We start from the raw sequence: 111,096 nt of genomic DNA, 5'->3' as shown, positions 1-111,096 counted from the left end.
TCCAGCACCGGCGCAAGATTTCCCCGACTTATCACGAGCGGATGATCTGGGGCATGGGCGATGGCTCCGGGCTGCGCGCTGTCGACAGCGTGGTAGGGCGCATCGGCCAACTGGCGTGCTGGGAACATTACAACCCGCTTGCCCGTTACGCCTTGATGGCCGATGGCGAACAGATTCATGCCTCGATGTACCCGGGGTCGTTTGCCGGTCCGCTGTTTGCCTCGCAAATGGAAGTCAACATTCGCCAGCATGCCCTCGAATCGGCGTGCTTTGTGGTGAACTCCACAGCTTGGCTCAACCCTGAGCAACAGGCACAAATCATGGCCGACACCGGTTGCCCTATCGGCCCGATTTCCGGTGGTTGCTTCACGGCAATCATCAGCCCGGATGGTGTGGTGCTTGGCTCGCTGCAGGAAGGCGAGGGAGAAGTGATCGTCGACCTCGACATGGGCCTTATCGACAAGCGCAAACGCATGATGGATTCGCGCGGCCACTATAGCCGCCCGGAGTTACTCAGCCTGCTGATCGACCGCACGCCGACGACCCCTATGCATGAGCGCGGTGCTCATCCGCAGGTGCCAGTGATCGATGCTGTGGAAGAGATCAGCCGCTGATTGGCTTGAGACCGCGCCGCCCCCTTCGCGTACAGATCATGCGCCATATCAAAATGGGCGCATGAACTGTAGGAGCAAGGCTTGCCCGCGAAGAGGCCATCACAGTGGCAAACAAAAAAGGGACTTCCACGAAGCAATGGAAGTCCCTTTTTTTCTCATCTTGTCTTTACAGCTCCTGCCCCAGAAAGATCAACGTATTGCCATGGGCCTCAGCCGCTGCACGCTGGTTGTAACTGTCGCGATGCGAGCAGTTGAAGCCATGCTCGGCCTCCGGGTACACGACGATTTCCACGTTGTCGTTGTTGTCGAAACGCTCGGCGATTTTCTCCACCGCTTCCAGGGGAATGTGGCTGTCCTGTTCACCGAAGTGCATCAGCAACGGCACCTCGATTTCATCGGCGCGGTCCAGATGGTTCTGGATGCCGCCACCGTAGTAGGCGATGGCCACATCCACCAGGCCGTTAGTGGCGGTGAGGTAGGACAGCAAGCCGCCGAAGCAATAACCGATGGAAGCGATGCCGCCGTCCAGGCCCGGTTGCGCATCGAGCGCTTCGATGGCCAGTTTGATGTCGTCCTGCGCCTTATCGATGTCGGTGGCGTTCATCAGCTCGACGGCGCGTTTCCAGCCCGCTTCGTCGTAACCCAGTTCGATACGGTGGCCGTTGCGCCAGAACAGGTCCGGCGCAATCACCAGGTAACCATCGGCGGCGTATTGCTCCGCGACCGAGCGGATGTGTTCATTCACGCCGAAGATCTCCTGGATCAGCACGATCCCCGGACCTTTGCGAGTATGCGGAATCGCCAGGTAAGCGCCGAAGGTGCCTTCGTCGCTGTCGATCTCGATCCATTGGGTGGTTACGCTCATGGTGGCTCCTGTCTACGCAAGTGAGTGAGGTTGAGGCTTATTTCGGCTGCGTGGCCTTGTAGCTTGGCAGAGACTGCATACGTTTCCACCATCCGTCGAAACCGTCCACCGAAAACACCTGTGGCGCATCCGGCGTCATCGCGATGTAGGCGCAGCCCGGTGCGAGGTAAAAGTCACCGATACTGGGTTCAAGACCGGCGATATATGGATCGGTGCCTTTTATTTTCATCAGCTCGCGCAACACCCGTTTCGAATGTTCGATCCCTTTGCGGCGCGCCTCTTCATTCTGACCGCCAATGAAGTCAGGAAAAAGATGGTAGCCGAACACTTGCACCAGGTTGCCATAGCCATAGGCATCGTAGATGCCTTGGGCCATGTGAGTGCGAGCGCGGTCGTGGGCGTTATCCGGTGTGATGGACGGCCCGGGCAGGACTTCGTCCAGGTAGGCGATGATCGCGCCGGTTTCGATGACCCGAAAGCCGTCATGGTCGATGACGGGCACCTTGCCGAAAGGGTGCCGCACCAAATGTTCCGGCAGATGCGGCTCGCCTTTGATCACATTGACCTGCACCTGGTCGAAGTCCGCGTCTTTTTCAGCAAGCAGCATTTTCACTGTGCGCACATAGGTACTGCCGTCAAAACCGTAGAGAGTGAGGCTCATGGCGATTGCTCCGTTTTCAAGGGAGTGGAGGACGCGCCCGAGACTCTGGTCGGTCAACGGTTATGGCGACGCCAGAAGAATCGAGCCAACAGTGCATCCAGGCTGAGCTTGCCGGCACCCGAGAGCAACAACGGCATCATGGCGGCGAGGTAGATCAGCGGCAGCTTGAAGTTGCCGTGACCCTTGTTGCTGATGGCGTAACCCTGGGCAAGCTCACTCAATGTAGACCAATCGGCCGGCCAGTGAACGGCAGCGGTCGCGACAATCGTGACGACGATCAGAATGATGGCCGACACCCGCGTTCCGAAGCCGACCAGGATGGCCAGGGCGCAAATCAGCTCCGCCCACATCGACAGTTCCCAGTTCAGCGTGGCGGGCACATGGTTGAACGGAAACGGGAAGGCGTCCTGGATGTCGGCGAACCAGTTCTCGCCGTTCCATTTTTCCAGGCCCGACTCGAAGAATTCCCAGGCAATGAACAGCCGCAGCGTCAAAGGCGCGAGCCAGCTGCCGGCACGATCAAGGTTTAGGTGCAGGCCTTTCACGGCCGATGAAAGTGAGGTGTTCATGAGCGTGATCTCCGTTCAGTCAGGAAGGCGGGGCAGCGGTTGCCCCGCGAAACAGGGTTATTCGCCAGCGCCGCACTTGCCTTCGCCACATTTGCCTTCAGCCGGTTTTTCCGCGGTATCGGCCTGGGCTTGGCTGTAGCCGTGGGCCAGTTGTTTCATGCTGAACGCTTCGGATTCGGAAGCCGAAGCCGCGTTGGACAGGGCCAGGCCACCGGCGATGATCAGGCCGAGGGTCAGGGAAGAAGTCGAGAGCTTGAACATGGTGATACTCCGTAGCGTTGAGTGAGTTGAGCGCTTTGATCGGCTTGGCCAATCGACACGCACAGTTCATCAAGCGGGTGTATCTGCGATGTGTCTTTGGTGCGGGGTTTTATGGATGGGGTGTGTCGCAAGGGCGTCTGTACACACTCCGATACACGGCCCCGACACCTTGAGCCTGTGCAACCCCCCTGTGGGAGCGAGCCTGCTCGCGATAGCGGTGTGTCAGACACCATCAATGTTGACTGACGGGCAGCTATCGCGAGCAGGCTCGCTCCTACAGGGGGACGGGTGAAGTTGAGATTGTGGTCGGGTCATCTGTGATCCGGCGCTCACCAACAGCGTCTAGCCTCCGTGTCCCCGCAATCCCACGGGGCGAGACTTCGGAACCCGGCATGCAAGCGCTGTTGAACGAGATCCTTGACGCCGTCCGGCCGCTGATCGGTCAGGGCAAGGTGGCTGACTACATTCCCGCCCTCGGCACGGTGCCGGCCAATCAGTTGGGCATTGCCGTGTATGGCAACGATGGCGAGCTGTATTGCGCGGGCGATGCCGATACACCGTTTTCGGTGCAGAGCATTTCCAAGGTGTTCAGCCTGGTGCAGGCCATCGATCACTCCGGCGAGGCGATCTGGGAACGCCTCGGTCACGAGCCTTCCGGGCAGCCGTTCAACTCGCTGGTGCAGCTGGAATTCGAGCGCGGCCGCCCGCGCAATCCCTTTATCAATGCCGGTGCACTGGTGATCTGCGACATCAACCAGTCACGCTTTGCCGCGCCAGCGTTGTCGATGCGCGACTTCGTCCGTCGCTTGTCCGGCAATCCGCAGGTGATGGTGGACGGCAAGGTCGCCGAATCCGAATACCAGCACCGCGCGCGCAACGCGGCCATGGCCTACCTGATGCAGTCGTTCGGCAATTTTCACAACGACGTCGAGGCCGTGTTGCGCAGCTACTTCAGCCATTGCGCGGTGCGCATGAATTGCGTGGACCTCGCCCGGGCGTTCTGCTTCCTGGCCAACGACGGGTTCTGCAAACACAGCGGCGAACAGATCCTTACCGCGCGCCAGACCCAGCAGGTCAACTCGATCATGGCCACCAGCGGGCTGTACGACGAAGCCGGCAACTTCGCCTACCGCGTCGGCTTGCCGGGCAAAAGCGGTGTGGGCGGGGGAATCGTCGCGGTGGTGCCGGGGCAGTTCACGGTGTGCGTCTGGTCACCGGAACTGAATGCCGCCGGCAACTCGCTGGCCGGCATGGCGGCGCTGGAATTGTTGAGCCAGCGGATTGGCTGGTCGGTGTTCTGAGGCATTCGGGCCTGAGCGATTAATGACGCTCCCTGGATTTTCCTATACATTTTCCAGCCGCCCACAGCATGGTGAAACCGCTTCATGTCTCTTGCGCTCGAACGTCTAGTCGCTGGCACGCCGATCCCTTTTGCCGGTAATCGTGTCACTGTCGTCAGCCCCGAACTGGCCGCGCGCTTTCAGCCCGGGGACCATTTGCTGGTCGAGCAGGTCAGTGGCGAGTTGTTGCTGATCCCGGTGGTTGACCAGCAAGCGGCCGCCGTCGCCATCGAGCGCGCCGAAGCGGCGTTCAGTGCGCTGTCCAGCGTCCCGGATCAGGCGATCAGTGCGTTCTTCGATCTGTTTGCCCAACGCCTGGAAACCCCCGAGTGCTGGGCCTTGATCGAAGCCGCCAACCTGGCCGACATCGAACGCGCCAAGGCCCGCGGGCGTTCCACCACGCGACTGCTCGCCGATGAACGCATGCGCCGCGACATGATCGCCGGCCTGCGGGCCTGGCGCGATGCGTCGGCGACTCGCGGCAAGGTCATCAGTTGCGTCGAGCACGACGGCTGGACGGTCGAGCAAGTGGTGTCGCCGCTGGGCATCGTCGCATTTGTGTTCGAAGGCCGGCCGAATGTGTTCGCCGACGCCGCCGGTGTGTTGCGCACCGGCAACACCGCCGTGCTGCGCATTGGCAGCGATGCGTTGGGCACCGCTCAGGCCATCGTCACTCACGCATTGAACCCGGCACTCAGCGACGCCGGTTTGCCGAACGGCGCGGTGTCCTTGGTGGAAAGCGTCAATCACGCCGCCGGTTGGGCGATGTTCGCCGACCGTCGTTTGTCGCTGGCCGTGGCCCGGGGTTCGGGGCGGGCGGTCAGCCAACTGGGCAGCATCGCCCAACAGGCCGGCACCGCTGTCAGTCTGCACGGCACTGGTGGCGCCTGGCTGATCGCTGACAAAGACGCTGATGCCCAGCGCTTTGCTGCCGTGGTACGCAATTCACTGGACCGCAAAGTCTGCAACACCTTGAACGTCTGCCTGATCCAGCGCGACCGCGCCGCTGAGCTGGTGCCGTTGTTTCTCGACGCCCTACAGCAGGCGGGCACCGCCCGGGGCCAGGGTTGCAAGCTGCATATCGTTGAAGGCAGCGAGTCGTGGTTGCCGACTGAATGGCAAACCGGCAGCGTTGAGGTGTATCGCGCCGAAGGCTACCAGACCGAGGCACTGGCCGAACCGTTGCCCGAGGAGCAGTTGGGCCGCGAGTGGGAATGGGAAGAGACGCCTGAAGTCAGCCTGAAGATCGTCGATGACCTGGACAGCGCCATCGCCTTGTTCAATCGCTACAGCCCGCAGTTCACCGTGTCGCTGATCAGCGAAGACGGGGCCGCGCATGAGCGTTTCTACAACGCGGTCAACGCGCCGTTTGTGGGCAACGGAATTACCCGCTGGGTCGACGGCCAATATGCGCTGAACAAGCCGGAACTGGGGCTTTCGAACTGGGAGAGCGGTCGGCTGTTTGCCCGCAGTGCGATTCTTTCGGGAGACGGGGTGTTCACCATTCGCAGTCGCATGACCCAGACCGATCTGTCGGTAAAACGCTGACATTCCTGGCACAGGCAACGATCGCACTATAATTAAGGTGTGTTTGCGTCTGTGTCTTGAGTGAGGGCTGCGTCATGAAACTTCATTCTTTTCGGCATTACTCCCACGATCTGGAAACGGTCGTGCACGACACATGGATCACCGGCCGGGTGAAGTCGGCCCTGGCGTTGGCAGAACCCAGCCTCGGCCTGCAGATCCATGTCAAAACCCTTGCGGGTACGGTGGCGTTGAGCGGTCGGGTCAACACCCATAAACAGTGTGAACAGGCTGTTGCTCTGGCCCGTTCGGTCCCGGGCGTCGTCGAAATCGATGCCAGGGATTTGCGGACCCACGTGTTCACGCCAGGCAGTAATCCGGTTCCCCCCAACGCCGAAGAAACCGCCGAGCGTCGGCCATCATCGTCAGCAAAAGACGATCACTGATCAGGGCGAACTTGTGAGTGCAGCGCTCCCGTGAACCGGGAGCGCCTTGGTGTGGGCATTTCAGCTCGAACAACAATGGATTGCGTTTTTTGGGTGTTCTCTCGCGGGAAGCAAAGGCGGATGATTGGCTGTTCCCCAGAGAGGTGTACCCGATGAAACGTGTCCTCATGTTGTTGGCCAACGGTGTCGAGCCACTGGAAATGGCGGCGTTCACCGATGTGCTCGGTTGGGCCAATCTGCTTGGCGACCAACCCGTGGAATTGATCAACGCCGGCCTCCGGCGGAATATCGTGACGACCTTCGGGTTATCGTTCAATCCGGCTCATTTATTGAGTGAGGTTGATCTCGACAGCTTCGACGCGTTGGCATTGCCCGGTGGTTTCGAACCCTCGGGCTTCTACGAAGAGGCCTTGAGTGAGCCGTTTCTGGCGGTCATCCGGCACTTTGTCGCGGCCGGTAAAACCGTCGCCAGTGTCTGCGTGTCGTCGGTGTGCCTGGGCGTTGCCGGGGTGCTGAAAGACAAAGATGCCACGACCTATCACCAGGTCGGTGGCAAACGCAAAAACCAGCTGGTTGAAACCGGTGCCCGTTTCGTCGACTGGCCTGTGGTGGTGGATGGCCGCATCATCACGTCAAGCGGCCCCGGCACGGCAACGGAAGTCGCCTTCGTGCTGCTGGAACAACTGACCAGTGCTGCAAATGCGGCGGATATCCGTCAGAAAATGCGTTTTCCAACACCGTCTCGCCAGTGGTATGAAACGCCGCAAGTGCCTTGATCCGGCACGCCCTTCATTTGCCTCGTACATCCAGGGAACCGCTTCAGTCGAGCGCATTCGCCGCGCTCGACCTTCCAGGTCCTGCCACCCATCCCATCAAGCAGCTTCGACGGCTTTGCCATGCACGGCGCACGTGGTCGGGTGTTCGGCCAGTGACACAAAGCGGCGACTGCCGGCCTCCAGGGCATCGATCGAACCGGTCTCGATGTCGTAGACCCAGCCATGCAGATTCAACTGACCTTTTTCCTGGGCCAGGCGCACGCTCGGATGCGTCTGGATGTTGGCCAGTTGCGCGATGACGTTCTCCCGGACCATCGAACTCACCTTCGCCGCGTCATCGGCGTGAGGGCGGGATTCGTTGATGACCTTGGCGGATTCAGCGTGTTGCAACCAGCCACTGACGGCGGGCAGGTGATCCATGCATTTGCACTTGGCGATGGCGGTCATGGCGCCGCAATCCGAGTGGCCGCAGATGACAATGTCGGTCACGCCGAGCACTGCGACTGCATATTCGACCGTGGCCGAGACACCACCCGGGTGCGGGCTGTAGGAGGGCACGATGTTGCCGGCGTTGCGGATCACAAACAGTTCTCCGGGTTCTTGCTGGGTCAGCAGTTCGGGAACCACGCGGCTGTCGGAACAGGTGATGAATAACGTGCCGGGATGCTGGGTGGTGGCCAGGTGTTTGAACAGGTCGGTGCGTTGCGGGAACGCTTCGTTCTGGAACTTCAAAAAACCTTCGATGAGCGCTTTCATGGTGACGTCCTCATAAGTGATGAACAGGGGCTACTCAGCTCGAGCAACCGGTTCCGAATTCGCTGAATTGCAGAATGTGAGTGGTGCCTTTGGAATCCTGGTACGTCATTTCCACCGGGACCACGCCGCAGACATCGGCGGTCGGGGTGATTGCCACGACGTGGGCGATGTCCAGGCTCATGCCGTATTGATAGGCAACGGCTGCGTCCTGGGCTTGAACCTGGGCCGATACGCCCGCGATCAACGAAAGAGCCAGCATCATTTTTTTCATGGGGCATCCTCCAGACGAGTGTGGTGGCTGACAAAGTGTTTGGGGTGTTGGGTCTGGCCCGCACCGGAGTGCGGGCCGGTCAACTTAGAAAGGACGCAGGGGCAGGAACTTGCCGTCGAGGGTGATGACTGCGCGGTGGCCGCCTTCCGGGTCTTCGACTTTCTTCATGTCCAGCTTGAAGTTGATCGCGCTGATGATGCCGTCGCCGAATTGTTCGTGAACCAGGGCTTTCAACGTGGTGCCGTAGATCTGGATCATCTCGTGGAAACGGTAGATGGTCGGGTCGGTTGGAACGCCTGAGAGGCTGCCGCGCAGCGGGATGATTTGCAGGCGGGCCACGGCGTCGACGTCCAGGTCCAGTTTTTCGCCAACCACTTTGGCGGCTTTTTCTGGCAGCGGGTGTTGGCCGAGCAGGGCGGCGGTGACGTAGGCCAGGCTCAGGCCGGTGCCCTCGGCCATGTCTGCGAAGGACAGGTTTTTGCGCGCTTTGGCGTCGAGGATTTTGGCGGTCAGCTCGAGACTGGTGTCGTTGTAAGCGTGGGACTGTTGCATGGTGTTTCTCCTATCGGGGTTGTGTTGCTTGGGTGTGAAGCAATCTTCTGCCGATTGATCCATAGCGTCCAAGACCGATATACAATGCGTTGCATAAGTACTGCCTATAGATGGTGAGCCCCATGCTGCTGCGACATCTGCGTTACCTGCTGGCGGTTGCCGACCACGGCGGCTTCACCCGCGCCGCCGAGGCGCTGCACGTTTCACAACCGACCCTGTCCCAGCAAATCCGCCAGCTTGAAGAAACCCTGGGCGTGAGCCTGTTCGACCGAACGTCGCGCACGGTCAAGCCGACCGATGCGGGGCAGGCCTACATCGAGTGTGCACGTCGGGTATTGGTGGAACTGGAAGCCGGCAAACGGGCGCTGCATGACGTGAAGGATTTATCGCGCGGCACCTTGCGCCTGGCGATGACGCCGACGTTCATGGCGTATCTGGTGGGGCCGTTGGTGCGCGATTACGTGGCGCGGTATCCGAACATCCATCTGCAGATTTTCGAGTTGTCGATGGACGACATCGAGGCGGGGCTGGTGGATGACTCGCTGGACATCGCCATCGCGTTTACTCAGGTGAGAAACGCCGACATCGAATCGATCCCGGCGTTTACCGAAACCCTCGGGGTGATGGTGGGACGGGATCACCCGCTATATGAACGGCGAGCCGCGTTGTCCGCTGAAGAGGTGGCGCAGTTGGATTTTGCGCTGCTGGCCCCGGACTTCGTCACCCGCACCCGCATCGATGACTATTTTGCGCAGGAGCAGATCACGCCGAAGGTGGTGATTGAGGTCAATTCGGTGAGCACCTTGCTGGAGGTGATTCGGCACACGGCTATCGCCACCATTCTTCCCGAACCGATTGCCACCCAGGACCGGGCACTGCGCAAAATTCCGTTGCTGGGGGACGCGCCTACACGCGGGGCGGCGCTACTTCGGCGCAAAAATAATTATCACAGCGCGGCGTCGGTGGCCTTTATGAACCTGGTGTTGGGCGCGGTGGCGACGGAGTCAGTCGTCCAGTGATTGGCAGATGCCATTGGGGGCTTTGCCCGTGGAGCTCACGGTCACCGAGTCGTCATCGGCGAGAACGATCGAGATCGTGACGCCCGAACCCTTGGCTTCAAAACTGCGCTCGTTGATGGCTTTGGTAACGGCATCTTTGTCATTGATTGTTACCGGACCTTCCTGATCTGCATGGACGGCAATATTGCCGGGGCAAATCACATCAAATGAAGGAAGGTTGGGGATACTGTCTGCGTGGGCAACATTTGCCATTGTCAGTAACAGCAGGGTTGTCAGGGCATTTTTCATCGCAAGTCTCCATGGGCACAGCAGCGAGTACGCTTAACGATAGCTGTATTTGCCGCGCACGAGACAAACAAAAAAAGGCCCCGCTCGATCATACGAGCGGGGCCTTTTTTATAGAGGAGCAGCGGGGGGGATATCAGTAGAACCGGTCAATCACCCGAACTTCGTTCTGGTTCTGCATCGAGGCCCACGCCTGTTTCAGCGTTTGCAGAACATTACCGATGAAGTCCTTGTCGGCCGCGGCTTTCTTGCCGACATAGCCTTGGCCGCGACGGTACATCTTCAGTCGGGCCAGCAGGTTCTGGTTGTTCTGGTCGAACTCCGCTTCATGGGCGTGTGGCGACAGGCAATCGATATGAACCTGGCCCGATTTGCTGATCCACAGAATGTGGCTGTCGTGGCTGTCTTTTTGCGCAGCGAAGATACGAGCCAGTTCATCGATAGTAGGTTGATTGTTCAGATTCATAATATGCCCCTTGACCATTTGGTGATCTTTCAAAGTTGATTCGCTAATACAGGTAGCCCATCGGTTAGTTGATCCCTGGCACCGAAACCAGGACGTCAGCGGTCAGCCATCAATTCGACGGGGTCTCGCGTCTGTTGCATGTAGTCGCGTTGAATAACTGCTACGCAATAGCGTCACAACGAAGAGAAGCAGCGAAAACCTGGAGGCCACCGCCGACTTTTGAGGGTCGGCCACAAGCTTCATGAGGATTGATCGCCAGCGCTTCTCGTCCTTGTACTGGACGTTCGGGCCAGGTCAGCTTCTTCAATCTGCCTTGTGGGCAGCGTGTATCCGGGAAAAACAGCTCGGCGGTCAGACGAGCTTGCTCAAACATGTTGCTGTACTCCCGATCGGGGAGATGTCTGCATCATGCAAGGGCAAATCGGAGGCGTCAACCGTTATGTAGTGATTATTTTTAGTCACTACATATTGTCGGACAAAGCGCTTTGGAATTAAAAAGCAGCGACGCAACGTCCGGGTCAGGACGATGGCAGCAGATGTTGGAAGCGATAGAAGGTGCAGGGATAACCGTCTACCGACCGTTGATGCAGGGTGAACTCATCGCCTGCGATCTCGGGCATTACCTTGGCCCAGAAGTGCCGTGCAGGCACGTTCGCGTCGATGTGGAAAATCTGCCATTGACCGGGGATCCGGCTCAAGAGGGTGGACACGACAAACTTCGCGACACCTTGGCCACGAAAGCGTCGGCTGACAAACAAGTAGCCGATGTTTTGCTCGGCGCCGTCGATATGCGTGTCGTCGTCCACGGTCACGAAACCGGCGAGTTCACCGTCCACCTTGATCAGAAATGGCTGGGTCCCAGGCTTGCGCCAGTAATCTTGGTTGGATCGGATGTCGAAAAAACCGTGCTCGCCGAGTTTCAGCGGTAGAAACTCGCTGAAGTCATGCATGTAGAACTGCATCAGGTTTTCAATCGTTTCCAGTTCGTCGCGGTGTGCGGCATGCAGTTCTATCGAGGGCATGCTGGGTTTTCTCCAGATCGAAGGGCCGTCCGTGGCTCTTTCGGGATCACTTAGTGCGGAGCGAAGTCGTATGTCCCACCCGTCTTCAACGCCGCGGCGTAAGCAGGACGTGCCTGGAAGCGATCAACCCAGGCCGCTACATGAGGGTAGTTGCCCAGCTTGCCTTGGGCGCGGGCAATCTCACCGATAAAGCTCATCTGGATATCGGCGGCGCTGAATTCGTCACCCAGCAAATAATCGGACTGGCTCAAGGCCGTGTCGAGGTAGCCAAGGTAGTTGGCCACTTCGGAGTTGATGCGCGGATGCAGTGGCGCACCGGCTTCACCCAGACGCCCGACGTACAGGTTCAACATCAGCGGCAGCATGGCCGAGCCTTCGGCGAAGTGCAGCCACTGGACGTATTCGTCATAGGCGGGGGTAGACGGATCGGGTTGCAGGCGCCCCTGGCCATGACGACGGATCAGGTAATCGATGATCGCAGAGGACTCGATCAATTTCTGCGCGCCATCTTCGATGACCGGCGATTTGCCCAAGGCGTTGATCGCTTTCAATTCCGGCGGTGCCAGATTGGTTTTCGGGTCACGCTGATAGCGTTTCAGCTCATAAGGAATGGCCAGTTCTTCCAGCAACCAGAGAATCCGCTGGGAGCGGGAGTTGTTGAGGTGGTGCACGATAATCATAAACAAGATTCCTGTAGCAGCTGTCGATTGAAACGAGGCTGCGATGCCGTTTCAGAAAATGGGGCCATCGCCGGGCTTGAAGAACACTAGACCATTACGGTCCGTTCGAAGTGCCCTCAAGCTTTACTGGCCGGTTTCGCCGCGCGTTTGGCGCCTGTCGACGGCTTGCGCTTGGCGGGCTTTCGTTTGTTTTTCCACGGAGTGGCGCCACGACCGGCCGGGCTCGCCGGTCCGCTGATGGTGAGGCTCAGGCCGGCGCAACGGGCGACCTGTTTGCTCATCCACGCGGCCTGTTTGGTGACGAATTCTTCCAGGCCCATCTCGCCGCTTTGCACCATGTCCAGCGCCTGTTCCCAGATGGCCGTGGTGCCGGGGTCGGCGATGGCGCGCGGCACCGCATCGATCAGGCTGAAGGCCGCCGGGGTCGCGGCCAGGGCCTTGCCGTTCTTGATCAGGTAACCACGGTCGAGCAGGCCCTGGATGATCGAGGCGCGTGTCGCCTCGGTGCCAATGCCGGTGGTGTCCTTGAGCTTCTGTTTGAGCAGCGGGTCTTCCACCAGTTTGGCGACGTTCTTCATCGCTTTGATCAGGTCGCCTTCGGTGAATGGCTTGGGCGGTTGCGTCCAGAGGTCCTTGAGCTTCACGTCGGCCACCGCGCAGTCACGCCCTTCGGCCAATGCCGGGAGTGTTTGCGGTGCGGGTGCCTCGCGACCCTTGGCCGGGGCGAGCGCCTCGGGCAGGGCGCGTTTCCAGCCGGGCTCTACGATCTGCTTGCCGACGGCGCGCAAGGCTTCACCGGCGCAGTCGAAGTCGGCCTGGGTGCGATCGTATTCATGGTTGGGCAGGAACTGCGCCAGATAGCGCGCGCGAATCAGGGTGTAGACCGCCCGTTGCTTGCCCACCAGTCGATCGAGATGCTTGGCCGCCGCCGTCGGGATGATGCCGTGGTGAGCCGTGACCTTGGCGTCGTTCCAGGCCCGTGAGCGGCGCTGTGGCTCCAGGTGATCGTTCAAGGCGTTCAGGGACGGATCGGCCTGCCGGAGCGCGGCGAGAATGCCCGGGGCTTCACTGTGCTGGCTCAGCGGCAGGAAACCGCAATCGCTGCGCGGGTAGGTGATGACTTTGTGGGTTTCGTAGAGCGCCTGAGCGATGTCGAGGGTTTCCTGGGCGCCGAGCCCGAGCTTCTTCGAACAGACTTCCTGCAACGTGCCCAGGTCGAACGGCAACGGCGCGACTTCACGCATTCGCTCGGTGCGCAACTTGATCACCCGGGCACTCGCCGCGCTGCTGATGGCCGCAGCCGCTTGCTGGGCCAGCGCCTGATTCAGGCAACGATCCTGATCGTCACAGACGTCGGATGCCGCGCGCCACTGGGCGGTGAACGCCGTGCCGTCATGCAACAGCTGCACGTCGATGGCCCAATAGGCCACCGGTACGAAATCGGCAATGCTGCGGTCACGATCCACCACCAGCCGCAAGGTCGGTGTCTGCACCCGGCCCACCGGCAACACGCCCTGATAACCGGACTGACGCCCCAGCAACGTGAACAAGCGGCTCATGTTCATCCCGATCAACCAGTCGGCCCGGGAACGTCCCAGCGCCGAATGATAAAGGCTGAAAGTTTCGGCTCCCGGTTTGAGCGCCGCCAGCGCCTTGCGTATCGACGCATCGTCCAGTGCCGACAGCCACAGGCGCCGGATCGGCCCGCGATAGCGGCAATGCTCGACCAGTTCCCGGGCAATCATCTCGCCCTCACGGTCGGCGTCAGTGGCAATCACCAGTTCATCCGCCTCGCCGAGCAGGCGTTTGACGGCCTTGTACTGGCTGGCCGTGCGCGGTTTGACCGTCATCTTCCATTTTTCCGGAATGATCGGCAGATCCGCCAGCACCCAACGCTTGTAGCGCGCGTCGTAGGCGTCCGGCGGCGCGGTTTCCAGCAGATGGCCGATGCACCAGGTCACCGTGACGTCCGTTCCCAGCCAGCAACCGTCGCCCCGACGCTTGGCGCCGAGCACTGCCGCGATGTCTTTGGCCTGGGAAGGTTTTTCACAGAGGTACAGCTGCATAACCACCATCGTTCATCAAGTGTGCAAGAGGCGCACAGAATGGCGGGTGATGAGCAAGGGATCAATCATTATCTGTATGGATGTACAGCAAAGCTGTTGCGTTTGTTTGCGCCAGTCAAAACGGCCCGTTCGGCTGCGGGGCCGTCGTGCTGACGAAATTTGGGTTATACCTGACATTCGCAGTCTCAGGTTTCGGGGCCGCTGCGCGACCCATCGCGGGCAAGCCGGATCACCGTACCGCACGCTCCCACAGGTCCATCACCTTCATGAGGCACGTATTCCATGAAAAGCACCGGCCCCAGTCCTGTCATCACCATCGCCATGCAGCCGGGCTGTCTGTTGGTGAAATTTCACGGTATTCAAGTGGCCGCTTCCTCGCGCGCACGGGTGCTGCTGGAGGCCAATTATCCTCCGGTGTACTACGTGCCCTGGGAGGACATCGACGAACAGTATTTCGCCCGCACCGACCACACGACCTATTGCCCGTACAAGGGCGACGCCACGTATTACAGCCTGCAAATCCCGGGGCATGAGGGCGCCAACGCGGTGTGGCGCTATGAAGACCCCAAAGTGTCGGTCGATCAGATTCGCGGGTATGTGGCGTTCTATCCCGATCAGGTTACGTTTGAGGTGCTCAAAGACGTTGAGTGAGGTTCGGCATTGACGGCAATGCTGCTCACTCACGCGCGATTTTTCAGGCCTACCTGCTTTTGCGGCGAGGGAGCTTGCTCCCGCTGGGCTGCGTAGCGGCCCCAAAAACGGGGCAACCCTACCGATTTTTGTGAGTGCTGCGCACTCAAGCGGGAGCAAGCTCCCTCGCCACAGGTTTTTGATTGGCTGAAGAGGTGATCAGGTGAGCAAATGCCCACATTAACCGAGCGTTTTCATTTCAGCGAACAGCCCCCACCAACGTCGATTCATCAATCTGCCCAATCGAAGTGACCCCGGTCAGGGTCATGGCCACGCGCATTTCCTTGGCGAAAATATCCAGCATGTTCTCCACCCCGCGTTGACCATCGGCCGCCAGCGCATAAGCCATGGATCGCCCCAGCAATACACCTTTGGCGCCCATGGCCAGCATCCGCACCACATCGAGCCCCGAGCGAATACCCGAGTCGACCAGCACCGTCAGGTCATTGCCCACCGCTTGCATGATCGGCGGCAATGCCTGGGCGGTAGAAAGCACGCCGTCGAGCTGTCGCCCCCCATGGTTCGACACCACGATGCCATCCGCGCCAAAGCTCACCGCGTCCCTGGCGTCCTGCGGGTCGAGGATGCCTTTGATGATCATCGGGCCTTTCCAGAAATCACGAATCCACTCCAGATCACTCCAGCTGATCGACGGGTCGAAGTTATTGGCCAGCCAGCCCATGTAGTCTTCAAGCGTGACGGCTTTGCCCAGGTACTTCGAGATGTTGCCCAGGTCGTGCGGGCGGCCCATGACCCCGACGTTGAACGCCCAGTCTGGGCGTGTCATGGCCTGAAGCATGCGTCGCGATGACGCAAAAGGCCCGGACATGCCCGAATGCGCATCCCGGTAGCGGGCGCCCGGGGTCGGCATGTCGACAGTAAACACCAGGTTTTTCACCCCGGCGGCCTTCGCTCGCTCCAGGGCGTTTTTCATGAAGCCCCGGTCTTTGAGCACGTACAGCTGAAACCAGATGGCTTGCTGGCTCTGCGCCACGACTTCCTCGATCGAACACACCGATACGGTTGAAAGGCACAGCGGAATACCTTTTTTCTCCGCCGCTCTGACCGCCTGCACCTCACCCCGGCGGGCGAACATGCCCGTCAGGCCGACCGGCGCCAATATGACGGGCATTGATAGGGGCTGATCGAAGAGGGTGGTTTCCAGGCTCAGGGTTTCGACGTTTTTCAGAATCCGCTGACGCAGGCTGATGCCCGCCAGGTCGGCGCTGTTGGCCCGTAGCGTATGCTCGGCATACGCCCCGCCATCGATGTAATCGAACAGAAAACGCGGGAGTTTGCGACGTGCTGCCTCGCGGTAGTCGGATGCGGATGAAATGATCATGGGGCCTCGGTCTGGTGAGTGTCGGGGCTGTAGAGATCGTTGAGCTTAACCTGTGGCGAGGGAGCTTGCTCCCGCTGGGTGGCGAAGCCACCCCAATCCAGCCGACTCGATTGTTCTGACACACCGAGGCGGCTGGTTTGGGCCTGCTACGCAGGCCAGCGGGAGCAAGCTCCCTCGCCACAGGGGATTGTGGTGGACTCAGTTAGTGTCCAGATCCACGTTTTTGGTCTCACGCAGACAGATCATCCCCACCACCAGGCTCACCGCGGTAATCACCACCGGGTACCACAGCCCGTAGAAGATGTCCCCGGTATACACCACCAAGGCAAACGACACGGTCGGCAGGAAACCGCCAAACCAGCCATTACCAATGTGGTACGGCAGGGACATCGAGGTGTAGCGGATACGGGTCGGGAACAGTTCGACCATCAGCGCTGCCAACGGGCCGTAACACATGGCGGAAATGATGATCAGCACCACCATCAGTCCCACGATCATGGGCTTGTTGACCTGTTGCGTATCGGCTTGTGACGGATACCCCGCCAAGGTCACCGCACCGCGCAGGGCCGCTTCGTCGAAGCCATCCAGTTTCACGTCACCGACGCTGACCTGCACGTCGCTGCCGGCCGGTGCGGCTTCGCTCGTGTAGGGCAGGCCCTGCTTCACCAGGAAGGTTTTGACCTTGTCGCACGGGCTGTCAAATTTCGCCTTGCCCACCGGGTCGAACTGGAAGGTGCAGGTGGCCGGGTCGGCCAGTACGGTAATCGGTGCCTGACGGCTGGCCTGGTCGATGGCCGGGTTGGCGTAGTGGGCGATGGACTTGAAGATCGGGAAGTACAACGCAGTCGCCAGTAACAGGCCGATCATCAGCACCGGTTTGCGCCCGACCTTGTCCGACAGCCAGCCAAAAAAGATGAAGAACGGCGCGCCGATAATCACGCTGACAATCAGCAGACTGTTGGCCAACGCCGGGTCCATCTTCAGGAACTGCGTGAGGAAAAACAGCACATAGAACTGTGCGGCGTAGAAGGTCACCGCTTGCCCGGCGTTGATGCTGAACAGGGCGATCAGTACGACTTTGAGGTTTTCCCATTTACCGAAGGAATCGCGCAGCGGCGACTTGCAGAGTTTGCCTTCCTCTTTCATTTTCACGAAGGCCGGCGACTCGTGAAGACTCAAGCGAATCCAGGTCGAGATGCCCAGCAGCACGATGGAAAACAGAAACGGAATACGCCAGCCCCAGACTTCAAACTGGTCGCCGGTGAAATAACGGCAGCCAAGCACCACCAGCAGCGACAGCAACAGGCCGAGGGTGGCGGTGGACTGAATCCAGCTGGTGTGGAAACCGCGCTTGCCCATCGGCGCGTGTTCGGCGACGTAAGTGGCAGCGCCGCCGTACTCACCGCCCAGGGCCAGGCCCTGAAGCATGCGCAACACCACGAGGATGATTGGTGCGGCGATGCCGATGCTCGCATAAGTCGGCAACAGCCCGACACAGAAGGTCGCCAGGCCCATGAGGACGATGGTCGCGAGGAACGTGTATTTACGCCCGATCATGTCCCCCAGCCGTCCGAACACCAACGCGCCGAAGGGTCGCACGATGAAACCGGCGGCGAAGGCCATCAGCGCAAAGATAAACGCCGTGGTGTCGTTGACCCCGGCGAAAAACTGCTTGCTGATCACCGCCGCGAGGGCGCCGTAGAGGAAAAAGTCGTACCACTCGAACACCGTCCCGAGTGACGACGCGAAGATGACTTTGCGGGTGTCGGGGCTGGTGTCGACGCTGAGCGTGGCATCCAGGGGCTGAACATGTTCTGACATATCGGTATCCCTCACAGTGATTGTTTTTGTTGTTCCACTGTCGGCGCCAGCCTTGTGGGCGGGCGCCGCGTTTATCCATAAAGCCGGGTGTACGTCGATCTTCGTAGGAGCGAAGCTTGCTCGCGAAGGCGTCAAACCTGACACACCGCGCCATCGTTCTTCGCGGGCAAGCCTCGCTCCTACAGTGGGTTGCTCATAAAGCCGGGTGTACGTCGATCTTTGTAGGAGCGAAGCTTGCTCGCGAAGGCGTCAGGCCTGACACACCACGTCATCGTTCTTCGCGGGCAAGCCTCGCTCCTACAGTGGGTTGCTCCATAAAGCCGGGTGTACGTCGATCTTTGTAGGAGCGAAGCTTGCTCGCGAAGGCGTCAGACCTGACACACCGCGTCATCGTTCTTCGCGGGCAAGCCTCGCTCCTACAGTGGGTTGCTCCATAAAGCCGGGTGTACGTCGATCTTTGCAGGAGCGAAGCTTGCTCGCGAAGGCGTCAGGCCTGACACACCGCGCCATCGTTCTTCGCGGGCAAGCCTCGCTCCTACAGTGGGTTGCTCCATAAAGCCGGGTGTACGTCGATCTTTGCAGGAGCGAAGCTTGCTCGCGAAGGCGTCCGACCTGACACACCGCGCCATCGTTCTTCGCGGGCAAGCCTCGCTCCTACAGTGGGTTGCTCCATAAAGCCGGGTGTACGTCGATCTTTGTAGGCGCGAAGCTTGCTCGCGAAGGCGTCAGACCTGACACACCGCGTCATCGTTCTTCGCGGGCAAGCCTCGCTCCTACAGTGGGTTGCTCCATAAAGCCGGGTGTACGTCGATCTTTGTAGGAGCGAAGCTTGCTCGCGAAGGCGTCAGACCTGACACACCGCGTCATCGTTCTTCGCGGGCAAGCCTCGCTCCTACAGTGGGTTGCTCCATAAAGCCGGGTGTACGTCGATCTTCGTAGGAGCGAAGCTTGCTCGCGAAGGCGTCAGACCTGACACACCGCGCCATCGTTCTTCGCGGGCAAGCCTCGCTCCTACAGTGGGTTGCTCCATAAAGCCGGGTGTACGTCGATCTTTGTAGGAGCGAAGCTTGCTCGCGATGGCGTCAGACCTGACACACCGCGCCATCGTTCTTCGCGGGCAAGCCTCGCTCCTACAGTGGGTTGCTCCATAAAGCCGGGTGTACGTCGATCTTTGTAGGAGCGAAGCTTGCTCGCGAAGGCGTCAAACCTGACACACCGCGTCATCGTTCTTCGCGGGCAAGCCTCGCTCCTACAGTGGGTTGCTCCATAAAGCCGGGTGTACGTCGATCTTTGTAGGAGCGAAGCTTGCTCGCGAAGGCGTCAGGCCTGACACATCGCGTCATCGTTCTTCGCGGGCAAGCCTCGCTCCTACAGTGGGTTGCTCCATAAAGCCGGGTGTACGTCGATCTTTGTAGGAGCGAAGCTTGCTCGCGAAGGCGTCAGGCCTGACACACCACGTCATCGTTCTTCGCGGGCAAGCCTCGCTCCTACAGTGGGTTGCTCCATAAAGCCGGGTGTACGTCGATCTTTGTAGGAGCGAAGCTTGCTCGCGAAGGCGTCAGACCTGACACACCGCGCCATCGTTCTTCGCGGGCAAGCCTCGCTCCTACAGTGGGTTGCTCAGCAGTTCCTTCTGCGGGTTGAGGTTCCTTGTGCTGGGGTTGAGGATCATCAGCGCAGCCTTTTCGGCAATCATCAGCGTAGGCGAGCACGTATTGCCCGAGGTAATGCGCGGCATGATCGAGGCATCAGCGATGCGCAGTCCGGGAATCCCGTGAACGCGCAACTCGGCATCGACCACGGCCTGCACATCGTTGCCCATGCGACAGGTGCCCACCGGATGGAAAATCGTCGTGCCAATTCGTGCGGCGGCTTCGTGCAGTTCCTCTTCGGTCTGCAAGCTATCGCCGGGCAAGTACTCGACCGGTTTGAACGCTCGCAGGGCCGGGGCGGCGACGATGCGCCGGGTCAGGCGAATGGCATCGGCCGCGACCCGCAAATCCTCTGGGTGGCTTAAATAGTTGGGCTGAATCAGCGGCGCTTCCTGCGGATCGGCGGAACGAATCTCCACCCGTCCGCGACTCTGTGGCCTCAGGTCGCAAACCGACGCCGTGAAAGCAGGGAAGGCGTGCAGCGGTTCGCCGAAGCGTTCCAGCGACAGCGGTTGCACGTGGTATTCGAGATTGGCCGAGGTCTGTTCCGGTCCCGACCGGGCAAACGCCCCCAGCTGACTCGGCGCCATCGACAGCGGACCGCTGCGGTCGTACAGATAACGCAGGCCCATGCCCATCTTGCCCCACACGCTGCCAGCGATCTGGTTCAGGGTGCGGGCGTTTTCCAGTTTGTAGATCAGCCGCAGTTGCAGGTGATCCTGCAGATTGCCGCCCACGCCCGGCAGCTCATGAGCCACACCGATCCCCAGTTTTTCGAGCAGCGGGCGAGGGCCGATGCCGGAGCGTTGCAGAATGCTCGGCGAACCGACGGAGCCTGCGCACAGCACGATTTCCTTGCGCGCCTTGAAGGTTTTTGCCTGACCTTGGTAACGGGTGCTGACCGCCGAAGCCCGGCCGTTTTCCAGCAGCACACGGTCCACTTCGACGTCGGTCAGCACGGTGAGATTGGCGCGATTACGGATCGGTTTGAGAAACGCCTTGGCCGCGTTCCAGCGAATCCCGGCCTTCTGGTTGACCTGAAAATAGCCGCAGCCTTCGTTGTCGCCCTGATTGAAGTCATCGATGCTGGCAATGCCGCTTTGCTCGGCGGCGCTGCGGAACGCATCCAGAATCGGCCACGACAGCCGCTGACGCTCGACCCGCCAGTCGCCGCTGGCGCCGTGAAATTGCGAGTCGCCGGCAAAATGGTTTTCGCTTTTCTTGAACAGCGGCAGCACGTCGTTCCAGCGCCAGCCCGGATTGCCGTCAGCGGCCCAGCCGTCATAGTCGCCAGCCTGGCCGCGCATGTAGATCATGCCGTTGATCGAGGAACAGCCGCCCAGCACTTTGCCGCGCGGGTAACTCAGGGCGCGACCTTGCAGGCCGGGTTGCGCTTCGGTCTTGAAGCACCAGTCGGTGCGCGGGTTGCCGATGCAGAACAGGTAACCCACGGGGATGTGAATCCAAGCATAGTTATCGCGGCCGCCGGCTTCGAGCAGCAAGACGCGGTGTTGCGGGTCGGCCGACAGCCGATTGGCCAGCAAACAACCGGCCGGTCCGGCGCCGACCACGATGTAGTCGAATTCATCAAGGGAAGTCTGCATCCCTGACCTCGTATTGTTGTTCTTGTTGTCGGTCATCCTAGTTGTTAGCTTTCGTCAAAAGAATGTTAGTTTTTGCGCAGCCGCTGTGCGTTTTCAGACAGCGCTTCAAACAGCGTAGCCCCAAGGACGACTCATGTTCGACTGGAATGACCTGCGGTTTTTTCTCGAATTGCAACGCAGCGGGCGTTTGCTCACCGCCGCCCGCCGTTTGAACACCACCCACGCCACCGTCGCCCGGCACATCGAGGCCATTGAAAAGAGCCTTGGCACCGCGCTGTTTGTCCAGCATGCCCAGGGCTACGAAATGACCCCGGCCGGCGAAGCGCTGCTCAAGCACGCCGAAGCCATGGAAAACGTCGCGTTGCTGGCGCAAGAGGAAATCACCCAGTCCACGGCACCACTGGGCAAGATTCGCGTCGGCGTGACCGAAGGGCTGGGCATCATGTTCCTCGCCAGCCGCATGAACGGGCTGTTCGAACGCTACCCCGGACTGGAAGTGGAGCTGGTGGCGGTGCCGCGCTTCGTCAGCATCCTCAACCGCGAAGCCGAAATCAGCATCCACCTTGAACGCCCGGCCGCCGACATGCTGGTCACGCGCAAACTCACCGACTATCGCCTGGCGCTCTATGCCAGCCAGGCCTACCTCGACAAGGCACCGCCGCTGCACAGCCGCGAAGACCTCGGCCGGCACGCGTGGATCGGCTACGTCGACGACTTGCTGTTCAGCCAGGAACTGATGTTCCTCAACAGTTTTTGCCGCAACCCGCAGGTGGTGTTCCACAGCACCAGCGTCATCGCCCAGCAACAGGCGGCACGTTCGGGATTGGGGATTGCGGTGCTGCCGTGCTACATGGCCAGCGCCGATCCGGAACTGGTGCCGCTGTTTCCGGACGAGAGCATTGAGCGCAGCTACTGGATCAGCACGCGGCGGGAGCTGCACAAGTCGGTGAGATTGCGGGTGATGTGGGATTACGTGGTGGAGTTGTGCGAGGCGGAGCAGGGGTTGTTGATGGGATAGCCTGCCAACCCCTCATAGATCTCTGATCAACCAAGCAATGAAGCAACCAACACAACCCCTGTGGCGAGGGAGCTTGCTCCCGCTGGACTGCGCAGCTGTCCTGGTCTTCAATTCGGGATGAAGACAAGGAGCGTCCTCCGACACTCCGTCGCGAACAAGGGAGCGTGCAGCATGACCGAAGAGACAAAAGTGAAAGGCCCGGCGTCGTATTTTCCGTCCATCGAGAAAAAGTACGGCCAGCCCATTAGCCATTGGCTGGAGCTGCTCGGGACGGTGAGCGGCAAGAAGCATATGGAAATGGTGGCTTGGTTGAAGGATGAGCATGGAATGGGGCATGGCCATGCGAATGCGTTGGTGGCGCATTATTTGGCGGGTGTTAAAAAGTGAGGCCGCTGTAAACGGCTGCAATGTGGAATGGCGGTGAGAGGGGGCTGGAGGTGCCACCGCCATCGCGAGCAGGCTCACTCCTACATGGGTTCTGCGTCGTTCGCGAGTGTTGTGGTCAGCATAGCCTCCTGTGGGAGTGAGCCAGCTCGCGATGGCGCCAGCTGGCTCACCGCATTCTGCCGGGATCACTCAAACATTCGGCGGCAACTCGCGGGTGGTGCGCTGTAGTGGGTCGCGGGGTTGGCTGTCGGGAATCGACAGCGTGGCGCGCAAGCCGCCTTCCGGGCGATTGGCCAGGGTGATGCGTCCGCCCAGCCGGGTGGCGATGGTGTTGACGATGGTCAGGCCCAAACCCGCGCCATGGGCATTGCCACGGCTGTAGAAGCGTTCGAACAACCGCCCGCGATCCGCCTCGTCGATGCCGGGCCCCTGGTCCTCGACGCTCAGCGAATAGAAGCCGTCCGCCTGACTGAGTTGCACCGTGATGACCCCATGCTCCGGGGAAAAGTTTGCCGCGTTGCTGATCAGGTTGTTCAAGGCGATGTCGATGGCGGCGGCGTCGGCCACCACTTCAAAGGGGCGATCGGTGACGTCGAAGGCCAGCTCAAGGTTCTTGCTCAGCAACCACGGCGTGAGCTGCACGAGGCTGTCGCGCACGGTGGCGGCCAGGTCGATGCGTTGCTGTACAGGTGCGATGGCTTTGGGTTCGAGGCGGGCCATGGTCAGCAATTGATTGACCAGGCGGCTGGTGCGGTCGACGCCGGCGATCAGGAATTCCAGGGATTCACGGCGCTCCTGTTCCGTGCCGGCTTCCAGCAGGTTTTGCGCATGCACACGCAGCACGGCCAGCGGTGTGCGCATTTCGTGGGCGGCATCGGCGATGAAGCGCCGCTCGCGGCCCATCACTTCCTGAATCTGCGCGAGCATGCGGTTGAGCGCCGCTTGCATCGGCTCCAGTTCACTGGGCAACGGCGTCAGTTGCAGAGGCTCCAGCGAACCGCTGTGCCGCGCGCGCAAGGTCGCCGCCATGTCTTCCAGCGGCTTGAGGCCCCAGCCGATGGCCAACCAGATCATCGCCGCCAGAATCAGGCTGCCCAGCACATTGGGCCCCAAGGTATGGCGCACGATCCGGTCCACCAGGTCCGAACGCACGTCGTCTCGTTCGCCCACCCAGATTCTCAGACCGTTCTGTTTGTCTACCAACAGGAACGCACGCCAATGGCGGTTGTTGAGGTCCACGACGTCGCTGAAGCCGGGTGTCGACGGCGGCGCGCTGAAGGAGGGCGCACTGGCCGTGTGCACCAGCACTTCGCCGTTGAGGGTCCAGACCTGAAAAGCCATCTTGGTTTCATAGGGATGGCCATCGACCCTCGGCTCGGCCTCGCCCAGCGCCTTGTTGAAGGCCTGATACAGATCGGCGTGTTCCTTGCTCGCCATCGGCATGCGCATCACCCCCTGCAACAGCCGGGCGTTTTGCGCGAGTTGGGCATCGTAGACTTCGGCGATTTCGTGATTGCTGTCGTGCAGGTTCAACAGGCTGATCACCGCCAGCCCTACCAGCATCAGGCCAATGATCAGCGTGAGCGTGCGGCGCCGGATCGACGTCATCGGCGCTCCTCCACCAGGTAACCGACACCGCGAATGGTGCGGATCAGGTCGGTGGAGAATTTTTTGCGCAGGTGATGGATGTGCACTTCCAGGGTGTTGCTTTCGGCTTCTTCATTCCAGCCATACAGCAACTGCATCAGATGATCGCGGGTCATGACCCGGCCCGGCGGCGAGAGCAATTCGTGGAGCAGCTGATATTCCTTGGGCGTCAACGCCACCGGCTCGCCCAGGTAGCTGACTTGCTGGGTGCCGGGGTTCAGGCTGATGCCGGCGTGTTCGATCAGCACCTGGGCGCGGCCGGCACTGCGCCGCAACAAGGCCCGCAGGCGAGCCTTGAGTTCGGCCAGATCAAAGGGTTTGACCAGGTAATCGTCGGCCCCGGCGTCCAGCCCGGCAATGCGGTCTTCGGTCGCATCCCGGGCGGTGAGGATCAGCACCGGCAGGTTGGAGCCGCTGTCCCGCAAGCGGCGCAGCACTTCCAGCCCGTCCATGCGCGGCAGACCGAGGTCGAGCACCGCCAGGTCAAAGGTTTCACTGAGCAGCGCGTGCAAGGCGCTGGTGCCGTCCTTTAGCCAATCGACGGTATAACCTTCGCGGCCCAGGGCTTGATGGATGCCCTCGCCGAGGGCCACGTCGTCCTCAATCAGTAATAAGCGCACACGGACTCCTGTCAGTTGAGTTTCTTGTTCACGTCCACCAGCAACGTTTCGATCTCTTTGCGTCGCCCGGCGTCGGCGAGTTCACGGCCTGGCCTTGGGGCGGCCTGCAGGGCTTTTTGCAACGCGCTGCGGGCTTCGCTGTAGCGTTTTTGACGGTAGAGGTGATCGCCCCAGAAGTACAGACTATCGATGCCCTCCGGGTTCAGTTGCAAGGCCTGTTTGAGTAACTGTTCGGCCTTGTCCGAGTCACCGAAACCGATGGGCCAGCCGGGGACGCGATCATACAACGCGCCGAGGCTGGTATAGGCCGAGCCTTGCAGAGCTTTGGGGTCCAGCGTCATGGCTTTTTCCAGATCGGCTTTCGCGGCCTTCACCTTGCTCAGCGCACCGAGGCCACCTTGGGCGCCGGCCCAGCTGCTGTTGACGATGCCGGACCAGATCCAGGCTTCGGCCACCGATTGACGTTCCTGGGTGAACGCGGATGCCTGGCCTGCCAGTTTCTCGAACGCAGCGGTGCGTTGCGCTTCCGGGACTTCGTATTGAATGTGCGCCCAGCTTTGCTGGATGCCCTGGAGGCGTTGCTGATCGGCGGGTTCCAGTGCCCAGACGCTCTGGCTCAGGGCTCCCAGCAGCAGGCAAGCGATGATTTTCTTCATGGTTTGAGGGTCTCGTTGTCGGGCTTTTGACTCAGGCGACGGATCAGCGGCAATTGCTTGCGCAAGCCACGGTCCACCAGATTGGGCAGCAGGCTGTTGAGGCGCACAAAAAAGCGCTCCGGCCAGCCGAGGTACAAGTCGCGCCGGTCACCGGCAATCGCGTGCATCACCGCGGCGGCAACGGTTTGCGGATCGTCGACGTTGGCCTTGAGCGCATCGTTCAACGCCTGCGCCGCCGGGCTGTTCATGCTGGTGCGGGTAGCGCGCGGGGCGACGTAGAGCACGCTGACCCGGGTGTCCGCCAACTCCCGGCGCAGGGCCTCGGAAAACCCGCGCAAGGCAAACTTGGTGGCGCAATAACTGGCGTAACCGGGGTAACCGATGGAGCCGTAAGTTGAGCCGACGTTCACCACCATCGCGCTCTCGGCTTGTTTGAGCAGCGGCAGTAGGGTTTTGGTCAGGCAAATCGGCGCGCTGATGTTAAGGGCCATCATGGCGTGGATATCGCTGTCCTCCAGCTGCTCAAGCATGGCGAAGTGATTGATCCCGGCGGCGTTGATCAGCAGGTTGATCCCGCCAATCGATTCGGCTGCGGTCAGCACCTTGCGTCGGTCGGACAGCACGGTCAGGTCCGCGCCGACCCAGCACAGGTTTTGCGGATAGCGTTCAAGCAAAGGCCGCAGCGGTTCCTGGTGCCGAGCCACCGCCAGCACCCGGGCGCCGCTGGCGCACAACGCGGTGGCGATCGCCAGGCCGATACCGCCGCTGGCGCCGGTCAGCACCACGCGGGCATCATGCAACTTCATGCAGGGCCTCCCCGTCACGCGGCAAGCCGCGGAACATATCGGTGTAAAGTTTGTACACCACTTTGGAGGCGTGAATCACCGCAGCCTGGTCGTCCGGATCGTCGAGGGTATTCATCAACCGGCGATAGGTCTGCATGTGCTCGATGTCCAAAGAGCCATGGGAACTGAGGTAACTGAAGGCGCTTTCCGGCAACGCCAGGCGCTCGCGGATGCTGCCGGCGGCGTGGGTGGCCAGGGCAATGCTGGTGCCTTCCAGCACGTTGACCATGCCGAACAGGCCGACCGGGTTGTCGCGGGCAATCAGGTCGTAGAGGTAGCTGACCATCAATTCAATCGGCAGGCTCGGACGACCGTCGCGCACGGCAATGCGGTCGCCGCCGCAGGCTTCGATATCGTCCAGCACCCACTGCTCGTGACCGTATTCCTCCTCGATGTACTCGCACACCGCTTTACGCAGCCATTCCAGGCGCGACGGCAATTTCGCCCCGCACGCCATCATCAACGGCACGGTGTGGCGCACGTGGTAATAGGCTTGCGCCAGGAAGGCCCGGTAGCTTTCCAGGCTGACCTTGCCCTCAAGGGCATCGCGGATGACCGGCAGGTTGAACAGTTCATGACGTTCGTGTTGCGTGGCTTCTTGCAGCGTGTCGAAAAAACTCATGATGCGGATTCCTCGGAAAGTACAGATTCAGTCAGTTGCGCCCGGTAACGCTCGATGATGGCGTCACGGCGCGGGCGGCCATTGGCGGTAAGCAGGCCATTGGCGGGGGTGAACGGTTGATCGAGACGGGTCCAGTGATGGACCTGCGCATAACCGGGCAAGGCCTCGTTGGCCTCGGCGACGGCGGCAGCCAGTTCGGCGTCGGTGCAGTCCGGGCGATGGGGCCAGAGCAGCGCATGGTTGTGCGGCATGGCTTCGCCGTAGACGAAGGCCTGGGCGATATGGCGGCGCTGGGTCAATTCAGCCTCGACCCATTCCGGGTTGACGTTGCGTCCGAAACTGGTGACGAATTGATGCTTCTTGCGACCCTTGAGGTAGAGAAAACCGTCCGGGTCGAACTCGCCGAGATCGCCGGTCGGCCACCATTCATCGGTGTGCGGCGCCTCTCCCAGATAACCGAGCAAGGTCGAACCCTTGACCAGCACCTCGCCGTCCTCGGCCAGGCGAATCGTGACGTGGGGCAGGGGCCGGCCGACACTGCCGAGACGGCGCGCTTCGGGGCGATTGAGGCACACCACCGAGGCGCACTCCGACAGGCCGTAACCTTCGTAAACAGGGATGCCGATGCGTTGCGCGCGGTCCAGCAATTCCTCGGCCACCCGCGCGCCACCCACCGCCGCAAACCGCAACGAGTAGGGGCTGAAGGCTTTCTGCTCGGCGGCGCTGACCAACATCTGCAACAACTGCGGCACCAGGATCAGGCTCTCGGGCGCCCGGGTGGCCAGGCAACCCAGCAGACGCGGCACATCAACACCGCTGGCGCCCTGAATCCCCAGGGTTTTCTGGCTGGGCAAACTCAACGTGGCCCCGGCATACAGCGCGGCGTAGCAACCGAGGTTTTCCAGCAAAATCGCCAGGGGTAACAACGCCAGATGATGCTGCGGATCGGCGGGTTTGCTCGCCTGATTCAGTTCGCGAGCGACCGTCAACAGGCTCTCGGCGCTGAGGCACACGCCTTTGGGCGTGCCCGTGGTGCCCGAGGTGAAGGTCAGTTTGGCGGTCCCTTCCGGCATACGGTTCGGGCCGTTGAAGGTGCGGCGCCAGAACTCACCGGTCTTTTCGTAGCCGGCCGCTTGCAACTCGTCGTCCAGCGCGGGTTCGGCAATCACCCGTTCGGCCTGGCTCTGTTCCAGACAATGGGCGCGCTGAGCGGGGCTGAAAAAAGGCGGCAACGTCAGGCAAGTCAGGCCTTCGAACAGCGCGGCCAAGTCCCAGAGCATCGCTTCGACGCCATTGTCCAACGCCAGCGCAATCACCTTGACCTGCTCATCGCGCAGCCGTTGCTGGCGATACACAACCTCGGCATACAGTGTGGCGTAATCCACCTTCTGATGATCACCCCACAACGCGATGGCGCTGGTCTTGCGCTCGGCATGGCTGCGCAAGGTCTGTTTGAAACGCTCGGTTTCAGGCGACATGGCTGGATTCCTCAAGGGATGTCGGCAAACCCAGGCGATTGAACATCCCGATGTTGCGCAAATGAATAAAACCGGCGCGGATGTTGCCGACGTGCACCCAAGGCTTGCTCTCGTAATAACTGCCCCAGTGCTGGCGTTCGTCCCCCAGCCGCTCAGGGTCGGCCGCGCACAGCGTCACCGGTTTCAAGCCCAGGCGATGAAAGCTGTTCACCAAGCCGATGTTGCCGGTGAACGCCACCCATTCCAGACCGCCCATGGCCAGCAAGTAAGTGATGGCGATGATGCTCATCCGCGCACTGCCGGTGTCACTGGCGGCCAGATTGCCGACCTCGACGATACCGGCACGATCGACCGGGCGGTCCGCCGCAGCACTGATCAGCGGCTCAATCGACTCGTCCAGATAACGTTCCAGAAACAACGACTCAGCATTGGCCATGCGCACACCGGCCACCGCACACAGCGAGCCGGAGGCATCGCTCATGCCAAACAGCTCCGGCATGAAATGACGAATATCGGCGCCATGGGCCTTACGAAAACGTTGCTGAATAAAGGCTTCAAAGACCGGGCGCTCGACGTCGTCCGGTAACGCCCTGGCCAGGTTCATCAGCGGAGCTTCGGCCTGGCCGAAGCGTAGGGGTAGAGGAATATTCCATTCAAAGTCAGGCATTGGAAGACGCCTCCCGAGTAAGTGTGGGAGAAGTATCGAAGCCATTTCTTAACGGAATCTGAAGGTAAGAAAAAGATCATCTCCGCTGTCTTCAGATTGCCTTAAGACTTCGCGGGCAGGGTGTGCCCCGTCGGTGCGTTGACACACCGCACCCCGGCCGCACGAATGACTCGGCCGCCGGCAATGACATTCATGAGGCCCGTTATGACCCGCGAATCAATGACCCATCGGTATGGAAAACTCTCAATCACCTTGCACTGGCTGATGCTGGCACTGTTCGTCGGCGTGTACGCCTGCATTGAAATCAAAGGCCTGCTGCCCAAGGGCCACCCGTTGAAAGCCATGTTTCTCGGGCTGCACGGCCTCTTCGGCCTAAGCATCTTCGCCCTGGTGTGGGTGCGACTGCTCGGTCGCCTGACGCCTCGGCCACCGATCACCCCGGCACTGCCCAAATGGCAGACCGGCGTTTCGCACCTGATGCACCTGGCCTTGTACGTATTAATGATCGCCACGCCGCTGCTGGCCTGGCTGATGCTGTCCGCCGGCGGCAAACCGATGCCTTATTTCGAGTTCTACCTGCCATCGCCGGTCGCGGTAGACCCGGACCTGGCCAAGCAATTCAAGTACTGGCACGAACTGCTCGGCAGCGCGGGTTACTGGCTGATCGGCTTGCACGCGGCGGCGGGGTTGTTTCACCACTATTGGGTCCGCGACAACACCCTGACCCGCATGCTGCCCGGCCGGTCCAACAATCCCATCAACCAGCGCCAGCGTTAATCCCAAGCCCGGTGCCAACCAGACACCGGCCATATCCATAGCCACCCCGAGACCTCGAATTCACCCCAACCCCCCTGTGGGAGCGAGCCTGCTCGCGATGGCGTCATCCCAGACGCCATCAATTCCAGCCAAGGATTCCCCCCGCAACATTCTTCCAAACCCGACGCCAGACCACATCAATTCGTCATCACAGGGGAAGAAGTTTGTCAGTGGCCATTTGAATGCAACTGTCAATAACTTAGTTTTCTCACAAATGAAACATCGTTAGTGATTTCACGCTATTAAGTGCATCGTGAATCATTATATTTGATGGTTTTTGTGTGGCTATTATTAAGCATTGGATCCATGTGCTCATAATGGTGATGGTTATGAATAGGGCGATTATTTACTCCTTAGTTGTGTTGTTCGTGGCAGGCTGCTCATCTACTGGTCATGAAGCAGCGACCGCTGCTCACGCCGATGCACCGCCAAACGCGAGACAACTCAGCGCAAGCGAGATTCAGTCGACAGTGATAGGGCGCAAGCATTCGAGCGTGACGGCCACCGGTTATGCCTTTTCTGAAACGCTGAACCCGGACGGGACTGCGGTTATCCAGATTTCCAGCGAGTCGCTGCAAACCGGTCAATGGATCATGACGGAAGACGTCATCTGCGTGAGCTATAAAAAATATGGCAAGGAATGCAATAAAGTACTCACTGATGGCGTGGTCATCTGGTTTGTGGATAGTGTGAGTAACAAAACCAATAACAAATTTACCGTTAAATAAAGACTTCGGCTTTTGTCTTTGGGTTGTAAGTTCTCTCAGAGTAGCGATCAGTGGAGGTGCGGTATGAGTATTGAACGTTGGAGTTGCATCTTCCTGTCGCTTGTCTTGTCTGGATGCACTTCGTCTGGTGGCAATAAATGTATATTATGAATTGAGAATGCAAGCTAAAAGTTAAGCGAAGCGAGGCGGAATAAATGAGCGCAGATTATTCTATTCTAGCGATAATTATCTCGGCTGGTTTTTTTGGTGGGTTAATTAACTACTCAAATACGCCGAAAGATAAAGATATGCCATTTCTAAAAGGTAATTTTTTTAAATCTATAAGCGTGGGGATTGCTGCGGCCACTTTAATGCCTGTTTTTTTTGCAAATGATATCCAGTAATTTAGTTGCGCAGTTTGATGGGAGTGATAAGAATAAATTTATTTTGTTTGGGTTCTCCTTGATTGCAGCAATCTCGTCGAGATCCTTCATTGATAATATATCTAGAAAGATATTGAGTCAGTTGAGGGAGACGAACGCAAAAGTTGATGAGATTGAAATTGAGTCTCGGCACGATAAAAAAGATATTGCATATCTTATGGCGGAGAACTTAATGATAAAAGGAAAGCTGTATAGAAAGGACGGCTCTCATGACGAAGCATTGAAAATGTTTGAGAAGGCCATAAAAATTGAAAGTTCTGATAGGGCGTGGGGGTTGAAAGCTCTCCAGCATTATTACCTTAAACAGTATGGCGAGGCTCTTGATGCAAGTTCAAAGGCTCTGGAGCTTGAAAGATCAGGAGATGAGCAAGATTATCAGCTTCACTGGAATCACGCCTGTTTTCTGTCACTACTAGAGAGGGAGGTTGAAGAGATAATATTTCATATCGATCAAGCCCTTAAATTGAGTCCAGAACTCAAGGATAAAATAGCGACGGAGGAAGAATTTGCATTTGCGAGAAAAAGTAAGGTTTTTTGCGATAAATACAACATTCCATGCATTGATAAATAAATATCTTGAATGATTGATTTTGTAAAAAAGGTGACGAATTTATTTTTCCCCTTTGGAAAATAAACCTGAAAATCGTCTGGCCGGCCACCACCATCCTCAACAATTTCACGGCGTATTGGCTAACTCTTTCCGCAAAACCCAACTGGGATCACACAAGTGGTCATGGTGGGAGCATTGGCGGTGAACCAAGCGTTGGATAACGTCGAGCCGAAGGAGTAATCGCAAACCCTCTGTGACGAGCGACTGGTCCGTCGCCACAGAGGGAGGTGTGATAGCGATGTTGAAATGCCATCACTGAAATAGTATGTTACTGAAAATCTATCTACGGTTCACAAGGAAGACATCATGTCGCTCAAGGGAAAGATCATTTCCGGCTATCTCGTCATTGGCCTGATCTACGCGCTTTATTCCTGGATGTTCACCATCTACTCCCACGCCAGCTTCGCCTACAACCTGGGCAGAGGCCTGATCTGGCCGGCCGCAATGTTCCCTGCTTTCGGCGCGTTTATCGGCGTCATCGTCCTGCTCGTGGTCATCGGCGCGATTCACTTGAATCGTCGCTAAGCGATCCGCACCTCAAAACTCATCAAGGAAGAATGCTCATGAGCATGACAAAGATAACGCTGGCCGTGTTGCTGGCAGCTGCACTGGCTGGCTGTGGGGCCAGTAAGGACAAGGCCGAGGAGCTGATCGAGACCAGCGGCTTGACCAAAAATTACAGCACCATCGTGGAAATGGCATCGGCCAGCTACGCTTCCCGCTACCCGATGCTGGAACGGGAACAAATCCGCAACGTCGTGCGGGACAAACTCGATCCGGACGAATTGAAAAGCGAGATGGTCGACATCTATGCCGATCACTTCGACAACGACGAACTCGATCTGATGATCCGTGCCAACAAGCATCCCGAGCAAGCCATGGCCATCATCCTCGGCTCCAAACAAGGCCGCGCGTTGGCCGAAAAGGTGATGGATGTCCAAAAAACCATTGCTCAAGACATGCAAGAGGCAATGGTGGACAGCGATGATGCAATCATCGATGAGTTGGATGATATGAAGGACGAGTTGAAGGGCTAGAGCTCATCATCGTGCCTGGTGTCGTGCACAGACGTCTTGCAGGATTTTCCAGGTGGTGGATTCAGTAGATGATCCGTATCCCGCTCGAAGTAGCGGGACGGATTATTTAATGGCCAGTCAACGCAATGCACCTGTAGTACCTGTCGAGCCCGCGAGGCTGCGTCCGAGGGGCCGAGAATAATCCCGAACCCGAACCCGAACCCGAACCCGACCAGACACCGGCCATACCCATTGCCCCCCAAACCTCGAATGCTCCACAAATCCCCTGTAGGAGTGAGCCTGCTCGCGATGGCGTCATCCCAGACGCCATCAATCTCAGCCATGGATTCCCACTTCGATATCCACTGTTTTAAACATGTTTGAGCGCCCACGTTTAAAGACATTCAGTGTTACGTCCTAACGGCTACAAGGCCTTGCGCCGTTGCCTACGCGTACGCCAGAATCCGCCGGCTTGTGCGTCTAGGACACGGGTTCTATCGTGGCGGGGTCACTAAAACAGTGATCGGGTTTGGTAGCCCGGATCGTTCTAGACTCATGGCTTCACCTTTACGCAGTCGGTTTCACAAGACTTTGCGTTCATGGTGGTCATGCGTGGGGCCCACTTGTGGGCGCCGGGTTCTAGTGCGACCGGTCTACCAACCCGCGTATGGCCGCCACCCTCCGTTTGGTAGCGAGAGAGTGATGGCTCCTTGAAATATTCGCGCTAGAGGTTTCACCATGATCAAACCAACACCCAACCCACCGGACACCGATCCGGCATCCCCCTACGAATCCCTCGATTCCAAAAAATTCCACGAAGCCGCCGAACGCGCCCTCGACCACTACCTCAATCCAGGTGCCAACATCATGGCCAGCACCCACGAACCCGAACCCATGTTCCTCGCCAACCCGGCATACGACACAGAATCCCTACTGGCCAACGCCAGCGAGTCACTGGGCTCGGCGACTACCATGCTCAGCAATTTTGCGGCGTTGCTGGATAACTCGCACCGCAAGACGCTGCTGGGGATTACGCAGGTGGTGATGTTGGGGGAATTGGCGGTGAATCAGGCGCTGGATAAGGTTGAAGTGAAGGAGTAAGGGCGAACCCTCTGTGACGGTGGGTTAGTCCGTCGTCACAGAGGGAGGGCAAGTCGGCAACGGTATCCATGAGGTCTCAGTTTTTTGGCCGAAAATCGGATAATTGCTGGCGACCATCGCCCAAAAGCTGGCTAAAACGGGAGCAGAAAGTAGCCAGTAATGGTCATCGGTTTTTCAGGATGTTCAGCGAGTAAACAGTCCATTGAGCGTTCGGGTTCAGAGCCTGCAAGCAATTTCCTTCCACATGTAGTCGTATTCGTATCGCAGCCATCGGACCAGCAACTTATCAAACTGCCTGCGTAGCCAATTACGCTTGCGCGCCGCGAGCCTTTCCTCGATCGTCGCTCTGAGCCAGTCGGGGTCAAAGCCTGTCCAGACAGAGGGCAAGACTGCTGCAAGGTTGGAGAAGCAAACGGGCGCCACTTCTGAATAAAAGATTTCGTAGAGGACGTCAGGATCGACGCCTTTGACCTGGCGCGCGATGTAGTCGTAATCGGTCGGAAAATAGTTGAATGGTTCGGACAGTGCGGCTCTGACGTCTGTCAGTCGTGGTTCGGTCAGAAAATGTCCCAATGCGAAAATTCCTCCAGTTCCTCATCCAGCGATTCCGCGACCACTCCGCCCGCGACGCCACCGACGACCGATCCCATCAAGACCTCCCCAATTGCGCAGATCGGGGCTCCAGGGCGCCACAATGCACTGATGCCCCATCCAGCAGCGCCGCCTAACGCACCGGCCAAAAGCTGCCTGACTTTCTGAATGGAAAGCAGCCACAAATGGTCAGCGGGTTTTTTATAACGTTCAGCAAGTCTCTTGACCCTAGTGCATTCCGGTTCAAAGCCTGCTGGAGATCTCTTTCCAGATGTAGGCGTAGTTATATTTCAGCCAGCGAACCAGCACTTTATCGAACTGCCGGCGAAACCAATTACGCTCTCTTGCTACCAGCCTTGTCTCTATCGATTCCCTGAGTATGTCAGGATCGAAGCCTGTCCATACCGGTGGTACAGCGGCCACTAGATTGGTGAAACACACCGGTGCGACTTCTGAATAGAGGATTTCGTACAGAACGTCAGGGGCAACACCTCTGACCTTCTGCGCTACAAAGTCATACTCGACTGGAAAATCGTTGAATGGCTCGGAGAGTGCGGCTCTGACCTTTGTCAGTTGTGGCTCAGTCAGAAGATGTCCCAATGCGAAAACTCCTCCAGTTCTTCATCCAGTGAGCTCGCAACCGCTTCGCCCGCGAAACCGCCAGCGACTGTTCCAGCCAAGACTATCGCAATCGCGCAAATGGGCATGGCAGGGCCGCAAAACGTGCTGACGCCCATCCCAGCGAGGATACCGCCCAACGCTCCCGCACCAACAATGATGCCTTGGCGCGCCGCCTCTTTAGGTTTGTTTTCAGCATCCAATATTTGATAGGTCGCCAGAGCGGCGGTCACCAGAACGCCGAGCTTGCCCATGATCAGCATTTTTTTGGTGCCGGTCGTGAATTTGGCATTATCACGTCCCGAGGATTCCAGAATGGCGTAGTGGACCTTATTCTTTTCTACTTCTGAAAGGCTGTCGTAACCTTTTTGGAATAGGCTTTCAGCGTACATATTCAGGAGTGTTATGAGACCCTTTCCGTCCTTTTTCTTCCTTTGGACGATAGCCAAACCCTGCGCCGAGGTGAATTTGCGATGTTCCATCATGATTTTGTTTCGCATCTCATGACTGAACTTCACACCTTCTTGCGCGGTAATCTTCCCAGCTTTCACGTCATCCCGAGTTTGCTGAGACATGCGATTGATGTTCCTGGTGTAGCTTGCCCTGACTTTTTCATCAGAGATGGCATCCAGCGAAAACCTCAGGGCAGTGCCCTCCATCAGCTCTAACGCCTTGTCGAGGGGAGAGTCTTGCAAGGCGTGCTCACGCTGAACAACATAGCTGCCAGTGACAATGTACGGCTCTGTCATAGGATGGTCCTTATCCTAGAATTGTGTTCAATAGGCTCTCGGTAAGAGAGAGGGCCTCTGCGGATGCTTGCTCTTCAAACTTGAGCATCACGCACGTCTTGCCCGATGGATTCGAAAATTTAACAGCGTTGTCCTTATCGAATACACCGGGAAGCGATGAGCCATCTTCAAAGTGCGCGGTGCACGATAAGCCCTCATAGCTTTCTTCAGCGGGGATTCTGAAGCCAATCCAGCTCGCGTAACCCGCCAACAGCGAGGGAGGAACAAACTCGCAGGGTGTATGGGTACTGCCGATTATCACCGTCCCCGACCCGCCAACTACAACGCCGCCATGGGTGCCACCACTGTCGATGGTTGCGGCATTCTTGCCGTTGATGAACACAGTCGAAGACAGCCCTGATGAAAGCGCACTGCCGCACGTGCAGGTGTCGCCTTGACGTGCTGCGGAAAGGCCATCGAAAAACACGTCGGGAGAGCCTGTCGCAATGGGATTAGTACCGTGCCCCGGCAACGGGCAACTGTATGGATCACTCTTACGCGCTGCTGGCTTAGCCACTATGACCTCCTGTCAAATCCGTGTGAGCGTCGTAACCTACCAGAACAGATCCTCGATTAGAAATCCGTGGTGATGGGCGTATGCAATGATCAGGCGATCAGCGCTCGCATGAACTGGTCAGCGCATGAAGCGAGAATTCGTTGTGGATGAAGAAAAAGCTGCATTTGATTGCAAAGGTCAAGGGCAGTAATCGGCCAGGAGCAGACATTCGAACCGCTGACCAATACACTGCCGCGACAATCGTACTCAAAAACTTTTGAGCAAATGTTCACGCAGGAAGAAGGGTTTCAAATGAGTCTTGATCTGTACCTGGAAGCGGATAATGCACTCACAGCCCCGACATTGAGGAAAGCCTTAAACGATGCTGATGCCTGCGAAATCAACGTAGTTGGCGACAGTTTGGAAGCTACCTTTATCTCGGGACTAACGTTGAGTACCGATGGCGTAATCACGGACTCAACAATTTACTCCGAGGATACGAAGGGCATCGACTTCCGTGTTGCTATGCGTTGTACCATCAGAATCAAAGGCCCCGAGCCGGAGGGGCAGTCTGCTATGGACGATCTGGACAAAATAGCGCAATCCATCGCTCAGACGTGCTCATCCCTCTTCCTGATAAGCTTCCAGCTCGAAGAAACATTGTACTGGCGGGACACAGCGGGGCTGCACCGTCCTGATGCCAGAACCTCCAAAAACAATGACGAATCCACCTAAGCGCACTCTGTCTACTACTGGGCATTTGCTGCACATCTCGATGAAATGGCTATTAGCTGCTTTTCGCGAAGGGCCGCTTTGGATCGGTTCGGGCCTGTCTCGACCACAATAAAACGGCAAAAAAGCAGATGCTTGATTATGAAGCAGTTAAATCCAGAATATTTACTAAAAGAAAATGTACATGAAGAAGCTAAGTAATGATTTCAGTGGAGCACTCCGAACATTTGCGTACTTCATGGCAAGTGGAAGCCACTACATGCTTGAAAACGTAGAGTACCTCGACATTTATGGATCTGAGCCGAGTGCAATTGAGATGGTCTTCGCGATATTCGCGAACGTAATAGAGATGGACAGCGAAGGCAACGTGCTCAATTTCACCTACGCCCAAAGGAGAGCGACTGATTACTTAAGGTCATACTGCGACCCATCTTTCAAAGTAACGCCGCCTCTTGAAGACTGGGAAACCGAGCTCTATGGGCCGCCCTCACTCGGACGCTAAGAAATGGCTTTAGCTCGCAGACACGGGGGACCGGAAAGGGTCGAAAGATCCAGCCGAATGGCTGCTTTTGGCCGAATGCTGCCCGTCGCCAAGCTGTAATCGCCCCCAGACGAACGACGCAAAGTACAGTTTTTTGGTATGCGTCCGGCCAAGTCATCTACCCAGCCTCGCAAGGCCAAGACAAAGAGAAAAAGAGAAAAGGGGACAAGAGAAAAGGGGACAGATTTATTTTCTAAAAATAAATCTGTCCCCTTTTTTGCCCCTTTTTTGCCTATTTTTTTTGCCTTTTTTTTGTTCTTTTCTCGAGTTAAGTAATAAAAAATAGCTTGCTTATTAGAAAGTGTTTCTAAGGCCTGTTATTTCTGACAGTGTCTCAGGTTAAGTAATAGAGAAATAATAGAGGCCCAACAAACGAAAGGAGTTTTAAAATGAGTAATAAAGAGGTGGAAGATTATAAACGTGCTGTTGAAGCGAATCGCCCCCGCCCAGTCTCAATTGAACGAAACTCACCTCCGGCTTGGAGCGACGTTATGGGGAAATGGAATCATCCGCCTGGAGGGCGTTGTACGTGTGGATGTAATGGCGGGTGGAGTAATTCTTCCGATAAACTGTAATAACATGAAAAAATAAAAACCCTAACAGAACCTTCCATATTACTCGTCGAATATTAGAGAAAAGGGGGCGGCTAATTGATGCCCCTTTTAGTTCATCATAGATGATTACGCTCCGATAAGATTATTTGCTTCTGCTACGGTTCGGAACGTTTAAGAATGGCCAATCGCCAAGCCTCTAGATAGGCAAATTTTTTTAAACTCACCTCTCCTGCGCCGCGATCAAGGACGTCTGCCTCTCTGTAAGGTGGTAGGCTTAGCGCGGTTTGAAAATCACTTTCAGTCAGAACATTCAATATGACCTCGAAGTTGCGCTGATCTAGATTAAAAAGCAAACCGTCAATGAGAAGCAACGTTAGTTTTTGCTTGCAGGTCTCTTTAGCTTTAGTGATGGCCAGATCTAGCAGAAGTCTTGCATGCTCACTAGTTGAAAGATTATCCAGTCCCACCCAATATTCGCCGTGGGCCTGCTTAAACCTAAGTTCCATGAAGGGGGAGTCATCGATCTTATATCTCTTCTTTTCAATCTCCTCATCATCATCGTCGTACTCAATGTCAATAGCTTGCGTGAATACAATCTCGCCTGGCAGTAAGTTTCCGCCACCTACTTTTGTGAGGGCGAACAAAGCACTTTTGTCGATGTTCAGGTATCGCATCAGGAAATCCACATGGTCCTCATGGGGCTTATACCGTGTCTCTCTCTCTGAGCAAAAAATAATCTCGAGATCTCCGGGTGGTAACAAACATGGGGTAGCACCTTCCTGGCGCACTAAGTTTTCACCGCAAATCTGGATCTCAATAGTCTTGCTAAGAGTATCTACGGTCGAGTATTTAATTAGTGCCTTATACTTGGCTGGGCGACCATGATAGATGCGTCCACTAAATCTCTCACCATGCCGAGAATCGCTAACTGATGCCGCTGCCTCCATGAGAGAAGTCTTCCCGCTACAGTTAGGGCCAAAGAACAGTGTGTTTCTAGATAATGAAACTTTAGGTGGTGTCCGAATACCGTCAAATTCTACAAATTCAATTGAATCGACCCATCCGAGCGGAGAGGGTGCATCTGTAATTTGCTTGCGAATTCGAGCCTCAGCTAATGCCTTCCAGGCAAACAGAACATTCGCTGGGTAATCTTTTCCTTTCTGCTTGTCTATTAACGATGCATGAGATGGGCAACACCATAGGCCATTGGCGTCACTGCCGATGAACTCATCCGACTTACCCCCTCTGCCTCGGGGCCCATCTTCGGCAGCGCTATATATGTGACATGCAACACCTAAATTAACTGCCCCCTCATTATCCTCGAAGGGACCTACGGTGGGATTTTTACACCGAGGAACAGAACATTTTCCTCCTGCCCTATTAAATAGAGTGGCTCGCACTTTAGATTTGAATTCTATCCTAGACTTTTCCTGAGGCTGGCCCAAGTGTATATACTCCTTGCAAAATAAAATAATAAAAAAAGAGAGTGGAGTCGTTCTTGCTAAGCGTACAAAAAGTGGGTTAAAAAATCCGTCCCCTTTTGTTTCTAGGTAGGAGTTAAAACATTCCTCCTCTTAAAAGCTCTCTTATAAGAGCTTTGATCGCTTCTAGGCTTATGAATTTAGATGAGCTTCTCGTCCATCTAATGTATTTTGAGTCGGGGTCAATTTTTTCTCCTTTGATATAGGATTCGATCACGCCATAAAGTTCATGGAATCCATGTATGAGGTTGGCACTATTAAGATTGGCAGTTGATGCATCAGTAAATCCTTCAGGTGTTACTTTGCAAAATACTAAGCAAGGAGTTCTAACTTGGTCTTCGACGCCTAGCATAGTCAGGAGGGTAGAGTTAAATGTCCTCAGTACCGCGTCACTTCCTGAATGCATATAAAAAACGCTAAGCTCTTTTCCGCTGAGGCGATCTAGTTCTACGAATACACCTTGATCTTTAAGGATTTTCTTAAAGTCACGATTGTTGAAGTCATAAAAAACAAAAGCTATAGACTTTGCTCGGCCTGTTTCAATATGCTCAATGGCTATTTTCTGGAATTCTGCTAAAAAAGATTCTACGCTGTGACCTATGCCTTTACCTGAGCCCTGTTCATAAATTGGTACCATATACTTCTCCTTACGATATTGAACATCCTAAAGCTAGTCGATAAATAGACAAAGCGTTAGGAGCACGTAGTCAAAATTAATGCTCCTGCCTGTGTACTGTCCAGTGGAATTGTAAAGTAGCTTTCGTCAATCGATTCGCTTAGGTTCATTGGTGGACTTTGGTGATCTGAAATTTTGGGTGATTCTTCGTGACGGTGTCGGAAGTATTTCAAAAATGGGATGAAAAAATCCCACCGTCCTCTTTTGTTTGCTTCGTGACTCCAGACACCACTTTGCCTAGCTAATGCCCCCTATGCCATGGCCATCAATCCACAGGTAGACTCCCTCACTTCTAATAGCATCGGAGGCATCATGAAGTACATTCTCTGGGTCGTTCTTAGCGGCGCGTCGCCCGTTGCATCGATTGATCATGCTGAGTACGAGAATCTGGAGGCATGTCAGTACGCAGCTGAACAGCTCAAGGAAGAAGTCGGGCAGGGGCAGCTCGCTGTTCACACCAGATGTACGCCCACGAAAAAGACAAAATAAGGCGCGACCATCCGGCGATGCTGCCATTTTTGATGTGCTGGCAAGATGGGTTTGGAGACAGCGGGGTGGATTTACTTAACATGCAATCAGAGCCTGCATGTGTAGCGGCTGACGAGCAGGGCGAGGCTGCGTTTGAGGACGTGGTCTTTGCAAGCCAGTAAACGCGGTTTGCCTGAAAGAACCCGTTGCCTGATTTCACGACTGCTTCGCAGCCGAACGCAGCCTCGCGCTGCTCGGCAGCTGCTACAAAAAAGTTAGGCTAGGATTTCGAAGGCGGTGGTGGCTAGGCGTTCGCCGTTCACCATGATGTGCACCGCATGTTTCCCCACATAGTGCTTCCGAGTAGTCAGTTCCTTGATCTGTTGACCGCGACTGACTCGTTCAGTCGCCTTGCCAAGCAGCGTCAACGCCTTCAGCTTGAACACCTTCGCCGAAGTGCTGCCATTGGCTTTAACGTAGTCAATCGCATAATCAATCACCAACCGCTGACTCTCCGCCACCGTGGATTTCACCGCAAACGACAACGTAATCTTCTCCCCCAACCGAATCACCGCCGGCTCCACCTTCACCCCAACAATCTCAACCTCTGCCTTACCGCTGGCCCCAATAATCGCCAGCGCCCGCTGGTTTCCCTGCTTGATCAAGCTGCGCAGCGCATGCTTGGCAATCCACGCCGTGTGCTTGTTCTCCAGCGACCACCCCTCAATCAAGTCCAACACCCACTCCGGATGGTCCTTGGTGATGTCATTCAGGTGATTGGCCACCGACTTGCGCACGTAAAGGCTGTCATCCGCCTTGAGGTTGTCGAGAATCGCAGCCGCCAATGTCGGATCGCTCTGTATCTGCTCCAACCGAAACGACCACGGCAAACGCGGTCGACTGCCTTCGCTGGCCAGGCGCCGCACATGCTCGTTCTCATCCCGAGACCATGCCTGCATCAGCGCCAACGACCGTTGCAGATCGCTGCGCAGAAAATACCGGATCGCAAATTCTGCAGAGCCAAACGCGGTGAAGTATTTGAGCGCGTCCATCGATTGCTCGAAGTCATGCGTGCCATACATCGCCACGTAGTGCGGCAGCGAGATGCTGACGAAGCCGCTGTTGAGGCGGGGGGCGAGGGCGCGTAGCACTTCGAGGGATTCGTCGTAATCCAGCGGGAGTACGGCGTGCAGGCATTCGCTGACGCGGGCCATGCGTTGCATGATCGACAGGTCGGCGAGGCCGTCGTTGGCCATTTCCAGGAAGGCTTTGGCGTTGAAGGCCGGGTAGACCGCCGTCATTTCGGTTGCGATGTGTTTGAGGCGTTCGGCGTTGAAGATTTCCTTCAGGGCCGGGGCTGGTTGTTCGGCGGCGGTCATGGTCGGGTCCGTTCGAGGGGGCCGGTCAGGTTATCGGGGTACTGATGAAAGCCTCAAGCTTTTCTGTCTGCGCGGCGAATTCCGTGATAGTGGCGGGCTCACGGGTCAAATCATTCCCCGGGGGATCGACGTTCGCTGACGCTGACGCTGACGATGGACGCTCGGGCCGGTTCAGGAGGGGAGTTGAGTGGGTCCATACGGACGGTGCCTGTGAAGTACGCTTCCGGGCCGTTTATCGAGGGTTGCGAGCCTGCGCGCTTGAGGATCATGATCCGGTTCTATTGATAAATGAACAGGAAATTTTATGGGCCTCACGCTCCACATACACTCTATGCATGTCCTGGAGTAAAGCGACCCATGGAAGCCAACCGATTGGGTGACATCGCTGCATTTGTCTGCGCCGTAAAGGCTGGAAGCTTTACCGCTGCGGCGGCTTCTCTTGGCCTGACCCGGTCGGCGGTGGGGAAAAGTATAGTTCGCCTGGAAAGCCGGATGGGCGCACGGCTTCTCAATCGCACGACGCGCAAACTGAGCCTGACGGACGAGGGGCAGGTCGCCTATGAGCGCTGGCGTCAGATTCTCGAAGACCTGGATGAAGTGGACGCGACCATGGCCTTGCGTCGTGGGCGGCCCACCGGGACCTTTAAGCTCACGGCACCGCTGTCCTTTGGTCAGCGCCACATTCTGCCGATTCTGGATGCTTATCTGAAGCAGTGGCCTGAACTGCGGGCGGATGTCTGGTTTACCGATCGCTTTGTTGATCTGATCGAGGAGGGCATCGACATCGCCATACGAATTGGCATGCCCAAAGATGACTCCCAATTATTTACCCGTACCGTGGCGTGGCAGCAATTCGCGACGTGTGCATCGCCTGCTTATCTGGCCCAACGCGGCGTGCCGCAAACGCCCGCTGACCTTGTCGGGCATGACACCATCGCGTTGTTCAGTGGCGAGCGGCCGACCGTCTGGCGTTACCAGACACCTGCCGGCCTTCATCTCTACGAACAGCCGGGGCGACTGAACATCGACAGTTCAGAAGCCACGCGAGAAGCGGCGCTGGCAGGCATCGGCCTGATTCATCTGCCGACCTACATTACGGGTAACGACCTGCGCGATGGCACGTTAGTGGAAGTGTTGAAACCCTATCGCGCACCTCCTGATCCCATCAGAGTCGTCTACACCAGCAAGCGTCACCTGTCCCCCCGCGTTCGCAGGTTTATTGACCTGTTGATCGAGCGTTGGGAAACAGGCGTGCCGTGGGAAAGATAGCGATATTGGGGACTCAGCGGACCGTGTAAGGGGCGCGAACTGCTGTTTATCCAACCTGAGGAATCAATAAATATGTCAGTCATCGTCACTCACGGGACTGCCATCATGACTACTGCCACACACTTCTCGCCGCCAGCTCAACCTGCGACTTTACCGACCGCCCATCCTTCGCTTGAGCGCCATCCGGGGTTTCAACGCTTGTTTAAACCGCAGGCGCTCACGATTGGCCTGATTTTGCCCCTCGAAACCCACCCGGGCAGACCGGCGCCGACCATGCGTGATCACGTGGAGATGGCGCAACGCGCCGAAGCGCTTGGCTTTGGTGCCTTATGGATGCGCGACATACCTTTCTACGACCCGGATTATGGTGATGTGGCGCAGATCTTTGAGCCGCTGGTCTACATCGGTTACCTGGCCGCCGCCACCCGCAGCATTGTCCTGGGCACCACGGGTATTGTGCTGCCGACCCGTGATCCGATGTATCTGGCCAAGCAAGCGACATCCCTCGATCAACTCAGTGAAGGTCGACTGGTGTTGGGGCTGTCCTCGGGTGATCGATACAGTGATTACCCGATGCTGGGCATCGATTATGAATCCCGTGGCGATCGTTACCGTGATGCCTTTTCGGTGTTTCGAACCCTGATCGAGCAGAGCTTTCCGCGTTTCCGCTCCGAGCGATTCGGTGGCTCACACGGAAACCTGGACCTGGTGCCGAAAGCGCCGTATGGCCGCGTCCCGTCAATTGCTGTCGGCCAGGCGCAACAGAGCGTTGAATGGTTGGCTCAGCACCTTGATGGCTATCTTGCTGGCGTCCAAAGCCCGGAGCGGTTGGCAGCGTTGGGCGAGAGCTGGCACGCCGCCGTGCAGGAGGCGGAGAACCGCAACGCTTTCAAACCATTGGGCCTGGGCGGCTATTTCGACCTCAGCGACAACCCGGATCAGCCATTCCAGCGCATCCAGGGTGGCTTCCGGGCAGGGCGCAACGGCCTGCGCAATTACCTGGAGCACGCGCAATCTGCCGGTGTTTCGCATATCGCGCTCAACCCCAAGGTCAGCCGTCAACCCTATGGCGAAATCCTCGACGAACTCGGCGAGTACGTTCTGCCGTACTTCCCGTCACATGCCTGAGATCACGCGGAGGAATCACTCATGTCATCACTTTTCGACTCTTATGACCTCGCGGATCAGGTGCTGCCCAATCGCCTCGTCATGGCGCCGATGACCCGCGCTCGCGTCGAGGGCACCGTGCCGTCTGAAGACATGGCGACCTACTACGCCCAGCGCGCCGGAGCCGGCCTTATCATCAGTGAAAGCGCGCAGGTTTCTCCGCAGGGACGTGGCTACCTGTATACCCCGGGGATCCACAGCGCAGCGCAAATTGAAGGCTGGAAGCGCGTGACTGATGCGGTTCATCAAGCCGGGGGACGCATGTTCCTTCAGCTCTGGCATGTGGGGCGCGTCTCGCACTCTTCGCTGTTGGACGGACGCTTGCCTGTCGCGCCTGTGGCCATGCCCGCCAGTCAAACGTTGGTGCATGCTTACGACAGCGACGGCAAGCCTGCGCAAGTTGCGGTGAGTGCGCCCGTGGCGTTGGATGCCGAGGGGATTCGGCAGGTCATTGCAGACTTTCGCCTGGCCTCGGCCAATGCCATGTCGGCAGGTTTTGACGGCGTCGAAATTCACGCCGGCAACGGCTATCTGTTTGAACAGTTCATCAACGGCGGCTTCAACACACGTGAAGACCGTTTCGGTGGTGCGCCGATTGCGAATCGCCTGCGATTGCTGCTTGAGACGGTCGATGCGGTGAGTGCGCAGATCGGCAGTGCGAAGGTGGGTGTGCGCGTGTCGCCTTTTGCCCACTTGGCGGACCTGCACCCGTTCGATGGCGAAGAGGCCACTTGGCTCGCTCTGGCCGGAGCATTGTCGCAACGCCAGATTGCCTACTTGCATGCGAGCCATCTTGGCACGCCGTACTTTCAAAAAGACTTCCGCGCCGCTTACGACGGCACCTTGATGGTGTCGGGCGGGTTCACCCTTGAAACCGCACAGCAGGCCATCGAAGAAGGATTAAGCGACCTGGTGGTGTTTGGCCGGCCGTTTATAGCCAACCCCGATCTGGTCAATCGCTTGCGCCATGGCTGGCCACTGGCCGAAGCGGGAAGGGAGGCTTACTACGGCGGGGGAGCGCATGGCTACATCGATTATCCCGCGTACTCGTCGCCAGTCGCAGAAAGTGCCTAGCGGACCCGTCGTGCAGCGCCGGGGCAGATTGTTCGGCGACGGTCATGCTCGGGTCCGTTCGAGGGGGCCGGTCAGGTTATCGGGGTACTGATGAAGGCCTCAAGCTTTTCCGCCTGCGCGGTGAATTCGGCGATGCGCGGGAAGCGTGAGGCGTCGACTTGGTCCGGTGTCACCAGGTTGGTGAAGCTCCAGGCGACGGCGAGGGTGATGCCGTCTTGTTCGATCAAGGCGCCGTTTGCCAGTGGCTGTTTTTCCAGCTCGCGTTCAAGCGCTGAATAGGCTGCGGCGAGTTGCCCTTCGACGCGCTCGACCCAAGGCTGGTATTGAATTTCGGCGGGGCGCAGGTTGCGTTCGTAGTAAAGCTGCACGGACTTTTCGCACGCCGCCAACCCGAGCCCGATCAGGCGCCATGCGCGCAGTCGTTGCGTGAGGTCGCCGGGCATCAGGCTTTTGCCAGGGCCGGCGAGGGCTTCGAGGTAGTCAATGATCAGGGTCGAGTCGATCAACACTTCGCCGTCGTCCAGCACCAGGGTCGGCGCCTTGACCACGGGGTTGATCTGCTGGAAGTGCTCGAAGTGGCGGAACACCGAAACCGACTCGTGCTCCAGGTCGATGCCCAGGTGTCTGGCAGAAATGGCCACGCGCCGCACGTAGGGCGAATCCAGCATGCCGATCAGTTTCATTGAGCCGCTCCTTCAGGTGTCCATGTCGGGATGGACTACCTTAGCTGAGGTTCGGCGACCTGCAAACGGCCTTGGTTAATCTTCGAAACCGACTTGCTCGTGTATCTCGTCGACCTTCAATTCCAGTCGATAGGCCACGGCGATGAACAGCGCCTGGCACAGGCACAACGTCGCGCTCAACGAGCGGAAGGCGAACGAGCTGCCTTCGTTGACCAGCAGCACGGTGTTGGCGCGTTTGGCCAGGGGCGAGAGGTTGCTGTCGGTGATGATCAGGGTTTTCGCCTGGTTGTGCTGGGCGATGCGCAGGCAGTGCTGGGTTTCCTTGCCGTAGGGCGTGAAGCTGATGGCGATGACCAGGTCATTGGCGCGCACGCTGCGCATCTGCTCGCGGTAGCTGCCGCCAAGGCCGGAGACCAGGTGGATGCGCTTGTTGGTGTGTTGCAGGTTGTAAACCAGGTAATCGGCCACCGCGAACGAGCGGCGCACGCCGACCACGTAGATGTTGTCGGCGTTGACCACCAGGTCCACGGCTTTGTCGAAGGCCTGGTCATCGAGTTCCAGCCCCAGCCGTTCGATGCCCGACAGGGTCGCGTCGATGCACTCGCGTGCGAGGTCGCCGCCGCTGGCTTTCTGCGATTTGTTGGCGATCATGCTGCGAATGCGCTGCTGGTAGTTCTGCACCGGCGTGGTCTTGTGCGTGTACGCCTCGCGGAACAGGGCCTGCATTTCGCTGAAACCGCTGAACCCGAAGCGCTGGGAGAACCGCACGATGGCCGACGGGTGCACTTCGCACTCGCGGGCGATGTCGCTGATGCGGTCGACCATGATCCGGTCGCTTTGCTGGCTCATGTAGCTGGCGATGCGTTTGAGCTGGCGCGGCAGGCTTTCGTATTCGTTGGTGATCAGCTGCAACAGACGCTCGGCATTGATCGGGGGGCTGGCGAGATCGCTGTCGGGCGTGCTCTCGGTCGTAGCCGGCTGATCGGTGCGGGACATAGGGAATCCTTCTGGCTTGTTCTTATAGGGCTGACTGGTGTGTCGGCCCCTGACAATAGGTTGGCTGTGCGCAGTCTACAGGGTAGGCCGGAATAAAATCTTGAGCTTGCGGCCGGCGTGCGGTTTGCTGAAACGATGCACTGTGTCTGGAATGCTTTTGTAAAAGTTTATTGGAAAAAATATTCCACGTAAAAATTATTTGGAATAATTATTGATTGTTCGGTCCCGGTCGTTTTAGTCTGCATCCCACCAAGAGCGTTCGGCGCCTCCATCGCCCCGAACGCAGGCTGATAAAAATAACAGGAGCCAGCATGGGCCAGACTCGTTTTGCCAGTGGGCGTCAATTGGATCTGATTTGCCTGGGGCGCCTTGGCGTCGACCTCTATGCGCAGCAAGTCGGGGCGCGGCTGGAAGATGTTTCAAGCTTCGCCAAATACCTTGGGGGATCGTCCGCCAACATCGCGTTCGGCACCGCTCGACTGGGCCTGAAATCGGCGATGTTGAGCCGGGTAGGGGACGACCACATGGGGCGGTTCCTCCTGGAATCCCTGGCGCGTGAAGGCTGTGACGTCAGCGGCGTCAAGGTCGATCCGGAACGCCTGACCGCCATGGTCCTGCTCGGTCTCAAGGACCGCGAAACCTTTCCTTTAGTCTTCTACCGCGAAAACTGCGCCGACATGGCGCTGCGGGCCGAGGACATCAGCGAAGCCTTTATTGCCTCCAGCAAAGCCCTGCTGATCACCGGCACCCATTTCTCCACCGACGGCGTCTATAAGGCGAGCATCCAGGCGCTGGATTACGCCGAGAAGCACAACGTCAAACGGGTGCTCGATATCGATTATCGCCCGGTGCTGTGGGGGCTGGCGGGTAAGGCAGACGGGGAAACCCGGTTTGTTGCCGATCAGAACGTCAGCCAGCATGTGCAGAAAATCCTGCCGCGTTTTGACCTGATTGTCGGCACTGAAGAAGAGTTTTTGATTGCGGGCGGTTCCGAGGATTTGCTCACGGCGTTGCGCAATGTTCGGCGTTTGAGCGACGCGACGCTGGTGGTCAAGCTCGGGCCGCAGGGTTGCACGGTGATTCACGGGGTGATTCCGGTGCGGCTTGAAGACGGGGCGATTTACCCCGGCGTTCGGGTGGAAGTGCTCAACGTGTTGGGGGCCGGCGATGCATTCATGTCGGGTTTCCTCAGCGGTTGGCTGGAGGATGCCAGCGACGAACGCTGCTGCCAGTTGGCCAATGCTTGCGGCGGTCTGGTGGTGTCGCGCCATGCCTGCGCCCCGGCGATGCCGACCCGTGCCGAACTCGATTACCTGTTCAACAGCCCGGTGCCGATCACCCGGCCGGATCAGGACGAAGTGCTGCAGCGTCTGCATCAGGTCAGCGTGCCGCGCAAACAGTGGAAGCAGCTGTTCATTTTTGCCTTTGATCACCGTGGGCAACTGGTGGAGCTGGCGCACAAGGGCGGTCGCGACCTCAACGCCATCTGCGAACTCAAGCAACTCTTTATCAAAGCCGTGGAGCGGGTCGAAACGGATTTGCGCGAGCAAGGGATCGAGGCGGATGTCGGCTTGCTGGCCGATCAGCGTTTCGGCCAGGACTCGCTGAACGCCGCCACCGGTCGAGGCTGGTGGGTGGCGCGGCCGGTGGAAGTGCAGGGCTCGCGGCCGTTGGCCTTCGAACATGGGCGCTCGATCGGCAGCAACCTGATTGCCTGGCCGCAAGAGCAGATCATCAAGTGCCTGGTGCAATTTCATCCTGATGATGAGCCGTTGTTGCGCCTGGAACAGGAAGCGCAGATCAAGGGGTTGTATCAGGCGTCCCAGGTCAGCGGTCATGAACTGCTGCTGGAAATCATCCCGCCCAAGGATCATCCGTCGACCCATCCGGACGTGCTGTATCGCGCGCTGAAACGCCTCTACAACCTGGGGATTTACCCGGCGTGGTGGAAGATCGAAGCGCAGAGTGCCGAGGAGTGGAAGCAGCTTGATGAGTTGATTCAGGAGCGAGATCCGTATTGCCGGGGCGTGGTGTTGCTGGGGCTGAATGCGCCGGCGGCGGCACTGGCCGAAGGGTTTCAGCAAGCGAGCCAGAGCCAGACCTGTCGCGGGTTCGCGGTCGGGAGGACGATCTTCCAGGAACCGAGCCGCGCGTGGCTGGCCGGTGAAATCGATGATGAGGCGCTGATTGCTCAGGTGCAGGGCACCTTCGTCGAACTCATCGACGCCTGGCGCACGGCCCGCGCCTGACGTGACACCGCGTTATCGTTCTTCGCGGGCAAGCCTCGCTCCTACGGGAAGCCGCGTTGATCTGTAGGAGCGAGGCTTGCCCGCGAAGTCGGCCTCAGACTCAACGGAAATTTAGAAAACAACAAAAAGGTGCAGCCATGCCCGCTATCCGAATTGGCATCAACCCGATCTCCTGGAGCAACGACGACTTGCCGTCCCTCGGTGGCGAGACGCCGTTGAGCACCGCGTTGAGCGAAGGCAAGGAGATCGGTTACGAAGGTTTTGAACTCAACGGAAAATTCCCCAAGAATGCCGAAGGCGTCGGTGACGTGCTGCGGCCTTACGAGCTGGCGCTGGTGTCCGGTTGGTATTCCAGCCGTCTGGCGCGCCGTTCCGTGGCCGAAGAAATCGACGCCATCGGCAGCCACGTCGAGCTGCTGGCGAAGAACGGCGCCAAGGTGCTGGTTTACGGCGAAGTGGCGGACTCGATTCAGGGCCAGCGCATCCCCTTGGTTGAACGCCCGCGTTTCCACACCGAACAGGCCTGGCAGGAATACGCCGACAAGCTCACCGAACTGGCACGTTTCACCCTGTCTCAAGGCGTGCGCCTGGCCTATCACCACCACATGGGCGCTTACGTCGAATCCCCGGCCGACATCGACAAGTTGATGGCGTTGACCGGCAGCGAAGTCGGTCTGCTGTTCGATTCGGGCCATTGCTACATGGGCGGCGGCGAGCCGTTGCACGTCTTGCGCAAACACATCGAACGCATCTGCCACGTGCATTTCAAGGACGTGCGCAAACCGGTGGTGCAACTGGCGCGCAACAACTTGTGGAGCTTTCCGGACTGCATCATCAACGGCACCTTCACCGTGCCCGGCGATGGCGACATCGACTTCGCCGCGCTGCTCGATGTGTTGCTGGCCAACGATTACCACGGCTGGCTGGTGGTCGAGGCTGAGCAAGACCCGGCCGTGGCGCCGAGTTACGTCTACGCGAAAAAAGGCTACGACACCTTGCGAGCGTTGCTCGACGAGAGGGTTGCGCTATGAGCCTGCTGGTCAAAAGCAATGCCCGTGGCCGGACCATGGTCGAGTTGGGCAAAGGTGAGCTGGAATACGTCGGCTTCGCTGCCTACCGCCTAAGCCTGGGCGAAACCTTGCCGGTGGCGGCGGGTGATAAAGAGCTGTGCCTGGTGCTGCTCAGCGGCCGGGTCAGCATCAAGGGCGAAGCGCCGGGGCAGGGCGCCTTCGAATGGGACAACCTCGGCGATCGCCAGTCGGTGTTCGAAGACAAATCACCCTTCGCCGCGTACTTGCCGCCCGGCAGTCAGGCGCAAGTGGTTGCGCTCAGCGATGTGCAGATCGCCGTCTGCGCCGCACCGGGGTCAGCCGAAAAGGGCCTCGGTCCACGGCTGATCAAACCCGACACCATGAAGCGCAGCGTGCGCGGCAAGGGCGCCAACACCCGTTACGTCTGCGACATTCTGCCGGACACCGAGCCCGCCCATTCGCTGCTGGTGGTGGAAGTGCGCACGCCGTCGGGACACTCGTCGAGCTACCCGCCGCACAAGCACGACACCGACGATTTGCCGCACCAGAGCTTTCTCGAAGAAACCTATTACCACCAGATCAACCCGCCCCAGGGTTTCGTGTTCCAGCGCGTCTACACCGACGACCGCAGCATCGATCAAGCCATGGCCGTGGAAAACAGCGACCTCGTGGTCGTGCCCAAGGGCTATCACCCGGTCAGCGTGCCCTACGGCTACGAGTCGTATTACCTGAACGTGATGGCCGGCCCGAAACGGGTCTGGCAGTTCCACAACGATCCGCAGCACAGTTGGCTGCTTGATCTCTGATCTAAAAAGCCTGAATTCCACTATTCGAACGGAGAACAAGAACAATGAGCGACGCCCCGGTCATCGGCCATTACCTCGACGGTCACGTGCAAGACAGCGGTAGCGAGCGGTTCAGCAATGTCTTCAACCCGGCGACTGGCGAGGTGCAAGCGCGTGTCGGGCTGGCCAGCGCAAAGACCGTGGACGCCGCCGTTGCCTCGGCCCTGAAAGCATTCCCGGCCTGGTCCGAGCAATCGTCCTTGCGCCGTTCGCGGGTGATGTTCAAGTTCAAGGAATTGCTCGACCGTCATCACGACGAACTGGCCGAAATCATCAGCCGCGAACACGGCAAGGTGTTCTCCGACGCCAAGGGCGAAGTCACCCGTGGCATCGAGATCGTCGAATACGCCTGTGGCGCGCCGAGCCTGCTGAAAACCGAATTCAGTGACAACATCGGCGGCGGCATCGACAACTGGAACCTGCGCCAGCCGCTGGGCGTATGCGCCGGTGTCACGCCGTTCAACTTCCCGGTGATGGTGCCACTGTGGATGATCCCGCTGGCGCTGGTTACCGGTAACTGCTTCATTCTCAAACCCTCCGAACGCGACCCGTCCGCCAGTTTGCTGATGGCCCGTTTGCTGACCGAAGCCGGTTTGCCGGACGGCGTGTTCAACGTGGTTCAGGGCGACAAGACAGCGGTCGATGCGCTGCTGCAACACCCGGACATCGAGGCGATTTCCTTTGTCGGCTCGACGCCGATTGCCGAGTACATCCACCAGCAAGCCACCACGCGCGGCAAGCGGGTGCAGGCGCTGGGCGGGGCGAAAAATCATATGATCGTCATGCCCGACGCGGATCTGGATCAGGCCGCAGACGCCTTGATCGGCGCGGCTTACGGCTCGGCCGGCGAGCGCTGCATGGCGATCTCGATTGCTGTGGCGGTGGGCGATGTTGCAGACCAACTGATTGCCAAACTGCTGCCGCGCATCGATCAACTCAAGGTCGGCAACGGCATGCAGGGTGACAGCGACATGGGGCCGTTGGTGACGGCCGAACACAAGGCCAAGGTCGAAGGCTTTATCGACCAGGGCGTGGCGCAAGGCGCGCAGCTGATTGTCGATGGTCGTGGGTTCAAGGTGCCGGGGGCGGAGAACGGCTTCTTCGTCGGCGCGACGTTGTTCGATCACGTCACTACCGAGATGAGCATTTACCAGCAAGAGATCTTCGGCCCGGTGCTGGGCATCGTCCGCGCCCCGGATTTCGCCAGTGCCGTGGCGTTGATCAACGCCCACGAATTCGGCAACGGCGTGTCATGTTTCACCAGCGACGGCGGCATCGCCCGGGCGTTTGCACGCACTATCAAGGTCGGCATGGTCGGCATCAACGTACCGATTCCGGTGCCCATGGCCTGGCACTCGTTTGGCGGCTGGAAGCGCTCGCTGTTCGGCGACCATCACGCCTATGGCGAAGAAGGCATCCGTTTCTACAGCCGCTACAAAAGCGTGATGCAACGCTGGCCCGACAGCATCGCCAAGGGCCCTGAATTCAGCATGCCGACAGCCAAGTGATTCACCTGTGCGGAGAACAACAATAATGAGCAAACCCCTGCGTTTCGCCCTGAACCGTATGGTCGCCCCACGTTTGTCCCTGCCCGCGTTCATCGACCTGGCGGTAGCCCTAAAGGCTGACGCCATCGAGATTCGCAATGACCTCAAGGGTGTCGAGATAGAAGACGGCACCGCGCCCGAGCGCGTCCGCGAGTTGTGCGCGGCCCAAGGCATCAGCGTGCTGTCGATCAACGCGCTGTACCCGTTTGATGTGTGGAATGACGAGCACCGGACGCTGGCCTTGAAACTGGCGGCTTATGCTCGTGATTGCGGCGCGCAGGGGGTGGTCATGTGCCCGCTGAATGATCGCGCGGATACTCGAAGCGAAGCCGAGCGCGCTTCAGGGTTGCGCACCGCCTTGAGTGAACTGGCGCCGATCCTGCGCGATCACGGCATTCTCGGTTTCATCGAGCCGTTGGGTTTCGAAGAATGCTCGCTGCGGCGTAAACGCACGGCGGTGGAAGCGATCAAGGTTGTCGGTGGGCTGGATGTGTTCCGGCTCGTCCACGACACCTTTCACCATCACCTGGCGTGTGAGCAGGAGTTTTTCCCCGAGCTGACCGGGCTGGTGCATATCTCCGGTGTCGAGGATGCCGAGGCGCCGTTGGCGACGATCCGCGACGGCCATCGCGTGCTGGTGGGCGAGGGCGACATTCTTGGCAATGCCGCACAGATCGACACCTTGCTCAGCGGCGGTTACAGCGGCTACCTGTCATTCGAGCCGTTTGCCGACAGCGTCCACGGCCTGGCCAACATCGAGCAGGCCATTGGAGCAAGCATGAATCACCTGAACAAATCCCAGGCCTGACACCGTATTCGAATTGATGGAGATCAACTGTGGGAGCGAGCCTGCTCGCGATGACGGCGGCACATGCAAAATTAATGTCGCCTGAAACACCGCCATCGCGAGCAGGCTCGCTCCCACAGTGATCGCATTTCACAGCACACACCGGATTCAGCTTCAAAGGAAGGTGCCGCATGACCACAACAAGACTGACCATGGCCCAGGCCCTGGTGAAATTCCTCGATAACCAGTACATCGAGGTCGACGGGGTCCAGAGCAAATTCATCGCCGGGATCTTTACCATTTTCGGCCACGGCAACGTGCTGGGCCTGGGGCAAGCCCTGGAGCAGGACAGCGGTGACCTGATCGTTCATCAAGGCCGCAACGAACAAGGCATGGCCCACGCCGCGATCGGTTTCGCCAAGCAACACCTGCGGCGCAAAATCTACGCCTGTACCTCATCCGTCGGCCCAGGCGCTGCGAACATGCTGACCGCCGCCGCGACGGCCACCGCCAACCGCATTCCCTTGCTGCTGTTGCCCGGCGACGTCTACGCCTGCCGCCAGCCGGACCCGGTGTTGCAGCAAATCGAACAGTTCCACGACTTGAGCATCAGCACCAACGATGCATTCAAGGCCGTGAGCAAATACTGGGACCGCATCAACCGCCCCGAGCAGTTGATGACCGCGGCGATCCACGCCATGCGGGTGCTCACCGACCCTGCCGAAACCGGCGCGGTGACCCTGGCCTTGCCGCAAGACGTGCAAGGCGAGGCCTACGACTATCCCGATTACTTCCTGCAAAAACGCGTGCACCGCATCGAACGTCGTCCGGCCACCGACGCGATGCTGGGTGATGCGCTGGCGCTGTTCAAAGGCAAGCGCAAACCACTGATCATTTGCGGTGGCGGGGTCAAATACTCCGGGGCCAACGCGGCGTTACAGGCGTTTGCCGAGCGCTTCGACATTCCCTTCGCCGAAACCCAGGCCGGCAAGAGCGCGGTGGTGTCCAGCCATCCGCTGAACGTCGGAGGGATTGGCGAAACCGGGTGCCTGGCGGCGAACCTGTTGGCAAAAGACGCCGATCTGATCATCGGTATCGGCACCCGCTACAGCGATTTCACCACCGCGTCGAAATCCCTGTTCCAGCATCCGGACGTGCAGTTTCTCAACCTCAACATCAGCCCGTGCGATGCCCTGAAACTGGATGGCGTGCAACTGCTGGCGGATGCGAAAACCGGTTTGCTGGCGCTGACCGAAGCACTGGGCGATTACCGTTCCAGCTGGGGCGATCAACCGCGTCAGGCCAAGGCTCAGTTGGATGAGGAGGTCGATCGTCTCTATCAGATCGAGTACCAGACTCAAGACTTCTCCCCGGAAATCAACGACCACATGGACCCGGCGGTCCTGCGCGAATTCATCGAGCTGACCGGTTCCTGCCTGACCCAGAGCCGCGTGCTCGGCGTGCTCAACGAAACCCTCGCTGATGACGCCGTGATCGTCGCCGCCGCCGGCAGTCTGCCCGGTGACTTGCAGCGCAGCTGGCGCAGCAAGGGCGTGAACACCTATCACGTCGAATACGGTTATTCCTGCATGGGTTACGAGGTCAACGCCGCACTGGGCGTGAAACTCGCCGAGCCGGAGCGCGAGGTCTATGCGCTGGTCGGCGACGGCTCTTACATGATGCTGCACTCGGAGCTGGCGACCTCGATCCAGGAGCGCCGCAAGATCAACGTGGTGCTGCTCGACAACATGACCTTCGGCTGCATCAACAACTTGCAGATGGGCAACGGCATGGACAGCTTCGGCACCGAGTTCCGTTTCCGCAACCCGGACACCGGCAAGCTCGATGGCGGTTTTGTGCCGGTGGATTTCGCCATGAGCGCGGCGGCCTATGGCTGCAAGACTTACAAAGTGAACACCGCTGACGAGCTGAAAGCCGCGCTGGCGGATGCGCGTTTGCAGACCGTGTCGACACTGATCGACATCAAGGTCCTGCCCAAGACCATGATTCATGGCTACCTGTCGTGGTGGCGGGTCGGCGTGGCGCAAGTCTCCACCAGCGCCCGCACCAACGCGGTGGCCAAGACCCTCAATGAACGACTGGCCAAGGCCCGTCAGTACTGATTGCCCTGAATCGAACAATAAGGAGTCCTTACATGTCATTAAAGTTAGGCGTCATCGGCACCGGGGCCATCGGCCAGGACCACATTCGTCGTTGCAGCCAGACCTTGCTCAACAGCCAGGTGGTCGCCGTCACCGACATCAATTTGCAGCAAGCGGCCAAGGTCGTGTCCGACCTGAATCTGACCGCCGAGGTCTACCCCGACGGGCTGGCGCTGATCAACGCGCCAGAAGTCGAAGCGATCCTCGTCACCTCCTGGGGCCCGAGCCACGAAGCGTTTGTGCTGGCGGCGATTGCGGCAGGCAAACCAGTGTTCTGCGAGAAGCCCCTGGCCGTCACCGCCGAAGGCTGTCGCAACATCGTCGAGGCCGAAGTGGCCCACGGCAAGCGCCTGGTGCAGGTCGGTTTCATGCGGCCGTATGACGAAGGCTATCGCGCACTCAAATCGGTCATCGACAGCGGTCAGATCGGCGAACCGCTGATGCTCCATTGCGCGCACCGCAACCCGACCGTGGGCGAGAACTACAAGACCGACATGGCCATCACCGATACGCTGATCCACGAACTCGACGTGCTGCGCTGGTTGCTCGATGACGATTACGTGTCCGTGCAAGTGGTGTTCCCACGCAAGAGCAGCAAGGCCCTCGCGCATTTGAAAGACCCGCAGATTGTTTTGCTGGAAACCGCCAAGGGCACACGCATCGACGTCGAGGTGTTCGTCAATTGCCAGTACGGCTACGACATCCAGTGCGAAGTGGTGGGGGAGACCGGCATCGCCAAACTGCCGGAGCCTTCGCAGGTTCAACTGCGCAGTGGCGCGAAGTTGTCGAACGCGATTTTGATGGACTGGAAGGATCGCTTCATTGCGGCGTATGACGTTGAGTTGCAGGCGTTCATTGATGGCGTGCGAGCGGGGCAGGTCGGAGGCCCGTCAGCATGGGATGGCTTCGCTGCCGCCGTCGCAGCAGATGCCTGCATCGAAGCACAAAACAGCGGAGCGATCATCAAAGTCACACTCCCTGACCGCCCCCGTTTCTACGGTTGAGCACCGTCCCCTGTGGGAGCGAGCCTGCTCGCGATAGCGCCAGCACATTCAACATTAATGTCGGCTGACACTCCGCTATCGCGAGCAGGCTAGCTCCCACAGGGGGCGTGTATATCCGGCAGCTATTTATAAGGAGAACATTTTCATGCGCATCGGACTTGTCGGTTACGGCCATGGCGGCCGGTTTTTCCATGCTCCGCTGATCAGCAGCCTGCCGGCGGTTACGTTCGTGGGCGTGGTCACCCGTTCCCCGGAACGCCGACAATTGCTGGCGGCCGAATACCCCGGTGTACCGGCCTTCGACAGCATCGGCCAATTGGTCGAAGCCGGGATCGATGTGCTGGTGGTATCGACGCCGCTCAAGGGCCGACCGGCGCTGGTGCTCGACGGCATCGAACACGGCGTGGCGGTGGTTAGCGACAAGCCGTTTGCCGCCGATGCGCAGCAAGCGCAAACCCTGATCACCATGGCCGAGCGCCAGGGCGTGCGGCTCAGCGTCTACCAGAACCGTCGCTGGGACTCGGACTTCCTCACCGTGCGCAAACTCATCGAGTCCGGCGCTCTGGGCCGTGTCACCCGTTTCGAGTCGCGGATCGAGCGTTACTCGCCGCAATCGGTGAACAACAGCAGTGGCGGCGGCTTCCTGCGCGATTTGGGCAGCCACCTGGTGGATCAGGCGTTACTGCTGTTCGGCCCGGTGAACCGGGTGTACGCCGAACTGGATTACCTGGAAAAAGACCAGGCCTTCGACAATGGCTTCTTTGTATCCCTGACCCACGCTAACGGAGTGATCTCGCACCTGGGCGGCAGTTGCCTGCAAAACACCCCTGGCCCGCGTTTTCGCGTGACCGGCACTCAAGGTTGTTACAGCGTCGATGGTCTGGACGGGCAGGAAGCTTCAGCGCTCGCCGGGCTATCGCCGAAATCCGAGGGTGAGCGCTGGGGCGGGGAAGAGCATCGCCGCTGGGGCTGGTTTGAACAGGGCGAAGTGCGTGAGCGGGTGCCGTCGGAACGCGGATGCTGGAATCAGTTCTATTTGCAGCTACAAACCGCGTTACAGAGCGGTGGCCCACTGCCTGTCGAAGCCCGTGATGCACTGGCGACCACCCGCGTTCTAGACGCTGCGCGCTTGAGTTTCGAACGGCGTCAGGTCGTGGAATTGAGCCCGTTTGAGAGCCATGGAACAAAATCAGAATAAAATTCTAAAATGAGTTGATATAGAAATAATATTCCAATAAAGTCATTTCCAGCGAACTGCCTCTCGCTCGTTTTCACAGCTTTTCCCGCTTGCCTGCTTACTGAAAATCGTCACGCCTCATCCATAAAACCAACAAGAATGTGGAGAAAGACTTTTCATGAAGACCAAGATCCGTTTTGCCTCACTGGCCTTGTCCCTGATGTTCGCCAGTGGCGCTGCACTCGCCGACATGAAGATCGGCGTCAGCATGTCCCAGTTCGATGACACCTGGCTGACCTACCTGCGCGAATCCATGGACAAGAAAGCCAAGTCCTACCCCGACGGCGTGCAGCTGCAATTCGAAGATGCGCGCAGCGACGTGGTCAAGCAGTTGAGCCAGGTCGAAAGCTTCATCAGCCAGAAAGTCGATGCCATCGTGGTCAACCCGGTGGACACCGCCGCCACCAAAAAAATCACCGAAGCCGCCGTCAAGGCCGGCATCCCGCTGGTCTACGTCAACCGTCGTCCCGATGACCTGAAACTGCCCAAAGGCGTGGTCACGGTGGCCTCCAACGACCTGGAAGCCGGTGAAATGCAGATGCAATACCTGGCCGACAAAATGGGCGGCAAGGGCGACATCGTGATTTTGCTGGGCGACCTCGCGAACAACTCCACCACCAACCGCACCAAGGGCGTGAAAGAGGTGCTGGCCAAATACCCGAACATCAAGATCGAGCAAGAACAGACCGGCACCTGGCTGCGGGATAAAGGCATGACCCTGGTCAACGACTGGCTGACCCAGGGCCGCAAGTTCGATGCAGTGGTGGCCAACAACGACGAAATGGCCATTGGTGCCGCGATGGCCCTGCAACAGGCCGGCGTCGACAAGGGCAGTGTGCTGATCGCGGGTGTCGACGGTACGCCGGACGGCTTGAACGCAATCAAGAAAGGCAGTCTGGCGGTCTCGGTGTTCCAGGATGCGAAAGGTCAGGCCGACGGCTCCATCGACACGGCAGTGAAAATGGCCAAAAACGAGCCGGTTGAACAGGCCGTGTGGGTGCCATACCGTTTGATCACGCCGCAAAACGTCGACACGTTCAAATAGCCCGTCCGCCCCATAACAACAATAAGCACGCAAGGTTGCCACCGCGACCTTGCTGATGGAGTACCTGATCATGTTCGCTTCAGCGACTGCTTCGAGCACCCCGTTGGTGGGTATCCAGCCAACCGCAACACCTGTCGATGAGCCGTACCTGCTGGAGATCATCAACGTCAGCAAGGGTTTTCCCGGTGTGGTGGCGTTGTCGGATGTGCAACTGCGTGTGCGCCCCGGCTCCGTCCTGGCGCTGATGGGCGAGAACGGTGCGGGCAAATCCACCCTGATGAAAATCATCGCCGGCATCTACCAGCCAGACGCCGGCGAGTTGCGCCTTCGCGGCCAGCCGGTGGTGTTCGATACGCCGCTGGCCGCGCTGCAGGCCGGGATCGCAATGATCCACCAGGAACTCAACCTGATGCCGCACATGAGCATCGCCGAGAACATCTGGATCGGCCGCGAGCAGCTCAACAGCCTGCACATGATCGACCACCGCGAAATGCACCGCTGCACTGCGAAACTGCTCGAACGCCTGCGGATCAACCTCGACCCGGAGGAGCAGGTCGGCAACCTGAGCATCGCCGAGCGGCAGATGGTCGAGATCGCCAAGGCGGTGTCCTACGACTCCGACATCCTGATCATGGACGAACCGACCTCGGCCATCACCGACAAGGAAGTCGCGCACCTGTTCTCGATCATTGCCGACCTCAAGAGCCAGGGCAAAGGCATCATCTACATCACCCACAAAATGAACGAAGTGTTCGAGATCGCCGATGAAGTAGCGGTGTTCCGCGACGGCGCCTACATTGGCTTGCAACGGGCTGACAGCATGGACGGCGACAGCCTGATTTCGATGATGGTCGGCCGCGAGCTGAGTCAGCTGTTCCCTGTGCGCGAAAAACCGATTGGCGATCTGCTGCTGTCGGTGCGCGACCTCAAGCTCGACGGCATTTTCAAAGGGGTGTCCTTCGACCTGCATGCGGGCGAGATCCTCGGCATCGCCGGGCTGATGGGCTCAGGCCGCACCAACGTTGCCGAAGCGATTTTTGGCATCACTCCGAGCGACGGTGGCGAGATTCGTCTCGATGGCGAAGTGGTGCGCATCAGCGATCCGCACATGGCGATCGAGAAGGGCTTCGCCTTGCTGACCGAGGATCGCAAGCTCAGCGGCCTGTTCCCGTGCCTGTCGGTGCTGGAGAACATGGAAATGGCGGTGCTGCCGCATTACGCCGGCCACGGGTTCATCCAGCAGAAAGCCCTGCGGGTCTTGTGCGAAGACATGTGCAAGAAGCTGCGGGTGAAAACCCCGTCGCTTGAGCAGTGCATCGACACCTTGTCCGGCGGCAACCAACAGAAAGCCTTGCTGGCGCGCTGGCTGATGACCAATCCACGCATCCTGATCCTCGACGAACCGACTCGTGGCATCGATGTCGGCGCCAAGGCCGAGATCTACCGGCTGATCTCCTACCTCGCCAGCGAAGGCATGGCGGTGATCATGATTTCCTCGGAGCTGCCGGAAGTGCTCGGCATGAGCGACCGGGTGATGGTCATGCACGAGGGCGACCTGATGGGCACCCTCGACCGCAGCGAAGCGACCCAGGAACGAGTCATGCAACTGGCCTCGGGCATGTCCGTACGCCATTGAGTCAAGGGCAAACAGAGTCCAAGGGTGAGCAGAGTCCAGGGGTGAGCAGAGTCCAGGGGTGAGCAGAGTCCAGGGGTGAACCGGGATTCTGTGGCGAGGGAGCTTGCTCCCGCTGGGCTGCGAAGCGGCCCCAATGTCTCGAACATACCGTAGAACTGGCGAGCGCTGCGCACTCGAGCGGGAGCAAGCTCCCTCGCCACAGGTATGTAGTCGATGCCGGAATTCATTAGAAGGGTGAATGGTTATGAACGCGATACTGGAAAACAAGCCAGCAACGGCACCGGTCAAGAGTCGTCGGCGCTTTCCGACCGAGTTGAGTATCTTCCTGGTGCTGATTGGCATCGGCCTGGTCTTCGAAGTCTTTGGTTGGATCGTGCGCGACCAGAGCTTCCTGATGAACTCCCAGCGCCTGGTGCTGATGATCCTGCAAGTGTCGATCATCGGCCTGCTGGCGATTGGCGTGACCCAGGTGATCATCACCACCGGGATCGACCTGTCCTCCGGTTCGGTGCTGGCGCTGTCAGCGATGATCGCTGCGAGTCTGGCCCAGACCTCGGATTTCGCCCGGGCGGTGTTTCCGTCGCTGACCGACTTGCCCGTGTGGATTCCAGTGATCGCCGGGCTCGGCGTCGGGCTGCTGGCGGGCGCGATCAACGGCAGCATCATTGCCATCACCGGGATTCCGCCGTTCATTGCCACCCTCGGCATGATGGTCTCGGCGCGTGGCCTGGCGCGTTATTACACCGAAGGCCAGCCGGTGAGCATGCTCTCGGATTCCTACACGGCCATCGGTCATGGCGCCATGCCGGTGATCATTTTCCTGGTGGTCGCGGTGATCTTTCACATCGCCCTGCGCTACACCAAGTACGGCAAGTACACCTACGCCATCGGCGGCAACATGCAGGCGGCGCGCACCTCGGGGATCAACGTCAAGCGTCATCTGGTGATCGTCTACAGTATCGCCGGGTTGCTGGCCGGCCTGGCGGGCGTCGTGGCCTCGGCGCGTGCCGCGACCGGGCAGGCGGGGATGGGCATGTCTTATGAGCTGGACGCGATTGCCGCGGCGGTCATCGGCGGCACCAGCCTGGCCGGTGGCGTCGGGCGCATTACCGGCACCGTGATCGGTGCCTTGATTCTCGGAGTGATGGCCAGTGGGTTTACCTTTGTCGGTGTTGATGCGTATATTCAGGACATCATCAAGGGACTGATTATTGTGGTGGCGGTGGTGATCGACCAATACCGCAACAAGCGTAAACTCAAGCGCTGAGTCGTAGAACCGACAGCCAATGCGCCACGCCTGACCCGCGTGGCGCAACCATTTGTCTTCTCTATACAGCCGCTCGATTGAATTTCTTGCTATAAACGCACTCCGATAACCACCGCAGAGGCTGCCATAGAGCACTTTCCGGGCTTTGTCGGACAAATTCGCTGTCTTTTCAGTTGCTGAGGCCTCAAGTCGGCCTTAGACTGCCGGCCCTCGTAAATTGAGTGCCGGGTGGCGCTTGGAATAAACGGCGCCTTTCCGATGGCCAGACCTGGTCCACCGGAACGCTCCCTAATTCGCCTTAATGCACGTTTTTTTATAGAGATATCAATGACAAAGGACAAGTTGCTGGCCATGCCGGCGGATGACTACATGAATGCCGAGCAACATGCTTTTTTCTATGAGCTGTTGCAGAACATGAAAGTCGAAACCCATGAGCGCATCGAACAGAACCGCATCGCCATCGAGAGCCTGGACACTCCAGCCGATCCGGCCGACGCTGCTTCTGTCGAAGAAGAGCGCACCTGGCTGGTGAACGCGATCGATCGCGACCAGCGCATGCTGCCTCAGTTGGAACAGGCTCTGGAACGCATCAAAGAAGACAGCTTCGGCTGGTGCGACGACAGCGGCGAGGCCATCGGCCTGAAACGCCTGCTGATCAGCCCGACCACCAAATACTGCATCGAAGCTCAAGAGCGTCACGAACAGATCGACAAGCACCAGCGTCAGGCCTGATTTCGTAGCGCCCCGCATCGCGGGCAAGCCCGCTCCCACGGTTCACGATGAACCTGCAGGAGCGAGGCTTGCCCGCGATGCTTTTTGCCGTCTGCGAAAACCTCAGGCACTTCTATTGAGCTGCTGCAACGCCCACTACTAATGGACCATAGATAATGGCCTTGTGGTGGCGTTTAATGCATGCACAACAATTAGAAGAGCCTTGGGGTGACGAAGATGACGAGAGACGGATCTCTGGTTGCGGCAGTGCCTGCACCAGTGTTTTTGCCGAAAAACCTTTGGCTGACGCCAACGCTGCAAAGCATCGCCCTGATGCTCTTGCTGTGCGGCATGGCGTTGGGTGGCTGGTCGCTTTACCTTTGCCTGCCACTGGCGGTGCTGGTGATCTGGCTGCCTCGCCTGCGCTCGCGCGCCACGCCCGAAGCAGCGCCCTCCGACGGCGCCAGCGCCATCGCCGAGTTGACTCGCGATCTTTCCTACACCACCAGTCATAACGCTTTGTCGGCCGCGGGCGTGGCCTTTTCGGTCAAGCAACTGGCGGACAAACTGCAATCGCAACTCGACGCGGCGGCGCAAATCGTCAGCAACGCCGAAGTGATGATCGGGACCGAACAAGCTACGTCGAAACTCAGCCGCGAAGCCCTCAGTGCCGCCAGCGAAGCTCATCAGAGCAGCGCAGCAGGGCGCACGGAACTGATCGAGTCCATCAGCCGCATGCATCAGCTCAGTCAGCGCGCCAATAACAGCCGTGAGCTGATCGAAGCCCTGAGCCTGCGCAGCGACGATATTCAACGGGTCACCCTGGTGATTCAGTCCATCGCCAGTCAGACCAACCTGCTGGCCTTGAACGCCGCGATTGAAGCGGCTCGGGCCGGGGAACATGGTCGCGGGTTCGCGGTGGTGGCGGATGAGGTTCGCGGCCTGGCGGCGCGCACGGCGACGGCGACTGGCGAAGTCGGGGAGATGGTCGCCGATATCCAGCAACGCACGGCGCAGGTGGTGGAGCAGATCCGCCAACTGTCAAGCGACCTCGACATCGGCGTCAAGCAGGTCGAGCACACCGGCCAGCACCTGGAAAACATCGCGCGCCTGGCTGCCGGCGTCGAGCATCAGGTCGGGGAAATCGCCAAGGGGGCGGACACCAACCGCGAACAACTCGACAGCCTGTTCCATGCCATTGAACAGATGCGCAGCGACCTGGCGATCAGCGACCAACAGACCCAGCGCCTGGCCCAGGCTGCGGTGCAAATGGAAGGCCAGGCCGAAACCATCAGCGAGCGTCTGGCCGAAGTCGGGCTGGATGACTACCACCAACGCATCTATGACCTGGCCCGCGAAGGCGCCAGCCAGATTGCCGCGCGCTTCGAAGCGGATATTGATCAGGGCCGTGTCAGCCTCGATGATCTGTTTGATCGCAATTACCAGGCGATCCCCAACACCAGTCCGGCCAAGTTTCAGACGCGTTTTGATCGTTACACCGATCAGGTCTTGCCCGCCATCCAGGAACCGTTGCTGCCGCGCCATGAAGGCCTGGTGTTTGCCATCGCCTGTACGCAGCAGGGTTACGTGCCCACCCATAACAAAATCTTCAGCCAACCGCTGACCGGCGATGCGCAGGTCGATACGGTCCAAAACCGCACCAAGCGCAAATTTGCCGACCGCACCGGCATCCGCTGTGGCAGCCATCAACAGCCGGTGTTGTTGCAGACTTACACCCGCGACACAGGCGAACTGATGCACGACCTTTCGGTGCCGATCATGCTCAAGGGGCGGCATTGGGGTGGGTTGCGGTTGGGGTACAAACCGCAGAGTCCTCGCTAGATGCTCAACATGATAACCGGTGAGCAAGCCTGAAACTCAACTGTGGCGAGGGAGCTTGCTCCCGCTGGGCTGCATAGCGGCCCCAAGATGGGCCTGCTGCGCAGTCCAACGGGAGCAAGCTCCCTCGCCACAGGTTTATCGCTGACGGAAGACAGGCGGGCTAGTGAATCTGATGCATGCGCAGGTTCAGGTCGTCGACCACCCGCGCCCAATCGGCGTCTTCACGCAATCGTTCTTTGAGGAAGCCGGCTTGTTGCGGCGTCCAGAACTCCGCATCGATGAGTTTCTTGTCGTCGGCCAAAGGTGAATGGCTGGCGATGAATTCATCGATGGCTTTCTGACTGGAGTCCAGACCGAGCTGGTCGAACAAACCTTTCAAGTCGTGTATAGGTGAATCCATCTTCATCTCCTTGCGGGTCGCGATCTGAGGTGCGGCTTCATGGCATCTGAGCGGGCCGCGCTTCAGGAGTTCGATTGCGATGTGGGGAAGCAGGAGAGAGCATAGACGGCAAATCCGACGATCAGGCTTTCAATGCACCTTCATCGACAGCCGTTTTCAGAGCCTGGGCAGCTTCTTTGGCGGCTATGGCAGCGACGTCCGAGGTCTTGAACCAGCGATCCTTCTCGACTTGGTGATACGTCACCGTGGTCAACGGTGGTTTGGCACGCATGACAATGACTGCCTGGAATTCGCCTTCGACCTCTCTGGCTTCGCCCCGGATAAAAAATTCACCGATATCAAATTCCGTCACGTAGCTGCCTTCCCTTGGAAATATATTGTTGTGTTGAATGCCGTCCGTCCTGGGGACGAATTTCATTGGTCGGGCAGTATGGCAGTAGTTGCCTGCCGGCGGCTGAGTTAAGTCGCCGGCATGACGAAACGTCTATAGGCATGAAGGCAGGCGAACGCGTCAGATGCGAGACTCAAGTGAGCGGGCAAGTGCGCAGGCTTCGTTATGGCAGCCACGGAAACCTCTTACACGACCCGTAGAAATTTCCTTGATATGGAAGAAGGCATTACCGGCCAGCACCACCTGAAAGCGTGGCAGCAGCAGGCTTTCAGGCTGCAATTCATGCGGCTGGAACACCGCCGGGTGCAACGGGGCGTAATTGTTTGCGCGCGTTGTCTGGGGGGAAGCGAAGTGAGTCATGGTGCACATGTGAAGTCCTTTTCATTGTTTTACCGACGTGTGTACATCGTTTTGGGTAGTCTCGGTGAGCATCGCTGCTCTAGAATCACCCGCACTGGTTAGCGAACAGTGTTCATCTAAAGCAATTTTTTATTTGCGATATGTCGGAAAAGTGCTTTTTTTAAAGAGTTTTTTCCCTAAAGTTGGTAATCCGGTTTCCTCTGGCTGTGAGAAGGGCTTTTTCCTTCAACATCTGACGACTTTCACAGAGGACGGCGCGAGTGATATTCCAGTAATCTCACTGACCTCGCGAGGCATGAGCGCTCTGCTCGGCTCAGGATTTCAACCCGGGTCTTACGGCAACACTTCGGCATGGCCGCTTTTTTCTGCTGTGCGCTTTTTCTGCGTGCGGCATCATTTTCAGATGTGGGGATGTTTCCTTGGCAGTAAGTAATCTCGATATGCATGCTTTGTTCGTGCTGGGTGATTTGCGCGCAAAGCTGGTTAAACAGTTTCAGTCACGTTTCGTTTACATCACCGAACAGAACGCTGAAGGCATTTACATTGCCGAGATCGACACCGAAGAGGCGCTGGTGGTCGACGACAAGCCAGGGCTGAAGCTCAAGGTCGGCGATCATTTCAGCGCTTCGGTTCTGCCCAGTCGTGAAGGCGGCAAGCTCGACATCAAGTTCCGTGAAATCAAACTGACGGTTTACGGGCTGGGCGATTACGCCTTTGTCACCACCGCAGAGGGTCATGCGATTGTGTTCAAGGAAGGTCATAGCGTGGTGATGGTCTTCGCCGCGCACCAGCAGTTGCAGGAAGGCCTGACCAAAACCCTGAAAGCCGTGACCGCCAAAGCCGCCAAGTGGCGCAAAGGCGAACTGATCACGTTCAAGGCCAGCGAGTAATGACCCTGACCCGCGCCGACTTCCACGAACAGAACCAGGCCAGTGCGCACCTCGAAGCCCGACGGCTGTTCGAGCACAAGGCTGTTCTGCAGGGAGGCTGGCTGACGTGGGTGGCGTCACAGATTTACACGCTGCGCCCGGCGGCTTACGCCAGCATGGTCAGAAGAGAGCTGGCACGCTTGCAGGAAACTTCCGAAAATTGAATCGCCCCTCTCGAAAGCAGGAACCTCTACTACAGTCAGTTGACTGAGTATTCAGAGGCTTGCGGTCTTCTGTCAGGCCATCCTGCTATTTGCTGTGAACAGCACGAGGTGCAAAAGCATGAAAGGATTTCGACGGTTGTTGGTTGGTGCACTGGCCGCATTGGGTGTATTGAGTTCACCCATTCCGGTATCCGCTGCCCAGGCGCCGATCCATTTTGCCGACCTGAACTGGGAAAGTGGCAGCCTGATCACCGACATCCTGCGGATCATCGTCGAGAAGGGCTACGGCCTGCCGACCGACACCTTGCCCGGGACCACCATCACCCTGGAAACCGCCTTGGCCAACAATGACATTCAGGTCATTGGCGAGGAGTGGGCCGGTCGCAGCCCGGTCTGGGTCAAGGCTGAAGCCGAGGGCAAGGTCGTGAGCCTGGGCGACACGGTCAAGGGTGCCACTGAAGGCTGGTGGGTGCCGGAATACGTGATCAAGGGCGACCCGGCCAAGGGCATCAAGCCATTGGCGCCAGATCTGCGCAGTGTCAGCGACCTGCCCAAGTACAAGGATGTGTTCAGCGATCCGGAAAGCCCGGGCAAGGGACGCTTCCTCAACAGTCCGATTGGCTGGACATCGGAAGTGGTGAACAAACAGAAACTCACGGCTTATGGCCTGAACGACAGCTATGTGAATTTCCGCAGCGGTTCCGGTGCAGCGCTGGATGCAGAGATCAGTTCGTCGATCCGTCGTGGCAAGCCTGTGCTGTTTTATTACTGGTCACCGACGCCGTTGCTTGGGCGCTTCAAGCTGATTCAGCTGGAGGAACCGCCCTTTGATGCCGAAGCCTGGAAAACCCTGACGGACGCTGATAACCCTAATCCGAAACCGACTCGCTCGCTGGCCTCGAAGCTGTCGATTGGCGTGTCCACACCTTTTCAAAAGCAGTATCCGCAGATTGCCGATTTCTTCAGCAAGGTCGATTTTCCGATCGACCCCTTGAACAAGGCACTGGCCCAAATGAGCGAAAAACATACCCCGCCACGGCAAGCGGCGGAGGCGTTCATGAAGGCGCACCCAGAAGTATGGCAGACGTGGGTGCCGAAGGATGTGGCGGATAAAGTCTCCGCCAGTCTCCAGTGACTATTGTGGCGAGGGAGCAAGCTCCCTCGCCACAAGAGATGTGCAGGGTTAAAAACGCGTTTGCACCGCAAGCTCAAACGTTCGCGGTGTTCCGAGGTAATACGCCGGCGACACATGCGCAAACTCGGCATACACCTCATTGGTCAGATTTCGCACTCGGCCGGTGACGGTGGTGTGGCGGTCGACCTCGTAACGGAGAAACGTGCCGTAGAGCGTGTACGACGGCACCGTCATGGTGTTGGCGCTGTCGGCAAACACTGAGGCCACATAGCGCGCATCGACACCCCCTTGCCACTGCGGTGCGAAGTCATAGGTCAGCCACACATTGCCGACCCGGTCCGGCACATTGGTCGGCGTGTTGCCCTTGCGTGATACCACCACGCCCGCCGCATTTTTCTCAGTGAACGCGTCGTACTGTGCGTCAACCCACGCGAAGTTGCCCTCGGCAAACAGCTTGTCGGTGATTTGCAACGAACTGGCCAATTCAATCCCCTTCGACGTCTGCTGGCCCACTGGAATGCTGAGGGTCGGGTCCAGCGGATCGGTCACTGCGAAATCCTTGCGCTCAATCGTGTACGCCGCCACCGTTGCCGAACCGCGCCCGTCCAGATAATCGAACTTGCTGCCGACTTCCCATTGCTTGCCGGTGGACACGTCGAAATCCTGCGTGCCGTTGGGTTGTTCGGCAGCGGTGCTGTATTGCACGTAGACGTTGGCGGAGGGAATGAACTGGTAGGTCAGGCCGAGCCTTCCCGTCACCGGCTCCCAACTACGTTTCAAATGGCGGGGATTGCTGGCGGTCACTTGCCGGTGATTGGTCACGTCCAGGTCGATATCGTCGTAACGCAGGCCGGTCAGCAGCGCCAGTTTGTCGGTCAGCGCCAGGCGGTTTTCGGCGAACAGGGCTTTGGTGGTGACCTCGTTGGTCTTGTCGCTGACAAATCCCGGTCGGGTGCCGGGAATGTCGTAGAAGTGTCCCGGCTGGAAGTTATTCGGGTCAACGGTGCTTGCGCCTTTGACGTTCAACGGCGAGTTGGTGGTCTGGTTGACCTTGTACTCGAAACCGCCAGACCAGGTGGTCTCCAGGCCCAATAGCGTGTTGTCGTGGCGCAGTTCGAACTGGTTGCCGTTCTGTTCGCCCTGATGCCGGACCTGATACGCCGTGGAGCGATTCACCGCGCTGTTGTCGGCGTTGTACTGATAGGTTTCCAGGTTGCGGTAATCGCGCTGGCTGTCGAGGTGGTAAAGCGTGTTGCGCAGGGTGGTGCTGTCGGTGATCCGGTAGTCGATGATCGAGCGAGCCCAGATCGTGCGCTGCTCGTAACGCCCGTCTTCAACGTTGTAATTGTTGAAACGATTGTGTTTGTCGATTTTCAGCTCGCCCGCCTTGGGATTGAGCACAGGTGTGCCCCAGTAAGGACTGTCTTCGTGTTCGTCCTGATATTCCAGCGCGAGGGTGTGGGACAGGTTGGGCGTCAGGTCGCTGAGCAGCGAAAACGCGACACTCCAGGCATCGCGCTCCTGGCGGTCGATGTAGCCATTGCCGGTGTTGTGGCTGACGTCGAGGCGCGCGTAGTGCTGCACATCATCCCCGGCCTCGCTGAGTGCGTGGTTAAGTCCGAACGCGGTCTCGGTCGTGTCATAAGTCCCGTAACTGACACGACCTTCGACCGCTTGCTCTTCGCGGGTCGCAAGTTTGGTCACGTAGTTCAATGAGCCACCCACGGAGCCGGCGCCATTGATCAGCGACGAGGGGCCACCCACCAGTTCGACCCGATCGTATATCCATGCATCCACTGGCCGGGCGAGGCCGCCAGAGACGTTGATGCCGTTGAACATCTGTGTGATCTGACCGCTGGTGAAACCGCGGTAGGAAACGAACCCGCCGAAACCCGGCGGTGCGCTGGCGTTGACACCCGGCAAGGTGTTGGCGGCGTCCTGGAAGTTTTGCGCGCCGTGGCGCTCGATGTCGTGGCGGTTGGCGATGGCGACTGATGCCGGGGTTTCCCGCACGCTCAGGCCCAGACGCGAGGCCATGCCGCTGGACTGATCGAGGCTCAGCCCTGGCTCGGTCGTCGCTTCGCCATCAATGGTAATCGGTGCGAGGTCGACGGTGGATTGCGCCCATGCGTTAACAGACAGGCAGCCGCACAGGCTGGCCAGCAAAGGGCTTACTAACAAAGCAGCATGTTTCATCGATGAATCCTGAATTCCTGGCTAAGAAACAGCGCACGGGCGAACGCCACGCGTTGGCGCAGTGGGCTGATCGGGAAAGGCGAAGAAATTCAGGCGACAGGCGGAGCGCGAGGATTGGCCGAGGGCCAGGTGAAACGGGCGGGGAGGTCAGTGTTGGCGATGACAGCCAGAGGCGGGCTGTGCTGCTCCGGGAGTATCGCCAGGGTCAGGCTGGAGTTGAGCGCCGGGCCCATGCCGCCGGTGGAACACAGCGGGCAACCAAAGGCTTTGGACAGGGTCGGCAGGTTGTCGTCCGAGGAGTTCGAGGAAACTGGCGCCTGGGTCGCCGGATCAACCGAACAGAACGGGCCGCCGATGCCGTTGAGCTGCATCCCGACCATTTGCCCGTGACCGATACTGCAGGCGAACACATTGAACAGGACGCAGCAATAAAGCATCCATGCCATCAATGTGCGATCAGTTCGGGCGAGTTTCATGGAGCGGCACTTTATCATCGTCGATGACGAATACCCTTACAAAATCGTTCAATGAAGTTCATCCTGCTGCGACATTTCACGCTGGATGTCTGAACATGAGCCTATTGATCGCGCAATGGATGGCTGCCATCTTCCTGTTGATCAGCCTGATCCACCTGTACTGGGCGGCAGGCGGCAAGTTAGGTAGCGAGGCGGCGGTCCCGCGAATATCGCCAGAGGGGGGAGGGGAATCCAGGCCGGCCTTCAAGCCGTCGGGGTTTGCCACGTTGCTGGTCGCGGTGGGATTGCTGTTGATCGCGATGCTGGTATGCCTGCGGGTCGGCCTGTATTTGCCGACGGTGCATCACTGGTCGCTGCAATGGGTAATCAGCGCCATTGCGATGCTGATGTTTGCCAGGGCGATCGGCGATTCGAATCTGATCGGGTTTTTCAAGCAGGTCAAGGATTCGAAGTTTGCCCGACTCGACACCTGGGCTTATTCGCCGCTGTGTGTGGTGTTGGGGGCCGGGTTGTTGGCTGTTGCCTGGATCTGAAAAGCTTCGCGGGCAAGCCTCGCTCCTACAGGTTTTGTGTCGATCACACGTTGGTGATTTCCCACGATCCTGTAGGAGCGAGGCTTGCCCGCGAAGAGGCCCTGACATCCAACACAAATCTTCCGAACTAACTCCCGCTTTCTGTGCGCCGACTACTCACCTCAGCCGGCACATCATCCCCCGCCATGCGCTTGCGAAACAGCGCCGCCCGCGCCAGCAGCAATGTGGTCACCGGCACCGTAATCGACAACAGGATCGGAATCAGCCAGGCATGCAGCACCGGCCCGGACTTTAGCGCCGAAAAATATATGATCGAGGCCAGCGCCACACACCACGCCCCCAGGGTCGAGGCGAGTGCCGGCGGGTGCATACGCTGGAAGTAATCCTTCATCCGCACCAGGCCAATGGCGCCGATCAGCGCAAACAGACTGCCGAGCACCAGCAGGATCGCCACGGGTATTTCAACCCACAGAGACAGTTCCGCGTTCATTCGATCACCTCGCCACGCAGCAGGAATTTGGCCAGGGCAAACGAGCCGACGAAGCCGAACAGGGCGATCAGCAGCGCCGCCTCGAAGTAAGTGTCACTGGCATACCGAATGCCAAGCGCCAGCATCATCAGCATCGCGATGATGTACAGGTAGTCCAGTGCCAGAACGCGGTCCTGGGCCGACGGGCCTTTGAACAGGCGAATCAGGGTCAGGATCATCGCCAGCGAAAAGATGAACAGGCTCAGCAGGATCGCGTTCGACAGCAATTCGCTCATTCGAAGATCTCCATCAAGGGGCGCTCGTAGGTCGCCTTGAAGTGTTCGATAAACAGCGTTTCATCCTCCAGATCGAACACGTGCAGCAACAGAATGCTGCGGTCCAGCGCCAGTTCCGACCAGACCGTCCCGGGGACCACCGTGCAGATCATCGACAGTGCCGCGAGGCCGTTGGCATCGCGCAAGTCCAGCGGGACCTTGATGAAGCGCGAGCGCGGTGGACGGCGACCGGCATTGAGCACGCCCCAGGCCACGACGAGGTTGGACACCAGCACGTCACGACCGACCAGGAAGAACAAACGCAGGATCACCCCCGGTCGACGAATGCGGATCGGCAGCGGCCGCAGCTTGCGCATCATCAGCGGCGCGCTGAACCCCAGCACCGCGCCGAGCAACAGGTTGCCGGGGCTTATCGACAGGTTCAGCACCAGCCACAACAGCCACAATGCCAGGGACAACCACGGTGCCGGAAACAGACGCTTCATGGCTGCACCTCCAGCATCGCCGCCCTGGCTTCCGGGCTCGGCACCACACGCGTGCCCAGTACCGCCATCACGTATTGCTGCGGATTGTTCAAGGCATCAGCGGCCGCCTGGGTGTAGCGCATCAGCGGTTCGGCCTTGAAGGTCAGCGCAACACTCAGCCCCAGCAGGACGATGATCGGCACGCACTCGAAGCGTCGCAGCAACGGTGATGGCCGTTCTTCGGGTGTCCAGAAACGCTGGATGCCCAACCGCGAGAAGGCAATCAACGACGCCAGCCCGGACAGGATCAGCAACGCCAGCAAGCCCCACGCCGCGTTCGATATCGGCACATCGGTGCTATTGCCCAACCCCAATGGGTTGAGCAGGGCACTCAACAGGCTGAGTTTGCCGATAAACCCGGACAACGGCGGCATGCCGATAATCAGCAGCGAGCAGGCAATAAAGCTCAAGCCAAGGAAGGCCATGGTCCAGGGAATCACCTGGCCGACCACGGCTTTCTGTTCGTCATCGAGGTTGATGCCTTTGGGCGGTTGCAGGGATTCCATCGGCCGTGGAAGCAGGTCGCCGTCGTCGAACAGCGGCATTTCATTGGCCGAACGGGAGCGCTCGATCAGCTCGGCCAACAGGAACAACGCGCTCAACGCCAGGGTCGAGCTGACCAGATAGAACAGCGCCGCGCCGATCAGGTTCGGCTGGGCAAAGCCGATGGCCGACAGCAGAATCCCCGCCGACACCAGAATGCTCAGGCTGGCCATGCGTTCCAGTCGTTGCGCGGCGAGGATAGCCACGCCGGCGCAGACGATGGTCGCCATGCCGCCGTAAATCAGCCAGTCGCCACCAAAGTACGCCGACGCCCCGGCCTGGCCGGAGAACAACAAGGTCCACAAGCGCAGCAAGGTGTAGACGCCGACCTTGGTCATGATCGCGAACATCGCCGCCACCGGTGCGCTGGCGGCGGAATAGGCCGGCACCAGCCAGAAGTTCAGCGGCCACATCCCTGCCTTGGCCAGGAACGCCACCGCGAGAATCCCCGCGCCGGCGTGCAGCAGGCCGCGATCGGCTTCCGGCACCAGCGGGATTTTCAGCGCCAGGTCGGCCATGTTCAGCGTGCCGGTGACGCCATAAATCAGCGCCGCGCCAATCAGGAACAGCGACGACGCCAGCAGGTTGATCGAGATGTAATGCAAGCCCGAGGACACCCGCGCCCGGCCCGAACCGTGGAGCATCAGGCCGTAGGAGGCCGCCAGCAGCACTTCGAAAAACACGAACAGGTTGAACAGATCCGCCGTCAGGAACGCGCCGTAAAGGCCCATCATCTGAATCTGGAACAGTGCGTGGAAACTCGAACCGGCGCCGTCCCAACGGGCCATGGCGAACAGCAAGGCACTGACGCCGATGATCCCGGTCAGCACCAGCATCAACGCCGACAGGCGATCGACCACCAGCACGATTCCGAATGGCACTTGCCAGTTACCCGGCAGGTAGACGCCGATCGAATCGGGCACGCCAGTGGCTTGCGTCCACTGCAGCAACAGTACGGAAATCCCCAGGCCCAGCAGGCTGGAGAACAGGTTGATCTTGGCTTTCAACGGGCGGTGTTTCTCGCCGAGCATCAGCATGAGGGCGGCGGTCAGCAGCGGCAGCAGAATCGGTGCCGCGATCAGGTGCGTCATCGCATTCATTCTTTAGGCTCCCGGCCATCGACGTGGTCGGTCCCGGTCAAGCCGCGCGAGGCCAGCAACACCACCAGAAACAGCGCGGTCATGGCGAAGCTGATCACGATCGCGGTCAGCACCAGCGCTTGCGGCAGTGGGTCGGTGTAGTGCAACAGGTCCTGCGGCACGCCGTCCTTGATGATCGGCTCCTTGCCGATGAACAAGCTGCCCATGCTGAAGATGAACAGGTTGACGCCGTAGGACAGCAGGCACAGGCCCATCACCACCTGAAACGTCCGTGGCCGCAGGATCAGCCAGACGCCGGACGCGGCGAGCACGCCGATGGCGATTGCGATGACTTCTTCCATCAGACGGCTCCTTTGGTGGCGACGGATCTGGGCAGGGCAGCGGTCTTGTGACCCCGGACCGATTGGTGAGCGATGGCGGTGAGGATCAACAGCGTCGAACCGACCACCACCGCGTACACGCCGATGTCGAAGAACAGCGCACTGGCGATGTGAATGTCGCCCAGCACCGGCAGTTCAAAATGCCAGGTGTGGGTGGTCAGGAACGGATACCCGACTGCCATCGCGCCGAGCCCGGTGATCGTGGCGAACAACAGGCCGGTGCCCATCCAGCGCAACGGTCGCAGGCTCATTTGTGCCTCGACCCACTGGGTGCCGGCAACCATGTATTGCAGGATGAAGGCGACCGACATCACCAGCCCGGCGACAAAACCGCCACCCGGTTGATTGTGCCCGCGCATGAACAGGTAGAAGGACACCACCACCGCAATCGGCAACAGCAGGCGCACCAGCACCGCCGGGACCATCATGAAACCGAGCGCGGTGTCGCTGGCATGGCGCGGGTTGACCAGGTCGGTGACGACGTCGGGTGCCAGCAGGCGTTGCTGAGCCGGCAATTGCAGGCTTTCTTTCGGCGGGCGGAAGCGGCGCAGCAGGGCGAAGACGGTCAGGGCCACGGCGGCCAGCACAGTTATTTCACCGAGGGTATCGAAACCACGGAAGTCTACCAGCATCACGTTGACCACGTTGCTGCCGCCGCCTTCGGGTAGAGCGCGACTGAGGTAGAACGAGGAAATGTGGTTGGGCGTCTGGCGCGTCAGCATCGCATAGGCCAGCAACGCCATGCCGCCACCGACGACACTCGACAGCAGCAAGTCGCGGATCCGGCGGATGCGCGCTTTGCGCAGGGTGCTCGGCAGGGGCGCCACCTCTTCGATCCGCCGTGGCAACCAGCGCAGACCGAGGAGGATCAGCACCGTAGTCACCACTTCCACGACCAGTTGCGTCAATGCCAGGTCCGGCGCCGAGAACCAGACAAAGGTGACACAGGTCATCAGGCCGCAGACGCTGACCATGGTCAGGGCGGCGAGCCGGTGATACTTGGCCTGCCAAGCCGCGCCGAGGGCACAGGCAATCGCCAGCAGCCACAAGGTCACGAACACGATCGAGCCCGGAATCTTCGGCCGGTCACCCCAGCTCAGGCTGCTGTGCAGCATCGGAATCAATCCGGCGAACACCGCCGCGAGGACCACTAGGAACAATTGGGTTTGCAGGCGCTTGGTGTTGATTCGCCGCTCCAGCCGACGGGCGAGGCGCATCATGACCACCAGGCTGCGTTCGAACAGGCGCTTGCCGTTGAAACGCCCAATGATCGGCGGGTATTTGAAACGCCCGCGCTTGAGCAGATTGCGCAGCAGCAGGTAAAGCACGATGCCGCAGGACATGGCGATCAGGCTCATGATCATCGGCGCGTTCCAGCCGTGCCAGATCGCCAGGCTGTACTCCGGCAAGGTGCCGCCCACCACCGGCAGGGCCGCAGCGGACAGCAACGGGCCGACCACTTGCGCCGGGAAAATCCCCACGACCAGACAGGCGAACACCAGCAACTCCACCGGCGCGCGCATCCAGCGTGGCGGTTCGTGCGGGGTGTGGGGCAGGTCGGTGGCGGTCGGGCCGAAGAACACATCAACGGTGAAGCGCAGCGAATAGGCGACGCTGAAAGTACCGGCGATGGTCGCCACGATTGGCAAGGTCATCTCGACCCAGGCCGTGGCGTTGATGAACACGGTTTCGGCGAAGAACATCTCTTTGGACAGGAAGCCGTTGAGCAGCGGCACACCGGCCATCGAGGCACTGGCGACCATGGCCAGGGTGGCGGTGAACGGGATCAGCTTGATCAGGCCGCTGAGCTTGCGGATGTCACGGGTGCCGCTTTCATGGTCGATGATCCCGGCGGCCATGAACAGCGAGGCCTTGAACGTGGCGTGGTTGAGGATGTGAAACACGGCGGCCACGGCGGCCAGCGGACTGTTAAGTCCCAACAACAAGGTGATGAGACCGAGGTGGCTGATGGTCGAGTAGGCCAGCAAACCCTTGAGGTCGTTCTGGAACATCGCGCAGTACGCGCCAAGCAACAGGGTGCAAGCCCCGGCGCCGCTGACGATGTAGAACCATTCTTCACTGCCGGACAACGACGGCCAGAGCCGCGCGAGCAGAAACACTCCGGCCTTGACCATGGTCGCCGAGTGCAGATAAGCCGAAACCGGTGTCGGCGCTGCCATCGCGTGGGGCAGCCAGAAGTGGAAGGGGAATTGCGCACTTTTGCTCAGGGCGCCGATCAGGATCAGGGGCAGCAGGATAGGGTAGAGGTGATGCGCGCGAATCAGGTCGCCGGCGGCCAGGACCTTGTCCAGGTCATAGCTGCCGACCACATGGCCGAGCAGCATCACCCCCGCCAGCAAACACAAACCGCCCGCGCCGGTGACCATCAGCGCCATATAGGCGCCGCGTCGCGCATCGGCGCGGTGGTGCCAATAGCCGATCAACAGGAATGAAAAGAGGCTGGTCAGCTCCCAGAAAAACACGATCTGGATAAGGTTGCCGGAGATCACCAATCCGAGCATCGCACCCATGAACGCCAGGAAAAACGCAAAGAAACGCGGCACCGGATCGTCCGGCGACATGTAATAGCGGGCGTATAAAGAAACCAGCGTGCCGATGCCCAGCACCAGCATCGAGAACAGCCAGGCGAAGCCGTCCATGCGCAGGACGAAGTTCAGGCCCAGGCTGGGCAGCCAGAAAAATTCTTCACGAATGACGCCGCCATCGGCGATTTGCGGGTACAAGAGGGCAACCTGGACGGTGCCAATCAAAGCCACCAGGCCAGCCAGTAAAGATTCGGTATTGCGCGCGTTGTGTGGCAGCAAAGCCGCCAGACAGCTGCCGATAAAAGGCAGAAGCAGTAGAACTATCAGGGACATAGGCTTCTAATCTGCGGAAGTTTGTGAAGCATCATACGTGCCAGCTCTCGGATCACCAAACGCCAAGCTGTCGCAGAATCCTTCAAGGTAGACGGGAAAAGCCGGGTTTACAGTGTTTCGAAGGACTGTTTTAGCAGGTCCGGCCCCTTCGCGGGCAAGCCTCGCTCCTACGGGTTTTGTGTCGTTCGCAAGTTCGGGTATCGACACAAAACCCGTAGGAGCGAGGCTTGCCCGCGAAGGCAATCCGCCAGGCACTGAAAATCTTAAAGCTTAACCTTGGATTTCCCGTTCCAACTCTTCTTCGGTCGCAGCTGCCTTACCCTTGGTCTTCAACTCACTCACTATCACCGCCGCCACAATTAACCCCGCACCCACCAGAGCAATCGCCGGCAACCGCTCCCCGGCGATCCGCCCGACAATCCCGGCCCACACCGGCTCGCCCGCATAGATCAACGTCGCCCGAGTCGGCGATACGCTCTTCTGCGCCCAGTTCATCGCCACCTGGATTGCCGCGCTCGCGGCGCCCAGGCCCAGTGCACTGCACAGCAACAACCACGAGAAATCCGGAATCACTTCCTGGGTCGGCACCACCATCAGGAACGCCAGCACCGACGTGGTCGCCAGTTGCACCACCGTCACCCGGCGCACATCGACCTGACCGGCATAGGTGCTGATCAGAATGATCTCTGCCGCAATCGCGACCGCGCTGATGAGCGTGGCGATTTCACCGGGGCTGAAATTAAAGGAAGCGCCCGCAGGCCCGGACAGCAACATCAACCCGGTAAACGCCAGCATGATCCCGATGCTCGGCATCAGCCCCGGACGCCGCCCCAGCACCAGCCATTGCAGCAACGGCACGAAGGGCACGTACAGCGCGGTAATAAACGCCGACTGACTGCTGGGAATACTTTGCAAACCCACGGTCTGCAAGCCGTAACCGAGCATGATCGCCACGCCAATAAAGGCACCGGCCTTGAGTTCGAACAGGGTCAGGTCCCGCAGGTGACGCCATGAGAACAACGCAACAATGATTGCCGCCGCGGCAAAGCGCAGGCCGACGAAAAACATCGGCCCGCTGACGGTCATTGCATGCTGCACCAGCAGGAATGTCCCGCCCCATACCATGGTGATCAGCACCAGCACGCACTCGGCCTTGCTGAACCGAGAGAAACGGGGAGAAGTGTGAGAGGGGTTCACAGACGTCATGACCTTGCGCGCTACCTGAGGGCGACGCACAATGCGTCGAATGTTGCGCAGTATACTGCCCAACCCCACCGAGTGAGCAATATAGTGCACAAAGATTCTACCCCTCGGGCTTCGGTCCTCCAGCACGTCAGCCAGAACGTCCGACGCCTGCGCCATGCCGCCGATATGAGCCAGACCGCGCTGGCCGAAAAGTCCGGAGTTAGCCGTCGCATGCTGGTGGCGATCGAGGCTGGCGAGAAAAACGTCAGCCTGACCACCCTTGATCGCGTGGCCGAAGCGCTGGACGTGGCGTTCAGTGATTTGATCCAGGCGCCGGATGCCCGAGATCCGAGCCGTATCAACGAAGTGGCCTGGGCCGGTACGATCCCCGGGAGCAAAGCCGTTCTGCTGTCCAAAGCCACCGCTACCCGCGAAGTGGAGCAATGGGAGTGGTGCCTGCAACCAGGAGAAATCTACCCCTCGCAACCGGATGCCGAGGGCTGGAGTGAGCAGATCTTTGTATTTGAAGGCTGCCTGACCTTGATGCTGGGCGACACGCCGCATGAGATCGCCGCCGGCGAGTTCTACATGTTCCCCAGCAACCAGCCGCACGCCTACCGCAATGATGGGGTTGTGGCGACGCGGTTTGTGCGCAATGTGGTGATTTGACTGCGGACTATCGCTCAGCGGAAACGATGAGCTACCTGGTCGCCATCGGCCGAGCGCTGATGACACGTCCTACTTTGGTACTGCTTGATGAACCCTCCATGGATTTGGCGCCTATTATCGACCCGGAGATTGTTGAGATCGTCGCGCAACTCAATCGTGCCGAGCAGGTGAGCTTTCTGATTGCCGAGCAAAACATTAACGTGGCACTCGACTACGCATCGACGGCTTACGTCCTCGATACCGGCCGAGTCGTTGCTGGCGCGGGGCGACCTGCCCGGTTTCTATTCAGGTAAACATTGATCAGTGAGAACGCCATGACTCAAACCCAGCGCGCACAGGCGACCGACGCCATCCGCCACGCGGACATCCTGATCGTCGGCGGCGGCCTCAGCGGCGCGATGCTGGCGGCGCAGCTGTTGCGATTGCCTGGCAAGCGTTCGGTGCTGGTGATCGAGCCGCGCGCGGAACTCGGGCGGGGCGAGGCGTACAGCGCGGTCGAGCTGGGCCATACGCTCAACGGCAACGCTGCGCGCATGAGCGTTGACCCGGACAACGCTGACGACCTGACCCAATGGCTTACCGAACACATCGCGGCCGGTGGCTGGCCGGAGTCCGATGAGCAACATGTGCCAGTCAGCGAGTTGTTCCCGCCCCGGGGCCTGTTCGGCGTGTATGTGCAGCAGCGCCTGGCGGAAGCGCAAGCGGTGGGGGTGGCGAACGGTTCGACGGTCGAGCATGTGCGGGCCGAGGTGGTTGATCTGCAAACCCGGGACGACTCGGTGTTGCTGACCTTGAGTAACGGGCAGCGTTTGCAAGGCGCTTACGCGGTGCTGGCCACGGGGATGTTTCCCGCTGCGCGCACACCGCAGACCGAATCCAGCGGTTTGAACGCGGCGGCGCTGGATCCGTGGGATGTCGCGGCCATGCGCCGGCTGGACCCGCAGTCGACGGTGTTGATCATCGGTTCGGGCCTGACTATGGTCGACGCCGTGGTGTCGCTGGAGCAGGCCGGGCATCGCGGGCCGATCGAAGTGTTTTCTCGCCACGGCTTGCTGCCGCACGTGCGCCGGCAACCGCCGGCCTGGGTGGATTTTCTCGCCGATGATCAGCGCATTCGCACGCCTCGACAGCTGGTGCGCGAACTGCGCCGGCATTGCCGGGACGCTATCGCTCAGGGCATCGACTGGCAGGCGCCGCTCGATACCGTGCGGGCGCATATCGGCCGGTTGTGGAGTCAGGCGACGGACGTGCAGCGCCGGCAGTTTGTGCGGCATGTGCGGCCCTGGTGGGAAAGCCATCACCACCGCTCGCCACCGTTGAGTGCCGAGTTGGTGGCGCGGCTGCACGAGGAAGGGCGGTTACGGATCCAGGCGGCGTCGTTCAAAGGGCTGGAATCGACGGTCGAGGGGCAAGTGAGCATCCGCATCCGCCGTCGTGGCGAGGTTGAAACAACGGTGGTCAGCGGCGCAGCGTTGATCAATTCCAGCGGCATCGAATACGACTGGCGCCGGGTGGCCCGACCGCTGCCGCAGCAACTGCTGGCGCGCGGGCTGATTCGTCCGGGGCCGTTGGCGTTGGGGATTGCGGCGGCGGTTGATGGCGCGGTGCTGGACGCTGACGGACAGGTCGCCCAACGGCTGTTCGCCATGGGCCCGCCGTTGCGCGGCATGTGGTGGGAAAGCACGGCCGTCACCGACGTCGCCAGTCAGGCCAAAGCCCTCGCCGAACGCCTTGCCCGGCCGCTGTAGCGGCTATCGAGCCTGTGAGGCTGCACAGTCAGTGCAACTTCAGGTGCTTTGCACTATCCCATTCTGCTGCGGTCGTAAACTTCACAGAGCGGCGCATCACTGCGCCGCTGCACCCGTGGAGATCCAATGAGCCAGGACGTCCTGACCACCGAAGCCAATCGCCGTCAGTTGCAGCAAATCATCGCCGGTTTGTCCGATGGGGTGATTTTGCTGGAACTCGACCAGACCATTGTGTGGGCCAATGAAGCCGCGCTGGCCATGCATGGCGTCAGTCAGGTCGGCGAGTTGGGCGCCAATGCCAAGGAATACGCCAAGCGCTTCGCCTTGCGCTATCGCAATAATCACCCGGTGCCGCCAGAGAACTACCCGATCAGCCGCGTCGCCAAGGGCGAGACCTTCGCCGATGTGCTGGTCGAGGTGACGCCGGTCGACGATGAGGAACGCATGTGGGTTCATAACGTGCGCAGCATGGTCCTCGCCGACAGCGCCGGCGAGGCGGAGTCGCTGGTGTTGATCATGGACGATGTCACGGAATGGGCGAGTGCCGAGCAGCGTTTCGAAAAGACGTTCAATGCGAACCCGGCACCGGCGGTGATCTGTCGTCTCAGCGATTTGCGTTACATCAAAGTCAATTCGGGCTTCCTGGAAATGACTGGCTATGCCCGCGATCAGGTGATCGGGACTTCGACCTATGAGCTGGACATTCTGGACGGCGCCGAAAACAGGGACCTGGCCATCGAGCGTCTGCGCGAGCACGCCACGATCCCGCAGATGCAGGCTGAGCTGAAACTGCCTGAAGGCGGCAGCAAGCAGGTGATCGTCGCCGGTCAGCCGCTGGAGTTCAACGAGGAAGACTGCATGCTGTTTTCCTTCGTCGACATGGAGCCGCGGCACAAGGCCGAGGTTGCCCTGCGCCAGAGCGAGGAGCGGTTCGCCAAGGCGTTTCGCCTGACGCCGGTGCCGACGCTGGTCTGTGGTGCACAGGATCAGGTGGTGATCGACGTCAACGAAGCCTTCCTGGATACCCTCGCGTACCCCAGTGAAGAAGTGCTCGGAAAAACCGTTGCCGAACTCGACTTTATCGATGACAAGGGCGCGCGAACACGGCTGTTCGCGGCGCTGGAGAAGGCGGGAAGCCTGGATCGGGTCGATGTCAGAATCCGCAGGAAAGACTCGAGCGTGATTGACTGCACGGTGTCGGCCGACACCGTGAACATTCAGGACAACCCGTGCTACCTGCTGGTGTTGATGAACATCACTGAACGCAAACGTACCGAGCTGGAACTGGTGGCGGCGATCGAAGAAGTGATGAAAGACGCTTCCTGGTTCACCCGTACGTTGATCGAAAAACTCGCCAACGTGAAGAACATTAACTCGCCGCAGTTACCCAGTGTGTCCTTCACCGACCTGACCGCCCGCGAGCGCGATGTGCTCGGCCTGATCTGCGAAGGCCTGGCGGACAAGGAAATCGCGGCACGCCTGAAACTGGCGCCCAACACTGTGCGCAACCACGTGTCGACGGTGTATTCCAAGCTGGATGTGCACAGTCGCAGCGAAGCAATTGTGTGGGCGCGGGAGCGAGGTTTGTTCTCCAGTGAGTGGCGGCCCAAAGGCCAGCGTTAAGGTGCAAATGCACTAGACGAGGCAGTGCAAATGGAGGTTCTGGCGGGGTGCATCAGTTCCTAACCTGTCAGGGTGCGAAACGGGCCTTTGGTCGGTATCGCGTCCTCTACGAAACAGCTTAAGGAACAGTCGTATGCTCGGCCAATTCAACCAGTTTTCAGTCGACGGGGTCAGCCGGCCCATGGGTGAATCGCAATGATTTATCTGGCGCAATTGCGTGCGCAACTGGAACAGCACTTTTCCCCGCTGGCTTGCGATTGCAGCGTGTCGGGGGACAACTCGGTGACGGTGAAGCTGTATCACCCCGCGTCGGGGCAGGTGGATCTGGTGGTCAGTGGGCTGAGTGTCGCTCACCTCAGAACGCCGGAAGCGGTCGCTTCGTTGATTGAGGAGCTGCGTTACGAGCTCGAAAGCAACAATTTGCATCAGAGGCAGGACTCGGTTTCGTAGCTGTCGTTTTTCAGTGTTGAAAACGAGTTAAGTGCCTTATTGACTGGCATTGGCGGCGGGCTAGGCTATAAGAAATGCGAGGGTATTATTTTCTGTGACCAATCCGCGGCTACGCGGTAGGGGTGTCGGGTCGCGGAAAGTGTCGATGACTTATCGCGGGACAGCCTATGAACAGTCTTGGGAAACGTGCTTTTTCGCCCCTGTCGCTCGCCTTTTGCGTAGCGATGCTCAGCGGTTGCGCCAGTCCGCCACCTCCACCGCCCGCCGCACCACCGCCTGTTCCGCAGCGCACCTGCGAAACCACTGAACAAACGGATGTGATGGGCGATGCAAGAGTGACCGAGGAAGTGACCCGACAAACGAAAGTGACCCGTTGTGTCACTCAGTAGGTCTGAGTGACTGCTTCGTTGCTTTCTTCATGTGTTGAATGCGCAATGATCCGGCACCCTCACGGGTGCCGACACCTGGGGGCCTGAACCTCAGACATCCTCGATCCTGACCCAGCGTGACTCGCTTGCCGCCAACCGGATCGCCGTCGCCAGACGTTCAACTTCCCATGCTTGCTCAAAGTCAGTCCCGCCCTGGGAAAGGCCAGCCAGGGCCATCACCAGGTCATGTACCTCTAGCGTCTTGAGTTCGTTGTATCCCAGCTGATGACCCGCCGCCGGGCTGAACGCCGCGTAACCCGGCAGGTTCGGTCCGGCGAGCAAGCGCTGGAAACCGTCCTGGCCGGCGCGATACAGCCGCAGCTCGTTCAAGCGCTCCTGGTCGAACGCCAGCGTGCCTTCAGTGCCGCTGATCTCGAAGCTCAGGTGGTTCTTGTAGCCATGCTTGAGCCAACTGCTGCTGAACGTACCGCGTGCGCCGTTGGCAAACCGCAGCAGCGCGTGGACCTGATCGTCGACTGCAATGGGCCGTTGCTCCTGGCTGCCTGACGTCGCAGGACGCTGCCGGTGCACGGTTTGAGCGTCGGCGCACACCGATTCGATATCGCCCATCAGATAGCGCGCCATCGCCAGTAAATGACTGCCCAGATCCGCCAGCGCGCCGCCCGCGTGATCGGCATCGCAGCGCCACGACCACGGCGAAGCTGGATCGGCCATGAAGTCTTCGCTGAATTCGCCCTGAAAACTGATGAGCTGCCCCAGTTTGCCGCTGTCGATCAGTTCCCTGGCCAGCCCGATCATCGGATTGTGCTGATAGTTGTAACCCACCCGCGTCACGATGCCCGCTGCGTTGGCGGCCTGACGCATCGCGTTGGCTTGCTGCAGATTCACCGCCAGAGGCTTCTCGCAATACACCGCTTTACCCGCCGCGAGGGCGGCCATGGCCATGGGGTAGTGGAGGTGATTGGGCGTAGTGATGGCGACCAGATTGACCTTGGGATCATCGATCAGCTGTTGCCAGTCGGTGTGAGCGGTTTCGAAACTCCAGGCGTCGGCACAGTGCCGTGCACGATGTGGATCGACGTCGGCGAGGGCCGCCAGCCTGAGCTTCAGCGGGAGTTCGAACACCGCGCTGACATTGCGAAAGGCCAGGGCGTGGGCGCGACCCATGAAACCTGTGCCGATGAGTCCGATACCGAGTTCGCGCATAGCTGGGGGCCTTTTGGGATTTTTGTTGTTGGGACGCTATTTATGGAATATAAATTCCTAAAATGCAATTGATGGAATAATAATTCGTTATGTGTGTGGGGTCAGCGAAATGACAACAACGCTATGCGCTCAGTAAGCGGTGCTGGAAGGTGAGGGGGCGAGTCATTGGTGGAGTATTCGGTGGACCGCTCTTGCTGGTCTCTTTTACCGCTCTGTCAGATTCTGAAATAACTCGTCTCGTATGAGGTGCTCCGAAACATTGTAGGATTTCATCCCTCATTTCTTTCAGGTCTATATGAACACCCTCCTGGAGCCTCCCAGTCGCTTTTTTCAATCCACACCCTGTATCCATTTGGCCTCCGCTATTCGGCGCAGGTCTCGCTTTCTAATATCGCTTAACCTCGAAATCCCGGCGGCAGGTTGCTCAGTGATGTCCTTCTCCAGGACTGACCGTGCCATCTCGAAGGGTTCACTTCCTTGCCTGCGCTCGGTGAAACCTTTCTTTCTTGCGCCTTGTGCCCTGAACATCGCATCCGCTCCGTCGAGCAGGCGTTCGTGTGTTTCTGCCATTCACTCATTCGCCCCCACTCTACGAGAGACTGAATAATTCCTATGGAATGGATTGCTGATCCCACGGCCTGGCTTGGCCTGCTGACCCTGATCGTGCTGGAGCTGGTGCTCGGCATCGACAACCTTGTGTTCATTGCCATCCTGGCTGACAAGCTACCGCCAGAGCAGCGAGATCGCGCGCGTGTCATCGGGCTGTCCCTTGCATTGCTGATGCGTCTTGGCTTGCTCGCGAGCATCTCCTGGATGGTCACCCTGACCGAACCTTTGTTCGAGGTCTTCGACAAGACGTTCTCGGGCCGGGATTTGATCATGCTGTTCGGTGGTGTGTTCTTGTTGTTCAAGGCAACCATGGAATTACATGAGCGACTTGAAGGGCATGTGACACAACGCACAGGCAATGCGGCCTATGCGATGTTCTGGCCTATCGTTGCGCAAATTGTGGTGCTGGATGCCGTCTTCTCGCTGGACGCTGTGATCACTGCCGTGGGCATGGTGGAGCACTTGTCGGTCATGATGATCGCTGTGATTTTCTCCATTGGCTTGATGATCATCGCAAGCAAGCCATTGACCAATTTCGTCAACGGGCACCCCACCGTCATCATGCTCTGCCTGGGTTTCTTGATGATGATCGGCTTCAGCCTCACCGCTGAGGGCCTTGGCTTCCACATTCCGAAAGGCTATCTCTACGCAGCGATCGGCTTCTCGATCCTGATCGAGTTGTTCAATCAGGTGGCTCGCTCACGCCGCAAGAAGAGTGTGCAAGGTCATCGCCCTATGCGTGAGCGTACTGCGCATGCCGTTTTGCGTTTGCTGGGTGGCCACAAGCTGGGGGCCGATGAAGTCGGCGAGGAAATCGCTGACATGCTGTCAGGTGCAGAGGCCGAGCAGGTTTTCCATCGACGGGAGCGCGTCATGATCAGTGGCGTGCTGCAGTTGGCGGAACGCCCGATACGCGGCGTCATGACTCCGCGTGCGGAAATCGACCACATTGACCTGGCCGATTCTGCAGAAAAAATCCGCACCCAGCTGATGCACTCGCCGTACTCCCGATTGCCGTTGATCCGCAGTGGGCGCGTTGATGAGCCTTTGGGGTTCGTCCACAAGAAGGAGCTGCTCAAAGAGCTGTTGGCCGGGCACCAGCCCAACCTGGAAACCATTGCCCGCCAGGCCATCAACTTGCTGGACAACTTCTCGATTCTCAACGCACTGGAACAGATGCGCAAAGAGTCGACTCACATCGCGTTCGTGGTGAACGAATTCGGTGACTTCATGGGTATTTTGACCATGACCGACATTCTCGAATCCATCGCGGGTGAGTTGCCGGATGCCAGTGAAATTGAAGGCCCGAACATCGTTGTCGAGGAGGGAGGCTTCCTCGTCAGTGGTGCGCTGAATCTCAGCCAGATTCGCGAGCACATTGGCTTCCAGGCTAAAGCGACTGATGACTATCAGACGCTCGCAGGGTTGGTCATGAGCTTGCTGGATCGTCTGCCGGTCATTGGCGACAAGCTCGATTGGCAGGAGTGGAGCATGACCGTTGTGGAGGTCGAAGAACGACGAGTGACGAGGGTGCGATTGCGTAAAAAGTAAGCCGGAGTCCGCTCGGCAAAAGGCAGCCCTGAGGCTGCCTTTTGTTCATCCTGGGCAGTGAATCAGGACAAGAATCCGCCATCCACATTCAACGAAACCCCGGTCGTGTAGCTCGACGCATCGCTGGCGAGGTACAGAACCGCGCCGGCCATCTCGCTCGGATCCGCTACGCGCTTGAGCGGGATCTGCTGCAACGCGGTCTTCAGGATCGCGTCGTTCTTCACCAATGCCGACGCAAACTTGGTGTCGGTCAGGCCCGGCAGCAGGGCGTTGCAGCGGATGCCGAACTGCGCGCATTCCTTGGCGAACACCTTGGTCATGTTGATCACGGCGGCCTTGGTCACCGAGTAGATGCCCTGGAAGATGCCCGGAGAGATGCCATTGATCGACGCGACGTTGATGATGCTGCCGCCGCCGTTTTCGCGCATCAGTTTGCCGGCTTCGACCGACATGAAGAAGTAGCCACGGATGTTGACGTCGACGGTCTTCTGGAAAGCGCCTAGGTCGGTGTCCAGTACGTTGCAGAACTGTGGGTTGGTCGCGGCGTTGTTGACCAGGATGTCCAGGCGCCCGAACTGTTCCTTGATGCCGGCGAAGACCTGGCTGATCTGTTCCATTTCACCAATGTGGCACGCGACGGCGGTGGCTTTGCCGCCGGCGGCGATGATGGCGTCGGCCACATGCTGGCAGCCGTCGAGCTTGCGGCTCGAGACGATGACGTGGGCGCCTTGCTGGGCCAACAGTTTGGCGATGGCCTCACCGATACCGCGGCTGGCGCCGGAGACGAAGGCGATTTTGCCGTCGAGGTCGAACAAGTGAGTCTTGGACATGAGGTTTCCTTGTTATTAGGGCCCGGAATGTAGTTAAAGCCGCGATCAGAGCGTAGATTTCTGGATGACTTGCAGGCTCATCTGCTCCAGCAGTTTGTTCATGTGAATGAACTGCGCGAAGCGTTTGTCCTGGGTCTGACCGTGGAAGAAGCGGTAGTAGATCTGCTGCACGATGCCGGCCAGGCGGAACAGGCCGTAGGTGTAATAGAAGTCGAAATTGTCGATCTGGATGCCAGAGCGCTGGGCGTAGTAATCGACGAATTCGCGACGGGTCAGCATGCCCGGGGCGTGGCTCGGCTGGCGACGCATCAGTTGCACCGGCGCCGGGTCTGTGGCTTCGATCCAGTAGGCGAGGGTGTTGCCGAGGTCCATCAGCGGGTCGCCGAGGGTGGTGAGTTCCCAGTCGAGCACGCCGATGATTTGCATCGGGTTGTTCGGGTCGAGGATCACGTTGTCGAAGCGGTAGTCGTTGTGGACGATGCTGGAGGTCGGGTGGTCGGCCGGCATCTTGTCGTTGAGCCAGGCCTTGACCGCCTCCCACTTTGGCGCGTCCGGCGTCAGGGCTTTTTCGTAGCGATCGCTCCAGCCCTTGATCTGCCGTGCCACATAACCTTCGGGCTTGCCCAGGTCGCCCAGGCCAAAGGCCTTGTAGTCGACACGATGCAGTTCAACGAACTTGTCGATGAAGCTTTTGCACAAGGCTTCGGTTTTCGCCGAATCCAGGCCCAGTTCCGGTGGCAGTTCCGAGCGCAGGATGATCCCGTTGACCCGTTCCATCACGTAGAACTCGGCGCCGATCACCGATTCGTCGGTGCAGTGCACATAGGCCTTGGGGCAATACGGAAAACCGTCGCGCAGTTGATTGAGAATGCGAAATTCGCGGCCCATGTCGTGTGCGGACTTGGCTTTGTGGCCAAACGGCGGCCGACGCAGGACGAACTCCTGCTCCGGGTATTCCAGCAGGTAGGTCAGGTTCGACGCACCGCCTGGAAACTGGCTGATCTGAGGCAAGCCACTCAAGCCCGGAATGTGGGCCTTGAGGTACGGATCGATCAGGCTGGCATCGAGTTCTTCGCCGGTGCGGATACGGGTGGACTGGTCAGTAAGCGCCATGCTTATCCCTTCTGCTTATTCTGGAGGCCTGCGATTATTGGCTAATCTAATGCGCGCACCCGGCACCCACAACCACGAACGGCCCTTATAGGTGAGCGTGTTGCCGGGCAATCATTGCTTTTGATACACCTGTTTGAATGACCCTCAAGGCGCAACCTTGCTCAGTGAGGCCGGCAGGGCAATGGGCGTCAACACGGGACTGCCGGAGAAGAATGCCACCAGGTTACGACCCACCAACTCCACGGTGCCTTGCGTTGCCTCCGGAGACAACCCAGCGACATGCGGCGTCAGGATCACGTTGGTCAGCGCCTTGAGTGCCTCCGGCACGTGAGGCTCGGCATCGAACACATCCAGGGCGGCACCGGCAATGCGTCGTTGCTCAAGCGCAGTGACCAGGTCTGCCGTGGCGATCACCGAGGCTCGGGCGATGTTCACGACGAACCCTTTGGGGCCCAAGGCATCAAGGACGTGTTTATTGATCAGGTGTTTGGTGCCCAGGCCGCCAGGGGTGGCAACGATCAAAAAGTCCGAGGCACGAGCCAGTTCGGTCGGTGTCGAGCAGAAAGTATAGGGGACGTCGCTGCGATGCTGGCGGTTGTGGTAACTCACGGTCATGTCGAAGCCGGCGGCGGCGCGTTTGGCGATGGCCATGCCGACCGCGCCGAGGCCGAGGATCCCCAGGCGCTTGCCGGCCAGGGAGGGGCGCATGATTTTCGGCCACTCGCCGCGGCGTACCGCTGCGTCGCAACGGGGAATGTCGCGAACCAGCGCCAGCAACATCGCCATGGCATGGTCGGCCACTGAAGAGGCGTTGACGCCGGCGCCATTGGTGACGGTGATGTCCCGGTTGGCGGCGGCTTGCAGGTCGACGTGCTCGTAACCGGCACCGATCACGCAGATGATTTTGAGGTTGGGCAGGGCGGCAATTTCATCGGCGTACAAGCCCAATGGACCGCGAGTCAGTACCGCATCAATCTGCGGGCCATGCCGTGAGATGGCGGCGGCGCGCTCGGCCGGCGTCGGGGCCAGAATCAGGTGAAAGCCCTGATGTTCGAGAATCGGCAAGTAATCGTTGATGGTTTCAACCAGTACCAGAACGGTTGCAGGCATGCTGAGCTCCTGTGGGGATTGAATGTCGGATCTCGAATGTTGCTTCAGATTGCTGATTCCAGAGGAGTTTAGCAACGACCGGGGATTGCACACGCCGTTGATCAGACTGATTCACCTTGGGAGGTCAGAAAATGGCGGGCGGCGTCGAGAATCTCATCAGACAGTTCATTCCCCCGCGTGGCGCGAGCCAGGGTCAGCGCGCCGACCATCAAGGAATAATCCACCAAGGCTTGCTGGCGATTGGCTTGGGGCTGATCCGAACCCATCAAAGGGGTGAGCATCTGCAACAACGCTTCCAGCCCCTGGGTATAGGTCTGGTGCAAACCGCTTTCGGCGGTTTCATGGCACATGTCGCCGGCAAACGCCGTGACCGGGCAGCTTTCGCCCGGGTTATCGCGGTTGGCCGCTGACAGGTAGGGCGCGATGATGCTCGTGCGGGCCGAGACGCGGTTATCGTTGGCGTCGATTTTCTGCTTCCAGCGTTCCATCGACTGGGTGAACGCCCGGGTGCAGGCCTCTTTCGCCAGCGCTTCCTTAGAGTCGAAATGACCGTAGAACCCGCCATGGGTCAAGCCGGCCGCGCCCATTACATCAACGACGCTGATCCCGTGCAGGCCGCGCTCGCGAAACAGTCGCGTGGCGGCTTCGACGATGATCTCGCGGTTGAGTTCGGCTTGTTTGCGAGAGACTCGAGGCATGGCGGCTCACAGGTAGGGAAGGTGTTTAGATGACTGGCATCATAAGGAACTGTCGAGCGCGTGTCAGTGAATGACTTTCGCGGCAACAGTCGGCCCGGTCGAAGGGTTTTTCTTTCCCGATTGCGGGATGTCCTCCGAGACCTTGTAAAACGCCAGGCGTGGCGGCAATCAGTTGGCGTATTGAGCGATGCCATTGCCGAAAGACCAGTTCTCGGGTTTGCCTTCCACCAGATTGATGAAGACATCTTCCAGGCGAACACCCAGTTCAGCGTTGAGGCTTTCGGCGATGGTCTTGTAGAGCAGTTTTTTCTGCTCGAGGGTGCGGCCTTCCCGCAAGGTGATCTGGATGATCACCAGGTTGTCCGTACGATTGATGCCCATGTAAACGGGGTCAAAGATGAAGTGGTTCTCGTCGTGTTCGGCGAGGATCTGGAAGTTATCGTTCTCGGGGACGCCAATGGTGGCATGCATGGCAGCGTAGATCAGCTTGCCGATGCGCTTGGCGAAGGTCGGGTCCTGGTTCTTTTTGATATCGACGCGAACGAGTGGCATGGGAGGTCTCCGTAAAAGAGGGCTGCCGGTCAGCAGGTGATTCGAAAATACATGACGCTAATCCTTCACCGAATAGATTTATCAAGACATCTATTTAATTTGATGCAAGAGCGCCACGGGAGCAAGTGTAGGAGAGCGCCACAAAGGCACGCGCCCACAGGGTCTGGATCTGATCCGCACAACCACTCCTCAGCTAAGTCTTTGCTTCTGTTCATTAATCCCGGACAATCGCGCCCCTGTTTCGGCCAGGGCGCTGCCCGTCGGATTTTTCCGACTCGTCCTGACCGGGTAGCAAATGACCGGAATGCGGAGATCCCACCGGATGAATGATCAGGCCAATAGCGTCGACGAACGCTATGTAGCGGCGACACCAGCGACTCTCACTAGCTGGAATCGCCATGACACCATCTGGATGCTCGGCCTGTTTGGCACGGCCATCGGAGCCGGTACCCTGTTTTTGCCGATCAACGCAGGCCTGGGAGGTTTCTGGCCGTTGCTGATCCTGGCGGTGCTGGCATTCCCGATGACCTTTTATGCGCACCGTGGCCTGACCCGCTTCGTGTTGTCCGGCCGCGAAGGCGCGGACATCACCGAAGTGGTGGAAGAACACTTCGGCATCAAGGCCGGTGCGTTGATCACCTTGCTGTACTTCTTCGCGATCTTCCCGATCCTGCTGATCTACAGCGTGGCCCTGACCAACACCGTAGGCAGTTTCCTTGAACATCAACTGCACATCATGCCGCCCCCGCGCGCCGTGCTGTCGCTGGTGCTGATCCTCGGCCTGCTGGCGGTGGTGCGTTGTGGCGAGCAGGCGATCGTCAAGGCCATGAGCCTGATGGTGTACCCGTTCATCGTGGCGCTGCTGTTTCTCGCGGTGTTCCTGATTCCGCACTGGAACGGTGGCATCCTGGCCACGGCGTCGACCCTGCCTGAACCGTCGGCGCTGCTGCACACGCTGTGGCTGGCCATTCCGGTCATGGTGTTCTCGTTCAACCACTCGCCGATCATTTCGGCGTTCGCGGTGGACCAGAAGCGTCGTTACGGCGAACACGCTGAAGAGCGCAGCTCGCAGATCCTCTCCCGCGCCCACCTCTTGATGGTGGCGATGGTGCTGTTCTTCGTCTTCAGCTGCGTGCTGACCCTGTCGCCGGGGCAACTGGCGGAAGCCAAGGCGCAGAACCTGTCGATCCTGTCGTACCTGGCCAACCACTTCAGCAACCCGACCATTGCCTTTGCGGCGCCGTTGATTGCGTTCGTGGCCATTTCCAAGTCATTCCTGGGCCACTACATCGGCGCCAGCGAAGGCCTCAAAGGCTTGATCGTAAAAAGCGGCAAACGCCCGGCGCCCAAGACCCTGGACCGCATGACCGCCGCGTTCATGCTGGTGGTGTGCTGGATTGTCGCGACCCTGAACCCGAGCATCCTCGGCATGATCGAAACCCTCGGTGGCCCGATCATCGCCGCGATCCTGTTCCTGATGCCGATGTACGCGATCCGCAAAGTGCCGGCGATGGCGCGCTTCCGAGGTCAGGCGTCCAACGTCTTCGTGACGGCGGTGGGGCTGGTGGCGATTTCGGCGTTGATCTATTCGCTGACGGCCTGAGCACTGCTTTGATCATTCCCACGCGGGGCGGGGGAACGATCAGGCATAAATAAACGCTGCTCATCTTTCGATGGGCGGCGTTTTTTATTGCGTAGAAGAACGCACACCCCTGATCCAGCGCACCCGTCCCCCAGGATTAGCGGCTAAGCTTGCGGCTGCATCAGCGCGTCGTAGACCGTTTGCCGCAGATTGACCCTTTCTCTGGAGACGCTTTATGGCAGGTGCCCCCGGCGCATCGGTGCAACCCCGTGCCGATACGCCCAACCGTTGGCTCGACGTTATGGCCGGTGTGTCGATTGCCGGTTTGTTGTTGCCCGAGGCCGTTGCCTATTCCAGCATTGCGGCGTTGCCGCCCCAGGCCGGGGTGATTGCGCTGTTTGCCGGGTTGCTGTGCTACGGACTGTTCGGCACCAGCCGTTTTGCCATTGTATCCGCGACTTCATCTTCGGCAGCGGTGCTGGCCGCCGCCACCGCCACGCTGGCCAACGGTGATTCGGGGCTGCGCATGACGCTGGCGATCGGCCTGGTGCTGGTGACGGGTGGTTTCTTCCTGTTGGCCGGACTGTTCAAGCTTGGCCGCGTGACGTCATTTATCGCCAAACCGGTACTGCGCGGCTTTGCATTGGGCCTGGCCGTGACCATCATCCTCAAGCAACTGGCGAGCATCGTTGACGTGCACTTGAGCAACGGCAACCTGATCCGTTTCCTGCCGCAACTGCTGGAGCAGTGGGCGCAGTGGAATCGGGTTGGCTTGCTGGTCGCCGCGGTGGCGCTGCTGGTGTTGTGGGTGTGCGCACGTTTTCGGCGATTACCGGGAGGCTTGCTGGTGGTGGCGCTCGGCATTGCCGCCGGCCAATGGCTGAACCTGCCGGCCTACGGAGTGAAACTGATCGGTGTGATCGACCTGAGCCTTGAAGTGCCCCGGCTGCCGGTGCTGCCGTTTGCCGACTGGCTGCACCTGGGGGAATTGGCGTTTGCCATGGTGATGATTCTGTATGCCGAATCCTATGGATCGATTACCTCGTTTGCACTCAAGCATGGCGACCGGGTTTCCTCGAACCGCGATCTGCTGGCCCTCGGGGCGGCCAATCTGCTGTCAGGCCTGTTCCACGGCATGCCGAGCGGCGCCGGTTACTCCGCGACGTCGGCCAATGAGGCGGCCGGTGCCGGTTCACGCCTGGCCGGTGTGGTTGCGGCGGGGGTGGTGTTGCTGATTGTCTTGACCGTGTTGCCCTGGATTGCCTTGACGCCCGAACCGGTGCTGGCGGCCATCGTCATTCATGCACTGGCGCGCGGCTTGAGCCTGCAGCCATTGGGTCGGTATTTCATCTGGCGTCGCGACCGCTTGCTGGTGATCTGCGCGGTGGCCGCCGTGTTGGTGCTTGGCGTGCTGGACGGCTTGCTGGTGGCGGTGGTGATCAGCGTGGTGCTGATGCTCAAGCAGATGTCTTCGGCGGATATTCAAGTGCTGGGGCAAATGGGTAACGGCCATGATTATGTCGACCTGCAGCGCCATCCCGATGCCCGGGCAATCCCCGGCGTGCTGATCGTGAGGCCCAGCGAGGCGCTGTTTTTCGCGAACGTGGAGCGCATTCTGAGTGGCGCGCTGCACCTGGCCCGGCACGCGGAGCCGCCGGTGCATACGATCATTCTCAGCCTGGAAGAATCCCCCGATCTGGACGGCACCAGTATCGAAGCGCTGGAAGCGTTCTTTATGCAGGTGCGGGCGCTGGACATGCTGTTGATCCTGGCGCGGCTCAAGCACGAAGCCAAAGCGGTGCTTGCACGGTTACCGACGCAGGAAATGGAGCAGGTGATTCTGAGTGGCCTGAGCGTCGACGGCGCGGTGCAACAAGCCCTCAAGCCATCCACATAACCCCTGTGGTAGCGGGCTTGCGGGCATAAAAAAACGCCGCTCATCTCACGATGGGCGGCGTTTTTTATTGCGTTGCAGCGTTAGGCTTGAACGACCGGGATGTTGGCGTTCGCAGCAGCTTCACGGAACTCGGCGATCTGGTCGAAGGACAGGTAGCGGTAAACGTCGGCCGCCATGCTGTCGATCTTGCCAGCGTATTCCATGTACTCCTCGACGGTCGGCAGGCGACCCAGGATGGAAGCAACGGACGCCAGCTCCGCCGAGGCCAGGTAGACGTTCGCGCCGTCACCCAGACGGTTCGGGAAGTTACGGGTCGATGTCGACACCACGGTGGAGTTCGGCTCTACACGTGCCTGGTTACCCATGCACAGCGAGCAGCCTGGCATTTCCATGCGAGCGCCGGCCTTGCCGTAGATGCCGTAGTAGCCTTCTTCGGTCAGCTGGTGAGCGTCCATCTTGGTCGGCGGCGACAGCCACAGACGGGTTGGAAGCTGACCTTTGACCTGATCCAGCAGTTTACCGGCAGCGCGGAAGTGACCGATGTTGGTCATGCACGAACCGATGAACACTTCGTCGATCTTCTCGCCAGCAACGCTGGACAGCAGACGGGCGTCGTCCGGATCGTTTGGCGCGCAGAGCACAGGCTCTTTGATGTCGGCCAGGTCGATTTCGATGATTTCAGCGTATTCGGCGTCAGCATCGGCAACCATCAGCTCAGGGTTGGCAACCCAGGCTTCCATCGCTTGAGCACGACGTTCCAGGGTACGCGCATCGCCGTAGCCTTCACCGATCATCCAGCGCAGCAGGGTGATGTTGGAGTTCAGGTACTCGGTGATGGATTCTTTCGACAGCTTGATGGTGCAACCGGCAGCCGAACGTTCAGCCGAGGCGTCGGACAGCTCGAAAGCTTGTTCGATGCTCAGGTTGTCCAGGCCTTCGATTTCCAGGATGCGACCGGAGAAGGCGTTCTTTTTGCCTTTCTTCTCAACGGTCAACAGGCCAGCCTGAATCGCGAAGTAAGGAATGGCGTGAACCAGGTCACGCAGGGTGACGCCCGGTTGCATTTTGCCTTTGAAGCGCACCAGGATCGATTCCGGCATGTCCAGCGGCATGACGCCAGTGGCGGCGGCGAACGCTACCAGGCCAGAACCGGCCGGGAACGAAATGCCCATCGGGAAGCGGGTGTGCGAGTCACCACCGGTACCGACGGTGTCCGGCAGCAGCATGCGGTTCAGCCAGCTGTGGATGATGCCGTCGCCCGGACGCAGGGAAACGCCGCCGCGGGTCATGATGAAGTCTGGCAGGGTGTGGTGGGTGGTCACGTCGATCGGCTTTGGATAGGCCGCGGTGTGGCAGAAGGACTGCATCACCAGATCGGTCGAGAAGCCCAGGCACGCCAGGTCTTTCAGTTCGTCACGGGTCATAGGACCGGTGGTGTCCTGAGAGCCGACGGTGGTCATCTTCGGTTCGCAGTAGGTGCCAGGACGAACGCCTTTGCCTTCTGGCAGACCGCACGCCTTGCCGACCATTTTCTGTGCCAGGGTGAAGCCTTTGCCGGTGTCGACAGGCGCTTCAGGCAGTTTGAACAGGTCGGTAGGGCCCAGGCCCAGTTCGGCACGTGCCTTGTCGGTCAGGCCGCGACCGATGATCAGCGGAATACGGCCGCCAGCACGAACTTCGTCCAACAGTACCGGGGTCTTCATTTCGAAGGTGGTCAGGACTTCGTCAGTGCCGTGTTTGCAGACTTTGCCAGCATGCGGGTACAGGTCGATCACGTCGCCCATGTGCATGTTGGTCACGTCGAATTCGATTGGCAGTGCGCCGGCATCTTCCATGGTGTTGTAGAAGATCGGAGCGATTTTGCTGCCGAAGCAGAAACCGCCGGCACGCTTGTTCGGCACGAAAGGTACGTCGTCACCGAAGAACCACAGCACCGAGTTGGTGGCGGACTTACGCGAAGAACCGGTACCGACCACGTCACCGACGTAGGCGATCGGGAAGCCTTGACCGCGCATTTCTTCGATCTGCTTCATCGGACCGGTGACGCCCTGGGCGTCAGGCACGATGCCTTCACGGGCCATTTTCAGCATGGCGAGGGCGTGCAGCGGGATGTCCGGGCGGGACCAGGCGTCCGGAGCAGGGGACAGGTCGTCGGTGTTGGTTTCGCCGGTGACCTTGAACACGCGCAGGCTGATCTTGTCGGCCAGCACAGGGCGGTTCTTGAACCACTCGCCGTCAGCCCAGGATTGCAGCACGCCTTTAGCGTGTACGTTGCCGTTCTTGGCTTTTTCAGCGACGTCGTGGAACGCGTCGAACATCAGCAGGGTGTGCTTGAGTTCTTTGGCAGCGACTGGCGCCAGTTCGGCGTCGTCCAGCAGATTGACCAGAGTCACGATGTTGTAGCCGCCCTGCATGGTGCCGAGCAGTTCAACAGCGCGTTTCTTGTCGATCAGAGGGGAGGTTGCTTCGCCTTTGGCGAGGGCAGACAGGAAACCGGCCTTTACATAGGCTGCTTCGTCCACGCCTGGCGGAATGCGATTGGTGATCAGGTCAACGAGGAAAGCTTCTTCGCCAGCCGGGGGATTCTTCAGCAGCTCGACCAGGCCTGCAGTTTGTTCGGCGTTTAGCGGCTGGGGAACGATACCCAGTGCTGCACGCTCTTCGATATGTTTGCGGTAGGCTTCAAGCACAGTTATTACCCTCATCAGTGGTCCCAAATGGGTGTCCGGGACGCTCATCCCGAAATTGCCGTACTCATGCGCTGCGTGGCGTTGTGGGCCACTTAGCCAGAATTACCGACAATTCCTTACAGAAGCTGCTTTCAAAGTTTTACGCCTGCAGAACGGGGAGCTGATGAGGGTTGGCGTAGAGCTTTTCCCCGCTGGAAAAACCCTTCGCCAACTCCGCTCTGAAGGAACGACTGTGCTCGTGACGCTTTGAAAACAGCTTCTAACGGACATTGGCGCCTTAAAAGGCTGGCTGATTCTACGGCAAAAAAAAATTAAAGGTAAGTTGGCCCCTCAAGATTGAGGGGTGATCAATGTTAGACAAAGGGCTAACATGCCGGCCTGTTCTGCTTTCCCGTGTCCTCCTGACCTATGCCCAATCAGACCATCAAGACCCCCTGCGTCGGCCTCTGTTCCACTGTTTACGGTGATCTGGTGTGCCGTGGCTGCAAGCGTTTCCACCATGAAGTGATCAACTGGAATGGTTACAACGAGGAGGAAAAGCGCGCGGTGTGGCTGCGTCTTGAGCAGTTGTTGTCCCAGGTGATGGCCAGCAAGCTGGAAATTTTCGACCCGCAGCGCCTGCGCTTGCAACTGGAGCAGCGCAAGATCCGCTTTGTGCCGCATCAATCCGAGTATTGCTGGGCTTATCAGCTGATCGCCCGTGGTGCGCGGGTCATCAATAACCTGGAAGCCTACGGGATGGTGCTGATGCCGGAGTTTCGCGACTGGAACCTGCCGGAATTGCGTGACGCCATTGATCGGGAATTCTTTTTGCTCTCTGAGGCGCATTATCAGCGCTACATTGCGCCGGGGTTTCTGAAAGACGCTTTTGGCGGCTGAACATTAAGTGCTTCGCGGGCAAGCCTCGCTCCTACAGGGGGTGTGTCGTACACAACGGGTGTGATCAACACAAACCCTGTAGGAGCGAGGCTTGCCCGCGAAGGCGTACTACCCGACGCCGCAAATCTCAATGCTGCGTCACAATCTCCTCCAGATGATCCATGATCGTATCCGGCTTCAGCACCAGCACATCGCTCTCCACCGCATCCAGCACCACTTCCGCCGTATTCCCGATCAACGCTCCGGACAACCCGGACCGCGCAACAGTGCCAATCACCGTCACCGCCGCCTGCAGCTTGTGCACCATGAACGGAATCAATACATCCGCCGGACCTTCCTCGATGTGCAGGTGATCATCATCGATATCGAACTCGGCCTGAAAGGCCTTGCACTGCTCGCGATAGCGCTCCTCGATGGTTTCGCTGAGCTGCAGCGTAGGGTCCGCCGCCGACAGCATCGGTGACGGATGGGCACTGACCACGTGCAGTTTGGCCTTGGCCAGGCTGGCGATGTCGTAACCGTGATCGACGATGGTGGCGTGCAACGTGCGGTGTTCGCCATCGGCATTGCCGACGTCAATGGCCGCGAGAATGACCCCGCCGGTCCACGGTTTAGAGGTTTTCACCAGCAGCACCGGCGTCGGGCAATAACGCAGCAGTTTCCAGTCCGCCGGGGTCAGCAGGGCTTTTTTCAACGGGCTGTCGGGGTAATGCTGTTTGATCACCAGCCCGCAGCCTTCCGCCTGCTGCACATCGACGATGGTTTCATGCAGGCTCTCATTCCAGGCCTGCTCGGTGGTGACGCTGTAGCCGTCCTGCAACAGTGCCGCCTTGAGCACGCCCAACATGCCGCTGTGGTCATGCTTGCGATCGCACACCAGCAGATGCAGATGCGCCTGGGTCACGCCTGCAATCAGTTTGGCCCGTTTGAGCGCCAGGCTTTCCGAGTGTTCGGGTTCGATGACCACCAGGATGCTGCGAATGGCTTGCATGATCGGGATCTCCAGGAAGGTAAAAAATACTGCGTTGGACAACTATAGTTGGTCGCCGCCAACCCGGTACTTGATGCATATCAACGGCGGCGACTGGTGGTCTGGCGGCAGGCCGGTATAATCGGCGCCCTTCGATTCAGACCTTTTATTCCGTGAGCCCCATGATCCTTCCCGAAATTCACGAGTTCCTCGGCTGCCGAACCCCCGATGGCTGGGTCCAGGCCGCGCTTGCCGATCAGGACACCTTGCTGATCGACCACAAGAACTGTGAGTTCAAGGCGGCCAGCACGGCGTTGAGCCTGATCGCCAAGTATCACTCCCATGTCGACCTGATCAACCTGATGTCGCGCCTGGCCCGGGAAGAGCTGGTGCATCACGAGCAGGTCATGCGCCTGATGAAAAAGCGCAAGATCGAGCTGCGTCAGCTGTCCGCCGGGCGTTATGCCTCGGGCCTGCGCAAAGTGGTGCGCAGCCACGAGCCGGTCAAGCTGGTGGACACGCTGGTGGTCGGCGCATTTATCGAAGCCCGCAGCTGCGAGCGTTTCGAGGCGCTGGTACCGCATCTGGACGAAGAACTGGGCAAGTTCTATTTCGGCTTGCTGAAGAGCGAAGCGCGGCATTTCCAGGGTTACCTGAAACTCGCTTACCAGTACGGTGATGCCAAGGATGTTGCGCAAGTCATTGACCGGGTCCGTGCCGCCGAGCAGGAACTGATCGAGTCGCCGGACGTGGAGTTCCGTTTTCACAGCGGTGTCCCGGCATCGGCGTGATTCGCCCTCCGCGCGTTGCAATCTTTTGCGACTGAATTGTTAAAAACTCTTAAGAGTATGAAAGATCACTGAAAACCGGCCCTCGAGGCCGGTTTTTGCTGCCCGTCATCACCGTCCCGTCACCGATTGGCGCCATAATGCCGCCCACTTCTAACAAGGGTTGGCAGACGGTCGTTATGGATAACCTGGGTTTTGGCAAAGTATTGCTGGTGGAAGACGACGAGAAGCTCGCCGGGCTGATCGCGCATTTCCTGTCCCAACATGGCTTTGAGGTCCGCCAGGTTCACCGCGGCGACCTCGCGTTGGCCGCGTTCCTCGAATTCAAACCGAAAATCGTCGTGCTCGACCTGATGCTGCCGGGGCAGAGCGGCCTGCACGTGTGCCGCGAGATCCGCAGCGTGTCCGACACGCCGATCGTCATCCTGACGGCCAAGGAAGATGACCTCGATCACATCCTCGGCCTGGAGTCCGGTGCCGACGACTACGTGATCAAACCAATCAAACCGCCTGTATTGCTGGCCCGCCTGCGTGCGTTGCAACGGCGTCAGGCGCCGGACAGCGGCGTGTGCAGCGCCCTGGAATTCGGCAACCTGAGCATCGACCGCAGCTGTCGCGAAGTGCGGTTGGCGGGGGAGGTCATCGAAATGACCACCATGGAATTCGAACTGCTGTGGTTGCTGGCCAGCGCTGCCGGCAAGGTTCTGTCCCGCGATGACATCCTCAACCGCATGCGCGGTATTGCGTTTGACGGCCTCAACCGCAGTGTCGACGTCTACATCAGCAAGTTGCGCGGCAAGCTCAAGGACAACCCGCGCGAACCGGTGTGCATCAAGACCATCTGGGGCAAGGGTTACCTGTTCAATCCGTTTGCGTGGGAGCTGTAAATGCTGCGGTTATTTCTTGGGCTGTTTCTGGTGATGACGGTCGGCCTGGTACTGGGGTTGCAAACGGTCGAGCGCACGTTCGATGCACTTCTCGATGATCAGATGCAGAGCTACAACCGCGAGGCGGTGCGTGGCCAGGCCTGGTCGCTGGCCGAGCAATTACGCGATCTGGACGGGTCGGACCGGGAGCGCGAACTGGAAGCGGTGCGCCCGCATTATGGCTTGGGCCTGACGCTGGTCGAGAGCCGTCAACTGTCCCTGACCGATCAGGAGAAAGCCGAGTTGGCCCAAGGGCTTCTGGTGATCCGTGACAAGTACACGCAGTTCATCTCGCGCATTGACGAGGGTTCGCAGTTGCTCAGCATCAAGCTGCCGGCCGAGCCCAGTCTGATGCCGTTCTACATTGCCGCAGCCTATCTGATGATCGCGGTGATGATCGGTTTTGTGTTGATGTTCTGGGTACGCCCGCATTGGCGAGATCTGGAGAAACTGCGCCTGGCGGCCGAACGTTTTGGCGATAACGACCTGTCGTCGCGAATCCAGCTGTCCAAACGCTCGAACATTCGTGACCTGGCCGAGCACTTCAACCTGATGGCGGCGCGCATCGAAGGCTTGATCGCCAATCAGCGCGAACTGACTAACGCGGTGTCCCACGAGTTGCGCACGCCGATTGCCCGGCTGTCATTCGAACTCGATCAGCTCAAGCAACAACCCGATCCGACCCAGAACCGCGAACTGATTGCCGACATGTACGCCGACCTGGGCGAGCTGGAAGAAATGGTTTCCGAGTTGCTGACCTACGCCAGCCTTGAGCGCGGCGCTACGGTCATCAGCCGGGAAAACATCCAGGCCAACAGTTGGCTGGACAGCGTGGTCGGCAGCGTGGCCCTTGAGGCCGAGGCTGCCGGGGTGCAGTTGTTGATTGTCGAGTGTCAGGTCGATGAGGTTCGCATTGAGCCACGCTTTATGGCCCGGGCGGTGATCAACCTGCTGCGCAATGCCATTCGTTATGCCGATGAGCGGGTGGAGGTGTCGTTGGTCCGTACCGGTGATCACTACGAAGTGCGGGTCAACGATGATGGGCCGGGTGTGCCGGTGGACGGGCGCGAGAAAATTTTCGAACCGTTCTCGCGCCTGGACGCCAGCCGTGATCGCCGCACAGGTGGGTTTGGTTTGGGGTTGGCGTTGGTGCGGCGGGTGTCGCAATCCCATGGCGGGCAGGTGGAAGTGGGGGATTCGCCTTGGGGTGGGGCGTCGTTTCGCATGACGTGGGCGCATCTGGATTGATTGCGTTGATCTCACCGCCCCCATCGCGAGCAGGCTCACTCCCACAGGGGAATGCATTCCAAGTGTGGGAGCAAGCCTGCTCGCGATGGGGCCATCCGCAACACCGAAGAGCTAAAAAGCGTACACCACCTGCCCACCCACCGAATTCTCCCACAGGGGAATGTATTCCAAGTGTAGGAGCGAGCCTGCTCGCGATGGGGCCATCCGCAACACCGAAGAGCTAAAAAGCGTACACCACCTGCCCACCCACCGAAGTCTCCCACAGGGGAATGCATTCCAAGTGTAGGAGTGAGCCTGCTCGCGATGAGGCCTCCGCAACACCGAAGAGCTAAAAGGCGTACACCACCTGCCCAGCCACCGAAGTCTCCCACAGGGGAATGCATTCCAAGTGTAGGAGTGAGCCTGCTCGCGATGAGGCCTCCGCAACACCGAAGAGCTAAAAGGCGTACACCACCTGCCCAGCCACCGAAGTCTCCCACAGGGGAATGCATTCCAAGTGTAGGAGTGAGCCTGCTCACGATGGGGCCATCCGCAACACCGAAGAGCTAAAAAGCGTACACCACCTGCCCACCCACCGAAGTCTCCCACAGGGGAATGCATTCCAAGTGTAGGAGTGAGCCTGCTCGCGATGAGGCCTCCGCAACACCGAAGAGCTAAAAGGCGTACACCACCTGCCCAGCCACCGAAGTCTCCCACAGGGAAATGCATTCCAAGTGTAGGAGTGAGCCTGCTCGCGATGGGGCCATCCGCAACACCGGATCGTTAAAAGGTGTACACGACCTGCCCAGCCAAAGAGGTCTGCATGCGCCGCTCGACAATCGGACTGTCGGCGGCATCACCTGCCAGATACTGCGCGGCCAGCACCGTCGACACACTCCACTGATCATCAATCGGCATCGACCAGCTCAACTCCGCCCCTCGACTCACCAACCCTCCGCGAGTGTCATGCGTCCTGAACTGGCTGCGCGAAGCCTGCGCCACACTGACGCCATACCAGGTGCGCACGTAATGGCTGTCGCCAAACTGACTGTTCAGGCTGCCCACGACCTTGCCATAGTCGCCCTCATAAAACGGCGCGCTGATGCTCAGCTTCAGGCGATTCCAGGATGAACCGGTGTCGTGATCGTCATCGTCCTTTTCCAGCGCATGCTCGAAACGGGCCCCGAGAATGATCGGGCCCATGTGGTAAGTCCCGTCCAGACCCAGCGCCGGCCGCGACTTGATCGAGCCCATGCCGTTGAGCTCGTCCGAGCCTTTGAACCCGCTCTTGCGATCCTTGCGCACATCGCTCGCGCCGATGTACACGCTCAGGCCGAAGTCGTCTTCATCAAAAGCCCAGCCCAAACCCTTTTCCGTGTCCAGAAAGAGGCCATAGGGGCTGATAACCTTGGCGCCCAGCAGCGGCGCCACTACGCGCTCGTCGCTGCCGCTGTACCGCGGCACGCTGGCGGCACCGGCGCGCAAGGTGTATTGCCAGTCTTCAGCGCGTAATGAGTCGGTGGGAAGCAGCAGGCAAAACGAAGTCAACGACAGACACATCGAACGTAACATGGGAGCACCCGAGGGGAGGTTGGATGCGCCCATGCTAGGCGGCCGCCGGCCGGCAATCTTTGAGAGCTTTGTCGGGAAACTGTCAAAGACTGTGAAGCGGCTTTAGCGGCTCAAACCCAGGCGTTCATGCCATTGGGCGATGGACTCCTCGGGGTAGACGTCGAATTGCTGGTCGGCAGGATGCGCCTCGACTTCCACCCACGGCGCCTTGGAGCCGAGCATCAAGTGCGTGTGTTCCGGTGGCACCGGCAATGGCGTGTCGATGGCCGAGGCAAACGGGTGGATCAGCTCCGGCCACTCAGGACTGAACAGCCACAAACCTGACCCGCAAAGGCTGCAGAAATGCCGTTCGGCGCTGCTGCTGTGGGCGCGTTTGTCGCCTTCGTCCTTGAGTCGTGCATGATAAATCGCGATGTGCTTGCGGCCGCGGACTTTCAGGCTGGCGGCATCACCGGCAATATTGATCGAGTAACCGCCACCGCCCTGAGTCTTGCGGCAGATCGAGCAATAGCAGCGCTGATAAGGGTAGGGGTGGGCGCTGGTCAAACTGAACGACACAGCGCTGCAATGGCAGGAACCTTCGAGCTGCATGGGAACCTCCGACAAGGGTTGGGTTTACCCCAGACAGCCTAGACCGTCAGCGGACGTCGACCGGCACCAGAATCGCATCACCGGTCGCCACCAGCTTCAGCTGGTCGCCGGTTTGCGCGAACAACTCGGCGCGGGCAAACACCTGCTTTTTGCCGGCCTTCACCACCCGGCCCCTCGCGATGAACACTTCGCCAATGGCGGGTGCCAGGCAGTTGACCGAAAAATGTGAAGCCAGCACGTTGCCGGCAACCGTCCCGGCGGCGAATCCGCAGGCCGTGTCGAGCAGCGCGCCGATCAGGCCGGCGTGCAGAAAGCCTGCGTATTGCGCCATGTCGGCCTCGCGAAAAGCCAGGGTCAGCTCGGCTTCACCGCTCGCGGCTGCGGTCACTTCGAAGCCTGCCCAGCGGTTGAAGGCTGAGGTTGAATTGATGTGTTTGAGTGCGTCGAGCATGTCGAATCCCTCCGGTTGAGACACCAACATGCGCCGGGTTCCGGGGGAAGTCATGGTGGATAAGGGAGGGTGATGGGCTGCAGAATCTGTGGTGAATGTCCTGGCCTCATCGCGAGCTGGCTCGCTCTCACAGTTGATCTGTGTCGTTCACAAATCCCCTGTGGGAGCGGGCTTGCCCGCGAAGAACGATAACGCGCACCCGCTGGACGCCCACTCATGACCAAGGCAGCATGGCGACTTCATCAAAGGGGCTGAACTCATGCGACGATTGCCTTCCCTGGCAGCACTCAGAACCTTCGAATGCGCCGCCCGCCACGCGCATTTCGGCCGGGCCGCCGCCGAGCTGTGCGTCACCGACAGCGCCGTCAGCCATCAGATCCGTCAGCTCGAAGAGCACTTGGGCGTCTCTTTGTTCATCCGCGAAGGTCGGCAAATCCGCCCGACCATGGCCGCGGGGCGATTGATGCAAAGCCTGCAGCACGCCTTCGAACTGATCGGCGAGGCCTGCGATGAATTGCGCGACCCGTCGTCATTGGCGGTGTTGCGCCTGGCGGTCACCGCCGAGCTGGCGCAAAAGTGGCTGATGAGTCGGCTCACGGACTTCTACGCGCGCTATCCGCACATCACGCTGCACCTCTACGAACAACCGATCGACGCCACGGCGCCGGGGGAGGACATCGACCTGGCGATCACGTATGGAACGGGCCCGGTCGACAGCAGCGCGTACTTCGTCCGTCCCTTGCCGGCGTTGCAATTTTTCCCGGTGTGCAGCCCCGGCCTCTTCAACCAAGGCACCCTGAAAACCCCGAAGGACCTGGCGCGCCATTGCCTGCTGCACGACGATCAGGACGGCAAGACCTGGACCGCCTGGCTCACCAGTCATGCCGGCGATCAGCGTCCCGAACGCCAACTGTATTTCGCCCACGCGGGCCTGGCGCTGGAAGCGGCGGCGCAAGGGCAGGGCGTGGCCATGGGCGACAATCTGACGGCTCAGGAAGACTTGCTCAGCGGTCGTCTGGTCCGGCCATTCACCGCCAGCATGACCGCGCTCGGGCAATATGCACTGGTGTGTGAGCGGGTGCGCCTGGAGCGTCCGGCCGTGGCGCAGATGCTGGAGTGGTTCAACGATCAGCTGATCGATTGATGAGTTGAATTCAAGTATTCCGAAATAATCATCGTTGGCGAGGAGGGCGCCGACGACCTTAGCCTGTGGTCATTCCAATCCCCGCTGATGAGGTCTGACCATGGCACGTTTGCTCGATTCCACCCCGAAACTCGACGGCTTCCGCCTGCCCGGCGAATTCGAAACCAAGGCCGGTTGCTGGCTCGGCTGGCCGGAACGTACCGACGTCTGGCGCAACGGTGCCAAGCCTGCGCAGAAAGTCTGGGTGCAGATCGTCACCGCCATTGCCCAGAGCGAACCCGTGACGGTGTGTGCTTCCGCCGCCCAGTTCGCCACCGCTCGCCGCCAGTTGCCGCCTGAGGTTCGCGTGGTGGAAATGACCTGCAACGACACCTGGTTCCGCGACAGTGGCCCGTGCTTTGTGGTCAACGACGACAGCGGTGAAGTGCGCGGCGTCGACTTCGAGTTCAACGCCTATGGCGGTCTCGACGGCGGGTTGTACTACCCGTGGGACAAGGACGATCAGATCGCCAGCAAGATCCTCGAAATCGAGCGTTTCGACCGTTATCGCGCGCCGTTGATTGCCGAGATGGGCGGGATCCAGAGTGACGGCCAGGGCAGCATCCTCACCACCGAGCAATGCCTGCTCAACCGCAATCGCAACCAACATCTGGGCAAGGAAGAAGTGACCCGTCGCCTGACCGATTACCTCGGTGCCGAGCAAATCATCTGGCTGCCACGGGGTTGCAAGTTCGACGAAACCGACGGCCATGTCGACGATCTCGCCTGCTTCGTGCGCCCCGGCGAAGTGGTGCTGCAATGGACCGATAATCGCGATGACCCGCAGTGGGAAATCTATCAAGAGGCCTACGACATTTTGCGCAGCACTCGCGACAGCCGTGGCCGCGAGTTGATCGTGCACAAGCTGCCGCAACCGGATGTGCTGGAGTGGACCGCTGAAGAAGCCGAAGGCCTGGACCAGCAAGACAGCACCCATACCCGTCAGGCCGGGACCCAAATCTGCGCGTCGTACATCAACTACTACGCCGGCAACAGCTCGATCGTGGTGCCGCTGTTTGGTGATCGCAACGATCAGGCGGCGCAGGCGACGCTGGCCGAATTGTTCCCGCAGCACACAATTGTCGGCATCGAAAACTCCCGGGAAATCCTCCTCGGTGGCGGCAACGTCGCGTGCATCACCATGCCGCAATACGCCGCCCCCGCCAATAACAGGAAGGGAGTTTAATCATGGGCCTGCACAAACTGACTCAAGCGTTATTGCTGGTGCTTGCACCCATGTGTGTGCAGGCCGCCGACACCGTGAAACCGGTGGTGAACCTGTACATCTGGGGCGAATACCTGGCCCCGGATACCCTGGCCAATTTCGAGAAGAAAACCGGCATCCATGTGGTGGTCGATCACTTCGACTCCCTTGAAACTGCCGAGACCAAACTGCTGACCGGCCGCAGCGGTTATGACCTGGTGCTGACGGCGGGGCAGCACCTGTCCCGGGCGATCCAGAGCGGGGCGATTCAAACACTGAACCTGCAACGGCTGCCGCACTTTGCTGGCGTCGGCGAAGAATTCCGCCAGCACATGGCGGCGTTCGATCCGGGCAATCGTTATGCCGGGATCTACGCCTGGGGCACTACCGGGGTCGGCTATCAGGAAGAGGCGATCAAACAGCGTTTGCCCGATGCGCCACGGGACAGCTGGGCGATGCTGTTCGACCCGGCCGTGGTGTCGAAATTTGCCGATTGCGGGGTCAGTCTGCTCAACGACCCGAACGAGGTGTTTGCCGCGGTCATGAAGTACATGGGCCTGGACATCAACCGCCAGAACCTCGATGACCTGAAACTGGCCGAACAACAATTGGCGAAGATCCGGCCGTACATCCGCTACTTCGACAATGACCTGAACATCAGCGACCTGGCCAACGGCAATACCTGCGTGGCGATGTCGTGGAACGGCAACGTGGCCATCGCGGCCGGGCAGGCCGAGGCGGCGAACAAACCGTTCAAGCTCAGTTACCGGATACCGAAGGAGGGCACGTTGATCTGGTTTGACGCCATGGTCATTCCCAAGGATGCACCGCACCCCGAGGCCGGGCTGGCGTTGATGGATTACCTGATGACACCCGAAGTGATTGCGCCGATCACGGACACCATTCACTACGCCAATGCGATTACGGCGGCGGACGGGTTGATTGATCCGGCGATTCGTAACGATCCAGGGACGTATCCGTCGGCGCAGGTGAGGGCTTCGTTGTATAGCAAGAATGACAATGGCAAGGCGTTCAACCGGGCGCTGATTCGGGCGTTTACTCGGTTGAAATCCGGGTTGTGATTGGCTTTGGGTGATGGGGTGAGTGTGAAATCGCCATCGCGAGCAGGCTCGCTCCCACAGGGGTTTTGTGAACACTCGAGCTCCAGTGTGGGAGCCAGCCTGCTGGCGATGAACGATGACGCGGTCTACTTGCCGGTCATCCGCCACAAATACCAGGAAGCCACCGTCCGATACGGACGCCACGCCAAGCCAATCTCCACCATCTGCTTACGCGTCGGCTGCACCTCCAGGCCCTTCAGCCGGCGATACCCCTCACGCACCCCAAAGTCATCCGCCGGCAAAATATCCGGTCGCTCCAGGCTGTAAATCAGCAGCATCTCGACCGTCCAGCGCCCAACCCCGCGCAAGGTGATCAACCGCTCGATCAGCGCCTCATCGTCCATCGCCAGTGCCGTAGCGTAATCCGGTACGACACCGTCCAGAGCCGCCTGCGCAATCCCTTGAATGGTCGCGATCTTGCTGGCGGAAAACCCGCAACTGCGCAGTGGATCAAAGCCTGTCGCCAGAATCTGCTCAGGCCTTGGAAACGTCGTCGACGGAAACAACGCCAGCAGCCGGCCGATAATCGCATCCCCGGCCTTGGCGTGCAGTTGCTGATAGGCAATCGCCCGCACCAGCGATTCATAAGGATCGCGAGCTGCGTGGGGCTCATGCAGGCAGGGGCCAACGGCGGCGATGTGGCGCCGCCAGTCGTCATCGATTGATGACAGAAACCCGGTCGCGGGCAGATAGGGATCGGGCATGGCGATCAAGCGTTCCCGGCAGGTTTCAGCAGGGCATTGATTTCCCCATACGTGAAGGCCTTGAGGTGGCTGCTGTCGAGTTTGCCAGTTTCCAGAAAACCTTTGGCCAGGGACGCCATGGCGCCATACAGAAATTCGGCGATGCCCGAGCCGGCACTCAGGCGTCGTACGCCGAGTGCTTGCAGCGCTTCAGGCGATGGCAACCCCGGCAACCCGAGCACATTCACCGGCAGCGGTGTGCCCTGGCACAGCGCAGCGATTTCATACTCCGCCGTGACGCCCGCCGCAAACAGCCCGTCAGCCCCCGCCGCCTGATACAACGCGGCACGCCTGAGCGTTTCGGCGACGCGGTCTTCGGCAGGCACCAGGCCCCTTAGGTACACGTCGGTGCGGGCATTGATGAACAGCTTCACCTTGCGCCGACCGGCCACCTGCCGGGCGACTTCGATCTTGCGCACCAGCAGCTCTGGCGCAGTGGCACCGTCCTCGATATTGATCCCCACCGCACCGGCCGCGATTACCGCATCAACGACTTCGGCCACCCGCGTCAGGTCGTCGGAATAACCGGCCTCGATGTCGACGGTCAACGGCACCGAGATCACCCGGGCGATCGACTCGACGGTCGATATCAGGCGTTCGAGGGGCAGGGCATTGCCGTCCGCATATCCATGCGCCCAGGCCACCGCCGCGCTGCTGGTGGCCACGGCCTTGCAGCCCAGTTGCTCGACGATGCGCGCCCCGGTGGCGTCGGCGACGTTGGTCAGAATCAACAAGCCGTCGTGGTGCAGTTGATGAAATCGAGTGTCCATCGAATGTCGTTCCTTATGACGTTTGAAGAAAATCAGGGGATCAGAATGCGAGTTGTCCGGTCAGCTGCACCGCGGCTTTTTCCAGCCGGAGCAAAAACGCCTTGCGCGGTTGCCCTCCACCATAGCCCGTCAACGCGCCGTCTGCACCGATCACCCGGTGGCAGGGCAATACAATCGAAAGACGGTTCTGCCCGTTGGCCAGGCCCACGGCGCGACTGGCGCCGGGCTTGCCCAGTGTTGCGGCGATGGTGCCGTAGGTGCTGGTCTGGCCGTAGGGGATCTTCGCCAGTTCAGCCCAGACCTGCCGCGCAAATTCGCTGCCGGGCAAGTGCAGTGCGACGGTGAATTCAGTGAGTTTTCCGGCGAAATACTGGGTCAGCTCGGCTTCAATCTGCTGCAAATGGGCGTTGTGTCCCGGCGCCACGGCATAGCCGTAACGCTTCTGCAGTTCTTCGACTTCCCGGGTCAGTGCCGGTCGATCCAAGAACTCCAGCAGCACCAGCCCACGGCGTTCGGCCATGGCAATCATCGGCCCAAGCGGTGTGGTCAGGCGCGTGAACAGCAGCGGCTCGCTGTTGGCCGCGCGGCCCGGCGTGATGTGAAAGGATTTTTGAAACGCATCGCGAAAACCGCTCAGGGATTCGTAGCCCGAGTCAAACGCCACATTGTCGATGGAATCGCCCTGTTTGATACCGCCCAACGCCATCCCCAGGCGTCGGGTGCGCAGCCAGGCGTGGAAGGTCATGCCGAAATGCTGCTTGAACCAGCGGCGCAGTTTCAGCGGCTCGATGCCCTCTGCCAATAACTGGGCATCGGTCCAGCGCAGGTCGGGATCGTTGTCCACCGACTTGAGCAGCCCCTGCACCCAGTCCGGCGCAATGGCCGCGGCGTCCAGCGGTTTGCAGCGCAGGCAAGCGCGATAGCCCGCCGACATGCACTCATCGGCGTGGGCGAAGAACTCGACGTTCTCCGGCTTGGGCTTGCGCGCCGTGCAACTGGGGCGGCAGAAGATTCCAGTGGTCTTCACGGCAGTAAAGAACACCCCCTCGTAGGCGGTGTCTCGTTCGAGCATGGCGCGAACCATCTCGGCGTGGGGCGGAAGCAAAGCGTTTTGTAGGTTCATGGGCTGAGCATAAGGCCCGTTGGGCGACGTCTCCACCGGAAAATCGACAGGGAATTTCGCTGACTCGTTACAGGGGGGGC

112 protein-coding genes and 1 pseudogene (1 of these 113 running past the window's edge) are annotated in these 111,096 nt (G+C 59.3%); 55 read left to right on the top strand and 58 right to left on the bottom strand.

What is annotated here, in order from left to right; all coding sequences use genetic code 11:
• Positions 1 to 614: the 3' portion of a nitrilase-related carbon-nitrogen hydrolase gene (locus BLU63_RS29890; protein ID WP_083376974.1), read on the top strand. 361 nt of this gene lie to the left of the window's left edge; only the last 614 of its 975 coding nucleotides appear in the window; its start codon lies beyond the left edge, outside the window; its stop codon occupies positions 612 to 614.
• Between the two features lie 166 nt (positions 615 to 780).
• On the opposite strand, the gene BLU63_RS29885 is transcribed toward BLU63_RS29890, so the two are convergent.
• The 4 genes from BLU63_RS29885 to BLU63_RS29870 are packed head-to-tail and all read right to left on the bottom strand — an operon-like array spanning position 781 to position 2,970.
• Entirely contained in the window at positions 781 to 1,479 is a 699-nt protein-coding gene (locus BLU63_RS29885) for a dienelactone hydrolase family protein (protein WP_010459541.1), read from the bottom strand.
• 37 nt (positions 1,480 to 1,516) lie between these two features.
• Positions 1,517 to 2,140 (bottom strand): glutathione S-transferase family protein, encoded by a 624-nt coding sequence (locus BLU63_RS29880; protein ID WP_010459543.1) that lies wholly within the window; start codon positions 2,138 to 2,140, stop codon positions 1,517 to 1,519.
• Positions 2,141 to 2,193: 53 nt separating this feature from the next.
• Positions 2,194 to 2,709 carry an HvfX family Cu-binding RiPP maturation protein gene (locus BLU63_RS29875; protein WP_083376973.1) on the bottom strand — a complete coding sequence of 172 codons (516 nt, stop codon included), beginning with the start codon at positions 2,707 to 2,709 and terminating at the stop codon, positions 2,194 to 2,196.
• Between the two features lie 57 nt (positions 2,710 to 2,766).
• The gene (locus BLU63_RS29870) at positions 2,767 to 2,970 is read right to left on the bottom strand and encodes an HvfA family oxazolone/thioamide-modified RiPP metallophore (RefSeq protein WP_077750139.1); all 204 of its coding nucleotides are present in this window, start codon (positions 2,968 to 2,970) and stop codon (positions 2,767 to 2,769) included.
• 392 nt (positions 2,971 to 3,362) lie between these two features.
• Between BLU63_RS29870 and glsB the strand changes: the two genes are divergently transcribed.
• The 4 genes from glsB (at position 3,363) to BLU63_RS29850 (ending at position 7,056) form a co-directional block, all read left to right on the top strand.
• Complete coding sequence (gene glsB / locus BLU63_RS29865; protein WP_010459549.1) at positions 3,363 to 4,271, top strand: glutaminase B; 909 nt, start codon at positions 3,363 to 3,365, stop codon at positions 4,269 to 4,271.
• Between the two features lie 84 nt (positions 4,272 to 4,355).
• On the top strand, positions 4,356 to 5,858 hold the full coding sequence (locus BLU63_RS29860; protein ID WP_083376972.1) for an aldehyde dehydrogenase family protein: 1,503 nt from the start codon (positions 4,356 to 4,358) through the stop codon (positions 5,856 to 5,858).
• 74 nt (positions 5,859 to 5,932) lie between these two features.
• A complete protein-coding gene (locus BLU63_RS29855; protein WP_077750141.1) occupies positions 5,933 to 6,280 on the top strand; it encodes a BON domain-containing protein in 348 nt (115 codons plus the stop codon).
• A 152-nt stretch (positions 6,281 to 6,432) separates the two neighbouring features.
• Complete coding sequence (locus tag BLU63_RS29850) at positions 6,433 to 7,056, top strand: DJ-1/PfpI family protein (RefSeq protein WP_010459555.1); 624 nt, start codon at positions 6,433 to 6,435, stop codon at positions 7,054 to 7,056.
• A gap of 96 nt (positions 7,057 to 7,152) precedes the next feature.
• Here BLU63_RS29850 and BLU63_RS29845 read toward each other — a convergent pair whose 3' ends face one another.
• From BLU63_RS29845 to cynS, 3 genes are all read right to left on the bottom strand, one after another.
• Complete coding sequence (locus tag BLU63_RS29845) at positions 7,153 to 7,812, bottom strand: carbonic anhydrase (RefSeq protein ID WP_083376971.1); 660 nt, start codon at positions 7,810 to 7,812, stop codon at positions 7,153 to 7,155.
• Positions 7,813 to 7,846: 34 nt separating this feature from the next.
• Complete coding sequence (locus BLU63_RS29840) at positions 7,847 to 8,083, bottom strand: DUF2790 domain-containing protein (protein ID WP_083376970.1); 237 nt, start codon at positions 8,081 to 8,083, stop codon at positions 7,847 to 7,849.
• 84 nt (positions 8,084 to 8,167) lie between these two features.
• Entirely contained in the window at positions 8,168 to 8,635 is a 468-nt protein-coding gene (gene cynS, locus BLU63_RS29835) for a cyanase (protein ID WP_083376969.1), read from the bottom strand.
• Positions 8,636 to 8,757: 122 nt separating this feature from the next.
• Between cynS and cynR the strand changes: the two genes are divergently transcribed.
• A complete protein-coding gene (cynR, locus tag BLU63_RS29830; protein ID WP_010459560.1) occupies positions 8,758 to 9,654 on the top strand; it encodes a transcriptional regulator CynR in 897 nt (298 codons plus the stop codon).
• Here the strand turns inward: cynR and BLU63_RS29825 are convergent.
• From BLU63_RS29825 to BLU63_RS29805, 5 genes are all read right to left on the bottom strand, one after another.
• Positions 9,640 to 9,942, bottom strand: a complete 303-nt coding sequence (locus BLU63_RS29825) for a hypothetical protein (protein ID WP_083376968.1) — start codon at positions 9,940 to 9,942, stop codon at positions 9,640 to 9,642. The two genes, cynR and BLU63_RS29825, sit on opposite strands and share 15 nt — an antisense overlap.
• Positions 9,943 to 10,075: 133 nt before the next feature.
• Positions 10,076 to 10,405, bottom strand: coding sequence for a hypothetical protein (locus BLU63_RS29820; RefSeq protein ID WP_042932832.1), 330 nt, complete (start codon positions 10,403 to 10,405; stop codon positions 10,076 to 10,078).
• A 518-nt stretch (positions 10,406 to 10,923) separates the two neighbouring features.
• Positions 10,924 to 11,427 carry a GNAT family N-acetyltransferase gene (locus BLU63_RS29815; protein WP_083376967.1) on the bottom strand — a complete coding sequence of 168 codons (504 nt, stop codon included), beginning with the start codon at positions 11,425 to 11,427 and terminating at the stop codon, positions 10,924 to 10,926.
• A gap of 50 nt (positions 11,428 to 11,477) precedes the next feature.
• The gene (locus BLU63_RS29810; protein WP_010459566.1) at positions 11,478 to 12,107 is read right to left on the bottom strand and encodes a glutathione S-transferase family protein; all 630 of its coding nucleotides are present in this window, start codon (positions 12,105 to 12,107) and stop codon (positions 11,478 to 11,480) included.
• Between the two features lie 116 nt (positions 12,108 to 12,223).
• Entirely contained in the window at positions 12,224 to 14,173 is a 1,950-nt protein-coding gene (locus BLU63_RS29805; RefSeq protein WP_083376966.1) for a DNA topoisomerase III, read from the bottom strand.
• Between the two features lie 282 nt (positions 14,174 to 14,455).
• On the opposite strand from BLU63_RS29805, the gene BLU63_RS29800 reads away from it, so the two are divergent.
• Positions 14,456 to 14,824 (top strand): DUF427 domain-containing protein, encoded by a 369-nt coding sequence (locus BLU63_RS29800; protein WP_077750150.1) that lies wholly within the window; start codon positions 14,456 to 14,458, stop codon positions 14,822 to 14,824.
• 238 nt (positions 14,825 to 15,062) lie between these two features.
• On the opposite strand, the gene lldD is transcribed toward BLU63_RS29800, so the two are convergent.
• From lldD to BLU63_RS29785, 3 genes are all read right to left on the bottom strand, one after another.
• Positions 15,063 to 16,205, bottom strand: a complete 1,143-nt coding sequence (gene lldD / locus BLU63_RS29795; RefSeq protein ID WP_077750151.1) for an FMN-dependent L-lactate dehydrogenase LldD — start codon at positions 16,203 to 16,205, stop codon at positions 15,063 to 15,065.
• 198 nt (positions 16,206 to 16,403) lie between these two features.
• Positions 16,404 to 18,026, bottom strand: a complete 1,623-nt coding sequence (locus tag BLU63_RS29790; RefSeq protein WP_077750152.1) for an MFS transporter — start codon at positions 18,024 to 18,026, stop codon at positions 16,404 to 16,406.
• Between the two features lie 1,606 nt (positions 18,027 to 19,632).
• On the bottom strand, positions 19,633 to 21,282 hold the full coding sequence (locus tag BLU63_RS29785; RefSeq protein WP_083376965.1) for a GMC family oxidoreductase: 1,650 nt from the start codon (positions 21,280 to 21,282) through the stop codon (positions 19,633 to 19,635).
• 133 nt (positions 21,283 to 21,415) lie between these two features.
• Between BLU63_RS29785 and BLU63_RS29780 the strand changes: the two genes are divergently transcribed.
• Positions 21,416 to 22,300, top strand: a complete 885-nt coding sequence (locus tag BLU63_RS29780) for a LysR family transcriptional regulator (protein WP_010459579.1) — start codon at positions 21,416 to 21,418, stop codon at positions 22,298 to 22,300.
• A 171-nt stretch (positions 22,301 to 22,471) separates the two neighbouring features.
• Positions 22,472 to 22,687, top strand: a complete 216-nt coding sequence (locus BLU63_RS29775; protein ID WP_083376964.1) for a DUF4287 domain-containing protein — start codon at positions 22,472 to 22,474, stop codon at positions 22,685 to 22,687.
• 189 nt (positions 22,688 to 22,876) lie between these two features.
• On the opposite strand, the gene BLU63_RS29770 is transcribed toward BLU63_RS29775, so the two are convergent.
• The 7 genes from BLU63_RS29770 to BLU63_RS29740 are packed head-to-tail and all read right to left on the bottom strand — an operon-like array spanning position 22,877 to position 29,222.
• Entirely contained in the window at positions 22,877 to 24,295 is a 1,419-nt protein-coding gene (locus BLU63_RS29770; RefSeq protein WP_010459583.1) for an ATP-binding protein, read from the bottom strand.
• A complete protein-coding gene (locus tag BLU63_RS29765) occupies positions 24,292 to 24,954 on the bottom strand; it encodes a response regulator (protein ID WP_010459585.1) in 663 nt (220 codons plus the stop codon). The genes BLU63_RS29770 and BLU63_RS29765 overlap by 4 nt, the downstream gene beginning before the upstream one ends.
• 11 nt (positions 24,955 to 24,965) lie before the next feature.
• Positions 24,966 to 25,610: a tetratricopeptide repeat protein gene (locus tag BLU63_RS29760; protein WP_077750500.1), complete on the bottom strand. Its 645-nt coding sequence runs from the start codon at positions 25,608 to 25,610 to the stop codon at positions 24,966 to 24,968.
• The gene (locus tag BLU63_RS29755) at positions 25,607 to 26,416 is read right to left on the bottom strand and encodes an SDR family oxidoreductase (protein WP_010459589.1); all 810 of its coding nucleotides are present in this window, start codon (positions 26,414 to 26,416) and stop codon (positions 25,607 to 25,609) included. Before BLU63_RS29755 ends, BLU63_RS29760 begins: the two co-directional genes overlap by 4 nt.
• The gene (locus tag BLU63_RS29750) at positions 26,403 to 27,077 is read right to left on the bottom strand and encodes a TenA family transcriptional regulator (RefSeq protein ID WP_077750499.1); all 675 of its coding nucleotides are present in this window, start codon (positions 27,075 to 27,077) and stop codon (positions 26,403 to 26,405) included. Before BLU63_RS29750 ends, BLU63_RS29755 begins: the two co-directional genes overlap by 14 nt.
• Positions 27,074 to 28,555 (bottom strand): AMP-binding protein, encoded by a 1,482-nt coding sequence (locus tag BLU63_RS29745; RefSeq protein WP_083376963.1) that lies wholly within the window; start codon positions 28,553 to 28,555, stop codon positions 27,074 to 27,076. The genes BLU63_RS29750 and BLU63_RS29745 overlap by 4 nt, the downstream gene beginning before the upstream one ends.
• A complete protein-coding gene (locus BLU63_RS29740) occupies positions 28,545 to 29,222 on the bottom strand; it encodes a thermostable hemolysin (protein WP_083376962.1) in 678 nt (225 codons plus the stop codon). The genes BLU63_RS29745 and BLU63_RS29740 overlap by 11 nt, the downstream gene beginning before the upstream one ends.
• 204 nt (positions 29,223 to 29,426) lie before the next feature.
• Here BLU63_RS29740 and BLU63_RS29735 point away from each other — a divergent pair, with 204 nt between their 5' ends.
• From BLU63_RS29735 to BLU63_RS29705, 7 genes are all read left to right on the top strand, one after another.
• Positions 29,427 to 29,999: a cytochrome b gene (locus BLU63_RS29735; protein WP_083376961.1), complete on the top strand. Its 573-nt coding sequence runs from the start codon at positions 29,427 to 29,429 to the stop codon at positions 29,997 to 29,999.
• A 368-nt stretch (positions 30,000 to 30,367) separates the two neighbouring features.
• Complete coding sequence (locus tag BLU63_RS29730; RefSeq protein WP_144443455.1) at positions 30,368 to 30,766, top strand: hypothetical protein; 399 nt, start codon at positions 30,368 to 30,370, stop codon at positions 30,764 to 30,766.
• Positions 30,767 to 30,960: 194 nt separating this feature from the next.
• A complete protein-coding gene (locus BLU63_RS32930) occupies positions 30,961 to 31,149 on the top strand; it encodes a YEATS-associated helix-containing protein (RefSeq protein ID WP_144443456.1) in 189 nt (62 codons plus the stop codon).
• A complete protein-coding gene (locus BLU63_RS29725) occupies positions 31,136 to 31,759 on the top strand; it encodes a YEATS-associated helix-containing protein (RefSeq protein WP_083376959.1) in 624 nt (207 codons plus the stop codon). Before BLU63_RS32930 ends, BLU63_RS29725 begins: the two co-directional genes overlap by 14 nt.
• 345 nt (positions 31,760 to 32,104) lie before the next feature.
• Positions 32,105 to 32,323 (top strand): hypothetical protein, encoded by a 219-nt coding sequence (locus tag BLU63_RS29720; protein WP_083376958.1) that lies wholly within the window; start codon positions 32,105 to 32,107, stop codon positions 32,321 to 32,323.
• 38 nt (positions 32,324 to 32,361) lie between these two features.
• A complete protein-coding gene (locus BLU63_RS29715) occupies positions 32,362 to 32,835 on the top strand; it encodes a DUF2059 domain-containing protein (protein WP_083376957.1) in 474 nt (157 codons plus the stop codon).
• Between the two features lie 717 nt (positions 32,836 to 33,552).
• Positions 33,553 to 33,915 carry a DUF6124 family protein gene (locus BLU63_RS29705; RefSeq protein ID WP_083376955.1) on the top strand — a complete coding sequence of 121 codons (363 nt, stop codon included), beginning with the start codon at positions 33,553 to 33,555 and terminating at the stop codon, positions 33,913 to 33,915.
• A gap of 216 nt (positions 33,916 to 34,131) precedes the next feature.
• Here BLU63_RS29705 and BLU63_RS29700 read toward each other — a convergent pair whose 3' ends face one another.
• From BLU63_RS29700 to BLU63_RS29685, 4 genes are all read right to left on the bottom strand, one after another.
• Complete coding sequence (locus BLU63_RS29700) at positions 34,132 to 34,488, bottom strand: DUF7079 family protein (protein WP_083376954.1); 357 nt, start codon at positions 34,486 to 34,488, stop codon at positions 34,132 to 34,134.
• Positions 34,489 to 34,749: 261 nt separating this feature from the next.
• Positions 34,750 to 35,106: a DUF7079 family protein gene (locus BLU63_RS29695; RefSeq protein ID WP_083376953.1), complete on the bottom strand. Its 357-nt coding sequence runs from the start codon at positions 35,104 to 35,106 to the stop codon at positions 34,750 to 34,752.
• Complete coding sequence (locus BLU63_RS29690; protein ID WP_083376952.1) at positions 35,091 to 35,873, bottom strand: hypothetical protein; 783 nt, start codon at positions 35,871 to 35,873, stop codon at positions 35,091 to 35,093. The genes BLU63_RS29695 and BLU63_RS29690 overlap by 16 nt, the downstream gene beginning before the upstream one ends.
• Positions 35,874 to 35,883: 10 nt before the next feature.
• On the bottom strand, positions 35,884 to 36,429 hold the full coding sequence (locus BLU63_RS29685; RefSeq protein ID WP_083376951.1) for a PAAR domain-containing protein: 546 nt from the start codon (positions 36,427 to 36,429) through the stop codon (positions 35,884 to 35,886).
• 291 nt (positions 36,430 to 36,720) lie between these two features.
• On the opposite strand from BLU63_RS29685, the gene BLU63_RS29680 reads away from it, so the two are divergent.
• Both BLU63_RS29680 and BLU63_RS29675 read left to right on the top strand, forming a co-directional pair.
• Positions 36,721 to 37,143: a hypothetical protein gene (locus tag BLU63_RS29680; protein WP_083377318.1), complete on the top strand. Its 423-nt coding sequence runs from the start codon at positions 36,721 to 36,723 to the stop codon at positions 37,141 to 37,143.
• 181 nt (positions 37,144 to 37,324) lie between these two features.
• A complete protein-coding gene (locus BLU63_RS29675) occupies positions 37,325 to 37,642 on the top strand; it encodes a DUF7677 family protein (protein ID WP_009048737.1) in 318 nt (105 codons plus the stop codon).
• Positions 37,643 to 38,390: 748 nt separating this feature from the next.
• Here the strand turns inward: BLU63_RS29675 and BLU63_RS33210 are convergent.
• Both BLU63_RS33210 and BLU63_RS29665 read right to left on the bottom strand, forming a co-directional pair.
• On the bottom strand, positions 38,391 to 39,680 hold the full coding sequence (locus tag BLU63_RS33210) for a hypothetical protein (protein ID WP_169720938.1): 1,290 nt from the start codon (positions 39,678 to 39,680) through the stop codon (positions 38,391 to 38,393).
• Between the two features lie 112 nt (positions 39,681 to 39,792).
• Complete coding sequence (locus BLU63_RS29665) at positions 39,793 to 40,353, bottom strand: hypothetical protein (RefSeq protein WP_083376949.1); 561 nt, start codon at positions 40,351 to 40,353, stop codon at positions 39,793 to 39,795.
• 351 nt (positions 40,354 to 40,704) lie between these two features.
• On the opposite strand from BLU63_RS29665, the gene BLU63_RS32920 reads away from it, so the two are divergent.
• On the top strand, positions 40,705 to 40,881 hold the full coding sequence (locus BLU63_RS32920) for a hypothetical protein (protein WP_154504397.1): 177 nt from the start codon (positions 40,705 to 40,707) through the stop codon (positions 40,879 to 40,881).
• Positions 40,882 to 41,135: 254 nt separating this feature from the next.
• Here BLU63_RS32920 and BLU63_RS29660 read toward each other — a convergent pair whose 3' ends face one another.
• Complete coding sequence (locus tag BLU63_RS29660) at positions 41,136 to 42,239, bottom strand: DNA alkylation repair protein (RefSeq protein ID WP_083376948.1); 1,104 nt, start codon at positions 42,237 to 42,239, stop codon at positions 41,136 to 41,138.
• 357 nt (positions 42,240 to 42,596) lie between these two features.
• Here BLU63_RS29660 and BLU63_RS29650 point away from each other — a divergent pair, with 357 nt between their 5' ends.
• The 3 genes from BLU63_RS29650 (at position 42,597) to BLU63_RS29640 (ending at position 45,749) form a co-directional block, all read left to right on the top strand.
• Complete coding sequence (locus BLU63_RS29650; RefSeq protein WP_083376947.1) at positions 42,597 to 43,508, top strand: LysR family transcriptional regulator; 912 nt, start codon at positions 42,597 to 42,599, stop codon at positions 43,506 to 43,508.
• A 105-nt stretch (positions 43,509 to 43,613) separates the two neighbouring features.
• Positions 43,614 to 44,636 (top strand): LLM class oxidoreductase, encoded by a 1,023-nt coding sequence (locus BLU63_RS29645; protein ID WP_231990923.1) that lies wholly within the window; start codon positions 43,614 to 43,616, stop codon positions 44,634 to 44,636.
• Positions 44,637 to 44,657: 21 nt separating this feature from the next.
• On the top strand, positions 44,658 to 45,749 hold the full coding sequence (locus BLU63_RS29640; protein ID WP_083376945.1) for an alkene reductase: 1,092 nt from the start codon (positions 44,658 to 44,660) through the stop codon (positions 45,747 to 45,749).
• A gap of 71 nt (positions 45,750 to 45,820) precedes the next feature.
• Here BLU63_RS29640 and BLU63_RS29635 read toward each other — a convergent pair whose 3' ends face one another.
• The gene (locus BLU63_RS29635) at positions 45,821 to 46,432 is read right to left on the bottom strand and encodes a glutathione S-transferase (RefSeq protein WP_083376944.1); all 612 of its coding nucleotides are present in this window, start codon (positions 46,430 to 46,432) and stop codon (positions 45,821 to 45,823) included.
• Positions 46,433 to 46,507: 75 nt separating this feature from the next.
• Complete coding sequence (locus BLU63_RS29630) at positions 46,508 to 47,428, bottom strand: MurR/RpiR family transcriptional regulator (RefSeq protein ID WP_077749729.1); 921 nt, start codon at positions 47,426 to 47,428, stop codon at positions 46,508 to 46,510.
• A gap of 311 nt (positions 47,429 to 47,739) precedes the next feature.
• Here BLU63_RS29630 and BLU63_RS29625 point away from each other — a divergent pair, with 311 nt between their 5' ends.
• The 13 genes from BLU63_RS29625 (at position 47,740) to BLU63_RS29565 (ending at position 64,791) form a co-directional block, all read left to right on the top strand.
• Positions 47,740 to 49,677: a bifunctional 5-dehydro-2-deoxygluconokinase/5-dehydro-2-deoxyphosphogluconate aldolase gene (locus tag BLU63_RS29625; protein ID WP_083376943.1), complete on the top strand. Its 1,938-nt coding sequence runs from the start codon at positions 47,740 to 47,742 to the stop codon at positions 49,675 to 49,677.
• A gap of 137 nt (positions 49,678 to 49,814) precedes the next feature.
• Positions 49,815 to 50,708: a myo-inosose-2 dehydratase gene (gene iolE / locus BLU63_RS29620; RefSeq protein WP_083376942.1), complete on the top strand. Its 894-nt coding sequence runs from the start codon at positions 49,815 to 49,817 to the stop codon at positions 50,706 to 50,708.
• Positions 50,705 to 51,514 carry a 5-deoxy-glucuronate isomerase gene (gene iolB / locus BLU63_RS29615; RefSeq protein ID WP_083376941.1) on the top strand — a complete coding sequence of 270 codons (810 nt, stop codon included), beginning with the start codon at positions 50,705 to 50,707 and terminating at the stop codon, positions 51,512 to 51,514. The genes iolE and iolB overlap by 4 nt, the downstream gene beginning before the upstream one ends.
• Positions 51,515 to 51,558: 44 nt before the next feature.
• On the top strand, positions 51,559 to 53,061 hold the full coding sequence (locus tag BLU63_RS29610) for a CoA-acylating methylmalonate-semialdehyde dehydrogenase (protein WP_083376940.1): 1,503 nt from the start codon (positions 51,559 to 51,561) through the stop codon (positions 53,059 to 53,061).
• A 25-nt stretch (positions 53,062 to 53,086) separates the two neighbouring features.
• Complete coding sequence (locus BLU63_RS29605) at positions 53,087 to 53,908, top strand: TIM barrel protein (RefSeq protein WP_083376939.1); 822 nt, start codon at positions 53,087 to 53,089, stop codon at positions 53,906 to 53,908.
• A 170-nt stretch (positions 53,909 to 54,078) separates the two neighbouring features.
• Positions 54,079 to 56,010 carry a 3D-(3,5/4)-trihydroxycyclohexane-1,2-dione acylhydrolase (decyclizing) gene (gene iolD / locus BLU63_RS29600; RefSeq protein ID WP_083376938.1) on the top strand — a complete coding sequence of 644 codons (1,932 nt, stop codon included), beginning with the start codon at positions 54,079 to 54,081 and terminating at the stop codon, positions 56,008 to 56,010.
• 32 nt (positions 56,011 to 56,042) lie between these two features.
• Entirely contained in the window at positions 56,043 to 57,053 is a 1,011-nt protein-coding gene (locus BLU63_RS29595; RefSeq protein ID WP_083376937.1) for a Gfo/Idh/MocA family protein, read from the top strand.
• Positions 57,054 to 57,198: 145 nt separating this feature from the next.
• Positions 57,199 to 58,251 carry a Gfo/Idh/MocA family protein gene (locus tag BLU63_RS29590; protein WP_083376936.1) on the top strand — a complete coding sequence of 351 codons (1,053 nt, stop codon included), beginning with the start codon at positions 57,199 to 57,201 and terminating at the stop codon, positions 58,249 to 58,251.
• Positions 58,252 to 58,408: 157 nt separating this feature from the next.
• A complete protein-coding gene (locus BLU63_RS29585; protein WP_010459630.1) occupies positions 58,409 to 59,335 on the top strand; it encodes a sugar ABC transporter substrate-binding protein in 927 nt (308 codons plus the stop codon).
• A gap of 70 nt (positions 59,336 to 59,405) precedes the next feature.
• Positions 59,406 to 60,971, top strand: a complete 1,566-nt coding sequence (locus BLU63_RS29580; RefSeq protein WP_083376935.1) for a sugar ABC transporter ATP-binding protein — start codon at positions 59,406 to 59,408, stop codon at positions 60,969 to 60,971.
• A gap of 244 nt (positions 60,972 to 61,215) precedes the next feature.
• Complete coding sequence (locus tag BLU63_RS29575) at positions 61,216 to 62,238, top strand: ABC transporter permease (RefSeq protein WP_008153855.1); 1,023 nt, start codon at positions 61,216 to 61,218, stop codon at positions 62,236 to 62,238.
• A gap of 327 nt (positions 62,239 to 62,565) precedes the next feature.
• Positions 62,566 to 62,970, top strand: coding sequence for a TraR/DksA family transcriptional regulator (locus BLU63_RS29570; protein ID WP_010459637.1), 405 nt, complete (start codon positions 62,566 to 62,568; stop codon positions 62,968 to 62,970).
• Between the two features lie 216 nt (positions 62,971 to 63,186).
• Positions 63,187 to 64,791, top strand: a complete 1,605-nt coding sequence (locus tag BLU63_RS29565) for a methyl-accepting chemotaxis protein (RefSeq protein WP_083377317.1) — start codon at positions 63,187 to 63,189, stop codon at positions 64,789 to 64,791.
• 160 nt (positions 64,792 to 64,951) lie between these two features.
• On the opposite strand, the gene BLU63_RS29560 is transcribed toward BLU63_RS29565, so the two are convergent.
• The 3 genes from BLU63_RS29560 to BLU63_RS29550 all read right to left on the bottom strand — a co-directional run bounded on the left by BLU63_RS29560 (position 64,952) and on the right by BLU63_RS29550 (position 65,951).
• Positions 64,952 to 65,191, bottom strand: a complete 240-nt coding sequence (locus BLU63_RS29560) for a DUF2789 domain-containing protein (RefSeq protein WP_077749718.1) — start codon at positions 65,189 to 65,191, stop codon at positions 64,952 to 64,954.
• Between the two features lie 121 nt (positions 65,192 to 65,312).
• Positions 65,313 to 65,543: a hypothetical protein gene (locus BLU63_RS29555; RefSeq protein WP_010459643.1), complete on the bottom strand. Its 231-nt coding sequence runs from the start codon at positions 65,541 to 65,543 to the stop codon at positions 65,313 to 65,315.
• A gap of 159 nt (positions 65,544 to 65,702) precedes the next feature.
• Positions 65,703 to 65,951 (bottom strand): hypothetical protein, encoded by a 249-nt coding sequence (locus BLU63_RS29550; protein WP_010459645.1) that lies wholly within the window; start codon positions 65,949 to 65,951, stop codon positions 65,703 to 65,705.
• Between the two features lie 55 nt (positions 65,952 to 66,006).
• Between BLU63_RS29550 and BLU63_RS32915 the strand changes: the two genes are divergently transcribed.
• The 4 genes from BLU63_RS32915 to BLU63_RS29535 all read left to right on the top strand — a co-directional run bounded on the left by BLU63_RS32915 (position 66,007) and on the right by BLU63_RS29535 (position 68,170).
• Positions 66,007 to 66,375 (top strand): hypothetical protein, encoded by a 369-nt coding sequence (locus tag BLU63_RS32915; protein ID WP_144443460.1) that lies wholly within the window; start codon positions 66,007 to 66,009, stop codon positions 66,373 to 66,375.
• Positions 66,362 to 66,832, top strand: a complete 471-nt coding sequence (locus BLU63_RS29545; RefSeq protein WP_042932119.1) for a hypothetical protein — start codon at positions 66,362 to 66,364, stop codon at positions 66,830 to 66,832. Before BLU63_RS32915 ends, BLU63_RS29545 begins: the two co-directional genes overlap by 14 nt.
• Positions 66,832 to 67,035 carry a hypothetical protein gene (locus BLU63_RS29540; RefSeq protein WP_010459649.1) on the top strand — a complete coding sequence of 68 codons (204 nt, stop codon included), beginning with the start codon at positions 66,832 to 66,834 and terminating at the stop codon, positions 67,033 to 67,035. Before BLU63_RS29545 ends, BLU63_RS29540 begins: the two co-directional genes overlap by 1 nt.
• Positions 67,036 to 67,153: 118 nt before the next feature.
• Positions 67,154 to 68,170, top strand: coding sequence for an ABC transporter substrate-binding protein (locus tag BLU63_RS29535; protein ID WP_083376934.1), 1,017 nt, complete (start codon positions 67,154 to 67,156; stop codon positions 68,168 to 68,170).
• 48 nt (positions 68,171 to 68,218) lie between these two features.
• Here the strand turns inward: BLU63_RS29535 and BLU63_RS29530 are convergent, their stop codons facing one another.
• The gene (locus BLU63_RS29530) at positions 68,219 to 70,366 is read right to left on the bottom strand and encodes a TonB-dependent receptor (RefSeq protein ID WP_083376933.1); all 2,148 of its coding nucleotides are present in this window, start codon (positions 70,364 to 70,366) and stop codon (positions 68,219 to 68,221) included.
• An 89-nt stretch (positions 70,367 to 70,455) separates the two neighbouring features.
• The gene (locus BLU63_RS29525; protein ID WP_083376932.1) at positions 70,456 to 70,842 is read right to left on the bottom strand and encodes a DUF2946 domain-containing protein; all 387 of its coding nucleotides are present in this window, start codon (positions 70,840 to 70,842) and stop codon (positions 70,456 to 70,458) included.
• A 95-nt stretch (positions 70,843 to 70,937) separates the two neighbouring features.
• Between BLU63_RS29525 and BLU63_RS29520 the strand changes: the two genes are divergently transcribed.
• On the top strand, positions 70,938 to 71,375 hold the full coding sequence (locus tag BLU63_RS29520) for a DUF3995 domain-containing protein (RefSeq protein ID WP_010459658.1): 438 nt from the start codon (positions 70,938 to 70,940) through the stop codon (positions 71,373 to 71,375).
• A gap of 127 nt (positions 71,376 to 71,502) precedes the next feature.
• Here BLU63_RS29520 and BLU63_RS29515 read toward each other — a convergent pair whose 3' ends face one another.
• From BLU63_RS29515 to BLU63_RS29485, 7 genes are all read right to left on the bottom strand, one after another.
• The gene (locus tag BLU63_RS29515; RefSeq protein ID WP_010459660.1) at positions 71,503 to 71,865 is read right to left on the bottom strand and encodes a Na+/H+ antiporter subunit G; all 363 of its coding nucleotides are present in this window, start codon (positions 71,863 to 71,865) and stop codon (positions 71,503 to 71,505) included.
• Positions 71,862 to 72,140 (bottom strand): K+/H+ antiporter subunit F, encoded by a 279-nt coding sequence (locus BLU63_RS29510; RefSeq protein WP_007935991.1) that lies wholly within the window; start codon positions 72,138 to 72,140, stop codon positions 71,862 to 71,864. The genes BLU63_RS29515 and BLU63_RS29510 overlap by 4 nt, the downstream gene beginning before the upstream one ends.
• Positions 72,137 to 72,625 carry a Na+/H+ antiporter subunit E gene (locus BLU63_RS29505; protein ID WP_083376931.1) on the bottom strand — a complete coding sequence of 163 codons (489 nt, stop codon included), beginning with the start codon at positions 72,623 to 72,625 and terminating at the stop codon, positions 72,137 to 72,139. Before BLU63_RS29505 ends, BLU63_RS29510 begins: the two co-directional genes overlap by 4 nt.
• Positions 72,622 to 74,307, bottom strand: coding sequence for a monovalent cation/H+ antiporter subunit D (locus BLU63_RS29500; protein WP_083376930.1), 1,686 nt, complete (start codon positions 74,305 to 74,307; stop codon positions 72,622 to 72,624). Before BLU63_RS29500 ends, BLU63_RS29505 begins: the two co-directional genes overlap by 4 nt.
• Positions 74,304 to 74,648: a Na+/H+ antiporter subunit C gene (locus BLU63_RS29495; protein ID WP_007986256.1), complete on the bottom strand. Its 345-nt coding sequence runs from the start codon at positions 74,646 to 74,648 to the stop codon at positions 74,304 to 74,306. Before BLU63_RS29495 ends, BLU63_RS29500 begins: the two co-directional genes overlap by 4 nt.
• Positions 74,648 to 77,566 carry a monovalent cation/H+ antiporter subunit A gene (locus tag BLU63_RS29490; RefSeq protein WP_083376929.1) on the bottom strand — a complete coding sequence of 973 codons (2,919 nt, stop codon included), beginning with the start codon at positions 77,564 to 77,566 and terminating at the stop codon, positions 74,648 to 74,650. Before BLU63_RS29490 ends, BLU63_RS29495 begins: the two co-directional genes overlap by 1 nt.
• A gap of 270 nt (positions 77,567 to 77,836) precedes the next feature.
• Complete coding sequence (locus BLU63_RS29485) at positions 77,837 to 78,862, bottom strand: DMT family transporter (protein WP_083376928.1); 1,026 nt, start codon at positions 78,860 to 78,862, stop codon at positions 77,837 to 77,839.
• On the opposite strand from BLU63_RS29485, the gene BLU63_RS29480 reads away from it, so the two are divergent.
• The 5 genes and pseudogenes from BLU63_RS29480 (at position 78,857) to BLU63_RS29460 (ending at position 83,241) form a co-directional block, all read left to right on the top strand.
• On the top strand, positions 78,857 to 79,420 hold the full coding sequence (locus tag BLU63_RS29480) for a helix-turn-helix domain-containing protein (RefSeq protein WP_077749709.1): 564 nt from the start codon (positions 78,857 to 78,859) through the stop codon (positions 79,418 to 79,420). The two genes, BLU63_RS29485 and BLU63_RS29480, sit on opposite strands and share 6 nt — an antisense overlap.
• Before the next feature lie 35 nt (positions 79,421 to 79,455).
• Positions 79,456 to 79,720, top strand: a pseudogene (locus tag BLU63_RS29475) (ABC transporter ATP-binding protein); the annotation flags it as partial.
• Between the two features lie 14 nt (positions 79,721 to 79,734).
• The gene (locus BLU63_RS29470; protein WP_083376927.1) at positions 79,735 to 81,168 is read left to right on the top strand and encodes an FAD/NAD(P)-binding protein; all 1,434 of its coding nucleotides are present in this window, start codon (positions 79,735 to 79,737) and stop codon (positions 81,166 to 81,168) included.
• Positions 81,169 to 81,294: 126 nt separating this feature from the next.
• On the top strand, positions 81,295 to 82,791 hold the full coding sequence (locus tag BLU63_RS29465) for a helix-turn-helix transcriptional regulator (protein WP_083376926.1): 1,497 nt from the start codon (positions 81,295 to 81,297) through the stop codon (positions 82,789 to 82,791).
• A 195-nt stretch (positions 82,792 to 82,986) separates the two neighbouring features.
• Positions 82,987 to 83,241 (top strand): DUF1652 domain-containing protein, encoded by a 255-nt coding sequence (locus BLU63_RS29460; RefSeq protein ID WP_010459680.1) that lies wholly within the window; start codon positions 82,987 to 82,989, stop codon positions 83,239 to 83,241.
• Positions 83,242 to 83,720: 479 nt separating this feature from the next.
• Here BLU63_RS29460 and BLU63_RS29455 read toward each other — a convergent pair whose 3' ends face one another.
• Together BLU63_RS29455 and BLU63_RS29450 are read right to left on the bottom strand one after the other, a co-directional pair.
• Complete coding sequence (locus BLU63_RS29455) at positions 83,721 to 84,836, bottom strand: Gfo/Idh/MocA family protein (RefSeq protein WP_083376925.1); 1,116 nt, start codon at positions 84,834 to 84,836, stop codon at positions 83,721 to 83,723.
• Positions 84,837 to 85,166: 330 nt separating this feature from the next.
• Positions 85,167 to 85,406, bottom strand: a complete 240-nt coding sequence (locus BLU63_RS29450) for a hypothetical protein (protein ID WP_010459685.1) — start codon at positions 85,404 to 85,406, stop codon at positions 85,167 to 85,169.
• Positions 85,407 to 85,448: 42 nt separating this feature from the next.
• Here BLU63_RS29450 and BLU63_RS29445 point away from each other — a divergent pair, with 42 nt between their 5' ends.
• A complete protein-coding gene (locus tag BLU63_RS29445; protein ID WP_010459687.1) occupies positions 85,449 to 86,996 on the top strand; it encodes a TerC family protein in 1,548 nt (515 codons plus the stop codon).
• Between the two features lie 62 nt (positions 86,997 to 87,058).
• On the opposite strand, the gene BLU63_RS29440 is transcribed toward BLU63_RS29445, so the two are convergent.
• The 5 genes from BLU63_RS29440 to BLU63_RS29420 form a co-directional block, all read right to left on the bottom strand.
• Entirely contained in the window at positions 87,059 to 87,826 is a 768-nt protein-coding gene (locus tag BLU63_RS29440; protein WP_010459689.1) for an SDR family oxidoreductase, read from the bottom strand.
• Positions 87,827 to 87,871: 45 nt separating this feature from the next.
• Positions 87,872 to 88,939 (bottom strand): phosphotransferase family protein, encoded by a 1,068-nt coding sequence (locus tag BLU63_RS29435; RefSeq protein ID WP_010459691.1) that lies wholly within the window; start codon positions 88,937 to 88,939, stop codon positions 87,872 to 87,874.
• Positions 88,940 to 89,083: 144 nt separating this feature from the next.
• Entirely contained in the window at positions 89,084 to 90,049 is a 966-nt protein-coding gene (locus BLU63_RS29430) for a 2-hydroxyacid dehydrogenase (RefSeq protein WP_010459693.1), read from the bottom strand.
• Positions 90,050 to 90,150: 101 nt separating this feature from the next.
• The gene (locus tag BLU63_RS29425) at positions 90,151 to 90,747 is read right to left on the bottom strand and encodes a TetR/AcrR family transcriptional regulator (RefSeq protein ID WP_083376924.1); all 597 of its coding nucleotides are present in this window, start codon (positions 90,745 to 90,747) and stop codon (positions 90,151 to 90,153) included.
• A gap of 168 nt (positions 90,748 to 90,915) precedes the next feature.
• Entirely contained in the window at positions 90,916 to 91,299 is a 384-nt protein-coding gene (locus tag BLU63_RS29420) for a tautomerase family protein (RefSeq protein WP_010459697.1), read from the bottom strand.
• A gap of 322 nt (positions 91,300 to 91,621) precedes the next feature.
• Between BLU63_RS29420 and BLU63_RS29415 the strand changes: the two genes are divergently transcribed.
• Together BLU63_RS29415 and BLU63_RS29410 are read left to right on the top strand one after the other, a co-directional pair.
• A complete protein-coding gene (locus BLU63_RS29415) occupies positions 91,622 to 92,902 on the top strand; it encodes a serine/threonine transporter (RefSeq protein ID WP_083376923.1) in 1,281 nt (426 codons plus the stop codon).
• A 214-nt stretch (positions 92,903 to 93,116) separates the two neighbouring features.
• Positions 93,117 to 94,778: a SulP family inorganic anion transporter gene (locus BLU63_RS29410; RefSeq protein WP_010459701.1), complete on the top strand. Its 1,662-nt coding sequence runs from the start codon at positions 93,117 to 93,119 to the stop codon at positions 94,776 to 94,778.
• An 80-nt stretch (positions 94,779 to 94,858) separates the two neighbouring features.
• Here the strand turns inward: BLU63_RS29410 and acnB are convergent, their stop codons facing one another.
• Complete coding sequence (gene acnB / locus BLU63_RS29405) at positions 94,859 to 97,468, bottom strand: bifunctional aconitate hydratase 2/2-methylisocitrate dehydratase (protein ID WP_010459703.1); 2,610 nt, start codon at positions 97,466 to 97,468, stop codon at positions 94,859 to 94,861.
• Between the two features lie 408 nt (positions 97,469 to 97,876).
• Here acnB and BLU63_RS29400 point away from each other — a divergent pair, with 408 nt between their 5' ends.
• Positions 97,877 to 98,347 carry a DUF1289 domain-containing protein gene (locus tag BLU63_RS29400; RefSeq protein ID WP_010459705.1) on the top strand — a complete coding sequence of 157 codons (471 nt, stop codon included), beginning with the start codon at positions 97,877 to 97,879 and terminating at the stop codon, positions 98,345 to 98,347.
• A 127-nt stretch (positions 98,348 to 98,474) separates the two neighbouring features.
• On the opposite strand, the gene BLU63_RS29395 is transcribed toward BLU63_RS29400, so the two are convergent.
• A complete protein-coding gene (locus tag BLU63_RS29395) occupies positions 98,475 to 99,338 on the bottom strand; it encodes a universal stress protein (RefSeq protein WP_010459707.1) in 864 nt (287 codons plus the stop codon).
• A 161-nt stretch (positions 99,339 to 99,499) separates the two neighbouring features.
• On the opposite strand from BLU63_RS29395, the gene miaE reads away from it, so the two are divergent.
• The 3 genes from miaE to BLU63_RS29380 all read left to right on the top strand — a co-directional run bounded on the left by miaE (position 99,500) and on the right by BLU63_RS29380 (position 102,279).
• Positions 99,500 to 100,108, top strand: a complete 609-nt coding sequence (gene miaE, locus BLU63_RS29390; RefSeq protein WP_010459709.1) for a tRNA-(ms[2]io[6]A)-hydroxylase — start codon at positions 99,500 to 99,502, stop codon at positions 100,106 to 100,108.
• 176 nt (positions 100,109 to 100,284) lie between these two features.
• A complete protein-coding gene (locus BLU63_RS29385; RefSeq protein WP_010459711.1) occupies positions 100,285 to 100,992 on the top strand; it encodes a winged helix-turn-helix domain-containing protein in 708 nt (235 codons plus the stop codon).
• On the top strand, positions 100,993 to 102,279 hold the full coding sequence (locus tag BLU63_RS29380) for an ATP-binding protein (protein ID WP_010459713.1): 1,287 nt from the start codon (positions 100,993 to 100,995) through the stop codon (positions 102,277 to 102,279).
• 762 nt (positions 102,280 to 103,041) lie between these two features.
• Here the strand turns inward: BLU63_RS29380 and BLU63_RS29375 are convergent.
• From BLU63_RS29375 to BLU63_RS29365, 3 genes are all read right to left on the bottom strand, one after another.
• Positions 103,042 to 103,830, bottom strand: a complete 789-nt coding sequence (locus BLU63_RS29375; protein ID WP_083376922.1) for a MipA/OmpV family protein — start codon at positions 103,828 to 103,830, stop codon at positions 103,042 to 103,044.
• A gap of 102 nt (positions 103,831 to 103,932) precedes the next feature.
• Positions 103,933 to 104,421: a GFA family protein gene (locus BLU63_RS29370; RefSeq protein WP_010459717.1), complete on the bottom strand. Its 489-nt coding sequence runs from the start codon at positions 104,419 to 104,421 to the stop codon at positions 103,933 to 103,935.
• A 46-nt stretch (positions 104,422 to 104,467) separates the two neighbouring features.
• The gene (locus BLU63_RS29365) at positions 104,468 to 104,902 is read right to left on the bottom strand and encodes a PaaI family thioesterase (protein WP_229801754.1); all 435 of its coding nucleotides are present in this window, start codon (positions 104,900 to 104,902) and stop codon (positions 104,468 to 104,470) included.
• Between the two features lie 229 nt (positions 104,903 to 105,131).
• Between BLU63_RS29365 and BLU63_RS29360 the strand changes: the two genes are divergently transcribed.
• From BLU63_RS29360 to BLU63_RS29350, 3 genes are all read left to right on the top strand, one after another.
• Positions 105,132 to 106,016 (top strand): LysR substrate-binding domain-containing protein, encoded by an 885-nt coding sequence (locus BLU63_RS29360; protein WP_077750496.1) that lies wholly within the window; start codon positions 105,132 to 105,134, stop codon positions 106,014 to 106,016.
• Positions 106,017 to 106,116: 100 nt separating this feature from the next.
• A complete protein-coding gene (gene aguA, locus BLU63_RS29355) occupies positions 106,117 to 107,241 on the top strand; it encodes an agmatine deiminase (RefSeq protein ID WP_077750492.1) in 1,125 nt (374 codons plus the stop codon).
• Between the two features lie 2 nt (positions 107,242 to 107,243).
• Entirely contained in the window at positions 107,244 to 108,341 is a 1,098-nt protein-coding gene (locus BLU63_RS29350; RefSeq protein ID WP_083376921.1) for an extracellular solute-binding protein, read from the top strand.
• 125 nt (positions 108,342 to 108,466) lie between these two features.
• Here the strand turns inward: BLU63_RS29350 and BLU63_RS29345 are convergent, their stop codons facing one another.
• Genes BLU63_RS29345 through BLU63_RS29335 form a run of 3 tightly spaced genes read right to left on the bottom strand, consistent with a single transcriptional unit; the run spans position 108,467 to position 111,016 of the window.
• Entirely contained in the window at positions 108,467 to 109,084 is a 618-nt protein-coding gene (locus tag BLU63_RS29345) for a DNA-3-methyladenine glycosylase family protein (protein WP_083376920.1), read from the bottom strand.
• Positions 109,085 to 109,089: 5 nt separating this feature from the next.
• Positions 109,090 to 109,893 (bottom strand): isocitrate lyase/PEP mutase family protein, encoded by an 804-nt coding sequence (locus BLU63_RS29340; protein WP_083376919.1) that lies wholly within the window; start codon positions 109,891 to 109,893, stop codon positions 109,090 to 109,092.
• Positions 109,894 to 109,933: 40 nt separating this feature from the next.
• Positions 109,934 to 111,016, bottom strand: a complete 1,083-nt coding sequence (locus tag BLU63_RS29335; RefSeq protein WP_083376918.1) for a bifunctional transcriptional activator/DNA repair enzyme AdaA — start codon at positions 111,014 to 111,016, stop codon at positions 109,934 to 109,936.
• Positions 111,017 to 111,096 lie beyond the last annotated feature (80 nt).

This window comes from Pseudomonas mandelii (genome assembly GCF_900106065.1).
GTDB lineage: Bacteria > Pseudomonadota > Gammaproteobacteria > Pseudomonadales > Pseudomonadaceae > Aquipseudomonas > Aquipseudomonas mandelii.
Note: the sequence above shows the minus strand (reverse complement) of the source record. Positions and strands in the feature narration are given on the sequence as shown.

Coding starts and splice junctions, on each gene's coding strand:
- BLU63_RS29885 (WP_010459541.1), bottom strand. CDS start 1,479: ATGAGCGTAACCACCCAATGGATCGAGATCGACAGCGACGAAGGCACC.
- BLU63_RS29880 (WP_010459543.1), bottom strand. CDS start 2,140: ATGAGCCTCACTCTCTACGGTTTTGACGGCAGTACCTATGTGCGCACA.
- BLU63_RS29875 (WP_083376973.1), bottom strand. CDS start 2,709: ATGAACACCTCACTTTCATCGGCCGTGAAAGGCCTGCACCTAAACCTT.
- BLU63_RS29870 (WP_077750139.1), bottom strand. CDS start 2,970: ATGTTCAAGCTCTCGACTTCTTCCCTGACCCTCGGCCTGATCATCGCC.
- glsB (WP_010459549.1), top strand. CDS start 3,363: ATGCAAGCGCTGTTGAACGAGATCCTTGACGCCGTCCGGCCGCTGATC.
- BLU63_RS29860 (WP_083376972.1), top strand. CDS start 4,356: ATGTCTCTTGCGCTCGAACGTCTAGTCGCTGGCACGCCGATCCCTTTT.
- BLU63_RS29855 (WP_077750141.1), top strand. CDS start 5,933: ATGAAACTTCATTCTTTTCGGCATTACTCCCACGATCTGGAAACGGTC.
- BLU63_RS29850 (WP_010459555.1), top strand. CDS start 6,433: ATGAAACGTGTCCTCATGTTGTTGGCCAACGGTGTCGAGCCACTGGAA.
- BLU63_RS29845 (WP_083376971.1), bottom strand. CDS start 7,812: ATGAAAGCGCTCATCGAAGGTTTTTTGAAGTTCCAGAACGAAGCGTTC.
- BLU63_RS29840 (WP_083376970.1), bottom strand. CDS start 8,083: ATGAAAAAAATGATGCTGGCTCTTTCGTTGATCGCGGGCGTATCGGCC.
- cynS (WP_083376969.1), bottom strand. CDS start 8,635: ATGCAACAGTCCCACGCTTACAACGACACCAGTCTCGAGCTGACCGCC.
- cynR (WP_010459560.1), top strand. CDS start 8,758: ATGCTGCTGCGACATCTGCGTTACCTGCTGGCGGTTGCCGACCACGGC.
- BLU63_RS29825 (WP_083376968.1), bottom strand. CDS start 9,942: ATGAAAAATGCCCTGACAACCCTGCTGTTACTGACAATGGCAAATGTT.
- BLU63_RS29820 (WP_042932832.1), bottom strand. CDS start 10,405: ATGAATCTGAACAATCAACCTACTATCGATGAACTGGCTCGTATCTTC.
- BLU63_RS29815 (WP_083376967.1), bottom strand. CDS start 11,427: ATGCCCTCGATAGAACTGCATGCCGCACACCGCGACGAACTGGAAACG.
- BLU63_RS29810 (WP_010459566.1), bottom strand. CDS start 12,107: ATGATTATCGTGCACCACCTCAACAACTCCCGCTCCCAGCGGATTCTC.
- BLU63_RS29805 (WP_083376966.1), bottom strand. CDS start 14,173: ATGCAGCTGTACCTCTGTGAAAAACCTTCCCAGGCCAAAGACATCGCG.
- BLU63_RS29800 (WP_077750150.1), top strand. CDS start 14,456: ATGAAAAGCACCGGCCCCAGTCCTGTCATCACCATCGCCATGCAGCCG.
- lldD (WP_077750151.1), bottom strand. CDS start 16,205: ATGATCATTTCATCCGCATCCGACTACCGCGAGGCAGCACGTCGCAAA.
- BLU63_RS29790 (WP_077750152.1), bottom strand. CDS start 18,026: ATGTCAGAACATGTTCAGCCCCTGGATGCCACGCTCAGCGTCGACACC.
- BLU63_RS29785 (WP_083376965.1), bottom strand. CDS start 21,282: ATGCAGACTTCCCTTGATGAATTCGACTACATCGTGGTCGGCGCCGGA.
- BLU63_RS29780 (WP_010459579.1), top strand. CDS start 21,416: ATGTTCGACTGGAATGACCTGCGGTTTTTTCTCGAATTGCAACGCAGC.
- BLU63_RS29775 (WP_083376964.1), top strand. CDS start 22,472: ATGACCGAAGAGACAAAAGTGAAAGGCCCGGCGTCGTATTTTCCGTCC.
- BLU63_RS29770 (WP_010459583.1), bottom strand. CDS start 24,295: ATGACGTCGATCCGGCGCCGCACGCTCACGCTGATCATTGGCCTGATG.
- BLU63_RS29760 (WP_077750500.1), bottom strand. CDS start 25,610: ATGAAGAAAATCATCGCTTGCCTGCTGCTGGGAGCCCTGAGCCAGAGC.
- BLU63_RS29755 (WP_010459589.1), bottom strand. CDS start 26,416: ATGAAGTTGCATGATGCCCGCGTGGTGCTGACCGGCGCCAGCGGCGGT.
- BLU63_RS29750 (WP_077750499.1), bottom strand. CDS start 27,077: ATGAGTTTTTTCGACACGCTGCAAGAAGCCACGCAACACGAACGTCAT.
- BLU63_RS29745 (WP_083376963.1), bottom strand. CDS start 28,555: ATGTCGCCTGAAACCGAGCGTTTCAAACAGACCTTGCGCAGCCATGCC.
- BLU63_RS29740 (WP_083376962.1), bottom strand. CDS start 29,222: ATGCCTGACTTTGAATGGAATATTCCTCTACCCCTACGCTTCGGCCAG.
- BLU63_RS29735 (WP_083376961.1), top strand. CDS start 29,427: ATGACCCGCGAATCAATGACCCATCGGTATGGAAAACTCTCAATCACC.
- BLU63_RS29730 (WP_144443455.1), top strand. CDS start 30,368: ATGAATAGGGCGATTATTTACTCCTTAGTTGTGTTGTTCGTGGCAGGC.
- BLU63_RS32930 (WP_144443456.1), top strand. CDS start 30,961: ATGAGCGCAGATTATTCTATTCTAGCGATAATTATCTCGGCTGGTTTT.
- BLU63_RS29725 (WP_083376959.1), top strand. CDS start 31,136: ATGATATCCAGTAATTTAGTTGCGCAGTTTGATGGGAGTGATAAGAAT.
- BLU63_RS29720 (WP_083376958.1), top strand. CDS start 32,105: ATGTCGCTCAAGGGAAAGATCATTTCCGGCTATCTCGTCATTGGCCTG.
- BLU63_RS29715 (WP_083376957.1), top strand. CDS start 32,362: ATGAGCATGACAAAGATAACGCTGGCCGTGTTGCTGGCAGCTGCACTG.
- BLU63_RS29705 (WP_083376955.1), top strand. CDS start 33,553: ATGATCAAACCAACACCCAACCCACCGGACACCGATCCGGCATCCCCC.
- BLU63_RS29690 (WP_083376952.1), bottom strand. CDS start 35,873: ATGACAGAGCCGTACATTGTCACTGGCAGCTATGTTGTTCAGCGTGAG.
- BLU63_RS29680 (WP_083377318.1), top strand. CDS start 36,721: ATGAGTCTTGATCTGTACCTGGAAGCGGATAATGCACTCACAGCCCCG.
- BLU63_RS29675 (WP_009048737.1), top strand. CDS start 37,325: ATGAAGAAGCTAAGTAATGATTTCAGTGGAGCACTCCGAACATTTGCG.
- BLU63_RS29665 (WP_083376949.1), bottom strand. CDS start 40,353: ATGGTACCAATTTATGAACAGGGCTCAGGTAAAGGCATAGGTCACAGC.
- BLU63_RS32920 (WP_154504397.1), top strand. CDS start 40,705: ATGAAGTACATTCTCTGGGTCGTTCTTAGCGGCGCGTCGCCCGTTGCA.
- BLU63_RS29660 (WP_083376948.1), bottom strand. CDS start 42,239: ATGACCGCCGCCGAACAACCAGCCCCGGCCCTGAAGGAAATCTTCAAC.
- BLU63_RS29650 (WP_083376947.1), top strand. CDS start 42,597: ATGGAAGCCAACCGATTGGGTGACATCGCTGCATTTGTCTGCGCCGTA.
- BLU63_RS29645 (WP_231990923.1), top strand. CDS start 43,614: ATGACTACTGCCACACACTTCTCGCCGCCAGCTCAACCTGCGACTTTA.
- BLU63_RS29640 (WP_083376945.1), top strand. CDS start 44,658: ATGTCATCACTTTTCGACTCTTATGACCTCGCGGATCAGGTGCTGCCC.
- BLU63_RS29635 (WP_083376944.1), bottom strand. CDS start 46,432: ATGAAACTGATCGGCATGCTGGATTCGCCCTACGTGCGGCGCGTGGCC.
- BLU63_RS29630 (WP_077749729.1), bottom strand. CDS start 47,428: ATGTCCCGCACCGATCAGCCGGCTACGACCGAGAGCACGCCCGACAGC.
- BLU63_RS29625 (WP_083376943.1), top strand. CDS start 47,740: ATGGGCCAGACTCGTTTTGCCAGTGGGCGTCAATTGGATCTGATTTGC.
- iolE (WP_083376942.1), top strand. CDS start 49,815: ATGCCCGCTATCCGAATTGGCATCAACCCGATCTCCTGGAGCAACGAC.
- iolB (WP_083376941.1), top strand. CDS start 50,705: ATGAGCCTGCTGGTCAAAAGCAATGCCCGTGGCCGGACCATGGTCGAG.
- BLU63_RS29610 (WP_083376940.1), top strand. CDS start 51,559: ATGAGCGACGCCCCGGTCATCGGCCATTACCTCGACGGTCACGTGCAA.
- BLU63_RS29605 (WP_083376939.1), top strand. CDS start 53,087: ATGAGCAAACCCCTGCGTTTCGCCCTGAACCGTATGGTCGCCCCACGT.
- iolD (WP_083376938.1), top strand. CDS start 54,079: ATGACCACAACAAGACTGACCATGGCCCAGGCCCTGGTGAAATTCCTC.
- BLU63_RS29595 (WP_083376937.1), top strand. CDS start 56,043: ATGTCATTAAAGTTAGGCGTCATCGGCACCGGGGCCATCGGCCAGGAC.
- BLU63_RS29590 (WP_083376936.1), top strand. CDS start 57,199: ATGCGCATCGGACTTGTCGGTTACGGCCATGGCGGCCGGTTTTTCCAT.
- BLU63_RS29585 (WP_010459630.1), top strand. CDS start 58,409: ATGAAGACCAAGATCCGTTTTGCCTCACTGGCCTTGTCCCTGATGTTC.
- BLU63_RS29580 (WP_083376935.1), top strand. CDS start 59,406: ATGTTCGCTTCAGCGACTGCTTCGAGCACCCCGTTGGTGGGTATCCAG.
- BLU63_RS29575 (WP_008153855.1), top strand. CDS start 61,216: ATGAACGCGATACTGGAAAACAAGCCAGCAACGGCACCGGTCAAGAGT.
- BLU63_RS29570 (WP_010459637.1), top strand. CDS start 62,566: ATGACAAAGGACAAGTTGCTGGCCATGCCGGCGGATGACTACATGAAT.
- BLU63_RS29565 (WP_083377317.1), top strand. CDS start 63,187: ATGACGAGAGACGGATCTCTGGTTGCGGCAGTGCCTGCACCAGTGTTT.
- BLU63_RS29560 (WP_077749718.1), bottom strand. CDS start 65,191: ATGGATTCACCTATACACGACTTGAAAGGTTTGTTCGACCAGCTCGGT.
- BLU63_RS29550 (WP_010459645.1), bottom strand. CDS start 65,951: ATGTGCACCATGACTCACTTCGCTTCCCCCCAGACAACGCGCGCAAAC.
- BLU63_RS29540 (WP_010459649.1), top strand. CDS start 66,832: ATGACCCTGACCCGCGCCGACTTCCACGAACAGAACCAGGCCAGTGCG.
- BLU63_RS29535 (WP_083376934.1), top strand. CDS start 67,154: ATGAAAGGATTTCGACGGTTGTTGGTTGGTGCACTGGCCGCATTGGGT.
- BLU63_RS29530 (WP_083376933.1), bottom strand. CDS start 70,366: ATGAAACATGCTGCTTTGTTAGTAAGCCCTTTGCTGGCCAGCCTGTGC.
- BLU63_RS29525 (WP_083376932.1), bottom strand. CDS start 70,842: ATGAAACTCGCCCGAACTGATCGCACATTGATGGCATGGATGCTTTAT.
- BLU63_RS29520 (WP_010459658.1), top strand. CDS start 70,938: ATGAGCCTATTGATCGCGCAATGGATGGCTGCCATCTTCCTGTTGATC.
- BLU63_RS29515 (WP_010459660.1), bottom strand. CDS start 71,865: ATGAACGCGGAACTGTCTCTGTGGGTTGAAATACCCGTGGCGATCCTG.
- BLU63_RS29510 (WP_007935991.1), bottom strand. CDS start 72,140: ATGAGCGAATTGCTGTCGAACGCGATCCTGCTGAGCCTGTTCATCTTT.
- BLU63_RS29505 (WP_083376931.1), bottom strand. CDS start 72,625: ATGAAGCGTCTGTTTCCGGCACCGTGGTTGTCCCTGGCATTGTGGCTG.
- BLU63_RS29500 (WP_083376930.1), bottom strand. CDS start 74,307: ATGAATGCGATGACGCACCTGATCGCGGCACCGATTCTGCTGCCGCTG.
- BLU63_RS29495 (WP_007986256.1), bottom strand. CDS start 74,648: ATGGAAGAAGTCATCGCAATCGCCATCGGCGTGCTCGCCGCGTCCGGC.
- BLU63_RS29490 (WP_083376929.1), bottom strand. CDS start 77,566: ATGTCCCTGATAGTTCTACTGCTTCTGCCTTTTATCGGCAGCTGTCTG.
- BLU63_RS29470 (WP_083376927.1), top strand. CDS start 79,735: ATGACTCAAACCCAGCGCGCACAGGCGACCGACGCCATCCGCCACGCG.
- BLU63_RS29465 (WP_083376926.1), top strand. CDS start 81,295: ATGAGCCAGGACGTCCTGACCACCGAAGCCAATCGCCGTCAGTTGCAG.
- BLU63_RS29460 (WP_010459680.1), top strand. CDS start 82,987: ATGATTTATCTGGCGCAATTGCGTGCGCAACTGGAACAGCACTTTTCC.
- BLU63_RS29455 (WP_083376925.1), bottom strand. CDS start 84,836: ATGCGCGAACTCGGTATCGGACTCATCGGCACAGGTTTCATGGGTCGC.
- BLU63_RS29450 (WP_010459685.1), bottom strand. CDS start 85,406: ATGGCAGAAACACACGAACGCCTGCTCGACGGAGCGGATGCGATGTTC.
- BLU63_RS29445 (WP_010459687.1), top strand. CDS start 85,449: ATGGAATGGATTGCTGATCCCACGGCCTGGCTTGGCCTGCTGACCCTG.
- BLU63_RS29440 (WP_010459689.1), bottom strand. CDS start 87,826: ATGTCCAAGACTCACTTGTTCGACCTCGACGGCAAAATCGCCTTCGTC.
- BLU63_RS29435 (WP_010459691.1), bottom strand. CDS start 88,939: ATGGCGCTTACTGACCAGTCCACCCGTATCCGCACCGGCGAAGAACTC.
- BLU63_RS29430 (WP_010459693.1), bottom strand. CDS start 90,049: ATGCCTGCAACCGTTCTGGTACTGGTTGAAACCATCAACGATTACTTG.
- BLU63_RS29425 (WP_083376924.1), bottom strand. CDS start 90,747: ATGCCTCGAGTCTCTCGCAAACAAGCCGAACTCAACCGCGAGATCATC.
- BLU63_RS29420 (WP_010459697.1), bottom strand. CDS start 91,299: ATGCCACTCGTTCGCGTCGATATCAAAAAGAACCAGGACCCGACCTTC.
- BLU63_RS29415 (WP_083376923.1), top strand. CDS start 91,622: ATGAATGATCAGGCCAATAGCGTCGACGAACGCTATGTAGCGGCGACA.
- BLU63_RS29410 (WP_010459701.1), top strand. CDS start 93,117: ATGGCAGGTGCCCCCGGCGCATCGGTGCAACCCCGTGCCGATACGCCC.
- BLU63_RS29400 (WP_010459705.1), top strand. CDS start 97,877: ATGCCCAATCAGACCATCAAGACCCCCTGCGTCGGCCTCTGTTCCACT.
- BLU63_RS29395 (WP_010459707.1), bottom strand. CDS start 99,338: ATGCAAGCCATTCGCAGCATCCTGGTGGTCATCGAACCCGAACACTCG.
- miaE (WP_010459709.1), top strand. CDS start 99,500: ATGATCCTTCCCGAAATTCACGAGTTCCTCGGCTGCCGAACCCCCGAT.
- BLU63_RS29385 (WP_010459711.1), top strand. CDS start 100,285: ATGGATAACCTGGGTTTTGGCAAAGTATTGCTGGTGGAAGACGACGAG.
- BLU63_RS29380 (WP_010459713.1), top strand. CDS start 100,993: ATGCTGCGGTTATTTCTTGGGCTGTTTCTGGTGATGACGGTCGGCCTG.
- BLU63_RS29375 (WP_083376922.1), bottom strand. CDS start 103,830: ATGTTACGTTCGATGTGTCTGTCGTTGACTTCGTTTTGCCTGCTGCTT.
- BLU63_RS29370 (WP_010459717.1), bottom strand. CDS start 104,421: ATGCAGCTCGAAGGTTCCTGCCATTGCAGCGCTGTGTCGTTCAGTTTG.
- BLU63_RS29365 (WP_229801754.1), bottom strand. CDS start 104,902: ATGTTGGTGTCTCAACCGGAGGGATTCGACATGCTCGACGCACTCAAA.
- BLU63_RS29360 (WP_077750496.1), top strand. CDS start 105,132: ATGCGACGATTGCCTTCCCTGGCAGCACTCAGAACCTTCGAATGCGCC.
- aguA (WP_077750492.1), top strand. CDS start 106,117: ATGGCACGTTTGCTCGATTCCACCCCGAAACTCGACGGCTTCCGCCTG.
- BLU63_RS29350 (WP_083376921.1), top strand. CDS start 107,244: ATGGGCCTGCACAAACTGACTCAAGCGTTATTGCTGGTGCTTGCACCC.
- BLU63_RS29345 (WP_083376920.1), bottom strand. CDS start 109,084: ATGCCCGATCCCTATCTGCCCGCGACCGGGTTTCTGTCATCAATCGAT.
- BLU63_RS29340 (WP_083376919.1), bottom strand. CDS start 109,893: ATGGACACTCGATTTCATCAACTGCACCACGACGGCTTGTTGATTCTG.
- BLU63_RS29335 (WP_083376918.1), bottom strand. CDS start 111,016: ATGAACCTACAAAACGCTTTGCTTCCGCCCCACGCCGAGATGGTTCGC.